The sequence below is a fragment of the Paenibacillus enshidis genome (assembly GCF_042136365.1).
Taxonomy (GTDB): Bacteria; Bacillota; Bacilli; order Paenibacillales; family Paenibacillaceae; genus Paenibacillus; species Paenibacillus enshidis.
This window is the reverse complement of the sequence record NZ_JBHHMI010000004.1, coordinates 173015-288357: the sequence shown is the minus strand read 5'-3', so window position 1 is coordinate 288357 and position 115343 is coordinate 173015. Positions and strand designations below refer to the sequence as shown.

The following is a 115343-nucleotide window of genomic DNA, read 5'->3' as shown; positions in this document are numbered from 1 at the left end:
TACATGATCAAAAAGCGAAAACACAAGTCGCCCTCTTCTTTGCAGTTAGGTTTCCCGTTTTGCAAAAAACCATGAACGCAGGCCGTCTACTCCCTTTAACCACACCAGTTCGGGCAAAACAAAAAAAAGCGTTCCTCATCGGAAACGCTTCTGTCTTGCCCTAATCAAATTATTTTTCAAAACAGGGAGCGAATGAAGTCTGCTTCCTGCTCCGTTGGCGCCACAAGCGGCAGACGGACAGAACCGGCGGCAATTCCCTTCAGTTCCAATGCATATTTGACAGCCACTGGATTCGGGCATGTGAACAGGCCTTTAAACACAGGAAAAAGCGATTGATGCAGAGCTGCTGCCCGATCAGGGCGTCCGCCCGTAAAGGCTTCAATCATCCGCTTCATTTCCGAGCCAACCACATGGCTGGCTACACTGACGATCCCATAAGCGCCTACAGCCATGGCTGGAAGGCCCGAGGCATCGTCACCGGAATACACCTTGAAGCCGCCAGGTGCGGCAGCTGTTATCTGTGTGACCTGCTCCAATGAAGCGCATTCCTTGATTGCCACAATATTCCTGATTTGGGCCAAACGCAGCGTAGTCTCTGCCGTCAGGCTTGCCGCCGTTCTTCCCGGCACATTATAAAGCATGACAGGCAGGGAAGAAGAGCGGGCAATCGCCTCGAAGTGCCTGTACATACCCTCCTGATTCGGTTTGTTGTAATAAGGAACTACAAGCAGAACGCCGTCCGCGCCCACACGCTCGGCCTCCCTGGTTAAATGAATGGAATGGCGCGTGTTGTTGCTGCCCGTGCCTGCGATAATTTTGCAGCGTCCGGCCACCTTCTCCACTACAAAAGAAAACAAATTGATTTTTTCCTCATCGCTAAGTGTCGGGGATTCACCGGTCGTCCCCGATACAACGAGAGAGTCGGATTTTTGCTCCTCGATCAAATAATCAATCAAATCGGATGTCGCATCCCAATTAATCTCGCCTTGCTCGTCGAATGGTGTGATCATTGCTGTGATCAATCTTCCAAAATCCATCATGCTGCCTCCTTTCATAGCCCCATACCCGGTTAACGGTGTAGTTCGAATTTGGCATGAAGCGCGCGCAGCGCCTGCACCATATCCTCTTTTTTGACCAATACCCAAATGGTTGTGTTGGAGTCGGCAGACTGCAGAATCTGAATGTTGGCCTCCGCCAAGGCCTCGACAATCGTCGCCATAATGCCGGGCACGCCGTTGATGCCGCCCCCGATCACCGATACCTTCGCGCAGCCAGAGATCATCTTTGGGTTCAGGCCCATTTCCCGCAATATTTTAGCCGCTTTGGGGGCTTCACTGTCACTGACCGTGTATACCGCGCCTGTTGGAGTCACATTAATAAAATCAACGCTGATCCCGCTTGCGGCCATCGCCTTGAATACCTTTAACTGCGGATGATGATTCGCTTCCTCTGACTCAACAGTTATCTGGGTCACATTTCCAACGTAGGCGATGCCTGTCACGTACCGGTCAACCACACCTGACTGAACATCCTTGAAGCCTTCCGGATGCGTCACCAATGTACCTTCATTCTCGGAAAAGGTCGAACGTACCCGTACAGGAATGTTCGCTTGCATGGCAATTTCCACGGCTCGCGGGTGGATCACTTTCGCTCCGTGGTGCGCCATATTGCAAATTTCCGTGTAGCTGACATAAGTGAGCGGTTTGGCATCTTCCACAATTCTTGGATCTGCGGTTAAAATTCCGTTGACATCCGTATAAATATCGACCATTTCCGCATGGAGGGCGGCCCCTAACGCAGTAGCTGATGTATCGCTCCCGCCTCTGCCAAGTGTCGTGAAATCTCCGTTTTCCGTCTGGCCCTGAAAGCCGGTTACGATCACAACACGATCCCGCCCTAGTTCCTCCAGAATACGTGCAGGCTGGATGTCCAGAATTCTTGCATTCCCGAACTGGCTGTCGGTTATAAAGCCTGCCTGTGCTCCAGTCAATACCGTGGCGGAAATTCCTTCCCGCTCGAGCAGGCCGCAAAGCGTGGCTGCAGAAATAATCTCTCCGCAACACATCAGCAGATCCCGTTCGCGGTCAGGCAGACCGTCTCCGTTGCTTGCCGCCCAATCGAGCAGCGTATCCGTTGCATACGGTTCACCCTTGCGACCCATGGCCGATACAACTACTACAAGCTGAAAGTTGTTCTTCAATTCCCTCTTGATGTGACCGATGACCAGATTTCTGGCTTCAGGTGTGGAAAGCGAAGTTCCCCCGTATTTCTGTACTAAAATCCCCATAATTTCTCCTCCACCATGTGCACCTCAGGAACAGGCTTTTCAATATCCGTTCCTGCCAAACAATCTCATGCTGTATTTTTTCCGGCTTGCTTGCTCAATCTACTTCTTTTTCCCTTTGCCGCTGCAGCGAATTACCATATATTCTGAAAGCCTCCGGCTGCATCAGCAGCCGGAGGCCCGCCAGGCAATTACATGGTATGATGTCGCTGAATGATCATGGGCTGGAGCTGTCTGCCCTCCAGGGCTGCATAACATGCCTCGGGAATCAGCTCCATCTGAGCCACTAGCGAGTTGGGTTTCTGTTCCGGATTGTCCTGCCCGAATGGCACGAAATAAACGGATTTGGCCACAAGCAGCTTAGCGATATTCGCCGCATTCAGTCCAAGACCGTCATTGGTTGAAATGGCAAGCACCAGCGGACGGCCGTTCCGGAGCTGTGCTTTGGCAGCCATCAGCACGGGACTGTCCGTCATGGCGTTGGCCAGCTTGCTGGTCGTATTGCCCGTGCATGGCGCAATAACAAGGACATCCAGCATACGTGATGGTCCAAGCGGTTCAGCCTCGACAATTGTAGAAATGATATCATTCCCTGTTATATCTTTCAACTGTTTTTGCCAATTTTGCGAGCTGCCGAAACGTGTATCCGTCGTCAGCACCGAGCCTGAAATAATCGGAACGACCCGTGCGCCTTCATCTACAAAACGCTGAACGACGGGCATCACTTCCTCAAAGGTGCAATGTGAGCCCGTTATCGCATAACCTACTGTCTTGCCCCTCCAGTTCATATGCCTTCCCCCCGGTTCGGATTATCTTGCAAAAGCTGCTGAACCAATGCGTCCGCCATAATCATACCTGCGGTTTTGGGAGCTACGATGCCGGGAAGTGAAGGGGCAAGAACAGCCTTGATTCCAATCTTCTCCGCACTTGAGAAATCACATCCACCGGGAGCGGAGGCCAGGTCAATAATGACGGCACTCCGAGGCATTCGGGACAGGATTTGCGCTGTGATAATCATAGTGGGTATCGTATTAAAAAGCAAGTCAATATCGCTCACCTCATCCGCCAAATCCCTTGTCTCAAAAGGCTTCCAGCCCATCACGGCGGCACGTGCCCCTTCATCCTTCCAGCGAATCCCGATCTTTACGTCAGCTCCAAGCCCCTGCAGAGTTTTAGCCAATGTAAACCCGGTACGCCCCATACCGAGCACGATGCATTTGGACCCATGAATTGTAATTTCCGTATGCTGGATCGCCATCATGACGGCTCCCTCGGCCGTAGGAATCGAGTTGTGAATGGCAATATCGTCCCGATTCAGGAGCTCAACCAGCTTCAGACCATATTTGTCGCTCAAATTGTGCAAATACGGCTTAGCCATTCCGGTGTAAATTGTACAGTGCCCCGGTAGCACGGAAACATGCTCATCCAGCAGTTGCAGCGGTTCCTCAGCAAATAACGCGTTTACCTTTCCTTCATCATCACAGCCTACAACCGGCAATATGAGAGCATCCGCTGATTCCAGAACTTCTTCTCCCAGCGGCACAAAAGACACGCCGGGAATCTTCTCCGGAATGCGTTCAAATCCCACTGCATGCACAGAAGCGCCTAAATCGGCACATTTTCTCAGTACCTGCAGCTGTCGGGCATCTCCACCAATAACCAAAACCCGAATTCCTGTGAGCATCTGGTGTTCACTCCTTTTCCAGACACGGTATGGTTCATATTATGCGTTTACCCGGAAAGGGTGATAGAGAGCGCAAAAAACCGCCCATAGCGGGCGGTTCTCTTTGTCATATTCGTATTATTCGCTTGCAGGCCTATTATCTGCCTGTATGTCCGAAACCTCCCGATCCACGAACCGTTTCAGATAATTCTTCGACCTGCTTCAGTTCGACCCGGGGCACTTCCTGGAACACCATTTGGGCGATCCGTTCGTTCCGCACGATGGTAAATGGCTCCTCCCCTAAATTAATTAGGAGTACCTTAACTTCGCCGCGGTAATCGGCGTCAATCGTGCCGGGCGTGTTCAGACACGTAATCCCGTGCTTGTAGGCCAATCCGCTGCGGGGGCGGATTTGCGCCTCCAGTCCGGCAGGCATGGCAAGCGCAAATCCAGTCGGAATCAGGCCACGCTTACCGGGCTCCAGTACGACATCCTCTGTTACTGCAGCATATAAATCAAATCCGGAAGCAAGCTCCGACATTCTGCAGGGCAATTCAATATCTTCATTGCCCGCAAGCTTGTTAATTTCCACGTAATAAGACAAACTGGTCCCTCCTCAATCCTGTAACTGCCGCGTCCGAAGACCCGACCATGGCGACGGCGAAAGGCTGGGCGAACATACGGTCCAGCACGGCCTGTACATCATCCATCGTGACCTGCTCAATATTCCGGATCATTTCATCCAGCGTATAATGGCGGCCCAGCATCAGTTCATTCTTCCCGTTTCTGTTCATCCGGCTGCCCGTACTCTCCAGGCTCAAAATCAGACTTCCTTTAAGCTGCTCCTTGCCCTTGCTGAGTTCTGTGGATGTCAGCCCTTTCACCGCGGCGTCATGCAGCAGCTCCTGGGTCAGCTCAAGTACATCCTTCGTCTGCTTTGGCGCCGTCCCCGCGTAGATGGTCAGCATACCGCTGTCCGCATGGGAGCTATGATAGGAATACACGGAGTATGCAAGCCCGCGTTTTTCACGGATTTCCTGGAACAGTCTGGAGCTCATGCCTCCGCCAAGTGTATTATTCAGCAAAATCATAGCATATTGCAGCGGCTCGCCCGTGGCACATCCCGGGAACGACAGGCAGATATGGTTCTGCTCCGTGCTTTTTTCGTGAAACAGGAACTGTCCTGCAAAAGCAGGAACTTCCAGCTTTGAAGGCTGACCATGATTGTCAAAGTGGCCGAAGTGTTTCTCCAGCAGCTCGACCACATCATCACCGATATTTCCAGCCAGGCTGATCACTGTATTTTCAACGGTATAATGCTGTTTCATATAACCGCGGAGTTGGTCGCTGTCCATGGCCTGCAGGCGCTCCTCCGAGCCGAGAATCGGATAGGCCAAGGGATGGCTCCCGTACGCCGCTCTGGAAACCAGATCATGCACCATGTCATCAGGAGTATCCTCGTACATGGAAATTTCCTCAAGGATGACGTTTTTCTCTCTTGCGAGCTCCTCCGGGTCCAGCTTTGAATTAAAAAACATATCTGACAGCACATCTACCGCAATCGGCAAATGTTCGTCAAGCACCTTGGCATAATAACATGTGTATTCCCTGGAAGTAAATGCATTGACGTTTCCGCCGATGGCATCAAATTCCTCCGCAATATCCTTTGCGCTGAAGCGGTCCGTGCCTTTAAAAAGCATGTGCTCGATAAAATGGGATATGCCGCTGCTGGTTTCGTCCTCATGCCGCGATCCGGTCTTGACCCAGATTCCGAAGGAAACAGAACGTACGTTCGGAATTTTTTCCATGACCACTCTAAGGCCGTTGTTCAGCTGTATCAATTTCACTAAGTTGGCCCCCTTAAACTTAAACTTGCCTATGCCATGATGCATCTAACGCCATAATGTTCATCGTAACAGAAAAAGGAAGACTACTCAACCGCTTCGTCAAGGATCCGCTCCGACGAAAGTGTCTGGCTGACCGTGCCGGGTGTCAGTCCTTTGCTGCGTACAGCCTTGATCATATCGGCCAATGCCTCAGCTGAGGATTGGGTTGGATGCATCAGGATGAGTGAGCCAGGCCCAACACCGGCTCCAATTTTGCGCACGATGGAAGCAGGGTCCGGTTTTTTCCAATCCACTGTGTCCAGTGTCCATAAAACAGTCTTCAATCCCAGGCTTGCGGCGATTTCAACGGTCTGTTGATCATAATCCCCGGAAGGAGGAGCAAACCACTTATTCTGAACGCCAAGTGTTTCCTTGAGCAGAGCCTCCGTTTTCGAAATCTCCTGTTGTGCTCGCTCCCGGCTGAGCCGGCTCATGTTCGGGTGGGAATAGGCATGATTCGATATTTCGTGTCCTCTCTTCTGAATTTCCTTGGCGATATCCGGATTTTTCTTCAACCAGCTTCCGTCCAGGAAAAAAGTGGCCTTGACATGCTCACGATCTAAGATTTCGAGCATAGGACCGATGTATTCATTCCCCCAGGCTACGTTGATCATGAAGGCGGCCATCGGTTTGGACGGGTTGCCGCGGTAAATGGGGTGATGACCCAGATCATCAAGCGATACCTGCGGTGGAATTTGCTTATATATGTATTTTACAGGCATACCCGGAGTGGCAGCGGCCCTCCGATAGGTGGCTTCTATGTCTACTTCTACCCCGTTGTACCCGGGAACCGCCTTCCAGACATGGTCAACCTTCGCATCAATCGGGGCCTGCTTACGTCGCTCGGCCTCAAGCTTTATGATCTCCATAAGCTGCTCGCCTGCTGTCGCAGGTCCCCACACTTCTACTGCAATCTCTTCTTCCCACTGGTTGCGGACCTCTTGCACATATTCACGGATACCGCCGATTTGGCCAATCCACAGGACCAGAGCGGCACTCACCAAGGCAGCGGCGGCTATTTTCGCCTTTTTCATCCCATTCATCCTTCCAGCGCGTTTGTCCACATCCTATGAGCGCCGGACAGGTTTTATACCTCTATGGTTTCCTGCTTGCATATGTATTAAAAAAGAGCCAGAAAATTGCTCTGTCTCTTTTACAGATTCTTTGATGAGTATGAAGCGTTGTTGCTACTTGGCCGGCTGTTCTGCGGTCAATACGGCTTTGCGGGACAGGTTAACCCGGCCCTGTTGATCGATTTCGGTAACTTTAACCGTGATCGTATCGCCGATCGCCACCACGTCTTCCACTTTGCCGACCCGTTCGGTGGACAGCTGCGAAATATGAACCAGTCCGTCTTTGCCTGGCAAAATTTCTACGAATGCGCCGAATTTTTCGATACGTTTAACGGTTCCGACATAGATTTCGCCGATAACAACCTCTCTTACGATTCCTTCAATAATGGAACGTGCTTTCTCGTTCATTTCCGGATTGGACGAAGCAATAAATACACGGCCATCCTGCTCGATATCAATTTTCACGCCGGTTTCTTCGATGATCTTGTTGATGATCTTGCCGCCTGCACCGATGACATCGCGGATTTTATCCGGGTTGATATACATTGTAATGATTTTCGGCGCATATGGTGAAAGCTGCCTTCTCGGCTCTTGGATCGCTTCCATCATTTTATTCAGAATGAACATCCGCCCTTCTCTGGCCTGGGTCAGAGCGTCATGCAGAATGTTGCGGTCAATGCCGTCGATCTTGATGTCCATTTGAATGGCGGTTACTCCTTCAGCAGTCCCGGCCACTTTAAAGTCCATATCTCCCAGATGATCCTCCATACCCTGGATATCTGTCAGAATGGATACATGATCTTTATCCTTGATCAATCCCATCGCCACACCCGCCACCGGTGCCTTGATCGGAACACCCGCATCCATCATTGCCAGCGTACTTGCGCAAATGCTCGCCTGCGATGTAGAACCGTTCGATTCAAGCACCTCGGATACGAGACGGATCGTATAAGGGAATTCGGATTCCGACGGGATGACTTTGGCCAATGCACGCTCGCCAAGCGCACCATGCCCGATTTCACGTCTGCCTGGAGCACGCAAAGGACGCGCCTCGCCCACGCTGAAAGGCGGGAAATTATAATGGTGCATAAAGCGTTTCGACTCTTCCAATGAAATGCCGTCCAGAATTTGCACATCACCAAGGGCTCCCAGCGTACAAACGCTCAACGCCTGTGTCTGTCCGCGTGTAAACAAACCGGAGCCGTGCGTCCGTGGCAGGAGGCCGGTATCACTCTCAATCGGACGGATTTCATCCAGCTTGCGGCCGTCCGGACGAATCTTGTCATGGGTAATTAAACGGCGCACTTCTTCCTTAACGATATCATAGAGAACTTCGTTGACATCCTTCAGAAGCTCCGGTGTATCCATGTACTTCTCTTCAAAATGAGCAACCGTCTCTTCATTGATGGCATCGATCGCGTTCTGGCGTGCATGCTTTTCTTCGATTTTTACCGCTTCCACCAAACGGGCTGCGGCATACTCACGCACTTCCTTGTTGACCGTTTCGTCCACGGCATGCAGCTTGACCTGCATTTTTTCCTTGCCGGCAATCTTCACCAGCTCTTCAATCGTGGCGACAATGTTCTTGATTTCATCATGTCCGAACATGATCGCTTCCAGCATCGTCTCTTCAGGAACCTCATTCGCCTCGGCTTCCACCATCATGATCGCATCTTTTGTACCCGCCACAACCAGATACAAATCGCTTATCTCCTGCTGCTCAATGGTTGGGTTGATGATAAATTGACCGTTCACCCGACCGACTGCAACACCGCCGATCGGACCGTTAAACGGCACATCCGAAATACTCAGCGCTGCCGACGTGCCAATCATGGCCGCGATCTGTGGCTCACAGTCCTGATCGACACTCATCACAAGGTCCAGGACCTGAACATCATTGCGGAAACCTTCTGGGAACAGCGGCCGTATCGGACGGTCCGTCAGACGGCTGGCAAGAATCGCCTTCTCGCTTGGTCTTCCCTCACGCTTGATGAAACCTCCTGGAATTTTACCGACAGCATATAATCTTTCCTCATAATTGACGGTTAACGGAAAAAAATCCAAATCCTTCGGTTCGCTTGATGCTGTAACGGTACAAAGCACCGCGGTCTCGCCGTAGCGTACCATTACTGCTGCATTGGCTTGCTTTGCCAGTCTCCCCGTTTCAAGAACGAGCTTTCTGCCGCCAAGCTGCATTTCTACACGTTGTTCCATGGTATCCCTCCATTCTTTACACCTGTATGTTCTTGTTCTGCGTAAAAACAGTATTTCCTGCTCCAAGCCGATTCATAAGATAACTCTCTTTCATCGAAGACAGTCAGCGCTTAGGAAAAGGCACGATTGGAGGGCTCCCCGAAAATCCGGAAACCCGAGAAATTTAATAAAACCTGGCTGTTGTCCGCCGTCGCCTTTGCAGGGACATGCGGTGAACAACCAGGTTCTTTTTGGGCTTACACGTAAATTAACGGCGCAGTCCGAGTCTTTCGATCAGTGCGCTGTAACGATTTACATCGGTTTTCTTCAGGTAAGCCAAAAGCTTACGACGCTGACCAACCATCTTCAACAGCCCGCGGCGGGAGTGATGGTCTTTCTTATGCGAACGAAAGTGGCTTTGCAAGTTAACGATGTTCTCCGTCAGGATTGCGATTTGAACCTCTGCGGATCCAGTATCGGATTCGTGAGTTTTGTATTCGTCAATCAGCTGTTGTTTACGCTCTTGAGTCAATGCCATTCTGTTCACCTCCTTCATTATAATCGCCGTCAGCCGAGTAACCGCCGGTGAAAGCGTGAAACCAAGCCAAGGTTCACTGTTGCATGAGCAACGTAATTTAGTATAACACGGCAGAGTACCCATTGTAAATGCCGTACTAAAATCTTGAAGATGAAAGCAGCTGTCTTGCCGTATCCGCATCATTCCGGATTTGTGCCACAAGCTCCTGAACACCGCTGAACTTGCGCTCAGGCCGGATAAAGTGGTACATCTCCACCGCCATCGTTTCGCCATAGATTTGCCGGTTGAAATCGAACAGATGCACCTCGAATGACGGCTTCAGGTCCCCTTCATGAAAGGTCGGCTTCACACCAACGTTCATAACCCCTTTCAACTGCTCGCCGTCTACGGTGGCACGGACTGCGTATACCCCTTTCATGGGGATGACATAATTATCATCCAGCCGCAGGTTGGCGGTCGGAAACCCAATCGTCCGTCCTCTTTTTTCACCATCGCTTACGATCCCCTGCAGCCGGTATGAACGTCCGAGCCAGTCCAAAGCACGGGCAAGATCGCCTTCCCTTAGCGCTTTGCGGATGCCCGAGCTGCTGACTTTTTCCCCGTTCAATTCGAAGGGCTGCGCGGTCTCCACGGTCATCCGGTCACCCCCCAGTTCCCTCAGCATGCTCTCATCCCCTTCACCACGGTGGCCGAAGCGGAAATCAAACCCGACAACCGCCGTTTGCACCTGCAGCGGAAACAGCACATCTTCTACGAACTGCTGCGGAGTTACACGCGAAAAAGCTTCATTAAACTCCATAATATACAGCACGTCAACCCCCATCGACCTCAGCAGTGCCTTTTTTTCGGCAATAGGGGTCAGATAGCCCTCATAGTCACCCTTCTTCATGACTTCTTTGGGATGAGGATGAAAGGTCATAACAGATACCGGGCACTGTCGGCGCTCAGCCAATGAAACTGCTGTGCGGATTACGCTTTGATGACCCATATGAAGCCCGTCGAACTGCCCCATAGCCATAACCTGAGAGCGGGCATGCTTTTGTAAAACTTCAGCTGTCGGCGGGTATGACAGAGGTACAGTGATCATTCGCTTTTCACCTGCATTCCTTATATAGTTCTGAATACGATTACTGCTGATCCGAAAGAAACACCTTGATGGCTGTCACGGCATGCGACTCCGGATCACGGACGAAGATGCCGAGAAACTGGCCGTCCTCCCGATAAAGCCGGACAGGCAGACCATGCTCTACCGGCGGAAGCACAGCCCCCGGGGACAGTCGCTGTCCCTGTACGGCCGCTGCCGCTCTTTGCTTGACAACCGTATGTGCGGGCATAAAAGCAATCGCATCATCCACCGGTATCAGACGCTCGCCCAGCGTGCCATCTGCGGTACAGCGCTCAATATCTTCGAACGTCAGGCAGCGATCTGCTTTGATGCCGGCGGACATGGTCCGTTCAAGACGGACCATCGTGGACGGATAACCAAGCTCGCGCCCGATATCCACGCAAAGAGTACGGATGTAGGTGCCTTTGGAGCACAGAACCCGAAACGATACATCGGTATGTGTATCCCTGTTGGCAAAGCCGTTCATCTCCAGCTCATAGATGGTGACCTCCCGGCTTTTGCGTTCCACGGTTTTCCCTTCCCGGGCGAGCTCATACAACCGTTTGCCTGCTACCTTGACCGCCGAATACATAGGGGGCACCTGGCTAATCACGCCGGTAAAACGCTGCAGCACCGCTGCCGCCTCCCCCTCCGTCACCGCCCGTGCGTCAGTTTCCTCCACCACCGTACCCGTCATATCTTCCGTATCGGTCGCAATACCAAGACGCAGTGTAGCCTGATACTCCTTCGGTTGTTCCTGCAAATATTCCACAACCCGGGTCGCTCGCCCCAGACAAAGCGGAAGTACGCCAGTGACCTGCGGATCAAGCGTGCCGGTGTGGCCGATCCGTTTCATTCCCAGCAGACGGCGCGCCTTGGCCACCACATCATGGGAAGTAAAACCGGCGGGCTTGTAGACAGGCAAGATCCCTTCCCAACTTTTCTTCATAGCTGCTCCTTAACTCTGTTGACGACCCGTTCGACAACTTCCGCAAGCGTGCCCTCCACGCGGCAGCCGGCGGCCCGCACATGCCCTCCGCCTCCAAAGGAATGGGCCAAAGCCGCCACATCAACTCGGCCTGCGGAGCGCAGGCTGGCTTTGACTGCTTGTCCGTCGATCATCTTAAATAAAATGCCCACTTCCACTCTCTGGATGTTACGCGGATAATTTACGATTCCTTCCAGATCCTCGTTTTCGGCTCCCGCAGCCGCCATATCTTCCGGCCGGACAGTCACCCAGGCAATTTTGCCATCAGCGGTCATTTCCAGCGTCGACAAAGCCTGTGTCAAAATTTGCACCTGCGCCAGCGACAGGCATTCGAGCAGCCGTTCCGACAAATCCGGACCATTTACGCCATGAGACAGCAGTGCAGAGGCGATGGACATAACCTGGGGAGATGTATTTGAATAGCGGAAACCGCCGGTATCTGTCAACAGGCCGGTATAGACCAGGGTTGCTATCTCTGCATCCCAGTTTACGCCCCACAGTTCCAGCAAATCAAATAAAATTTCGGCCGTGGCTGCCGCATCCGCCTTAATCACATTGACACTGCCATAGCCGTCATTGGTCGGATGGTGATCTATATTCAGAATAAGCGCATCATCTGCAAAATACTGCTCGGTCAGCCCAACACGGCGGAAATCCGCACAGTCCACACAGATCACCCGGCTGTACTTGCGGTCCAAAGGCTGAACGCTCATATTCACGATGTCATCAGCATGCCACAAAAATTTCATTCGCTGCGGGATTGGCCCCTCGTTCAGCATCGTAAATTTTTTGCCCAGACATGAGAGAAGCCAGCCCACCGTTAAGGTCGAGCTGACTGCATCTCCGTCCGGCTGTACATGCGACACGATCAGGAAATCATCATGCTCCTGCAGGAAATTTTTTGCCTGCTGAAGCGCCCGTTCATAAGTCTGCATTGCCGTCTCCTTTACATTCAATTCATGATTGATCTTCCTTGCCGATGTCATTAAGCAGCTTCTCGATACGGCTGCCATAGGCAATGGATTCGTCAATTTTAAAAATCAGTTCCGGTACATGGCGGAGCCGGATTCTTTTGCCCAGCTCCGAGCGAAGAAAGCCATTGGCTTTGTCCAGCCCCTTGAGTGTGGCCTGCTTCTGTTCTTCGTCTCCCAGTACGCTTAAATATACTTTGGCCTGGGACAGATCATTGGTCACGTCAACACCCGTTACGGTCACAAAACCGATGCGCGGATCCTTCAGCTCGCTCTGGATCAGCAGGCTCAGCTCCTTTTTGATCTGTTCCCCGACACGTCCTGTTCGTATTTTAGCCATTGTAGCTCACCTTTCTGCCCTCAGCGTTCCACCGTCTCCATGACGAACGCTTCGATGACGTCGTTTTCCTTAACGTCATTATAGCCATCAAGGGTAATACCGCATTCGTAGCCTTGCGCCACTTCCTTGGCATCGTCCTTGAACCGCTTCAAGGAATCGATTTTACCTTCGAAAATGACGATGCCGTCACGGATCAGGCGGGCTTCCGCGTTACGGGAAATTTTGCCAGACGTAACCATACAGCCTGCGATAGTTCCGACCTTGCTGACTTTAAATATGTTGCGCACCTCGGCATGACCGATAATATTTTCTTTGTATATCGGATCAAGCATGCCTTTCATCGCCTGCTCGATTTCTTCGATTACGTTGTAGATAACGCGGTGCAGGCGGATGTCCACTTTCTCGGAATCGGCGGTCGCCTTGGCCTGATTGTCAGGGCGAACGTTAAAGCCGATCACAATCGCGTTCGAGGCCGCAGCCAAAATGATGTCGGACTCATTGATCGCGCCAACACTGCTGTGGATGATCTTGACGCGTACACCCTCAACTTCAATTTTGTTCAGGGAGCCTTTCAGCGCTTCGACAGAGCCTTGCACGTCACCTTTAATAATGACGTTCAGATCCTTCATTTCGCCATCTTTAATATGCTGAAACAGGTCGTCAAGGGTTACCCGTGTATTGCTGCCCAGCTCGGATTGCCGATGTGTGGTTGCACGTTTTTCAGCAATGGCACGTGCTTTGCGCTCATCTTCAAACACCATGAACGGATCGCCGGCCAAAGGCACTTCCGTCAAACCGGTAATTTCTACCGGTGTGGAAGGACCTGCCTCTTTCAGACGGCGGCCTTTGTCATTAACCATTGCCCGCACCCGCCCGAAGCAGTTGCCCGCCACAAACGCGTCGCCAACTTTCAACGTACCGTTCTGCACGAGAATCCGTGCCACCGAACCGCGGCCTTTGTCCAGCTCGGCCTCGATGATGGTTCCGCGTGCGCGCTTGTCAGGATTCGCTTTGTACTCGTTCACTTCCGCAACCAGCAGAATCATTTCCAGCAGATCTTCCAGACCCATTTTTTGTTTGGCCGACACATTCACGAAGATGGTATCGCCGCCCCACTCTTCCGGAACGAGCTCATATTCTGTCAGCTCTTGCTTCACTTTATCCGGATTGGCATCCGGCTTATCAATTTTATTAACCGCTACGATGATTGGCAAACCTGCCGCTTTGGCATGGTTGATCGCTTCCACCGTTTGCGGCATCACACCGTCATCGGCTGCAACAACGATGATGGTCATATCCGTTACCTGGGCACCGCGTGCACGCATGGCTGTAAACGCTTCGTGGCCAGGCGTATCCAGGAACGTAATCTTCTTGCTGTTGATTTCCACCTGGTATGCGCCGATATGCTGCGTGATGCCCCCGGCTTCGCCGCCGATAACGTTCGTGGAGCGAATCGCATCAAGCAAGGTGGTTTTACCATGGTCAACGTGGCCCATGATCGTTACAACTGGCGGACGTGTGGTCAGGCTTTCCGGTTCGTCATTTTCCTCAGTCGTTTCAAAACGGTCCTCTTCGACCGGAATCTTCACTTCGACTTCCACTCCGAATTCGCCTGCAAGCAGGAGAATCGTATCCATATCCAGCTCCTGGTTGATGGTAGCCATCGTGCCCAGCATAATGAGCTTTTTGATAACCTCGGAAGCATCCTTGTGCAGGAGCTTAGCCGTTTCGCCAACGGTCATTTCACCGCGCACGATAATTTTCTTCGGAGTGTTGTCAATTTTCTCGCGGCGCTGTTCCTGCTGTCCCCCGCGGCCACGGTTGTTGTTGAATTTCCCGCCTTTGCCGCCGCGACCGGCATTGCCACGGTTTTGGCCTCCGCCGCCTGTACGGTCCTCAAAGCGGTTGTTTCCTCCCTGACGGCCACCGCTGCCCCCCCCGTTGTTGCGGTTATTGCCGCCGCTGCGATTACCGCCGCCTTGCCCACCGCGGTTTTGTCCTCCACCGCTGCGTTCGGCCGTTTTGACCGTTGCTCCGCCGTCACGCTGGCCGCTGTTTTGCTGCGGACGGGAGCCTACGCTTGTTCCGCTTTGCTGGCGCGGTGCCGAACCTCCCTGCGGGCGATTGCCGCCGCCCGCATTGCCTTGTCGCTGCCCGCCGCTCCGGTTCTGACCGCCCTGGCCGGAAGAGGAACCGCTTCTCCGGTTATCCTGACCGCTTTGCGGTCTTGAGTTTGTACTGCTCTGGTTTTGGTTGGTTTTTTTATTATTCATACTTACCTGCTTTTCCTGTTGAATTTTGGGTTGCTCTGTCTTTTGCGCATGGATCTGGGCCGTACCTGTCCCGCTTTGCTTAGCGGCGTTGGATTTGATTTCCTTGAAGAAGTTTTCAACCTTGCCTACGGCATCGTTCTCCATAACGCTCATATGATTGTTAACGGGAATGTCAAGCCTTTTAAGAATCGTAATAATTTCCTTGCTGCTCATATTCAATGACTTGGCGTACTCATAAACCCGCAGTTTGTCTTTGCTTTCCTGTTTACTCAATATACTCCACCTCCGACATAATCCCCGCATGTTTCAAGATCATTTGCGCGAACCCTTGATCCGTTACCGCCAGCACGACCCGTTCGGCCTTGCCGACACTGTTGCCCAAGCTTTCCCGGTCAAACCCTATCAGCAGTGGAATGTTGTAGAATCCGCATTTATCGCGGAATTTCTTTTGAGTATTAACTGAAGCATCTTTCGCAAGGATGACCAGCTTGGCTTCGGAAACGCGCACAGCCTTCAGCACGATTTCATCACCAGTTACCAGTTTGCCTGCCCGCATGGCCAGGCCTATATTGGACAGCGCCTTATTCATCATCGGCACTGCCTTGTGCCGCCAGGAATTCTTCCTCGGCGGCAGCGAAATCCCGGGCCAATTGATCATGGATTTCCGGATCTACCTGATGCTTTAAAGCACGATCCAGCGCTTTGTTCTTCCGGGCCAGCTTAAAGCATGCGTCCTTGCCGCATAAATAAGCCCCCCGGCCAGATTTTTTACCGGTCAGATCAATCAATATTTCGTCTTCAGGGGTTTTGACGATGCGGATAAGCTGCTTCTTCGGCATCATTTCCTGGCAGGCCACGCATTTGCGCAGCGGTACCTTTCTCTGTTTCATTCGACTCCCCCCTTAACCTTGCGTTTAATCGACAGAAACGGAATCCTGATGCATTTCCTCGTCATTGCTGCGGGGTCTGCCGTACTCTTCTTCCGCCTGGGTTTCGCTCTTGATATCGATCTTCCAGCCTGTCAGCTTGGCGGCAAGCCGCGCATTCTGTCCCTTGATGCCGATGGCGAGGGATAGCTGGTAATCAGGAACGATGACACGCGCCATTTTTTCCGCTTCAAACACCTGCACCTCCAGCACCTTGGAAGGGCTAAGCGCATTGGCTACATATTCATCGACATTGTCGGAGTAGCGGACGATGTCGATTTTCTCACCGCGCAGCTCATTGACGATAGTCTGTACACGCGTGCCTCTCGGGCCAACACAGGAGCCGACCGGATCGACTTCTTCGTTGCGCGAGTATACGGCGATTTTGGATCGAAAGCCGGCTTCACGGGCCACAGAACGAATCTCCACAACCCCGTCGAAAATTTCCGGAACTTCAAGCTCGAACAATCGTTTGAGCAGGCCCGGATGAGTGCGGGACAGCAGAATTTGCGGCCCTTTCGTTGTATTCTCCACTTTTGTGATATATGCCTTGATGCGGTCCAGATGGTTGAATCTCTCATTCGGCATCAGCTCGCTGAGCGGAAGCGCTGCTTCAATCTTGCCAAGATCCACGTAAATATTACGCTGATCCTGCCGCTGTACGGTGCCTGTGACGATATCTTCCTCTTTATCGACAAAAGCGTTGTAAATCAGCCCTCGCTCCGCCTCGCGGATGCGCTGGGTAACCACCTGTTTGGCTGTCTGGGCAGCAATCCGTCCGAAATCACGCGGCGTTACTTCGATCTCCGCAATGTCGTCAAGCTGGAAATGCGGATTGATTTCACGCGCAGCCGGCAGGGAAATTTCGGTACGAGGATCCAGCACCTCGTCTACGATCAGCTTGCGAGCAAACACTTTGATAACCCCGGTGTTGCGGTTCATATCGACGCGAACGTTCTGGGCCGTGTTAAAGTTGCGTTTGTAGCTGGAAATCAGGGCGGCTTCAATCGCTTCGAACAGCACATCCTTGCTGATGCCTTTTTCCCTTTCCAGCTCATTCATTGCTTCAATAAAATCCATACTCATGGATCATTTCTCCCCCTTTCAAATCATGGCGTCTTGCGCAGAAACGGTTTGTTCCTTGTTCCAATCAAGGAGACCGGCCGTTTCACGCCAGACCAATCGTCATTAGTTGCAGTCAAGCATTTAAAATATGATCGCCAGCCGCGCTCCCGCTACTTTGGCGTACGGAATGACATGCTCTTTTTTGCCAGTTTGCACCGTAAGCTCGTCATTTTCAAATGAAAGCAATCTGCCCTCAAATTCCTTGAGGCCGTTAACAGGCTCGTATGTAGTAATGAATACGTCTTTGCCTACCGCTCTGGCCACATCCTCCGCTTTCCTCAGCGGACGTTCCGCACCGGGAGATGACACTTCCAAAAAATAAGCATCCGAGACCGGGTCCTTCTCATCCAGCTTCTGGCTGAGATATTCACTGATCATACTGCAGTCGTCCAGGTCAATTCCGCCGTCCTTGTCAACAAAGACGCGCAGAAACCAGTTACTGCCTTCCTTGACGTATTCAACGTCGACCAGCTCGAAGCCATGCTCAATCAAGTAGGGTTGAACCATTTCTTCCACGATGGATTTGATCTTTGGTGTGCTCAAAGATTATAACCTCCAAGAGTATCGTTTCCTGTATATCTGTTTTTGCCGCGCCACCCGGGGCCTGCGCCAATAATTCACAAAACCGCCGTAGCAAAGAGTAAAGAGTGGGTTTCCCCACTCTTTAGCGACGGTTTTATCTCCATGATTACCAAAAAAATTATAACATAACCAGATGTAAGTGACAAGGGTTGAAGCTTGACTTCCTCACGGAGAGGACAAGCCTAGAAGAGGGAAAGCTGATTGCTTTCCGGAAGTCCGCGGAAGCATCCCATTTGCGACAGCATCTCCACAATTGTTTTACTTGCCTTCGATTTTTGCTGAAAATCCTCGATCGACAAAAACTCACCCTGCTCGCGGGCAGCAGCGATGTTGCGGGCGGCGTTTTCCCCGATTCCAGCCAAGGCCCCGAACGGAGGAATCAGCGAATCGCCGTCGACCTTAAAGCGGGTCGCCTCCGAACGGTAAAGGTCAATCGGTTTAAAGGTGAAACCGCGGGCTGTCATTTCCAGCGCCATCTCCAGAATCGGCAGCATGTTTTTCTCCTTCGGCGGAGCCTGGAACCCGAGCTGCTCGATTTCGACAATTTTACGGCCGATCGCTTCATAGCCCTGGCAGCATAATTCGATATCAAAGTCGGCTGCGCGGACCGAAAAGTAGGTCGCATAAAATGCAATCGGATGGTACAGCTTGAAGTAGGCGGTGCGAACAGCGGAGATAACGTAGGCCGCCGCGTGCGCCTTCGGGAACATGTACTGGATTTTGAGACAAGAGTCAATGTACCATTGCGGCACCTTGCAGCGCTTCATCTCTTCAATCCATTCCGGTGTCAAGCCTTTACCTTTACGCACGCTTTCCGTAATTTTAAAAGCAAGGCTCGCATCCATCCCCGCTTTGTAAATCAGGAACAGCATAATGTCGTCACGACAGCCGATAACCGTTTTGATGTTGCACGTGCCGTTTTTGATCAGATCCTGCGCGTTGCCGAGCCATACCCCCGTACCGTGTGACAGACCGGAAATCTGCAGCAAATCCGCAAAGGAGGAAGGCTGTGATTCGATCAGCATCTGACGTACGAATTTCGTCCCCATCTCCGGGATACCGTAGGTGGCCACCGGGGTTCGGATCTGCTCCGGCCTAACGCCAAGCGCTTCCGTTGAGTTGAACATGCTCATGACCTTGGGATCGTTCATCGGTATCGTCGTTGGATCGACATTTGTCAGGTCCTGCAGCATTCTCATCATCGTGGGATCATCGTGTCCCAGAATATCAAGCTTGAGCAGGTTCGCGTCAAAGGCATGATAGTCAAAATGGGTGGTCTTCCATTCCGCAGAGGTATCGTCCGCCGGAAATTGAACCGGAGTGATATCCTCCACTTCGATATAATCCGGCACGACGACAATCCCGCCTGGGTGCTGACCCGTGCTGCGCTTGACGCCGGTACAGCCGGCGGCCAGCCGGTTCAGCTCTGCTCCGCGCCATTTCTGGTTATGCTCTTCTTCATACTTCTTGGCAAAGCCGAAGGCAGTCTTCTCCGCAACCGTGCCAATAGTGCCTGCCCGGAATACCGCTTTCTCCCCGAACAGCACCTTAGTATAGTTATGGGCATGTGGCTGATATTCGCCCGAGAAGTTCAAGTCGATATCGGGAACCTTGTCCCCCTTAAAACCAAGGAACGTCTCGAACGGAATGTCCTGCCCCTCCCCTTTAAGCTTGCCGCCACATTTCGGGCAGTCCTTGTCGGGAAGGTCGAATCCGCTCGGCACACTGCCGTCCAGGAACCACTCGCTGTGCTTGCATTCCGGATTCGTACAGATATAATGCGCAGGCAGCGGGTTAACCTCGGAAATACCGAGGAACGTCGCCACCACCGATGATCCTACGGAGCCACGCGAGCCGACCAGATACCCGTCCTGGTTCGACTTTTTGACAAGCCGCTCGGAGATCAGATAGTTGGCCGAAAAGCCGTATTTAATGATCGGCTCAAGTTCCTTCTCCAGACGGGCGACAACGACTTCAGGAAGGTCATCCCCATAGATGGATCTGGCTGTTTCGTAGCAGGTGTTGCGGATCTCTTCATCCGCTCCCTCCAGGATCGGAGTAAAGAGCTTGTCCGGGAACAACTCCAGTTCTTCGAACCTGTCGGCCAATTCGCTTGTGTTGGCAACAACCACTTCATAAGCCTTCTCTTCACCCAGGAATTCGAATTCAGCCAGCATCTCCTCCGTCGTGCGCAAATGAGCGTCAGGCTTGCGTATGCCTTTGAGCGGGCTGAAGCCGGTAATGCCGTGAATCGTAATATCGCGGTAAATCTTGTCCCTCGCCTCCAGATAATGAACATTTCCGGTGGCAATGACGGGCTTGCCCAGCCGCTGGCCGATATCGCATATTTTACGAAGCGCCGTTTTAAGCGCGTCCGGGTCGCTGACAAGCTGTTTTTCCACAAGATGCATGTACATTGTGAGCGGCTGAATTTCCAGCACATCGTAAAACTGTGCCACTTCTTCAGCCTCTTCCACCGTCTTGTTCAGCACGGTTTCGAAAAATTCGCCTTTCTCGCAGCCAGAAATAATCAGCAGGCCTTCCCGCATCTCGGACAATTTCGATTTTGGGATACAGGGCACCCTTTTAAAATATTCTGTGTGCGACTGAGAAACAAGTTTATACAGGTTCTTCTTGCCGACCGGGTTCAGCGCATAGATGCAGCAGTGGAACGGCCGGGCTGTGGATAAATTCTTGCCCACATCATCATTAAGCCGATCCAGCCGTGTCATGCCCTTCATCTGTGCAGCATCGGCGAGCAGGCCGTTCAGCACACCTCCGAGCGCTATCGTATCATCAATCGCACGGTGATGGCTTTCCAATGCGACCTTGTATTTGTCCGTCAGCGTATTGAGTCTGTGATTTTTCATGGTCGGGAAGAGCAGGCGTGCCAGTTCCAGCGTATCCAGCACCGGATTCGTCAGCTCAGTCAGCCCCATTTTCTTTAGGGTGGCCTGAATGAAGCCGATGTCGAAGCGGGCATTGTGGGCGACCAGCACCGCATCTCCAACGAATTTCACAAATTCCTCCATAACCGGTTCCACATTCGGCGCATCCTTGACCATCTCATCCGTGATATTGGTGAGCTGCTGGATATTATAAGGAATCCGCTCATGCGGGTTAACGAAGGTTGCATAACGGTCAATTTCCTTGCCGTCCTGCATTTTCACAGCCGCAATTTCTATAATTTTGTTCTGTGTAATCGAAAGGCCTGTTGTCTCAATATCGAATACGACATATGTAGCCGTTTTAAGATCAAGCGGCTGAGCCTGCATGACAACCTCAATGGCATCGTTGACTACGTTGGCTTCCACTCCGTATATCATTTTGATACCGTTCTTCTTCGCCGCTTTGGCCGCTTCGGGATAACACTGCACACCGCCATGATCCGTTACGGCGATCGCTTTATGCCCCCATTTGGCGGCTGTTTTGATATAGGTATCAATGGAGGTTACCGCATCCATGGTGCTCATTTTCGAATGCAGGTGAAACTCCACCCGTTTCTCCGGCGCGTTGTCTTTGCGCGACGGCGGGGCCTGCACCTCCACCAGATCGGAAGGAATCATAGCGAGCTCCGGCACCTGCATGAACCGGTCGTATTCCACCCGTCCCCGAACCTTTACCCATTTGCCGTTAGCCAGCAGGCTGAGAATTTTCAAGTCTTCCTTGGTCTTCGCGAACATTTTCATCTGCAGTGAATCTGTAAAATCTGTCAGATAAAAAGTGAACAGGGTGCTTCCGTTACGCAGCTCCTTACTGTCCAGGCCAAAAATCGTTCCCTGCAGTGTGACCTTTTTTTCCTCATCCTGAATTTCCTGAATCGGAACAGGCTGCTCTTTAATTTCATACCCGAATTGGAGGCGCACATCCCCTTCTTCTTCATCCGCCAGCGGCATCTCGGTCTCCATGCTTTCCATCATTCGCTGGATAACCTCGCGCTCTTCTTCCAGCTTCTTCTGCTGGAATTGCTCAAGCGCTTCCTCGTTGCCTTCCCCAGCCTGCATCTTGACCCGGAGCGTGAGATGAAAATATCGCTCGTAAAAACGAACAATCGCCTGGTCGATCTGTTTTTTACGAGCCAGTTCCAGCGACATAGCATCCGTCATCGTCAGCAGCAGCAAACCGTTGTCCCAGTCATGGCCAGCCCTGGTCATCCAGCCGTTAACCGAAGGAATTTCGCGTTGGACCCATTCCAGGAACATTTTCCAATACTCGTCGATAATGTCGGCTCTGTTTACAGCCTCACTGTATTGAAAGCCAAAAGTAATTTTGGCGATATGATTCATCTTTTCCTGTACCTGCAAGCAAAACGTCCGGTATACCGGAGCGGGAACCAGCGTTTTTTTCGCCAGAATAATATGCCATTCTTTGTTGCTGCGGCTGATCTCCACCCTTTCGACCCATCCATCCAGAAAGTAAGGATCTACTATACCGGGGGCTACGCTCGCCTGCTTCATCAGCAGTTCAAGTCTCTTTCTCTTGTCGTCAGCACCGCTCATGGTTCTCCCACCTTCCCCAAAACATGAAGAGCCCCTGGTCCGCAAATGCCATCGATGGCAACAGACACACCGACAATTTCTGCGATCAGAAGCTCATTTAGTTGCACCATGCTCTATTTTACTTGATTAATAAGCTCGTGCGAATACCACGGTATGCTTGGCAGGCTGTCCGCAGCACAGGCAGACCGACTTCTCTTCGGACGGCTTGAAAGGAATGTTGCGGCTTGTTGCCCCAGTTACCTCTTTCACCTTGTCTTCGCATTCCTCAGAGCCGCACCAGCCGGCCAGCGTAAAGCCGCGCTTCTCCTCCATCAGAGCTTTCATTTCATCGAGTGTGTTCACAGAATAAAAATTTTCCTGCATAAAGGACTTGGCCCGGTCGTACATTTCCTGCTGAACCTGAGCGAGCATCGCGTTGATTTCATCAACCAGATTGGACTGCTGCACCACTTTCTTCTCGCCGCTGATGCGGGAGACGAGCACGCAAACTCCGTTCTCCATGTCACGAGGCCCAAGTTCGAGGCGGACAGGCACTCCGCGCATTTCATATTCGTTGAATTTCCAGCCCGGACTGACGTCGGAACGGTCATCGACCTTCACACGTACACCGGCCTTCTTCAATTCGGCATAAAGCTCATCCGTCCGCGCCAGCACCGCGTCACGTGTCTTCGGCGGGCCGATCGGAATCATGATGACCTGGGTAGGCGCAACCTTGGGAGGAAGCGCCAGTCCGCGGTCATCCCCATGCACCATGATCAGCGAACCGATCAGGCGTGTGCTCGTTCCCCAGGAGGTCGTGTGCACATACTCAAGCGTATTGTCACGGCTCAAATACTTGATATCGAACGCAACCGCAAATTTCGTGCCAAGATAATGGGAGGTCCCCGCCTGCACCGCACGACCGTCGCGCATCATCGCTTCCAGCGAGTACGTATTCACTGCTCCGGCGAAGCGCTCGGATGGAGTTTTCTCGCCGACAACGACCGGTATCGCGAGCACATCTTCGATAACCTCGCGGTATACCTCCAGCATTTTCATCGTTTCCTCGCGAGCTTCTTCTTCCGTCTCATGCGCGGTATGTCCTTCCTGCCACAAAAACTCGCTTGTGCGCAGGAAAGGAAGCGTACGCTTCTCCCATCTGACCACGTTCGCCCATTGGTTAATGAGCACAGGCAGATCACGGTAGGATTGGATCCATTTGGAGTACATATGGCCGATCATCGTCTCGGAGGTAGGACGGATCGCGAGACGTTCCTCCAGCTTTTCTCCCCCGGCTTCCGTCACCCACGGCAGCTCCGGATTAAAGCCTTCTACATGCTCTTTTTCTTTCTGGAAAAAGCTCTCCGGAATAAACATCGGGAAGTAGGCGTTGCGGTGTCCCGTCTCTCTGAAGCGAACGTCCATCGCATCCTTGATATGCTCCCAGATTTCGAAGCCGTCCGGGCGGAAAACGATACATCCCCGCACAGGAGAGTAGTCCATCAATTCCGCTTTCTTGATGACATCAATGTACCAACGGGAGAAGTCCTCCCCCTGCGGTGTAATTTCAGACACGAATTGTTTATCTTTTGACATAAAAAGGCCGTCCTCCCATCAGGGTCCGGCCGCAGCGCGGACCCTGGCATAAATTAACCGTTAATCAAACGCAATATATCGTTATAGGTGACCGCAATCATCAGCAGGAACAGCATCGCAAAGCCAACAAAATGCACCATGCCTTCCCTGCTCGGATCGATAGGCTTGCCCCGAACAGCTTCTACACCAAGGAAAATCAAGCGGCTGCCATCCAATGCCGGGATCGGCAGCAGGTTGAAGATGCCAAGATACAGGCTCAAAATAGCCGCCCAATACGTGAGCTGATCGATGCCCTGCTTGGCGATTTGCCCGGTGACCTCAGCCGTCCGTACCGGTCCTCCCAAATCATCGATAGAGAAATTCTGAATCAGCTGGCGGAAGCCGTCAAAGATCGCTACGGTCGTATCTACCATCGACTGGCCTGCAACCTGGAATGTTTCGGCAAATCCAGCCTGCCTTGTTGGCAGCACCGGTGCAATTCCGACCTTGCCGCCTTCCTGCCCTTCCATCGCCACCGGTGTGATCGTCAGGTTCAGTGATTCATCCCCGCGCCGGATCACCCAGTCCATGGGCCGGTCCTGGGACGCTGCGATCAGATCGATCAGCTTTTGCCGGTCTGCGCCAACCTGCTCTCCGTTAATGGATTCGATCATATCTCCCTCATGGATTCCGGCCTTATCGGCAGGCATGCCCTCCGTAACTTCTCCTACGATTACATTCGTCGGATTTGCAACCTGAATGCCGGTCATCTGTACATGAATGGCAAACAGCACAAAGGCAAGCACGAAGTTCATTAACGGGCCGGCAAAAATAGCCATCGCTCTTTGCCCCACCGTCTTGCTGCCATACTGGCGGTCCCGGGGAGCAATCTGAACCGATTGCCCCTTGCTCACCGTCAACGCCTGCGGATGAACCTTGAACTGCTGGGAATCTCCATCCACATCAAGCATAAGGGTCAGGGCGTCCTCCAGATCAATGGATTGCACTTCACCGCGGATTACATTTTTGCGGTTATCCAGCTGATCAAGATAAATGGTCTTTACCAGGCCGTCCGATTCGCGCACAGCAATGGTCTGCCCAGCCTCAATCTGATTCAATTCCGGATCTTCACCAGCCATCCGCGCAAAGCCGCCGAAAGGCAGCAGACGAAGCGTGAACTGGGTTTCATTCCTTTTATAGGAGAACAGTTTCGGACCGAAACCGATCGCAAATTCTCTAACCAGGATGCCGGCACGTTTGGCAAAATAGTAATGCCCCCATTCATGCACCGTTACAAGAACGAAGAACATGAGCACCGTCAGTAAAACCATTTGAACCGTTTCCAATCGTTTCCTTTCCCCTTTCGTGAGATCGAGTATGTCCTTCTAATTTATCATTATTCTCCGATCCCGTACAAGAGAATCACACAGGTGGGTCTTAATTGGAAAGAAGAAGGTTTTACAGCACTGCGGCGGTTGCCCGGACCTCATGGTCACAGGCTTCTATGGCCGGCAGATCCGGATTCACCGTATTGTGGTGCCGGTCGAGCACCCGCGCGATGATATCCTCAATCGCCAAAAAGGAAATTTCTCCTCTTAAAAACCGGGCCACCGCCACTTCGTTGGCCGCGTTGAACGCAGTTGGCGCTGTCCCCCCCATTTTACCACATTCAAAGGCAAGTCTTAAACACGGGAACCGCTCGTAATCCATTTCCCGGAAATGCAGGCTTCCCGCCTCCGCCAATGACAGGGGCTTGGCCGGTGAGACCATGCGGTCCGGATAGGTCAGGGCATACTGAATCGGAACACGCATATCCGGATTTCCCAACTGGGCGATAATACTCGTATCCTTGAATTCTACAAAAGAATGGATGATGCTTTCGGGATGCAGCAGCACACGAATCTGATCATAGGACAATCCGAACAGCCAGTGAGCTTCGATCACTTCAAGACCTTTATTCACCATCGTCGCCGAGTCGATTGTAATTTTCGCACCCATCGACCAGTTCGGATGCTGCAAGGCCTGCTCCACAGTAACATCCTTGAGCTGCTCTCTGGTCAAATCCCGGAACGATCCGCCGGAGGCTGTCAGTGTAATCCCCGCAACATCCTGCATCCGTTCTCCGTTCAGACACTGGAAGATGGCGGAATGCTCACTGTCGATCGGCAGCAGCTTTACCCCTTTCTTCCGCGCCTTTTCCGTGACGATATGCCCGGCAGTTACCAGCGTCTCCTTATTGGCCAGGCCAATTTGCTTGCCGGCCTCGATCGCGGCCAGGGTTGAAGGCAGCCCCATACTGCCCATGACCGCCGTCACTACCGTATCCGCCTCAGTTCCTGCGGCTACTTCAATAAGACCTTCATCGCCCCAATACAGTTCTGTTCCCGGCGGCAGCTGCTCACGAATCTGCTCCGCCAGTTCCTTGGTGGCCACAGACACCTTCTTGGGACGGTAATGTTGCGCCTGTTCAAGCAGAAGCGACGTATTGGCGCCAGCAGCCAATCCCTCCACCTGATACAGGCCGGGGTGCATGCTGACAACGTCCAGTGTCTGTGTTCCAATCGAGCCTGTTGAGCCAAGCACGGCAATCTTTTTCATGACGCACCTTCCTTTAGAGGTTATTCAAAAAGTCATCTTTTGATCACGAAGTAAATCAGGAAGCGAACTCCACATCGAATCTTGAATTCAGCCGGGCCTAAGCAGATGCTTCCGAAGCATGTTTCCTACAGAAACATTTCAGGTGCTCACGTACCCAACGTACGCTCTGCTCCTCAGTCCCTATCTTCATTCAACTCAAGCGTTTTGAAAAAACGCACTTCGGAAGCATAGGCTTCGATGCTGAAAACCTGACTTCTTGAACTCTCACTTTTAGAAAATCAGCACATGGTCTTCAGCAGCATCTATTGCATTCATCAAGCAGGAAGCAGCATCAGCATATGTACAAACGGAAAAACAACGATCCAGCTGTCACACCGGTCAAGTATGCCGCCGTGCCCAGGCAAAAGATTTCCCGTATCCTTAATTCCGTAAACCCGTTTATAAGCAGACTGGACCAAATCCCCCAGCTGCCCGACGACCGCGCAGGACAAACCGATGATCAGCGCATTCCCGACAGACAACAGCCCTCCTGAAAACACCGCAAAAACGACAGCCGCCGCTGCGGCCATAACGACGCCGCCGAGGGCGCCTTCGACTGTTTTATTCGGACTGATGGCAGGCCAAAGCTTCGTTTTACCGAAAGCCTTGCCTACAAAGTAGGCTCCTGCATCGCTTGCCCATATGCCAGCCAACAGTAAAAAAGTCCAGAATACCCCGTGGTCCATATGGCGCGACTCCGCAATATAAGAAAATCCGATGCCCACATAGACGATTCCCAAAAACAAAAGGGCTGACGTCCGGATCGTGACCTGATTTTTGGTAAATACCGTAATCAGCATGAATAAGACAAGCAGCAGCCACAACATATTGGCAAGCGGCAATAGCGGCTGGATATTCAACGGTTGATAAGGAAAAACCAGCACCGTGATCCCCAGATAGCCCAGCCATGCGCTTCCACTGCCTGCAGAAAGTCCGATCATACGCACAAATTCATAAAATCCGATCCATGCCATGGCAAGAATGAACAGGTGATAAGGCAAGCCGCCCCACAGGACCATTCCCAAAAACAGGATGCCTGCCACTATACCGGTTATCAATCGCTGTTTCAACGGCTTCCTCCTCCATTTATTTCAGGCCGCCATATCTCCGTGATCTGCGTTGATACTCGGCCACTGCTTCGTATAAGTGCTCTTTGTTGAATTCAGGCCAATAAATATCCGTAAACCATAGCTCGCTGTAGGCCAACTGCCAGAGCATAAAGTTGCTCAATCTCAGTTCCCCGCTTGTACGAATCAACAGGTCCGGGTCAGGGATTCCTTCCGACAACAACGACTTTCCGATGAGCTCAGACGTAATATCCTCTGCTTTGATCGTACCGCCCTCAATTTCACGGCCAATCTTCTTCATGGCTTCGGTAATTTCTAGCCGACTCCCGTAATTGACCGCAAAATTCAGGATAAGCCCCGTATTGTGCTCGGTGCGTCGGATGGCTTCCTCGAAAGCTGCCTGCGTGTGTGAGGGCAGATACTCTTTATGCCCCATCACGCGAACCTGTACGTTCTTCTCAATCAATTCATCCAATTCGATAGCCAAAAATTCTTCCGGCAGCCGCATCAGAAACTCCACTTCTTCTTTTGGACGGGTCCAGTTTTCTGTGGAAAATGCGTACATGGTCAGGTACTTGATTCCCAGCTCATCAGCGGCAATGGCCGTTCTTTTGACTGCCTTCATCCCATTCTGATGACCTACCACTCTTGGCATGCCAAGCCGCCTCGCCCAACGGCCGTTCCCGTCCATAATGACTGCTACATGCTGTGGAATATTGTCTTTTGAAACGGCCGGCGGCTGTTCATCCTTTTGCTCAGCACTCCACCAAGACCGAACCCGATTTATCATACCATTTCCCCCAACATTCTCTGGAAATTAGCCATAGGCGTGAAAAGAGACAAACCCCACCGTAATGGAGGGGCCGCAGGTCTCTTACACTTCCATGATCTCTTTTTCTTTCGCAGCAAGTACTTTATCTACTTCCGCGATGAATTTGTCCGTCGTTTTTTGGATATCGTCCTGATGGCGGCGGGATTCATCCTCGGAAATATCGGTTTTTTCAAGTTTTTTAATATCATCGTTGGCGTCGCGGCGGATATTGCGGATGGCCACCTTCGCCTCTTCACCATACTTCTTCGTCATCTTCACCAACTCGGTTCTGCGTTCTTCTGTCAGGGCTGGCACGACCAGTCTGATCGAAATCCCGTCATTGGATGGTGTCAGTCCCAAATCCGACTTCTGAATGGCACGCTCAATGTCTGCCAGTGAGGATTTATCCCAAGGCTGGATCATCAGCGTCCGGGAATCCGGTGTGTTAATGTTGGCCAGCTGATTCAGCGGAGTCATGGCTCCGTAATATTCAACCTGAACACGGTCCAGCAGGCTCGGTGCAGCGCGGCCGGCGCGCAGTGTGGCAAGATCGCGTTTCAACGCCTGAATGGCTTTCTCCATACGTTCTTCCGCGCTTTTTTTAATGGATTGCGGCATTAATCTACACTCCCTTTAACGATTGTTCCAATTTTGTCCCCAAGCACAACCCGTTTGATATTGCCCTGCTCGGTAATTGCAAATACAATAAGCGGAATGTTGTTGTCCATGCACAACGACGAAGCTGTCGAGTCCATAACACCGAGATTTTTGTTCAGCACATCCAGATAGGTAAGCTGCTCATACTTCTCGGCGGTGCTGTCTTTAAACGGATCGGCAGAATATACGCCGTCCACCTTGTTTTTAGCCATAAGGATGACCTCAGCCTCAATCTCCGCCGCACGCAGCGCTGCGGTTGTGTCCGTCGAGAAGAACGGGTTGCCGGTGCCTGCTGCAAAGATCACGACACGCCCCTTTTCCAGATGGCGGATGGCCTTGCGGCGAATGTACGGTTCCGCAATCTGCTGCATGGCGATCGATGTCTGTACACGTGTCGGCACGTCGATTTGCTCCAGCGAATCCTGCAGTGCAAGGGAATTCATGACAGTAGCAAGCATCCCCATATAATCTGCGGTAGCACGGTCAATCCCGTTAGCACTTCCGGCGATTCCGCGCCAGATATTGCCTCCGCCGCACACGATAGCGACCTCTACACCCAAATCCACAACTTCCTTGACCTGCTGTGCAATGGATGCAATCGTATCGGCGTCAATCCCGTACCCGTTGTTGCCCGAGAGCGACTCACCGCTCACCTTCAAGACGACACGTTTATAAACAGGCTGTTTCAAATGCCCACCCTCCACTATTCAGTTTCTATCTATTTTGATGCCCGTTTGCAAGAAAAGCTCCTGTCTTCAAGCAGGTAGCTTTTCTGGACAAGAGCGCACAATCCGTCCTTACTTGAAAGAAAAGGAACACTGGCGTGTTCCATTTTCCTCCTGACGCCTATACAACCCGTGTAAACGGTATTATTGTTTCACCTGGGACATAACTTCTTCATAGAAGTTATCTTCTTTTTTCTCCAGACCTTCACCCAGCTCGTAACGAACGAAGCGGCGAATGGAGATGTTCTCGCCGATGGTGCTGATTTTCTCGTTCAGCAGCGTTGCGATTGTTTTGTCCGGATCCTTGATGAAGGATTGCTCCAGCAGGCAGAATTCTTCGTAGAATTTACCGATGCGGCCTTCAACCATTTTTTCAACGATTTTCTCTGGTTTGCCTTCGTTCAACGCTTGTGCTTTCAGAATTTCTTTTTCTTTTTCGATCTCTTCAGCCGCAACCTCTTCACGACGAACGTAACGCGGGTTGGAAGCTGCGATGTGCATCGCGATATCGCGAGCGAATTCCTTGAATTGATCTGTTTTTGCAACAAAGTCGGTTTCGCAGTTGATTTCTACGATTACGCCGATTCTTCCGCCAGCATGAATGTAGGATTCCACGACACCTTCAGTTGCGATACGGCCCGCTTTGTTAGCGGCAGCAGCCAAACCTTTTTCACGCAGGAACTCGATCGCTTTCTCGATATTACCGTTCGTTTCTTCCAGCGCTTTTTTGCAATCCAGCATACCTGCGCCTGTTTTTTCACGAAGCTCTTTTACTGCGCTCGCATTAACTGCCATATTAAATTTCCCTCCAAAAAAATTGATTGTTCTAAGTATTAGTTGCACTACTTGCTTTATCCCCAAAAAAAGGGTAGTGAAAGGTTATCCACCTACCAACCACCCTTTTCATTTAATTCATATATTACGAGCCGCAAAAGCGGTATTAAGCAGTAGTTTCTTCGCCTTGGTTAGCTTCCATAACAGCATCAGCCATTTTACCAGTCAGCAATTTAACGGCACGGATCGCGTCGTCGTTACCAGGAATAACATAATCGATTTCATCAGGATCGCAGTTTGTATCTACGATACCTACGATTGGAATACCCAGCTTGCGAGCTTCAGCAACCGCGATACGCTCTTTGCGAGGATCGATAATGAACAATGCGCTTGGCAGACCCTTCATATTCTTGATTCCGCCCAGGAATTTTTCAAGACGATCTTTCTCTTTGCGGAGAATGATAACTTCTTTCTTAGGAAGAACTTCGAATGTACCGTCTTCTTCCCAAGCTTCCAGCTGCTTCAGACGGTCAATACGCTTTTGAATCGTTTGGAAGTTCGTCAGCGTTCCGCCGAGCCAGCGTTGGTTGATGTAGAATTGTCCAGCGCGTGTTGCTTCTTCTTTAACAGAGTCTTGCGCTTGCTTCTTGGTGCCTACGAACAGAATCGTTCCGTTCTCGGCAGCCACGTTTTTCACAAAGTTGTAAGCTTCCTCAACCTTTTTCACTGTCTTTTGCAAGTCAATGATGTAAATACCGTTTCTTTCAGTGAAGATATAACGATCCATTTTCGGGTTCCAACGACGAGTCTGATGACCAAAGTGTACCCCAGCTTCCAGAAGCTGTTTCATGGAGATTACTGCCATCTTCACGCACCTCCTAAGTTTGGTTTTTTGTGTGTTCCTCCGCTGACATCATCTTTCGTAAAAACTCCCGTCCGGAAGCACCCTTTACGAAATTAACCAACGTGTGTTTTTAACACCGTGAATTAATATACCATAAGACATAGGCCGTTGCAACCTAATTTTGGAGAGCCTGTTTCCCATGGATCATTTCGGAGGAGTAGTTATTTTTGTAATGATAGAACTAAAGGTTTCCCCTTCACGGAAGCTGTAGGTTCCGGAGCGGATTTTCGTATTGATTTTATGCTCATTGGCCGCCTTCTGAAAAGCATCCGCATCCTCAATTACGCCTGCCTTCTGCAGACCCTCGGCGACGTTGAGCAAGCTGCTCCCCGGTGTGATGCGGTACCGGATCGGCGGGGCCTGCGGCGCTGCGGGCTGCTCAGGAGCCTGTGCCATGCCGGTCCCTGTTTGCGGTGCAGCAGTCTCCGGGTTATCAGTCTGAGGCCGCTGAGGAGCTTTCGGCTCGGAGACGGCAGCCGTGCTTTTCGGTGCCGTCGGAGCCTCGGGGGTTTGACTGCCCTCGTCTATCACTTTCTGGCGCCATTCTTCCTCGGTCATTAAAGATTCGTCGCTGTCATTGACCTGAAGTCCAAGACGTTGCGCCTCAGCCTCTACTTGTTCGCGTGTAAGCTCCCGTGGAGCAGCGGAGCCGTTCGACTTCCCCTGGCCGATCATCGCGAGCTGGAGCAGCAGCGCCCCCAGAATCAGTCCTGTTCCCATTCCGAGCATAAACGTCCGATTCTTAATCATGCTGGCCCTCCCTCTCGGCCAGCTGCAGGATCAGCTGCACCTCACCGCGCTGCATCCCTGTCTGCCTGACGATGGAATCCAGCGATTTCCCTTGGCCATGCAGGGAGAACAGCTCAGCATAGCGGTCCCGGATCGTCTCCTGAGGCTCGGCCGTTTCTTCGATAGCAACATGTTCCTCAAGAGGAGAGACCAATGTATTCTGCTCCGCCTCCTGAACCGGGGCACCGGAATAGATCTGCTCCCTTACAAGGCCGGCAGCCAACTGCGAAATGTCCGCGCTGTGGCGGTCCTGCCTCTCCAGCTCCACTACCCGCTGCCTGAGTTCAGAGGTTTGCTCCTGCATGGCGGCCAGCCGGGAAGCATGATCCTGTTTCATCTGCGTGACCAGATCAATCAGCTCATCGTTTTCCCGCCCGATATCAGCCATGTACTGCTCAAGTGTAACCTCCATGTTTTTCGCCAAGTCTTCTTCCGGGCTTTTGCCGCCTCCGCGCTTGGGCAGCATCCAGCCGTACATCAAAGCGGCAAGACCCAGCAATACGATATATAACCATGGATCCAAAAAAATCGTCTCCTTCGCGTCCCGTTCATCGCCAATTAAAGGGACAAATCAATATGATGTCCTTTAAACGGATGCTCTGCCTGGTGTACGGCTGGCGGATTATCCTGTGTAGGCTCGGAACCGCGCCGCTTGTTTCGGTGATCCCGGTAGTTCGATTGCCCTTCCCGGTCGCGGACAGCCGCATCGGCGGACTGCTCGACCGCTTCGCTGCGCTGCCTGACCGCCTGCGTCTCTTTCACGGCCTGTTCCCCGAGAAGAGCCTGGTCATTGACCAGTCTGTGCCGGTTTTCGCTTAGAACCTTTCCCGCCTCGCTCGTCCGCGGCACGGCAATTTGCAATTCAACGGCTTTCAAACTCACAGGATCACGCCTTTCTTAGCAGCAGCTGCGCTTGCCAGCCCAAGATAACCGCATACCACCGGAGGGATTAGACCAAAGTGGACATCGTGATGTCCCCATCCTGGTGATAAAACACCATTCGCTGTACAGAATCTTTAATATATTTCGTGTATCTGCCGATAACTATTTTAGAGCCGCTGTAAATAATGCTTCTGACTTCAACTCTGGCCGTATCCGCGTCTTCGAGCATTCTTTCAATCTCCAGAATTCTCGCCCGGTTCTCGTTCTGCTCCCGCTCCGTGGAGACCTTGGTCGCCTTCAGCTTGATGCGCATGGCGGTCTTGTCAGGAGTAAGTTGACCCGCTGCGGCAATCTGATCCAAAAAATTAAGCGCTTTGGACGTCTTGTCCAGGCTGACCTTCTGTTCTTTAAGGAGATTGCGCAGCTCTGTCAATTCGTTGCGCAGCTCGGGCAAAACGCCGACCTCAATGCTGGTAGCCGTAGACATCGTATTGCCGATCGTTCTGGCCGCCACCTTTTCCCCGGCCTGGATGCTTCCGCCGACGATGAGTCCCTTGGCACCGTTGCACAGCACCTGTTTGCCTGCACGCAGGTTGGAATGCATAATGCTTTGCGAGACAATAATATCCGCAGCTGCTGTAACGTTGCCGTCCTGGATAAAGGAACATTTGACATTGTGGCCTGCTTTAACCCAGCCTTTATGATAGCCGATAATACCACCCGTGATCTCGATCGAACCGGCAGCGTCCAGTTCCGCGCCTTCAACTCCGCCGACGACCCTGATATCGCCGTCCGCCTTGACGCGAAACCCTGTGAGGACATTACCGCGGATGACGACCGTTCCGACAAAATTGATGTTGCCAATACTGTAGTCTACATCACCGTTAACTTCGTAGACGGGAAAGACGTTGATTTTATCTTCATCCGTCATCGTCACCATTCCGTCAATGGCAGCGTATAAGGCAGAGCCTTCAGGATGCACAACGACATTTTTACCTGCTTTAAACCTGGCTACTTTGCCTGCGGGGAAGGGGATTTCCTCCCCGGTCACTCCTGTGCCCGGCACCCCGGGCGCGGGATCGATGCGTTCGGCTAAAAGCTGGCCTTTGCGGACGTTGGTCAAACGAATCAATTCCTTATAATCCACTTTACCGTCCTGCGTCTTCAGCGGCCTATGTTCATCAGACTGGCTCATATCTTCCGTCATGCGTATGTAGCCATCTTTCCCGCTGATCGGAGCCACCCCTTCAGCAATCAAGGTTTTGGCGAAAAAAAACTTGTCCGGACTGTCTGCCAGCTGCTGCAGCGCCTGACGTTTGATTCCATAACATATGCTATGTTTCTCCAAATAACTCTCCAGATCCTGAAGCGAGCAATGAAAGCCCTCTTCATGCCTGGAAAATTCCAGGTAAGCCACACTCTTATCCGGGGCAATCGTTATGCTCAAAAACTGATCCAATACATACGCCTGCTCCATTATCCATGCTCCTCTCACATGATAGTGGTGGAGGTTTAATCCTTCCGCATCAGTAAATCCCGCTGCTTGTCCAATGTAGCTCTGAGACGAAGAATAGCTTTGGAGTGCAGCTGGGAAATACGGGAAGGGGATAATGACATAACCTCCGCAATTTCACTAAGGGACAAATCCTCATAATACAGTAAGGAAACGACTATCCGCTCCTTTTCGGTAAGCTTCTCAATACCCTGTACAAGCGCTTCCCGAAGATAGAATTCGTTTACTTTTTGGTCAGGATTTTTGGCCTTTTCATCAACCAGCAGAGACAGCCTTGTCTCCGCTTCTTCTTCCCGGATTGGATCTTCCAACGAATAGATAGACATGACGGCGACCTCCTGCAGCATGTTCTGAAACTCTTTTTCCGATACCTGAAGGTAGCTGCTCATTTCCTCGTCGCTGACGGTCCGCAAATATTTTTGTTCAAGCTTTTGATAGGCATCCTCGATCTTTTTGGCCTTCTCTCTGACGGAGCGGGGAACCCAGTCGCCTTGACGCAGCCCGTCGAGTATAGCTCCGCGCACACGCCATGAAGCATAGGTTTCAAACTGCAGACCGCGCTCATAATCAAATTTTTCGATAGCGTCAATCAATCCCATAACGCCATTGCTGGCCAAATCATCCTTGGATACGTTCTTGGGCAAGCCAACTGCGAGACGGCCGGAAACATATTCGACAATGGGGAGATAGTTTTCAATCAGCTGCTTTTTGGCCTCCAGCTCGCCATGCTCTTTCCAGCGCTCCCACAGTTCAGCGTAATTCAAGTGAGCGGCTTTTCGCTCGGTCATCGGCTTCACCCTCCTCTATTTGTCTGTCAGGTGACGAACTGCCTTCGCCAATTCTTCAGGATCTTTGCTCGTTACGAGTTTGGGCGGATTGAGCGGCTTAAAGTCCGCTGGCTGCAACGGCTCCGAATCCGGCTTCGGTTTCAGCAGATCATTCAAATCCCCGCCTTCGTCAGGGGTAGTAAGGTCCAGATGCGAGCCCAGACCTTTCCCCTGCCCCGCATTGCTGTCCGATTGCGGATAAACGGATGCCGGTTTTTCAGGCCGGGTAAGAATCCCCAGGGCAAAGCGGACCGCAAAAGCGAGCAAAAACCAGACTGCAGAAGCGATTAAGCCGCGGATTAAGCTGGTCACAAGCAAATTGCTGTTAAGGGACAACAGGAATGTCAGCACAAAACCGACGGCTCCGGACCACAAGTTCATGCGCAAGCTTCCAAATAACATGATTACAGTTCCTTTACACCTTTTTGTACGCTTCGAATACTCAAAACACCGGTAAGACAATCGAGCTCAATGGTTCGCCCCACATTGCCGCCCGTATCTTCAGCAATCAGGGGAATCCGCAGTTCCGCCAGCATCGCGCGGCATGATTCCACATTGCGGGGACCGATTCTCATGGTGTCTCCCCCGCTTGCAAAAGCAAACATCTGTGCGCCGCCGGCCATTTTGGCCACAATCCGGCTGCGCACCGCTCCGAGCTGAAGCATTCTGTCCAGCAGCTCAGGCAGGGCTGTATCCGCGTATTTGGCAATATTGATCTGCCCTTCCCGCGCGATATCAGAAAAAGGAAGCATGACATGGGCCATACCTGCAATCTTCAGCTGAGGATCATACATCGTCAATCCGACACACGACCCCAGACCGGTCGTCCGGATCGCATCCGGGAAGCTGGCGACGTTCAAATCCGCCATGCCGACTTTAATTATATTTTTCTCCTCTATCATAACTTAACGGACTCCCAATGACTCGAAAATTTTTTCGAAGGATTCCGGGTCCGGGATGAGGAAAAATTGCCCTTCAATATGATTTTGTCCTTCAAGAAACGATGTGTCAATCAAAAGGGCGTCGTCTCCCATCTGACCAAACTGCAGCAGTCCGTAGCTCAGAATCGCGCCGGCCATGTCCATCGCCAGCCCCGGTACGGTAGGATACATGGACAGCTTTGTGAAGTCCGCCAGGGATGAGAGATAGGAGCCTGCCAAAATGTTGCCGATTTCCGAGAGAGCGGATTGTTCCATATCCGTGAAGCTGTGCGCATCCTCTGATTCTATGCCCGCCAACCGCTGCAGCAGCCCCTTCGCTGCTTCCGGCGCAAGTATGAAGAACAGATTGCCGGGAGCATCCCCCTCTACCCGGAAGAAGATGGTGACAACCAGTTGCTCGGGCCCGCCCACTTTGTCGGCGATGGCCTCAAACGGCAGCAGCTGGACTTTCGGAACCCCCATATCGATGGGCTTGTTCAGAAGCCGGGACAGCGCGGTGGCGGCATTGCCTGCCCCGATGTTCCCGACCTCCTTCAGGACGTCCATTTTGAAATCCTCCAAGTTGTTGAACACGGCCCTATTCCTCTATGCTTTCCAGCTGAACGAGCTCGCTTTTATTCAGCACCTCTGACAGGTTCAGCATGATCAGCAGGCGCTCTTCGCTGATTTTGGCCACACCGCGCAGATACTTGGCTTTGATGCCTCCGACGACTTCGGGCGGCGTTTCAATCGCATCGGAATTCAAATCAATGACATCATTCGCGGAATCGACAATAAAGCCAACCTGCATATCATTGACCGCAACGATAATAATCCGGGTCTGATCCGTATATTCCGTCTCCTCCAGGCCGAAACGGCCGCGCAGATCAATAACAGGCATGACCACGCCTCTTAAGTTGAACACACCTTTAACGAACGTGAATGTCTTCGGCACCCGGGTTATCGGAACCATACGTTCGATGGACTGGACCTTGTCCACTTCCACCCCGTACTCCTCCTCACCCAATTTAAAGACGATAACTTTAATTTCTTCTCCCATGCTCAAAAACCCTCCCCAATGATATTCACGATTCAGAAATCATCCTTATTTAATGAAGACGTTAGGATCGATAATCAAAGCAACCTGCCCGTCACCGAGAATGGTTGCGCCGGAAATGCCCGGAATGGCCGGAAGATATTTGCCCATATTTTTGATGACAATTTCGCTTTGTCCCAAAAAGTCCTGTACGGAAACCGCAGCCAGCTTTTCTCCTTTGCGGATGACCACCACTTCGGTTTCCTCTTCCTCATTCTCGTTGAAATCCGGAACTTCAAAAACTTGACTCAGTGAAATCAGCGGGATGTGGGTTTCACGGAAGGCAATCAATTTATTCCCGTGCACCGTACGGATTTTATCACGCTTCACAATAGCTGTTTCGACAATGGAGGACAATGGAATCGCATATTTCTCCGAACCGATCTGCACCATCATCGCCGCGATAATCGAAAGTGTCAGCGGCAGCTGAACAGAGAAGTTGGTTCCTTTGCCAGGAGTAGAGAAAATCGTTACATTTCCGCCGAGGGAAGTGATTTTCGATTTGACCACATCTAGCCCCACGCCCCGGCCGGATATATCCGAGATGACCTCGGCGGTGCTGAAGCCGGGTGCGAACAGAATCTGGTAGGCTTCCTCGTCCGTCAGGGCCGCCGCCTTCTCCTGAGTCAGAATGCCTTTGTTAATCGCGTTCCTCAGCACCTTTTCACGGTTGATGCCCGCTCCGTCGTCCTCGATCTCGATAAACACGTTATTGCCGCTGTGGAAGGCGCGGAGATTCACTGTTCCCGTGTCCGGCTTGCCTGCGGCAAGCCGGTCTGCCACCGACTCGATCCCATGGTCAACCGAGTTGCGAAGCAGGTGAACGAGCGGATCGCCGATCTCGTCGATCACCGTACGGTCCAGCTCCGTTTCAGCACCCGTGATGATCAGATCCAGTTTTTTATCCAGCGATTTGGCCAAATCGCGCACCATTCGCGGAAAACGGTTAAATACGGTATCCACCGGAACCATGCGCAACTTCAGCACGATATTTTGCAGATCTGCGCTGACACGACTCATATGCTCAACCGTTTCCGTCAGGGCCGGATTCCCCGCTTCACTGGCCAGCTGCTCCAGCCGGACCCGGTCAATCAGCAGCTCGCTGAACAGATTCATCAGCACATCCAGACGTTCAATATCGACACGGATCGTCCGGTTTGGCGCAGGAGGAGCGTTTTTCACCGAGGGCTTGGCCGCCGCTTTGACTGCTGGAGACGGGCTCTTGCCGGCACCCGCTTCAGGAGTATGAACAGCTTCCGCAACAGCTGCGGCCATTTCCGCAGAAGCGGCTTTGACGGCTTCTATGCTCTCGTTGCTCATCTGCTTCAGCGACTCTTCATCCAGTTCGGTAAGTTCCGCTTGCTCGACTTCGGAAATGCCGAGAATTTCTTTTTTCAGCTCGTCCGCTTCTTTCTGTGTGATGAAGTACAGCGAGAAGCTGCGGTCGAATCTTTCCTGTTCGATATCCTGAACCGATGGATTGGCTTTCACGATTTCCCCGGCGTTTTCCAAAGCGTTAAATACCATAAACGCCCGCGCCGCTTTCAGCTGGCTCTCTTCACTGATGGCGACTTGAACGTACAGCACGCGATGACCTTCCTTGATGGACTGCTCCAGCACGGAATACTGGAACTGGTCCAGTGCAAGTCCCGCGTTGTCCAGGGCGGCGTTGGAGGTCACAGCTACTTCCTGCCCGGCTGATGAGGACTGGAAATCACCGTTCACAATGGATTGCAGTGCAGCAACAATAGAGGAGACGTCCGCTTTTCCTTCACCGCCTGCCGTGATATCCTGAACCATCGACTCCAGGGCGTCCAGGCCTTTGAACAAGGTGTCAAATATGAATTCCTGCATCGCCAGCTTTTCGTTGCGCACCAGATCGAGCACATTCTCCATCTGATGTGTAAGCGAAGCCAGGTCTTCAAAGCCCATCGTTGCAGCCATGCCCTTCAGCGTATGAGCCGAGCGGAAAATCACCTGGACGATGCCAAGATCGGTCGGATTGCTTTCAAGCTGAAGCATATTTTCGTTAAGAGATTGCAGATGATCATTCGACTCATCAATAAACATACTTAAATACTGATTCATGTCCATTGTGAGACACCTCCTCCTCAAAGTTTTGTGAGCATTACTACCTTGACATCTCTTCGTGCAAAACTACCTCGGAAGCATAAGCTTTGAGTTACACTCCGATTATTTCACAACTTGTATTAACTTGGGGCCGATTTCCTGCAAAGGCAGGAGATGCTTTACACATTTTAATTCCACCGCAGAGCGGGGCATGCCGTATACGACGCAGGTTTCTTCATTTTCCGCAAAGGTGGATTGCACTCCTTTGTCATACAGCAGCTTCATCATCCTGGCCCCGTCGCTGCCCATCCCTGTCAGCAGAACGAGATGACGTTCAAGGGAAGTGAAAGGAACAAGGGATTCAAACATGGTGTCCACCGAAGGCCTGTGGCCGTTGCGCGGCTCCTCGGACGTAAGAGAGATGGTATACCTGCTGCCGTTTCCTCCGGCAACTTTCATCTGGTACCCCCCTGGAGCGATGTAGGCCGTTCCGTTCTCCAGCAGCATTCCCTGCTCGGCCTCCACCACCTTAAGCCTGCTGAGAGTGTTCAGACGCTGGGCCAGGGAGCGGGTGAAGTTCGGCGGCATATGCTGTACAATCACGATTGGCGCCGGAAAATTGCCCGGAAGACTTTCCAGCAGCGTCTTGAGCGCTCTTGGTCCACCGGTTGAGCAACCGACTGCGACCAGCTTGCGCAGATCGGCAGCACCACCAGAGCTTCTGACCTGAGCAGGCACAACGGCAGGCTGGTGCGTCTCCACAAGCGGAGCGGCAGGCTGCTTTGGCTGCTCCGGCATGTTCTGTGGCGCCGGTGTCTGAGCCTCAGGCTCGAATCTCTTGCCGTCGGCCGCTTTGGCGGCTTGCCGGGCAGACATGTCAGGGATGGAAGCTTTCCGGATGCCCTTGCCTGAAGAGATAGGCGCCATTCCAGGGCGCTCTGCCATCCTTTTCTGCTGCGAATCCGGCTTCGTCCACCGCTGAAATGACGATGAGGCTGGCGGAACAGGCGGAACTACAGGCGGCTTCTGCTCAACCACCTGCTGCTCCGGCTGGTTATTCGCCTCTTCCGTGCGGGCTTTCGCGGACTGCCTGGCCGCCTTCTCCAGGTCCGCTCTTTCCTGGGAAGCCTTTTTCAGCTCTTCCTCTCGGTCAGCCCGCCGTTTTACCGCCTGTATGGCGGTTCTCATCTGTTCAAGCAGGGACGCCCCAACCTGCTGAATATCCTGGGAATGGGAGACGGAAGGCTTGCGGATAAAATCAAACGCCCCGGCCTCCAGGGCCATAATCGTCTCCTTCATTCCTTCTTCATTGATCCCTGACAGCATGATCACCGGCAACGGATGCTCCTGCATAATGATTTTCAACGCCTCAAGGCCGTTCATTTCAGGCATTTCCACATCCATTGTCACCAAATCGGGCTTAAGCTCCCGGATTTTGTCCAAAGCTTCCTTTCCATTTGCTGCGGTACCGGCAATTTCAAAAGAAGAGTCCTTTATAATCAAATCGGAGATAATTTTCCGCATAAAGGCAGAATCATCCACGACCAGTACCCGAAAAATTGCCAATTTACAACACCTCTGTTTCCCTTATCTCAGAATCATTTTGCCCTAGCGCCGAAGCCATTTCCGTATAAAACCCTTGATTCCGGCCAAGGTTTCAATTTCCGCCGCAACAGGCATTAGAGCAAAACGGTGCGCCAAACGCAAAATATCCTTGGAGGCCGGGCAGCCCGGATATGCGAGTGAAAAAGGAACCTGCTTTTTGACAGATTGCGTTACATGCTGGTCATCATGGATATATCCCAGAAGCGGGATATTCAATCCGAGAAAACGGTGCGCCACCAGCGAAATTTTATCGGCAACCTGCAGGGCCTCATTATCGTTATCGGCACGGTTGACGATAATCTTAAATACCGTGTCCTTTTGCACCCCGTTCACGACTTTAATCAGCGCATAGGCATCTGTAATGGAGGTAGGCTCCGGTGTAGTAATGACCAGACATTCGTCAGCCGAGGTGATAAATTTCAGATTTTCTTTGGACAGGCCGGCACCTGTATCAAAAAAAACATAATCCATCTCAGCCGCCAGTTCTTCCACCTGCTCCGCAAAGTATTCCAGATCCTGCTCCGACAGGGAAAATAGCTCGCTTATCCCCGATCCCCCCGGTATGTAGGGCAGTGAACCGGCTCCGTTCTGTACAATCTCCGCCATCGTCTTCTCCCGTCTCAGCACATGAGCGAGATTGTATTTGGAGGAGGAGCCCATGAGAACATCAATATTCGCCATGCCTATATCCGCATCAAACACCAGTACCCGTTTGCCCATGCTTTGCAGTGCGAGCGCAAAATTCAGTGCAAAATTGGACTTGCCCACACCTCCTTTGCCGCTGGAAACCGTAACGATTCTGGCCTGTGAGCTTCGTTTGGGGGGACGGCTTATTTCATGCTGTGAAGCCATTTGTCTCAACGATTGGGCCTGGTCGCTCATACACAGTCCCCCAACAGCATTCCTGTAATCATGCCTGTGCCAGGTATCAGCAGATCCTCGGGAACGTTCTGCCCGTTGGTCATATAAGACAATGACAACAACGGGTAATGCCGAAGAACATTGAATATGGCGCCTATGCTGCCTGTTTCATCCATTTTGGTAAATATCACTTTATCCAGTCCATACTTGTTGAAATGTTCGGTAATCTCGAGCATATCCCTGGATTTCGAGGTCAGACTCAAGACCAGATAGGTTTCGCTCTCCTCAATCGGCGCCAGCAGACTTTGGAGCTCAGACACGAGCAGTTCGTTTCTGTAATTCCGTCCGGCTGTGTCCATCAGAATGAGATCACATTGCTCGAGCCTTTGCATCGCCCGCTGCAGATCACCGGGAGATTGGACCACCTCCAGCGGAACATTCAAAATCGTGGCATAGGTCCGCAGCTGATCCACCGCTGAAATCCGGTACGTATCGGAAGTAATGAAGCCGACCTTGCGCTGGTATTTGAAAAGCTGCTCTGCAGCCAGCTTCGCGATCGTTGTCGTTTTGCCCACACCGGTCGGGCCTGCGATGTATACGATTTTGGTGTTTGAGGAAATCCTCCCGCCAAAACGGCGGCTGAGGAACTGCTGTATTTCCCCCTCCAGGGCGCTCTTAAAAGAGAACTCCTCTAATGCAGCGCCGCTTTCTCCCTGGTGCTGCAGTACCCGCTCCAGCCATTCGTTCGCCAGTTCTTGTTCCACCTCCTGATCCAGCAGCCGCTCGTGCAGAGCCAGAGCCTGCTCGGGCAAGGCAGGTGAGGTTTGCGTAAAACGTGAAATCCGGCTCATCATTGCTTTCATCTCGCGGAGTTCTTCAAGCAGAGCATCTTGCGCTACAGGGGCTGGCGTACCGCTGTCTCTCCCACTGACATGCCTGTCAGCCAATCCAGCAGCCGTCACATCGGAAGAGGCAGCTTCACGCCGGACGCTCCTGTCCGCGCTTCTCTCCGGCGCTTCAGCAGGTTTACGTGGCGGCTCCGCCGCTGCCTGCCCCTGCTTGTCTGCCCCTTCATTGCCCTTGTTCAACAATTCGGCCGTTCGTTTATAAGCATCGGGAGCGACCACACGGGCGATGGATGCCTGCGGAGCAGAGGGCAGCTTTTGCGTTGTTTGGACGGCTGTGCTGGAAGAAGACGTCCGGGCGGACGAGCCGGTCTCCTTCTCCACCGCAGCAATGACCTCGATTCTCTTTTTGGAAAACAGCCCCAAAAACCCGCCAACTTTCAGTTCTTTGGTGCTTAGAATGACTGCATCATTGCCGAGGTCACCCCTGATTTGCTGCATCGCTTCAGGCATCGTTTCAACAACGTATCGTTTCACTCTCATAAGTTCACCACCCCGACACTTTGAATTTCAACGTTCGGTTCAAGCTCACTGTAGGATAAAACCGGAATATCCTGCATCGTCCGTTCGATGACCTGGCGCAGATACATGCGAATGGTCGGTGATGCCAGGACAATCGGCTGCTGGCCTGATTGAATCAGCCGGTTAATCTGTTCAGTGAGCTTTTGATATACAGTCTGAGTGGAGACCGGATCGAGCGCCAAATAACTTCCCTGCTCGGTCTGCTGCACGCTTTCCGCAATTTTCTTTTCCAGTGCCGGACCGACCGTAATGACCTTCAGCGTATCTCCCTTCTGGGAGTATTGCTGTGTAATCTGGCGTGAAAGCGCCTGTCTTACATATTCAGTAAGCACGTCCGGATCCTTCGTATAGGTGCCGTAATCAGCCAGTGTTTCAAAGATCGTAACCATGTCCCGGATCGATATTTTTTCACGAAGCAGCTTGGCCAGCACCTTTTGCACGTCTCCCACTCCAAGCACGGAAGGAATCAGCTCGTCCACCAATGCCGGATAATGCTCCTTCAGGTTGTCGATCAGCGCCCTGGTCTCCTGTCTGCCTAGCAGCTCATGGGCATGCTTCTTGATCGTTTCCGTCAAATGGGTGGCTACAACGGACGGAGGATCGACCACTGTGTAACCCGATAGCTCCGCAATATCCTTCGTTGACTCATCGATCCATAAAGCAGGCAACCCAAAAGCAGGCTCTGTCGTTTCGATTCCCGATACGGCATCATCATCGTAGCCTGGGCTCATCGCCAGGTAGTGATTCAGCAGCAGCTCACCGCTGCCTACGTTGTTGCCTTTAATTTTGATGATATACTCATTGGGCTTGAGCTGGATGTTGTCCCGAATCCGAATGACAGGGACCACCAGTCCAAGTTCCAGAGCACACTGCCGGCGGATCATAATGATCCTGTCGAGCAGGTCTCCTCCCTGCTGGGTATCGGCCAGCGGAATCAGCCCATAGCCAAACTCGAATTCGATCGGGTCCACCTGCAGGAGGTTAATGACACTCTCCGGACTGCGGACCTCTTCAATCTGCTGCTCCTCTTCCATTTGTTCGTCCTCGATCGACTTACGCGCAATATTCTGCTGCATTCTACGCGCAACAAAAAACAGCAGGAGCGCAAGCGGCAGTGTCGTCATCCCATGAATCGGGGTGAAAAATCCGAGCAGCGCCACGGTAACCGCCACAATATAGATCAGTTTGGGGAATAAAAACAGCTGGCTGGACAAATCCTGGGCCAGGTTGCCTTCGGACGAAGCGCGGGTAACGATCAGGCCCGCAGCCGTCGAGATAAGCAACGCCGGAATCTGGCTGACCAGCCCGTCGCCGATTGTCAATACGGAGAAGGTTGACAGAGCTTCCTGAAAGCCCAGCCCCATGATAGCCATGCCGATAATAAAACCACCGACCAGATTGATGATCAGAATAATGATGCTCGCAATGGCATCACCTTTAACGAATTTACTGGCACCGTCCATCGCTCCGTAAAAATCGGCTTCCCGTTCTATTTTGCTTCGCCGTTCACGCGCCTGCTGCTCATTGATGAGACCCGCGTTCAAATCCGCGTCAATGCTCATCTGCTTCCCAGGCATGGCGTCGAGCGTAAAACGTGCGCCTACCTCGGCAACGCGCTCCGAGCCTTTGGTAATGACAATGAATTGCACGACGACCAGGATCAGAAACACGACGAATCCGACGGCAATTTGACCGCCCGCGATCCAGCTTCCGAAGGTGGCGACCACTTCCCCAGCATGCCCTGTCCCCAAAATAAGCTTGGTCGTGGACACGTTCAGCGCCAGGCGGAACAGCGTCGTAATCAGCAGCAGGGCCGGGAAAATGGAAAATTCCAGCGCTTCCTTCGTACTCATGGCCACCAGCAGTATCATAAGCGCAAGTGAAATATTAATAACAAGCAGTATGTCGAGCAGCCATGCAGGAATCGGAAGTATCATCATCAGCACGATGCCGATAACGCCTCCAAGGACAGCTATATCTTTTGTCTTCAATGGTCTCTTGCCCTCCGATCCCGCTATTTCTTCTTGCCTTTTAATTTATATACATACGCCAGCACTTCAGCGACCGCCTGGAACAAGTCGCCGGGGATCGTGTCCCCGATGTCCGTCCTTGCATAGAGCGCCCGTGCCAGCGGCTTATTTTCCATCATGACTACGCCATGCTCCCTGGCAATCTCCTTGATGCGCAGCGCCATATAATCCTGGCCTTTCGCAATGATCTGCGGGGCCTCCATCTCGGAGCCGTCATACTTGAGAGCTACCGCAAAATGCGTAGGGTTGGTAACGATGACGTCCGCTTTGGGAATCTCCTGCATCATGCGCTGCATCGCCATACGCCGCTGGCGTTCGCGAATCTTCCCTTTAATCAGCGGATCACCTTCCATTTTTTTGTACTCATCCTTGATATCCTGTTTGGACATCCGCAAGCTTTTTTCATGCTCGTATCTCTGGTACAGATAATCCAGGACAGCCAGCACAAACAGACAGACACCGATTTTAATACCAAGCTCCATCGTCAGGCCTGCGGCATAGGACAGGATCTGGTCGCCCGTCAGCTCGGACATTTTGGACATATCGCCTCTCGTATCCCAGATGACACTGTATACAAGAAAACCGATGATGGTCATTTTCAGAATGGATTTCAGAAACTCTACTGCCGAACGCAATGAAAATATATTTTTCAAACCTTTAATCGGGTTAAGCTTGCTGAATTTGGGAGCCAAGCCTTCTCCTGTCAACAAAAAACCGACCTGCAAATAGTTTGCGACAATTGCAATCAAAAAAGCGGACACAAAAATGGGGGCCAATATCAGCAGAATCTGAATCCCATACTGGCCAAACATCGTGATCACATTTTCAGCAGTGACGTCCATCGTCAGCCTGTTCGTAAAGATATCCGTAAACAGCCGGACCGTACTGTCTTTAAAATAGGTGCCGAACATCATCAAGCTCAGCACGGAGATCAGCAGCACTGCTGATGTCGATATATCCTGACTCTTGGCCACCTGACCTTTTTGGCGGGCTTCCTGTTTCTTCTTGGGTGTAGCTTTTTCTGTCTTTTCCCCGGCGAAAAGCTGCAGATCAAGGGAGTATTTCAGCACTCAACAGGCACCTCCAAATCAGGCATTCGGGCGGCTGCCCACAACATCCAGCAGCGTGCGCATCGCCTCAAACATCACATTAAACAACCGCTCAAAGGAAACCGCGAGAGCCGGCATTAACAAAAACAGCATGATCAGGCCAACGATCAGCTTGACCGGTACCCCGATCACAAAAATGTTGAACTGCGGCGCCGTTTTGGCCAGAAAACCAAGTCCGACGTCAGTCAGAAAGGTAGCCACCACAATAGGAGCAGCCATTTGGAACGCCAGCAAAAAGGATTGGCTGAAGGTTCTGATTATAAATTCGGAAATGCTGCCGCCATATAATTTGACAAAAAAATCATTATCCAGCGGGACCCAATTATAACTGTACATAATGGCATCCAGCAGGTAATGGTGACCGTTCATGCTGAGAAAGAACAAGAGTGCGATGGTATATTTGAAATTGCCCGTAATCGGCACGGAAGCGCCTGTCATCGGATCAAAGACACTGGCGATACCGAGTCCGATCTGTATGTCTATAAATGAACCAGCCGTCTGAATCGCCATAAACATCAGATAAGCGACAAAACCCAGCAGCAGGCCAATCATGACTTCACGGATCACGAGGAGCGCGTAGCTTAAATCAGCCGGCACCTGCTCTTTGATTCCGAAGGTCAAATATATCAATATGGACAATACCGCTGCTATACCGACTCTGAATTGCATCGGAACCCCACGAGTGGAAAACACCGGCACAACTACAAAAAACGATGTGATTCGACAAAATATCAGCAAAAAAACAGGAAAACTCTGCAGTATCATCTCCATTCCGTCGGACCTATCCTATGTATCTATACAAATTATTGAGGATGTTGTAGGTGAAATCGACCATGGTCTGCAGGATCCAAGGACCAAACAGCAGCAGAGCAAGCAGAACCGCCACGATTTTAGGTACGAAGGCCAACGTCTGTTCCTGTATCTGGGTTGTTGCCTGAAATATGCTGATGATCAGCCCCACAACCAGTCCCAGAACAAGCATGGGCGCGCTCACGACAAGCACCGTATAAACGGCTTGACCTGCCAGCGAGATAATAAATTCTGATGTCATGGCCGTCCTCCCTGGAGTAAATCACAATCCATAAACTGTCATGTATTGAAGCTGAGCAGCAGTGATTTCACAACCAGATACCAGCCGTCCACAAGGACAAACAGCAGTATTTTGAAGGGGAGCGAAATCATGACCGGCGGCAGCATCATCATGCCCATAGCCATCAGGGTGCTTGATACGATGATGTCAATAATGAGAAATGGAATAAATATCATAAAACCCATTTGAAAAGCGGTCTTCAATTCACTGATCGCATAAGCCGGAACCATAACGGTCAAAGGAATTTCCTGATAATTGCTGGGCTTTTCCATTTTTGTGTATTTCATAAACAGAAGCAGATCTTTTTCTCGTGTATGTTTGAACATAAAGGTTTTAATCGGCTCCTGCGCCTTTTCCAGCGCTTCGGACTGGGAGAGCTCCCCCTTCAGATACGGCTGGAGTGCTGTCTCGTTCATGGTCGCAAACGTGGGAGCCATGATAAACAAGGTCAGGAACAGCGCAAGTCCCACCAATACCTGATTGGGCGGCATCTGCTGCGTGCCCAGTGAAGTTCTTACAAACCCGAGTACAATCACGATGCGGGTAAAGCTCGTCATCAGCATGAGCAGTGCAGGAGCAACGCTGATCACGGTAATAAGCAAAATAATGGACAGCGACGTTGTACCGGGCTGTCCGCTGTCTTGGCTGCCGATGTCAATGTTGATGTCCGGAATCGGCTGAGCGGCGGAGGCCGCTGTCACGGACAGGAAGCTGAACAAGACAAACAGCAAGCTGGCTAGTATAATCTTTTTTCTCATGCATCTCCCGACCGATCTGTATTATTGTCCTCATTCCGCAGCTTGTCCAGCTTGTCCTTACGGCTCGGCATTTGTCGAAGCTTGGACTCAAACAGTTCATGAAATGTGATCTCGTCCTCCAGTTCCTCCGGCCGGTCATGGCTTTTCCTGCGCAGCTTGTCACTCAGCTTGGCGATGAACGGGGCAAGCGGACCCTGCCGCAGAGTCGATTCCTGCTCAAGAGCGGCCACAATTCGCTCCACTTCCTCAGGATCAGATACTTTATCGATCAGACGAATTTCTTCTCCTACACCAACCAGATATATACTGCTTCCGATCTCAACAAGCTGCAGAGATTTGTTCGGAGCAAGGCCCACACCTCCCAGAACCCGGATGGACCTGCTGCCGAACCAACTCTGATTCTTTTTGCCCAGAAAGCGAATCAGGTAGAGAATCAATACAATAATGAAGGCAAGCGCAATAAAAACCGTAGCTGCGTTCCAAGCACTGAAACCTTCAATCCCTTCGCTGCCATTCATTACCGTCCCCTCCTGTCCTGTAGCCAACACAGTTTTTTAAGCGCCCAAAGTTTTGCTGATCGCTTCAATGACGCGGTCAGATTGGAACGGCTTCACGATGAAATCCTTGGCTCCTGCTTGAATAGCATCGATAACCATAGCCTGCTGGCCCATCGCGGAGCACATAATGACCTTGGCGTTGGCGTCAATTTTCTTGATTTCCTTCAAAGCGGCAATGCCGTCCATCTCTGGCATGGTAATGTCCATCGTAATCAGGTCCGGACGAAGCTCCTTGAATTTCTCGATAGCATGAGCGCCATCCTGAGCTTCCCCTACAACCTCGTAACCATTTTTCGTCAGGATGTCACGGATCATCATTCTCATAAATGCTGCGTCGTCAACAATCAAAATTCGGTTAGCCATGTAAAATAAATCCTCCCTAAATTATGCTTATTGTATTTTTTGAATCCGGTCCCATTGGCTTACAATATCCGTTACGCGCACACCGAAGTTTTCATCGATAACGACAACTTCGCCCTTTGCGATCAGCTTATTGTTCACCAGTATATCTACCGGCTCGCCGGCAAGCTTGTCCAGCTCGATAATCGAGCCCTGCGACAGCTCCAGAATATCCCTGATCTGCTTCTGGGTTCTTCCCAGCTCTACAGTCACCTTCAGAGGGATGTCCATCAACAGACCCAGATTGGTTTCATCTACCTGAGCGTAACCGCCGGACTGCAAATTTGCGAATTGAATGGGCTGTACATTCACATTCCGCCCCGGGGCAGAACCATAATGCTGAGGCGCTCCGTATGGCATTTGCTGTGGAGGCATTCCTCCTTGCATCGGAGGCTGCATATAGCCCATATCCTGCGGCGCCATCGGCGGCTGCGCATACTGCGGAGCAGCTTGTGGAGGCTGCGGCGGCTGCACTGGCGGTTGCGATGGCTCTGGCGGCGCAGTCTGCGGCGGTGCTGATGCAGGTGCCGGTTCAAGAGCAGGCTCGTCACCACCGCTGATCAGAATGCGAACCATCTCTTTTGCAAAAGATACAGGAAGCAGTTGCATGATCGTCGAGTCAATCAGATCCCCAATCAGCAGACGGAAGGACACCGTCACAAGCACCGCATCTGCCGGGAGACTGGATACCCCGTCTCCGCGGGCCGGATCAAGGATATCGATACCTGGGGGTGAAATATTGACAAACCGGTTAAAAATCGTCGACATGGAGGTAGCCGAGGAACCCATCATCTGATTCATGGCTTCCTGAACCGCACTGATATGAATTTCATTCAGTTCTTCATCTGCGGGATTTCCTCCCCCTCCAAGCATCAGGTCGGCAATTACCTGTGCATCCCGCTTTTTGATGACCAGCGAGTTAATGCCTTCGAATCCGTCAACATAATTGACATGAACAGCCACATGCGGTTTTGGGAATGTCGATTCGAATTCAGAACGTGTAATCACGGACACTCTAGGTGTCGTAATATCCACTTTAATTCCGAGTAATGTTGAAAGTGCCGTAGCGGCATTGCCGAACGTGATATTGCCGATTTCCCCAAGAGCGTCCTGCTCCAAAGGAGTAAGAAGATCGTCAATCGTTTCACCTGCTGCCGGGGAAGTCTCCCCGCCCATTTCGGTCTGTTTCAGGAGCGCATCTATTTCCTCCTGAGATAAATAATCCTTACTCGTCAAATTCTTCAACTCCTTCACTGACGATTTCGTCAATCTGGACGGCAACCCGTTCCTTCAGCACGCCGGGGCTTCCTTTAAATTTCAATCTATCCCCCAATTTAATGGACAGACCATCCTTCACAGATGTATCAAGGGAAATAACATCCCCAACAGAAAGACCCAAAAATTCGGAGACGGATATGGATGACTGGCCCAATTCGACTACAATCGGCAGCTGTGCTTTGCTCATCCGCTGCTTGAGCGCATCCACTTCCTCCGGCGCTCTGGACTTCTTCTCTGAGGTAAACCACTGATGCGTGGACAGCCTCGACATGATAGGCTCCACAACGACATGGGGAATACACAGATTAATCATGCCGCTGGTATCGCCAATCTTGGTGCTGAGCGAAATAAGAGCGATCGTCTCGTTAGGGGACACAATCTGCATGAACTGGGGATTGGTCTCCATCGCTTCAAGCTTTGGCGTTATATCAAGCACCGTTTTCCACGCTTCCTGCAAGCTTTGAAATGCTCTGCTGAAAATCCGCTCCATGATCGTCGTTTCAATCTCGGTCAGCGTACTGATTCTGGAAGGAGGAGAGCCGACGCCACCCAGCAGACGATCCAGCATCGCAAATGCGACATTCGGATGCACCTCAAGAACCATGCGGCCTTCAAGGGGCTCGGCTTCAAAGATGTTCAGTATCGTCATTTTGGGAATCGAACGAATAAATTCGTCATACGGCAGCTGTTCAACCTGAACGACACTAATTTGAACAAATGTTCTAAGCTGTGCAGAAAAGTAGGTTGTTAGAAAACGTGCAAAATTTTCATGAATTCGTGTCAAGCTGCGGATATGATCTTTGGAAAAACGGACAGCCCGCTTGAAATCATAGGAACGTATTCTTTTCTCCGTTTCTTCTTTCTTCAGTTCCTCCGCATCCATCTCACCCGAAGAGAGAGCAGCTAACAAGGCGTCAATTTCACCTTGCGAAAGTACATCCACCAATGTTTTTCACCCCCTTGCATGCTGAACCGGCCGCAATATTAAAGTGGAGCCAGCATAAAATTCGTAAATTTGGTGCTGGTCAGTTGGCCTTCAGGAAGTGTCTTATTGATCAAAGCCGTCAGCCTGTCCGTAAATTCCTCACGTCCTTTGGCCGTTCTGAGCTGCTCCGGTTTGGTATCTGCAAGTGTTTGAATGACAATCGGTTTAATGCTGATTTCCTTAATTTTTTCAAATGCTTCCTTGGACTTGCTGTTGTTCAACTGAAAAGCAAAATTGACAGCAACGACATAATCCGAATCCGCCAAATTAGTGCGGACCTCGGTAATTTCAGAAGTAACTTCAACAATTTCATCTGCAGAGAGCTTCGGAGCAGGACGCTCTTCGGCAGCAGCTTTTGATGATCCCTGTCCTGTCAGCTGGGGCAGGAGTAAAAAGGCAGCCACTACGATTAATGTAATCCCGAGCAGCATCGTAATGAGCCAAGGCAGCATCTTCTTCATATTTCTTCCTCCGTTTGTTGCACTTTTATCGTGGCTGCATGCATGCCGATGTCACGGTTGTATGCCTTGATCAAAGCCACAACATCAGCCGCTTTCTCGAGCACGATCAGCCTTTTTCCCGTCACCAGGGTGACATACGTATCAGGCGTTTCTTCCACGGTTTCAATCAACAATGCATTCAGCCACATCGGTGAACCGTTGAGCCGCGTTACAGGAATCATCGCTGCTTCTACCTCCTGATTGACAGGGGAGCTAAGCCCCCCTGCTTTTCACAAAAAATTAACGTTTCAGATTGACGACTTCTTCAAGGATGCTGTCACCGGTTGTAATGATACGGGAGTTCGCCTGGAAACCGCGCTGGGATACAATCATCTCGGTGAATTCATTGGTAAGCTCAACGTTCGACATTTCAAGCTGACCGGAAACAATCGCACCGGTTCCTGCTTCAGCGTCATTGCCACCAACGAATTCCTCAAACGCTCCACCGTCAATTGCATTGTTGGTAAGCCTGTATAAGTTTCCGCCGATTTTCTCAAGTCCTTCGGTATTGGGAACGGTCGCCAGACCGATTTGGGTAGCCAGTTCAACCGTTCCATCAGGCTGCGTCTCAGCGATAAATCCATCCTGCTGAATGGAGAAAGATGTAGTTTCCTCCCCAATTTGGATTGGCGCTCCACCGATATCACATACATACATGCCATCCGATGTAACGAGGTTGCGGTTAGCATCGACATGGAAATCGCCTGCACGGGTCAAATAAGGCACCTCCTGATCCCCTGTCATTTTGATGAGGAAAAATCCGTCCCCGTTAACGCGCAGGTCTGTAGGATTGTTAGTCGTTTGCGCACTGCCTGGCAAATGGAGCGTATCGATAGAGCTAACCGTTACACCCAGACCGATTTGCTTGGGATTGACACCACCGCCAGCATCGCCAGGTGCACTTGCGCCTGCAGTGGTCTGACTTAACATATCCTTAAACATAACCCGGCTCGATTTAAAACCTGTTGTATTTACGTTGGCGATGTTATTGCCGATCACGTCCAATTTTGTCTGAAAACCTTTCATGCCAGAGACACCAGAGTATAAGGATCTTAACATGTGTATTATTCCTCCTGAGTAGGTGAGGTTAATTTGCCACCGCTTCTGTCGATCAGCGGCTGGGCTTCCGGCTTCCTGTCGGGCCAGCCGGTTAAATAATGACGGCGCTGTCGATTTGGGTAAACACATTATCCTTCATCGATTGCTTGTCCATGGCAGTGACGACGGTACGATTTGTGACATTCACGATCAGAGCCATGTCCTGCATCAGGATCAGCGATTCCTTGGCCCCTTTGGCGGCCGCTTTATCCACCGCAGAAGTAATCTTGGCCAATTGCTCGGCGCCCAGTTCAATGCCGCGCTGTTCGAGGCGCTTGGCCGCATGATTGCTTAACGTAAGGACCTGCTCCTGCAGCATCTGTTTGAAGGATTTGTTATCATTCGCAACCGGAGTGCTGCTGTTCTTCGGGCCGGCCCCTGGCGGCACTTTGACGGGGAATAAACGTCCAACGATCATAGATTCATTCATGATGTTGCACTGCTTCCTGTTTCCGGTTCACCTGTCGGCTGCTCTGGTGCTGATTCTTCCGGTTTTTCTCCTGCAGGGTTTTTAATAGAAGTAATATCCGTCAGGGCAATCTCCTCTTTCCCTACAGTCGCATACTGTTTCCCGTCCCTTATTACAATGGAATCCACAATGCCGCTCTGTACAGTACCTTCCGGCTTTTCTCCGGTGATGGGGTCCGTCTTGCCTTCACTGATCCAGGTGATTTCCTTACCGATCATCGCAGAAGAAATACTGAGTGATTCAGTCATCGCTGTCAGCTGGGTGGAAATGTTCATCAGCTGTTCAACGGAAGTGAACTGTGCCATCTGTGCGATAAATTCCTTATCCTCCATCGGCTGCATCGGATCCTGATTTTGCAGTTGGGTGATCAACAGCTTCAGGAATTCATCCTTGCCGAGTGAGCTTGCGCTTCCGGTGCTATCGCTTTTTTGGTTGTTTGCTGCCCTGTTCACATTTTGTTCGGCATAATTCGGCCATATATTCGGAGTCGATGTTATGCTATCCGAAGCCATTCGTTGTTCACCCCCATTTTTAAGCCTCCGCAGTAAACGAGCTTTGGCCAGTACTGTTCAGACGCTGTTCCTTCGTCCAGGTACGAAGCTCTTCCGCCATTTCCGCGGCATTCAAGGCATCCTCATTTTCTTCTTTACCACGTGTACCGGGACGCCGCTCCCGCTGCTGCTGGTTGGCGCCGGATCCCTGATCCTGCTGGTATAAATGCGAGGACAAGGATTCATTGTGAGTGACTTCGACCTTATTCACCTGAATCCCCTGGTTGTGCAGGCTTGCGCGAAGATGGGACATCTGCTGTTCAAGCAGATCCTTTGCCCCGCCATGTTCTGTCATAAACTGGGCGACAAGCTGGCCGTTCGACATGCTTAGCTTGACTTCAAGCTGGCCCAAATGCTCCGGGCGCAGTATAATGGTCGCTTCGGACAAGCCGTTGTGCTTGACAATGTCCAGCTTTTGCACGACAAACTCCGTCATTTCCTTGGCAAAATGCCTCATATGCACTACGGGTCTTTCCGGCATCGCCGGTGCTGTACCGTTATTTTGAATAGTCAACTGTCCGGCGGTAGTCACACTGTTCACCGAAAATTTCTCGGCAGACGTGTCAGCCGATTCCAGAACAGCTGTATGATCCGTCTGCCCGTCACGGCTGGTTCCATCGCCGCTTGCTCCCTGCTGCTGCCCGCTTGACTGGATCTTCTGCTGGACCAAAGATGCAGAATCGGATAGATCTGAAGCCGGTGATAATGCTGCATCCGTATTGGACGTCTGGGCAGGATCAATCATCTTCTGCAATGACTGCAAAAGCTTTGCAACCTGTACTTGGTCCCCATCCGCAGCATCCAGCAGTTGTGCCACGTTATCCTGCAGGACAAAACGGATGGTTGCAGGGTGCTCAGCCAGACCGGTCGCGGTGGCGATGTCAGAGCCGTCATCCATGCTTTTTGTGTTTCCGTTTAGATACTGCTGCACTCCTGCCACCCATGCCTGGAGAGTGGAGAGCAACTCCGGATTACTTTCGAGCAGATCATCCAATTGATCAAGCTTTTGGAGCAAATCCGGCAGCATGTCAAGCAATGCGTCTCCCTGTCCCTCCTCTTCATGCCCTTCACCGTTCCCGGCCAGCAACTGAACAGCAGAAGCCATGAGCCCTGCCGCTGCGACAGTATTTTGCTCTGCTCCCATGACCTGAACAAGCGCCTCGTTAAATCCCGTGTTTCCCTGAGCCGAAGAAGCTGATGATGAACCTGCCTTTGCCCCGGTCTGAACTGCAGGAGAAGCATTCGGGCTAATCCGTATCGTAGACATTAAAATGTTCACCCCCTTTCCAATCTTTCGGCAACAGATCATGAAATTATTTGCTGGCAAGCAGCTTGTTCAAAATTTTGGCCGTTTGTGCCGAATTGCTCTTCGACATTTCCTCCAGTAAGCCTGATCGGGTAGAATCGTCTACAGTTCGCAAAATGTTTAACGCTTTTTCCGGACTTATTTTATATGTCTCAAGGATCAGCTTGGCGCCTTCTGCCGGTTTCATGGACGCAAATGTGCCGCCCAGCGCCTGGTCATCGATTGTTTTTGCAGGCGCCGGACCAGGCTGCTGATCTTTTTGCAGACGAGCCTGAAGAGCTGCTACCTCCAGATCGCTTGAATTTATCGTATTCTTCAGATCCATCGTAATTTCAGCAGCTTTTTGCGGATCCATTTTGGCGAGGATTTTCGACTGATTCTCCGGCGCCATGTATGTAAGCATCTGCACAATCTCCGGATTGGTCAGATTCGACAAAATAGGAGCTGCCTTGCTCGGGCTCATCGTCTCATACATTGAGGACAGGTTTTTGATCTGCTTCAAATATGGATCCTTGTCTGCTCCGGAATTTGCAGCGGCAGCGACGGCGGCTGCCGATTCCTGCTCAGCTTTTGCACTTTGGAGCTGTGCCTCAAGATCCTGGACCTTCTTGTCCTGTTCGGCTTTGGCCGTGGCGGTCTGCTTCAATTCCGCCTCCTGCTGGGACAGTTCGCTTTTCAGCTTTTCAATCGTGGCCTCGGAGCTTTTATTCTGGGCTTTTTCGTTTGCAGCCTTTTGCTCTTCAGGCGTCAGATCAGGTTCGGGGACCCAATTCTTGACTAGCGGAATTTTATCGGCCGTCTTAAGCAGACCATTCTTGAAATCTGTGTTAAACAATGTAAGCAGAACGACGACAAGCACAATGGTGAAAACGATCGGAATCAGAAAGAATAACAACCGTTCCACACCGCTGGCCGATTCCTTTTCAAGCTCCATTTCATTTCGTGGCATTTTATTCCTCCTCAAGCAGAACCTTCATCCAAAGCGTCCTAGCGGGCTCTCATTGCATAGCGTACGGAAGCCATCTCATCCAGCTCGTTCTGTTCGTGGAGCAGCAGTTCTTTTTGAAAGCTCGCCTTCGCCTTCTCCCTTGCCTTGAGCCAAACTTGTTCATCCAGCATTTTATCGCTCAAAATGCTCTGTTTGCTTTGCACGTTCATTTGGGCTTGCCGGACTTCTTTATTTTTTCGTTCAATGCATTGCTCCAGATGTCTGATATATGCCTGTAATTGCTGGATGGAGGCAAGCGAGACACAGGCTTCCGCCGCGCTTTGGATGGCGTGTGATGCCCGCTCCTTTTCGGAGATGAGCTGCTGAAGCGTTTGTTCTTCGGCTTGCAACCGTCCTACTGCGCTGGACAGCACCCATTCGGCCTGCGACTTTTCATTCGACTTTAGATCAACGACTTTCTGAAATGAATACTGGAATTTCATTGTTCAGGTCAACTCCTTGTAAACTCGGAAAGCAATCGCTCCCGTACTTCCTGCAGCTCAACCTTTTCATCCGTTCTTTGCCGCGTAAAGTCCCACACATCCTTGATCCGGTCAATCGATTCGTCAATTTCGGCGTTCGTACCGCGCTGGTAGGCGCCGATGTTGATCAAATCCTCCGAATCCCTGTACACGGCCATCAGCCTTTTTACGTTTTCAGCAGCTGCAATTTGATCTTGCGGCGCAATATCTTTCATAACACGGCTAATGCTGGCCAGCACATCGATGGCGGGAAAATGGCCCTTGTTGGCAATCGTGCGGTTCAGCACAATATGGCCATCCAAAATCCCGCGCACCGCGTCCGCGATCGGTTCATTCATGTCGTCCCCATCCACCAGTACGGTGTAAAAGGCGGTAATGGAGCCTGCGGGTCCGGTCCCCGCTCTTTCCAGAAGCTTGGGCAGGCTTGCGAACACCGACGGTGTATACCCCCGCATCGCAGGTGGTTCCCCGACAGCCAGTCCGACTTCACGCTGTGCCATGGCATAACGGGTAACCGAGTCCATCATCAGCATCACATTCAGCCCCCGGTCCCTGAAATATTCTGCGACCGTAGTGGCAATCAGCGCCGCCTTGATGCGAATAAGCGCAGGCTGGTCGGAGGTAGCTACAATGACGACCGACCTTTCCAGTCCTTCAGGACCGAGGTCCCGTTCAATGAAATCCAGCACTTCACGCCCCCGTTCGCCGACAAGTGCAATGACATTGACATCAGCAGCCGTATTGCGTGCGATCATGCCCATCAGCGTGCTCTTCCCAACCCCGGAGCCTGCGAAAATACCTACGCGCTGTCCTTTTCCCACCGTCAGCAGGCCATCAATGGCTCGTACACCAATACTGATCGGCTCCCGAACTCTCGGTCGGTTCAACGGATTTGGCGGTATGTTGAATGTCGAATATCTGGCCATCCGTGAAGGAATCAGGGACCCGTCCAAGGGCTGGCCCAGACCGTCCAAAACCTTGCCCAGCAGCTCAGAGCCAACCTGAATGTTCAAAGGTTTCCCTGTCCCTACCACATCGCAGCCGGGACCAATGGAGTGCAGCTCGCCAAGCGGCATCAGCAGCACTTTATTATCTCTGAAGCCGACAACCTCGGCCTGCAGTGGCTGGGCGCTTTTCCCCGGGTATATATAGCAGACATCGCCGATACTGGCGTCAGGACCTTCCGACTCCACCATTAGTCCTATGACCTGTGTCACTTTTCCGTTCACTCTGACAGGGTCCAGATTTCTCAGATGGTCCAGATAACGACCGGAATCAAACTGCTTCATGCCTTTGCTCCTCGTTATCTAATGCCACTCGCAGCAGCTCCTTCTTGATTTCCGCGAGCTGTGTGTCAATCCGGGCATCCACGCTTCCGAATGCGGAACGAATGACCACTCCCCTGTCTTTGACCGTTCCATCGGGAATAATTTGCAGCTCTGCCTGAGAATCCACCACCAAGGAAAGCTCCTCACGCGCAGCGTTCACAAAGGCAAAGTGAGCAGGCGCCACACATAGGGTGATTGTCCCCTGCTCCCGTTTGCGTGCCAGATTTTTGCGGATCAGTTCGATCATGTATTCAGGCTCAATGCTGAGCTGTTTGTCGATAACCTTTTCCGAGATTCCGCAGCTAAGCTCCACTAGAAAAGGTTCGGCTTCCAGGATAAGCTGCTCTTTGACCTCATAAGCATGCAGCAACACCTCCTGCGCTTCCTCCATCATCTTATCCGATCTGGCCTGCCATTCCGCCGCGGCGAGCCGCTGCCCTTCCTCATATCCCTGCTGAAAGCCCTCGGCCTTAACCGCTTCGACCAGCTGCTCATCCTGCTCGCGTTTTTCCTGCCACCAGGCAGCGATTTGTTCCTGTGCCTCCTGAAGCAGGCGCTCCGCTTCGTCCGCTGCATCTCTGACTTGCTTTTCGGCAAATTCCTTGGCATCCGAAAGGATTTCGTCCCTCAGCTTTTCGGCTTCCCGAACGATTTGCGGCTCCAAGGGCTGCGCATAAGCTTCCTCTTCTTCCTTGAAAGCCTCCGTTGTCTGATAAGCCTGAGCAAGCTCCAGCTTCTTCAATGTTTCGACAGGGATATATTGAAATGACTTGATCACATTAGACAATGATGTCATCTCCTCCGCCGCGGGCGATTATAATTTCTCCGGCTTCTTCAAGTCTACGGATTATAGAAACGATTCGTGTCTGGGCCTCTTCCACGTCACGCAGCCGGACAGGACCCATAAATTCCATTTCTTCCTTGAAGGTTTCCGCCATCCGTTTCGACATATTGCGGAAAATGGCGTCACGCACTTCTTCGCTCGATACTTTGAGCGCAAGCTGCAGATCGGCGTTTTCCACATCCCGCACAATACGCTGAATGGAACGGTTGTCCACATTGACAATATCCTCGAACACAAACATCCGCTTCTTGATCTCCTCGGCAAGCTCGGGATCTTGTATTTCCAGGGAGTCCAGAATGGTTCTTTCGGTACCGCGGTCCACCCCGTTCAGAATTTGCACGATGGACTCGATACCGCCCGCATTCGTGTAATCCTGGGTTACTGTAGAAGAAAGCTTCTGTTCCAGCACTCTCTCTACCTGGGCAATAACTTCCGGTGACGTGCTGTCCATCACCGCCACTCTTCTTGCCACATCCGCCTGTTTCTCCTGGGGAAGAGAGGACAGGATTGCAGCAGCCTGCTCAAACTTCAGGTAGGAAAGAACCAGCGCAATGGTCTGCGGGCTTTCATTCTGAATAAAGTTCAGAATCTGATTCGGATCAGCCTTTCTGGCAAAGTCGAACGGTCTGACATGCAACGTCGCTGTCAGCCTGTTGATCACTTCAACCGCTTTTTGCGAACCAAGCGCTTTTTCCAGAATGTCGCGGGCATAGTTGATACCGCCTTGTGAAATATACTCCTGGGCCAAGCAAATCTGGTGAAACTCCGCCAAAATGGAATCCTTTTCAGGAGCCCCAACCGATCTTACATTAGCAATTTCCAGGGTCAACTGTTCTATTTCATCATCTCTCAAGTGTTTGAATATTTGTGCGGATACCTCCGGTCCAAGCGTAATCAGCAGGATCGCCGCTTTCTGTCTACCGGATAATCCAAGTCCGCTTGCCTTTGCCAATGCATTCACCTCTATTCGTCAGCCAACCATGTACGCAGCAGGTTGACGAACTCATCGGGCTTCTTCTTGGCCAGACTTTCAAGCTGTTTGCGTACTTGATCTTCGCTTGTCACACTTTCCAAACTGATTGAAGGAAATTCCGTCGGTGGAGACAGGATCAGGTCATCTTCATACTCTTCTGCTGCCTGTTTGCGGCGGTTCCGGACAATCAGAATGATGGCTGTGGCCACCAGCGCGAGCACAGCAGCTCCAATTCCCCATGCCCACGGGTTGGAGGCCGACAGCCATTTCGCCTGCTGCTGTTCAGGTGCGGCTGCCTGACTAATAACCTTGACCTTGGCCGCCAGCTGCTGCTGTGTGAATTGTGTTCCGGAATTCGCCAATGAAGCACCAACGATATTCGTAAGAACGGTTTCCATATCAGCAATTTGAGTTTGAGACAGCGGCGTTTGTCCTGCACCTGTTTCAACAGCCACATTAATGGTTAAATCTTTAACAGTATAAGGGCTGGAGATAATATCCCTGGCGATTCTGTTCACTTCGTAGTTGATCGTGCTGGACGTTTTTTCAGATTCGCTTGTGCCTGATGAAGCCCCGCCAGGATATCCCGGAACATCCTGCTCACCCGTACCGGCAACTCCCCCGGTCTGGCCGCTGGAGCCTGATGAGGATTCCGAAGTCTCCTGCGTACTGATTTCGATGCCTTTCCCTCGTTCCTGGTCAACCGGCGTAACCAGCTGCTCCTTGGAAGTAACCTTGTCGAAATTCAACTGGGAAGCCACCAGCACATGAATCCGGTCAGCACCTGCATATTGGGATAAAAATTGTTCGACTTTTGCCCTGACATCACTTTCAAATTTCTTCTGTAGCGCCATATTTTCCTGAACACCGTTAGAAAGACCGCCCTGACCGCCCTTCACGGTCGGTATCAGCTCATACTCGTTATTCGTGATGGTGATATTTTCAACAGGCAGCTTCGGAACTGCGGTTTTCACCAAATTAAAATAACCGTCTATGGCCCCTTGCGATGGCCGGAACCCTGGCTCAAACTGCATGACGATGGAAGCCGATGCTTTGTCTTCCTCTTCCAGTCCTGCAAATATATTTTCTTTCGGGAGATTGATAATGGCTTTAGCGCTTTTGACACCTTCCATCTGCCCCAGCAGCTGTTCTACTTCCCCATTCAATGCGTTATTGTATTTCACATTGAATTCATTCTCGGTCATGCCGATGGCGTTTGAGGTTTCGTCAAACGCACCCAGACCGATCGACCCATTCTGAATGAGCCCCTTCGATCCTATGGCAACCTTGGCTTCTGCTGCAGATGCGCTTGGAATCGCAATATCCGTCCCGCTTGCACTTAATTTATAAGGGATGTTCTCTGAGTTCAGATACTCGATTACCGCAGCAGCATCATTGGCATTCAAATTCCGGAAGGCGACCTCGTACTCCGTTTTTGTAAACTGCATGGTCAGCACTGCAGCTGCAAGCACGATAAACGCGAATGTCGAAATGAGCAGTATTTTTTGTTTTTTACTGAAATTGGTCCAATATCCGATAAGGCTGTCGCGATATCGGGCTATTCTCTCGTTCACTGTGTCACCCCATCCGAAACTTTGCTGGTTCTATTAAAGCTGCGTGCGCATGATCTCTTGATAGGCTTCTATCGCTTTGTTCCGTATTTGGGTGGTGAACTGCAATGACAGTAAAGCCTCTTGAGAAGCAATCATAACCTGGTCAACATCAACCTGACCTGTCAGGAATTTGTTGGACATTTCCTGCGAATTGATTTCCTGCTGATTCACCTGGTTCAGCGCATCCGCCAGATAATCTCCAAACTGACGCAATGATTCCGCAGGTGTCGTCTGCGTCTTCAAATTGCTCACAGATGGAGTCTGCTGAACCGATGGGGATTCAATGTTGAACATTGTGTTTTGAATCATCTATTTCTCTCCCTCCATTCTTAAAGCGATCTTAGCGATCATTTGCCAATCTCGAGAGCTTTGCTGATCATCGCCTTTGAAGCGTTCAGTGCTGTGACGTTCGCCTCGTAAGATCTTGAAGCGGAGATCATATCCACCATTTCCTTCGCGATATCGACATTTGGCATATATACATAACCGTTCTCATCCGCATCCGGATGCTCAGGGTTATAGACCGGTTTAAGTGGTGAAGCGTCTTCCCTAATCTCTGCAACCTTGACCCCCGCAGCCGTCGTTTTTCCATTCATTCGTGCATCTAACATATCGGAAAAGCTGGGTTGGTTAGGCTCAAGCACTGTCATTTTTCTGCGATACGGAACCGCCTGTCCATTCACTATCTGCGCCCGCGTCGTTTCCGCATTCGCAATGTTGCTGGAAATCACGTCCATCCGTAAACGTTGTGCAGTTAGGGCTGAAGAACTAATACCAAAACTGTTGCTGATTCTCAAGTTGTCCTCCCCCTTCCATATCAAAAAATGTCTTCTCGTGTCTAAAAAGAAGAAAATTCAACAATTTACGCTCATTCTACTTTTTCCGACGCTGTTTTTTTCGTTTTTATACACGACTCTTTAGGACTTAAGTATAAACAATTACCATGTTTTTGTATATTCTAAGTTTCGTAGAACTTGGGACTAAATACAATAAGAAAAAAGCCCTATCTTTTCGAAAAAAGAGGGCTTTCCATGGTTTTTTTGTTAAATTTTGTTCTTTTTCAGAGAATTTCATCGATTTTTTATCACTTTACAGCTTTTACAAGCTCATTTTTCCTACCAGAGAATCGGGTCATTTATCTCGTTTTTGCTGGTCGGCGCAATTTCGTTATCCTGCAAGAAACCTGTTATTTCAGTCCCAAACAAAATATGAAACCGATCTGTTTTATAGGATATACTGACTTAAGTCCCGGTCCTCCGCAATATTCCCCAATTTTTCTCTTACATATTCCGGGGTTATAACCATTCGGTCCAGCGTCAATTCCGGGGATTCAAAGGAAAGGTCTTCAAGCAGCTTTTCCAGTATGGTATGCAATCTGCGGGCCCCGATGTTCTCGGTGTTTTTATTGACAGATTCGGCAATTTTCGCGATTTCTCTAATTGCCGAATCAGAGAATTCAATTTCAATACCCTCCGTACGCAGCAGATCCACATACTGTTTGGTTAATGCATTCTGCGGTTCCGTCAGGATGGAGACAAACTCCTCCAGAGAAAGACTGCTCAGTTCTACCCGAATCGGAAAACGTCCCTGCAGCTCGGGAATAAGATCCGAAGGTTTGGCTACATGAAAAGCGCCTGCGGCGATAAACAGAATATAGTCCGTTCTTACTGGGCCATACTTCGTCATGATCGTTGAGCCTTCTACAATCGGAAGAATATCACGCTGTACCCCTTCACGGGAAACATCCGGACCATTTCCTTTACCCTGGGTGGCAATTTTGTCGATTTCGTCAATGAATATAATTCCTGATTGTTCGGCACGGGTAACGGACTCCTGAATGACATCGTCCATATCGATCAGCCTGGCCGCCTCTTCCTGAGTCAGCACCTTGCGGGCCTCTTTGATGGTCAGCTTGCGCTTTTTCATTCTTTTAGGCAGCAGACTGCCGAACATCTCCTGCATGTTCATGCCCATTTGCTCATTGCCTTGACCGGCAAACATATCGAACATATTAGGCGTGGTGTCTTCAACCTCGATTTCAATCACATCATTTTCCAGATTCCCGGAAAGCAAATCAAACTTCACCTTGCGCCGTTTCTCCAGCACTGTTCCGTCCTGCTGCTCCGGCTCTGTTTCCTGCGTCTGGCCGGCATTTCCTCCGAACAGCATTTCAAACGGATTGCGCTGGGTTTTGCCGCTGCGGCTGCCTGGCACAAGAATTTGCACAATACGGTCATTAGCCAGTTCTTCCGCTTTATCCTTCACCTTTTCGGTACGCTCTGCCCTGACCATCCGTATGGAGGTCTCAATCAGATCACGCACCATGGATTCCACGTCACGTCCGACATAACCAACCTCTGTAAACTTCGTGGCTTCCACTTTGACGAATGGGGCTCCGACCAGACGTGCCAGCCTGCGGGCGATCTCCGTCTTGCCTACGCCTGTCGGTCCGATCATCAGGATATTCTTTGGCACTATCTCATCCCGGATCTCCTCAGCCAGCTTGCTGCGGCGGTAGCGGTTGCGAAGCGCCACGGCGACCGACTTTTTGGCCTGCTTCTGGCCAACGATATATTTATCCAATTCAGCGACAATTTGTCTCGGTGTTAAAGCTTGATTGTTCATATCCATTCCTCCAGCTCCTGAGTACTCAAAGCCGATATCTATACTACAGCTCTTCCACAATAATGTTGCTGTTTGTATATACACAAATTTCTGAAGCCACCTGCAGCGCTTCTCTTGCCATATCCGCTGCTTCAAGGCCTGTACTATGACGCTTCAAGGCGCGGGCGGCAGCAAGCGCAAAATTGCCCCCGGACCCAATGGCAAGCACATCATCATCAGGCTCAATGATTTCGCCGCCACCCGATATCAACAGCATTCCACTTTGATCCATAACAATCATAAGAGCCTCAAGCTTGCGCAGAATGCGGTCCTGCCGCCAGTCCTTGGCCAATTCAACAGCCGCTCTCTGCAGGTTTCCGTGGTGTTCCTCCAGCTTGCCCTCGAACTTCTCAAAAAGGGTAATGGCATCGGCGACCGAACCGGCAAAACCGGCGACCACCTGCCCCCGGTATAATCTTCGTACCTTTTTGGCCGTCTGCTTCATCACTACGTTGTTGCCGAATGTCACCTGACCGTCTCCGGCAATCGCACCTCTGCCGTTATGGCGAACCGCACAAATCGTAGTAGCATGAAATGACATGTCCATATGGCGCCCTCCTTTATGGCTAAGGCCGCTGCACAATACATGCAGCAGCCCACATTTATATGATGCTCTATACTTCCTGACCAGCAGGCATGACGTGTGCATCCTGGACATAGCTTCTAGTGCTGTTCAGCGCACGCTGAGCCAGAGCTTCGTTCTTCTCTTTCTTGTTGCGGATGCGGGCTTCCAGCTTGGGAAATAGGCCAAAGTTGGCGTTCATCGGCTGAAAATGCTTGAAATCAGCTGTCGTAATATAACGGGCCATGCTTCCAAGGGTCGTGTCCGCCGGGAAAACAAGCAGTTCTTGTCCCTGTGCCGCCCGGGCGGCATTGATGCCTGCAAGCAGACCGGAGGCTGCGGACTCCACATAACCTTCAACACCTGTCATCTGGCCTGCAAAGAAAAGCCCGCGGCGGCCCTTAAACTGGTAGGTGGCTTCCAGCTGCTTGGGAGAATTGATAAAGGTATTGCGATGCATAACCCCATACCGCACAAATTCGGCATGTTCAAGACCCGGGATCATGGAGAACACCCGCTTCTGCTCCCCCCATTTAAGATGGGTTTGGAAGCCTACCAGGTTATACAGCGTGCCTGCCGCATTATCCTGCCGCAGCTGTACAACCGCGTAAGGCAGCGTCCCTGTATGCGGATTGACAAGGCCAACCGGCTTCATCGGCCCAAACAGAGCCGTCTGCTTCCCGCGCTGCATCATCACTTCAATCGGCATACAGCCTTCAAAATAAATTTCTTTCTCAAAATCTTTCACCTGGGCCACTTCCGCCGTGATCAGCGCGTCATAAAAAGCGTTAAACTCTTCTTCATTCATCGGGCAGTTGAGATAGGCCGCCTCTCCCTTGTCATAACGGGAGGCAAGATATACTTTGCTCATATCAATGGAGTCCTTCTCCACAATCGGGGCAGCAGCGTCGTAAAAATAAAAATACTCTTCCCCCATCATTGCTTTGATCTGTTCGGAAAGCGCAGGCGAGGTCAAAGGTCCTGTCGCCACAACAACGATCCCTTCCTGTGGAATTTCCTGAAGTTCCTCATTCACGACCTCGATCAGCGGATGCTGATGAAGCGTGCGCGTAACTTCCCCGGAAAAGCCGTCACGGTCCACGGCAAGCGCTCCTCCGGCAGGGACAGCATTGCGGTCAGCCGCTCCCAGAATGAGCGAGTTCAGCATTCTCATCTCTTCCTTCAGCACACCGACCGCATTGGTCAAGCCGTTGGCCCGCAACGAATTGCTGCAGACCAGTTCAGCGAATTTATCTGTATGATGCGCCGGTGTTTTGACCACCGGGCGCATTTCGTATAAACGGACAGGCACGCCACGGCTTGCGATTTGCCAGGCAGCTTCACTTCCAGCCAAACCTGCACCGATGACGATTACCTTTTGTACATCCACCACTTCAATATCCTCCTGCTTTGTCGTCTTTCATTTTGGTGTGCTGTTTACATCGTTTCTTCTACAGCATCGTCGGTCTCTTCAACCATTTCCATGTGATCGCAGGACGTGCACTGCAGCTTTGTTCCCTGTTTGTTCCGTTTCTCCACCATCAGACTGCTGCAATTCGGGCAAGGCTTGACTGAAGGCTTATCCCAGGACACAAAGTCGCATTCCGGATAACGGGTGCACCCGTAAAAAATGCGCCCCTTTTTGCTGCGCCGTTCAACGACACTGCCCTCTTTGCAGGTCGGACATGTTACACCGATATCTTTTACGATCGGCTTTGTATTGCGGCAGTCCGGAAAGCCGGAGCAGGCCAGAAACTTGCCAAAACGTCCAAGCTTGTAAACCATGGGCTTGCCGCACTTTTCGCATATCTCATCAGATACTTCGTCCTCGATTTCAATCTCCTTCATTTCTTCCTCGGCTACTTCCAGCCGCTTCTCAAAGGATTCATAGAAATCGTTGAGCACCTTGACCCAGTCCTCTTCCCCTTCCTCCACATGGTCCAGATCCTCCTCCATGTTGGCGGTGAATTCCACATTCAGAATTTCGGGAAAAAACTGCTCCATCTGCTCAATCACAAGCTCTCCGAGCTCGGTAGGCATAAATTTCTTTTCTTCAATCGCCACGTACCCACGCTTTTGAATGGTTTCAAGCGTCGGCGCGTACGTGCTCGGACGTCCGATCCCAAGCTCTTCAAGCGTTTTTACGAGCCGTGCCTCCGTATACCGGGGCGGGGGCTGCGTAAAATGCTGCTTTGGCTCAATCTCTTCCGTCTTCAGCTTATCTCCTTCCGCAAGCGGCGGCAGCAGCTTCTCCTCTTCCGTGTTCCCGTCGTCGTTGCCTTCGACGTATACTTTCATAAAGCCGGGAAACCGCACTTTGGAGCCCGCGGCACGGAAGACGGCTGATCCTGCCTCGATATCTACAGAAAGAGTATCCATAATGGCCGATGACATTTGACTTGCCATGAACCTTTCCCATATCAGCTTGTATAACCGCAACTGGTCTCTGCTTAAATACGGCTTCACCGTGTCCGGGTCGCGCAGCACGGAAGTCGGACGGATCGCTTCATGGGCGTCCTGCGCATTGGCCGCTTTTTTCGAATATTGGCGCGGGCTTTCCGGTACATAAGACGCTCCGAATTTCCCGGTAATGAATTCTTTGGCTTCCTCCTGCGCCGAAGCAGCAATGCGTGTGGAATCGGTACGCATATAGGTGATGAGACCGACCGTGCCTTCCTTGCCGAGGTCAGCACCCTCATAGAGCTGCTGGGCAACGGACATCGTTTTGGAAGCCCGGAAATTCAGTTTGCGTGCCGCCTCCTGTTGCAGTGAGCTGGTGGTAAAAGGCGGCGACGGGTTGCGGAGGCGCTCTTTCTCCTTGACGCTAATGACCGAGAATGCAGCATTTTCGATGGCGGCCAAAACCTCTTTCACATCTGCCTCACTCGCAAGCTCCTTCTTCTCACCATTGAGCTTATGAAATTTAGCCTCGAAGTTGCTGTTGTTCACAGACAAACGAGCTGTAATCGTCCAGTATTCCTCTGGTACAAATTCGCTGATTTCATTTTCCCGGTCCAGAATGATCTTGACTGCAACGGACTGCACGCGCCCGGCCGACAGACCCTTTTTTACTTTTTTCCACAGCAGCGGACTGATCTTGTAACCGACAAGGCGGTCCAAAATCCGCCGTGCCTGCTGGGCGTTCACCAGGTCCATATTGATTTTGCGCGGTGTTTTAAAAGCATCCTTAACCGCCTGTTTTGTTATTTCATTAAATACGACGCGGCAGTCTGCCTTGTCATCCAACTCCAGCGCATGCGCCAAATGCCAGGCAATAGCCTCTCCTTCACGGTCGGGGTCCGCTGCCAGATAGACTTTTTTCACTTTTTTGCTGGCATCCTTTAATTCCTTTAAAATAGAACCTTTACCACGAATGGTTATATATTTTGGATTGAAGCTGTTCTCCACTTCAACCCCGATCTGGCTTTTAGGCAAATCCCGGACATGCCCCATTGAGGCTTTGACGATATATTTGCTGCCTAAATACTTGCCGATCGTTTTCGCCTTGGAAGGCGACTCCACAATGACGAGTGAATCCGCCACAAACCATCCTCCTCTCCATTACTTGCCTTACTGTTACATCCAAGCACTATTCAGCAGTGCCTATCCATGTATAGTTAATATCGTTATAGCTGATTAGATTAACTCATATTTCAGACCCGCAAGCTGAGCGACCCTTTTTTTTATGATTAACGATAACAGAACTGAATGCAAAAGTCCAAAATGCCAGCCGGTCATCGTCAACAGTTCATCCACCGTAAGCGTTCCCTGCTCCAGCAGCTCAATAATTTGTTCCTCATCAGAAGAGTAGGTCTGCTGTAGAAGTCCACCCGGATTCCCCGCAGCAGCTGCGGCGGTCTGAACAAGCCCCACAACGGCAGCAGACCACATGCCATGCTCCTCGATGATGTCGGAAGCTTCAGTAACCAGCTTAGCTCCTTGCTTGATTAAATTCAAGGTGCCCCGGCTTTTCGGCGACGTAACGGGTCCAGGCACCGCGAAGACATCCCTGCCCGCCTCCAGGGCAAAATCGGCTGTAATCAGCGAGCCGCTGCGGATATCTGCTTCCACAACGAGCGTTCCCCGGGTCAGTCCGGCAATAATGCGGTTGCGCTGCGGAAACAATCCGGGATTCGATTTCGTCCCAGGGGGATACTCGGAGATGACGAGCCCCTTGCGGATAATCTCTTTATATAATGATGTGTTTTCCGGAGGGTATGCAACGTCGATCGCCGTGCCGAGCACGGCCAATGTGTTGCCGCCGCAGCGGAGCGCGGCTTCATGGCATAAACTGTCGATTCCTCTTGCCATTCCGCTGACAATCGTATACCCGTTCGCACATAGCTCCTCCGCCAGCATCTCCGCCATTTTCCGGCCGTAGGCTGTTGGCACACGGGTGCCTACCATAGCCACCGATATGGAATCCAGCAATGATCTGTCGCCAAGGAAGTACAAAACCCACGCCGGATCGGAAGTTTCCTTCATTAATATAGGATAATCATCATCCAGATAAGTAATAACACCAATGCCTGCCTGTTGAACCTTCAACCATTGCTGTGAGACCCAATCCTTTGTAAACAGGGCTGAGGCTTGCCGTGCCAGCTCCACTCCCAGTCCAATCCCCGTCCATTCCCTCTCCCCGAAATCAAACAGATCATACAGCCTGATTCCGTTGGAAAAAATGCGGCTTACCGTTCTGCGGCCCACTCCCTGCAGCATGGTCAGCCCGAACAATACCTGACGTTCATCCATTTCCCGTTTCCTCCCTAAAAGGGAAGGCTGTGCCCTCCCTATTTTGTGACAGAGATCATTTTTTTGCAAGCGTTTCCTCACTAAAAAAATGAAAACGCCAAAAAAGCAACCTTTTCATTCCCGCATGCGGAAACAAAAAGGTTGCTTACCTTTACTACATTATATACCAGCAAAAACCGGATTGTTCAAGTCTTTTAATGCGTAGTGCAAAGATTGAGAATGCCCCGTTCTTCCAGTACACTGACCAGAGTTGAGCCCATTTCGGACGGAGTTGGAGCGACTTTAATACCGCAGGACTCCAGTTTTTCGATCTTTTCTTTCGCTGTACCTTTGCCGCCGGAAATAATCGCACCCGCGTGGCCCATCCGTTTGCCCGGAGGAGCTGTAACGCCGCCGATAAAGCCGACAACAGGCTTGGTCATATTTTCCTTGATCCACTCCGCCGCTTCTTCTTCCGCCGTACCGCCGATTTCACCGATCATGATGACAGCATGTGTCTGCGGATCTTCGTTAAAGCGACGCAAAATGTCAATAAACTCGGACCCTTTCACCGGGTCCCCCCCGATGCCTACAGCGGAGGATTGGCCGATGCCGCGGGTAGTCAGCTGGTGTACTGCTTCATAAGTAAGGGTTCCGCTGCGGGAGACGACGCCTACATGACCTGGCATGTGAATATACCCGGGCATAATGCCGATCTTGCATTCACCAGGTGTAATGACGCCAGGACAGTTTGGTCCGATCAGGACGGTTTTCTTGCCTTCCATAAACCGCTTCACCTTGATCATATCCACCACCGGAATTCCCTCAGTGATACAAATCACAAGGTCCATCTCCGCGTCTACCGCTTCCATGATGGAATCCGCCGCGAAAGCCGGTGGTACATAAATAACGCTGGCGGTTGCTCCAGTCTTCGCTTTGGCCTCTTCAACCGTGTTGAAGACAGGCAGCTTTACCGTACTGCCGTTCTCCAGCGTGATCTCCACTTCCGTGCCGCCCTTGCCCGGCGAGGTGCCGCCGACCATCTGTGTTCCGTAATCCAGGGCTCCCTTGGCATGAAACAATGCCGTTTTCCCTGTAATTCCTTGCGTAATGACCTTTGTATTTTTGTCGACCAAAATACTCACGCTGCTCACATCCCCTATCTATTATTCTTTCATCCGGAATGCAAAAATGGTTAAAGCCTACTTCACGAGCGAAACGATCTTCTGTGCTCCGTCCGCCATCGAATCTGCAGAAACGATATTCAGACCAGATTCGGACAAAATCTGCTTGCCGAGATCCACATTGGTGCCTTCCAGACGGACAACCAGCGGCTGGCTGAGACCGACCTGCTTCGCCGCTTCCACGACACCATTTGCAATGACATCACACTGCATAATGCCCCCGAAGATGTTGACGAAGATGCCCTCCACCTTCGGATCGGACAAAATAATTTTGAACGCTTCGGTAACCTTCTCCGTTGTAGCGCCGCCCCCTACATCGAGGAAGTTGGCCGGATCGCCACCATAATATTTGATAATATCCATCGTCGCCATAGCCAGACCTGCACCGTTGACCATGCAGCCGATGTTGCCGTCAAGGGCGATGTAGCTCAGATCGAATTTGGAAGCTTCAATTTCCTTCTCATCTTCCTCGTCCAGATCACGCAGCGCCTGAATGTCCTTATGACGGAACAACGCATTGGAGTCAAAGTTCAGCTTGGCGTCCAGCGCCATAACGTTACCGTCGCCAGTAACCACCAGCGGGTTGATCTCGGCGATCGAGCAATCTTTGTCCACAAATGCCGCATACAACCCCATCATAAACTGGGCAGCCTTATTCACAAGCTCATTCGGAATGTTGATGCTGTAAGCCAGCTTCCGGGCCTGGAACGTCTGCAAGCCGATGGCCGGGTCGATGACTTCCTTGAAAATTTTCTCCGGAGTGGCTGCCGCCACCTCTTCGATTTCCGTACCGCCTTCCTCGGATGCCATCATGACAACACGTCCGGTAGCCCGGTCAACCACAACGCCTACGTAATATTCCTTGCGGATGTCACAGCCTTCTTCAATCAAGAGGCGCTTAACCTCTTTCCCTTCCGGGCCTGTCTGATGAGTAACCAATACTTTACCGAGAATTTCGGAAGCATAGGTCTGCACCTCATCAAGGCTTTTTGCCACCTTCACGCCGCCGGCTTTTCCCCGTCCACCAGCATGGATTTGAGCTTTCACAACTGTAACAGCGCTTCCAAGCGATTTGGCGGCCTCTACCGCTTCTTCCACCGTATAGGCTACTTTGCCGTTCGGAACCACTACCCCGTACTGTTTTAACACTTCTTTACCTTGATATTCATGGATATTCATTCTCGAATCCTCCTATCAACATGACTGCAGCAAGGCGGTTTACAAGGAAATCTGATATAAACCCACATCATTGTAACATGTTTTTAAAACGCTTTCCTTAAAAATGACAGATGAACTCCAAGCATTTTTATATCAGTATCATTCCTAAAAGTGAATATTTGGATAAATATGTAAAATGGATTGCAACCCTTTATATTTTTATTTTATTCAAACTGCTCAGTATTTTACCCATTTCATGAATTTTTTTCGTTCGGGACAGGAATTTTTCTGATCCTTACATGTTCTCGCTGAAAAAATTCAATATTAACATCAAATGCATTCAATTCATCGGAGGGGTACTTATTTATGAAAATGGATAGCAAATTCAGCTATGTTCCGCAGTTTCTGCAATGGGTGCTCAACGTCCTTTTAACCCTGCTGGCCCTCGTCCTCTCCGTCTTTCTCGTAAGAGAGACCTATACCATTTATCAGCTTTTCTTCACTTCAGACGGCCCCCCGCCGATTGAGCTGCTGGAGAGCATTCTTAACTTTTTCCTTTATTTCGAATTTATAGCCCTGATTATCAAATATTTCGAAGCCCGTTTCCATTTTCCGCTCCGTTATCTAATCTATATCGGCATTACTGCCATCGTGCGGCTCATTATTGTGGATCACAAAAATCCGATGGATACCATCCTGTACTCAGGCGCCATTCTGATCATGGTGGTCACGTTATTTATAGCCGATCCCCGCAAGAAAAGCGGCGGTTGATGATTTGATTTACGAAATACAAAAAAGCCCCGGTTTATCCGGGACTGATCAAATCAGATTCTCTCGCAGAGACTACTTGCCGTAGCTGTCCTTATTGTATTGGTGCACCCTGTTCAGCAGATGGTTGAATTGCTCCAGCAATGCTCTGAATTCCTCAGTGTCCTTACAAATTTTACTACCAATGGAGTCTGGAATGCTTAACGCCTGATGTCTTAATTGGCTGCCCGCGTCCGTCAACGTAATCAGCACTTTGCGTTCATCCTGGGCAGACCGTTCACGATGAATGAGGCCTGCGGTCTGAAGTCTCTTCAATAGCGGAGTCAAGGTACCGGAATCCAGATACAGAGCCTCTCCCAGCTCCTTCACCGTACACTGTTCACGCTCCCAGAGAACGATGAGCACCAGATACTGCGAATAAGTAACGCCCAACTGCTCAAGATAAGGCTGATATAGCTTCGTGATCTCACGCGAACAGGCATATATGGTAAAACAAAGCTGATTTTCCAATTTCAAAGCTTGATCTGCGATGTTGCTTTCCATGTCTGTCATTCACCTACTTTCGTCATTATTTTATCACAAAATTAAAAAAGAAGCATATATATTTTGAAAAATATATTTACAATATGTTTTTATTGTGTTAATTTAAATTGTGTAAAATATATAAGAGAGGCAGTTGATTGAAAATGATGACAATCCAACAAAAAATGTATGAAACCACTGTAAAAGCTGTAGGCGGCCGCGAAGGCTACGTAGAATCTTCTTCCCCTGAACTCCGGCTTGATATTCGCACTCCGAAAGAAATGGGCGGTGCAGGCGGAAACGGCACCAACCCTGAGCAGCTGTTCGCGGCAGGCTACGGCGCATGTTTCGACAGCGCCCTTAATCTGGTGGCACGCACACAGCGGATCAAACATGAAGGCACTGAAATTAACACCACCGTCTCTTTTGGCAAAGTTGAGGACGGCGGCTTCGGCATTGGCGTTAAAATGGATGTTCTAGTGAGGGGCGTTGACCGCGAAACAGCTGCCAAACTGGTTGAAGAAGCCCACCAGGTGTGCCCTTATTCCCGCGCGACACGCGGTAATATTGTGGTCGAATTTAACGTTCTGTAATTTCTGTCCATGTCCAAAATAAAAATTTCCTGAATGTGCCGTACTGTCCCCCTCACTCCCCCATTCAGGCAGCGCGGCCTCAGTTCATTTATATATGATGGCCAAAGAACCCTCACATTCGTAGAATGGAGGGTTCTTTATCATTTTTCCACCTTCAATGAACTCTTATGTTAGCTGATGTTGTACTGGATAATTATATCAGCCAAGCCCCCTATGGGAAGTTGAAGGAGTTTTAATCACTGCTGCTGCTATCGCTACTACTGCTATCACTGCTACTATCGCTACTACTACTGCTATCTCTATTGTCAGAACTATATTCATAGTAATCATCGTTGCTGTAATGAATATCTGACGATGTGCTATAAGAACTACTTCTTTTATTTCTGGTTTTAGAGCTTCGTTTAGATTTGCGCCCCGCACTTATAATTACCAGCAAGAGCATCCCAATAACGATAACACCAAAAGCTATTTGTAGTATAGTCTCTAATGTCATACGTTTCCTTTCCTCGACTTGTCGGCTTCTGTTTCAATCAGCCATATTTTCATCTTACATTTCCCCCTTAGGCACCAATTAGTAGGATAAATATACCATGGGACTTTACCCAATTTCGATATAAATATGACAAAAACCCCGGAATTTCTCCGAGGCCTGGTTTCTTCCCGCCTTCAAACTCAATTAGAAAGAAGATAACAATCAGTCCTAGCCACTGTTTATATTTTCATATCCAATTTACGATACTGAATAGCCTCTGCCGTATGCTCCACGTCAATCTGTACTGCCCCTGCCAGGTCGGCAATCGTGCGGGACAGCTTTAAAATGCGGTCATAGGAGCGCATGCTGAGTCCCAGGACTTCTACAGTCTGCTGTAGAAGAGCATGCGCCCCCGGCTCCATTTTGCAAAATTTGCGCAGCAGCGAGCCCGAAAGCTCGCTGTTCCAGGACAGCGGCAGTTCGCGGTATCTTTCCGCCTGAATGGACTGGGCGGTTAGGACCTGCTGTCTCATCACCGCAGAACTGATCGAAGCTTGCTCGTGCTGCCACTCCTTGGGGCGCGGCACCTCAAGCTGCAGATCAATCCGGTCCAGCATCGGTCCCGATATCCGGGACCGGTAACGGGCTATTCTTCCCGGACTACACGTACAGCGCTGCGAGTCCGTCTCGCTCCCATACCAGCCACAGTAACAAGGATTCATGGAACCAGCAAGCAGAAATTGGGCCGGATAAGTAAACACCGCCCTGGAGCGGCTGATTGTCACCTGCTTGTCTTCCAGAGGCTGTCTGAGCACCTCCAGCACCTGATGGTTGAACTCGGGAAGCTCGTCGAGAAAAAGCACTCCCCGATGCGCGAGACTAACCTCACCCGGTTTCGGAATCGCGCCGCCCCCAATCAGCCCTGTAGCAGAAATCGTATGATGGGGAGCACGGAAAGGCCTGGTCCGGATCAGACCGGAGGCGGATTCCTTCAGTTTCCCGGCTGCGCTCAATATTTTGGTTACTTCAAGCGCCTCCGCTTCTTCCAGCATTGGCATGATTGTCGGAAGCCGTCGGATTAGCATCGTTTTGCCGGTGCCCGGAGGGCCCATCAGCAATATATTGTGCATGCCCGCAGCAGCAATGACCAAAGCCCGTTTGGCATGCTGCTGCCCCAGGACATCAGCGTAATCCTCAATCGTCTTTCCAAACAGAGGTAGGCTGTCCTTGTCTTTCGGCACCAATGTCCCCTTTTTATCCGGCAGCAAATGCCCAAAGCTTGCGATGCGGACCGGAACTCTTTCAGGTGCTGCCCCTTTCCGTTCGATTGACAAGCAGCCAGCTTCAGGGATAATATCCTGTAAATGTCTGACACCATATAACTGTATCCCTTTAATCAGCATCGCTTCCTGGACGTTTTCCCATGGGAGCATAACCGAATCAAAGCCCTCCCGCTTGGCCAGATCAACCATGGACAGCACACCGTTCACCGACCGTACACTGCCGTCCAGGGCCAGCTCTCCGATAAATAGCGTTCTTTCTTCTCGAGGTAGTATGATCTGGCTGCTTACAGCAAGCAATCCTACCGCAATCGCCAAATCGAACGAGGAGCCTTCCTTGCGCAAATCAGCCGGAGCCAGGTTAATGGTTATACGTTGGGAAGGATATTTGAAACCGCAGTTTTTTATGGCAGCACGTACCCGTTCCACCGCTTCGCGGACAGCCGAATCTGGCAGCCCGATGATCGAGGACTGGGGCAACCCGTTGGACAAATCCGTCTCAACTTCAATCAGCACACCATCGAGCCCATACAGACAAGCACTGTTCAGTTTTCCATACATCAAAAAAGCACCTCTTTCACCATTGAAATTCCGCATGCTTCATGCAGCGGTTTATTGGTCGAAAAGGGTGCTTCCTCTTTTCCAAAATTATACTTTTATCTATCAAATACAGTCAGTTTTTCGGCAGCGGATGTGCGCTGCTGGGCTTTTGGCACAACCTCCGGGTACCCGGCGTACACCAATCCTACAATTTTTTCACCAGGCTTGATCCCAAGCTGCTCGCGAAACACCGGGGAATAAAAAAATGGCTTTGTCATCCAAAAGGTGCCGATTCCTTCGCTCCAGGCGGCAAGCATAAAGTTTTGAATCAAAGCGCTGACAGCGGCAAAATCCTCATCCCAAATAGCCTGGCGCGGATCTTCCTTCATGACGACAATCAGCGACACCGGATTATGCAACAAAGTTGAGGCAAATTTATTATCCTCACCCAGATCCGCCGCTACCGCGTCAGCCAGCTTTTGGCGCCCCTCTCCCGTAAATAGCAGGAAACGCCAAGGCTCTCGCAGCTTGTGATTGGGAGCCCATGCAGCGACATCCAACAGCCTGGTAATGGTCTCCACAGGCACTGGGTCTGTTTTGAATTTCTTGACCGTTCTGCGTTCCTGAATGACATCTATTACATTTTTAGAAAATACGGCTGATTCATTCATTTCAGTTCCTCCCACTCCTTTATGTAGGCCTGTAGCATTGTAAGTAAATGAGAAAATTTCTCAATTAAATATACCCATTCCTTGTCTCCATGTCAAACACGGCAAAGCAAAAACAGACTGCTCCCCATCAAGTATATGAGAAGCAGCCCGTGTTCTTCACGCGCTACAGATATTGAGTTCCCCTAAAATGCACCCTCGATATGTTCCATAATCTCAGCCTGTTGGTCCGGCAGCAGCCTGACCGCTATCATGTCAAACCGTACAGGTGTATCCGCCGCGCCGCGCATATGTAAATAGATTTCAGCGATATGACGAACCTGGGCTATTTTGCGGGCAGTTACAGACTCGGCTGCCGTTCCGTGAGTGGCCCCCGTTCTGCTCCTCACCTCTATAAAAATGAGCGTTCCGTCCTTCTCGGCAATAATGTCCACTTCACCGCTGCGGCAGCGCCAGTTGCGTTCTATAATTCGCCAGCCTTTACCGGTTAAATATTGTGCGGCCGTCTCTTCGCCGAGCGTGCCTTTACTTCTGCGATTATCAGACAATTCGGCCCTTGCCTCCTTCATTCCGGATACGAACCGCCTCCCGCCAGCTTGTCCATACGGTACACATAGCTGAGCACTTCAGCAACAAGCAGGTACAGCTCTTCCGGAATCTGCTCGTTCAAATCAAGCTTGGACAGAACCTCCACAAGCGACGGATCCTCCTGCACAGGCACTCCATGCTCCTTCGCTTTTTCCAAAATGGTCTCCGCCATTTTGCCGCGACCTTTGGCTACTACAACAGGCGCTTCATTTTCACCCGGGCTATATTTAAGGGCAACCGCTTTTTTTTGCGGCAGGGAAGGAGCGTCATCCGTCCGTTCTTTCATACTTTGATATCGACTCCTTTATACACCTGCGGGCTGTAATCACCGACGATATTGGCATGCATGCCATTTTCCGCCTGCGAACGGACCGGGATCGGCTCCGCTTTTAGTGTCAGCAATTGATAACCGATACCGTTCAAAGCCTCCGTTATCGAATCTCGTGTGCTGTCCAGCAAAGCTTCTGTCCACTCGCTGTCATTGTGTACCTTCACACTGACGACACGGTTCACAACTTGCACATCGACTATCGTCAGCCCCAGAGCTTTCATATCAAGATCAAACCAAAGACGGCAATTGGATGAATCCAGCTCTCCGCGTCTGCCCCTTTTGGATTGAATCTGTACGGAGGCCGTCTCGCGGCCGTCCGGCCCGACAAAAGGGATAAACATATGCACCTGTGCAAAAGGGGCCGTCCGGTCCGTGTTCAGCAGCAACTGCTGTCCGGTCAGCTGCTGCACGACCTGCTGCGCGGCCTCCTTCAGGGCCGGCGGCACGCTGCTGCTGTCCAGCAGCTGCAGCAGCAAGCCCTTGACGGTGGCGGCATCCGCCTGCGCCACCGCCCCCTGCCCTGCCGACGCCGCCCCCGTCGGCAGCTCCCCGCGCGCAGGCGCCAGCCCGGCCGCTGCGCGCAGCGCCTGCTGCTCGTGCTCCGCACCGAGCAGCTTCAGCACCCGCCCCACCCACGGGTCCTCCCGGTGGGTGGCTGCGGGTGCCGCCGTGGCGTCCGCCTGTGCAGCGGATGCCGCGGCCAGCGGGGCTGCCTGCGCTGGAGCAGCCGCTTCCCGCGGAGCTGCCGGCGCAGGCGCCCGCCCCTCACCCGGTCCATCAGACTGGACCGGGTCCGCTTGCTGCGCCACAAGGCTGCGCAGCTCCTGCAGCAGCACGCGCAGCTTCGGCAGCGCTTCCTGCCGCAGCGCAGCTTCGGCAGCAGTGCTTCCTGCCCGGAGAGCATCCCCTGCCGGCTTCTGACGGTCGCTTCCCTCCGCCGGGGGGGCCAACCCGCCCGCAGGGGGGCTCACGGCCCCCCTGCCAGCCGCTGCGGGCGCTCCTCCGTTCTGCCCGGAAGCTGCAGAACGTGCGTCCCCCTGCGCTGATCCGGCCCCCGTATCCATCTTCGTTATTTTCGCGCTTGCCGCCTCTGCAGCTACAGCTGCTCCACCAGCCCCCATTCCGTCAACCTGCTGTGCTGTCGCGCCATTCGCCGTCCCCGCAGCCGGAGCCGATCCCGCCTTACCCGCATCTCCTGCGATAGTCCCGGCTGTTCCTGTCCCCGCAGCGGCATTTGCTGCATTCGGCAGTCCAGCAGCGTTTCCACGCCCCCTCACGGCCGATGTATCGGCGGCAGGCTCCCCGCCTGCGCTCCCGCCGCTTCCCTGCCGCAAAGCCTGCTCCACAAGCTTTTCCAGGGAAGACAGCAGCTCGTCCAGCGGGGGACCAAAGATGGCCTGATGCAGTCCTGCCACCGCTTCCGGGGTAATAGGCAACCCCCGCTGAAAAGCCACACCAGCCGCCTGCACAATCGCCTCCAATTTAGCTCCGCTTGGCAGCAGATAATCCGCCGCTTCCCGCACCAACGCCGTCTGTTCCGCCGTCAGCGGAATGCCGCTGCGCTGCATCAGTTGGATCAGCTCGCGGTTCTGTGGCGTATCCGGAAGCTTTACCGATTGCAGCACCTTGGCAATGTCCATGCCAGATTGAGGTTGACCAGGCAGTTGGGACAGCGGCTTTAATACAGCAGTGCCATCTTCGTTCGGCGGTTGCACCTGCAGTAGCACCGTCTGTCCCTCCTGCAGCGGTGTCTCCACCTTGGCCCGCACCTGTGCCCCCTGGATTTGCAGCACAGCCTCTCCGCCATCCTCCGACACCTTCATTACCGTTCCGCGGACGACCTGTCCCGTTTGCAGCTCCAGCCGTTTCATCTCTCCTGCCTTGGCATCCCCGAGCAGTCCCCGGATCACTGACCCGATATTCATGCCGCCCATCCTCCTGTCATTCTTCTATCCATATTATATCGGCGCATGACTGCTTCCCGATGAGCGTAACCAGGCTCAAAGATCAAACAGCGTCGGCTGCTGAACCAGCAGATTTCCCAAAAAGCTGCGCCGGTGCATATCTGTCGGCCCGAGGACTATAATCTGTTCACGGTGCAACTTGGTGGCATATCCCTTATGTATCGCAATCCCGTATTCCGGGTATTTGGCTTCCCATTCTCCACGGCACAGCCGGTCTCTTGTCACCTTGGCGATAATGGATGCCGCGGCAATGGATTGGCTTATCGCATCCCCCTTGATGATCGCCAACTGCGGCAAAGGAAGATCCACCTTTTCCGCATCGACCAGCAAATAGTCCGGCTGCAGGCTTAATGCCTGCACCGCTTTTTTCATCGCCAATCGCGCGGCCTGCTTGATGTTGATCTCATCGATCACCTTCGCATCGACAGTGCCAATACCGACCGCAAGAGCGTTCTCCATAATCAGGTCATAACAAACCTCTCTCTTTTTGTCGGTCAGCTTTTTGGAATCTGTGACTCCTTCCAACACCAGCCCTGTAGGCAAAATAACCGCGGCAGCCACGACATCCCCGAACAAACAGCCCCTGCCTACCTCATCGATTCCCGCGACATATTTATAATTCTTCTGCCAGCAATCCTGTTCATAACGAAGCATCTCCGTCATTGTATTCAACACCCGCTTCACTCTAATCTTCCAATCCATACTGGACGGTTTCCATACGTAAAGAATAACGACATATCCTTAAGCTTATCATATCGGCTGCTTCGTCAAAAAGGGGGTATCCGCTTTTCGACAGAGCCAGCTTTTTCCACAAAAAAACCTCCCGCATCTCCACCAGAGACACGGAAGGTTCTTCCTTTCCGTTCATAGAAGGGCCTTGGCCCGCTCTTCCAATCTGTTAAAAAATCATCGACGCAAGTTCTTGCGATTACAGAATTGTTCATCTTCAGTAAGGTGCTTCCAGCGAAATGCGTCCCAGCTTGCCTGCCCGCAGGTCACGCAGCAGTACACTGGACGCTTTCTCCAGATCAACCCGTCCGCCGCTTACGATGCAGCCCCGTTTTCGGCCGACCGCTTCCATGACACCGACGATTTCCTCCGGATTCTCGCTGTCCCCGGGTCTTTCGGTCAGTTCAAAGCGCTCAGCCAGAGCCTGCCAGTAATAGCTTACCAAATATTTTACCGCAAAAAAGGCAATGTCTTCAACATTAAGTATTTCCTCTTTGATTGCACCTGTCACTGCAAGCCGGTAACCGACATTCTGATCCTCGAATTTCGGCCACAATATCCCCGGTGTATCCAGCAGTTCAATTTCTCCGATTCTGATCCACTGCTGCGCCTTGGTTACGCCCGGCCGATCGCCGGTCGCCGCCACGCTGCGTCCCGCCATCCGGTTGATGAGCGTCGATTTGCCCACATTCGGGATACCGACGATCAAAGCGCGGAGCGGCCGGGGTTTCATGCCCTTCGCAATCTGGCGGTCAATTTTTTCCTTGAGCAGCACCTTGGCCTGAATGGGAATATCTTTAATGCCCGTGCCAGTCTGGGCATCCACCGGCAGCGCCGTTTGCCCCTGCTCTTTAAAATAAGCAATCCACTGCTGCGTTACCGCAGCATCTGCAAGGTCCGCCTTGTTCATAATAATCATCCGCGGCTTGCCCTGCAAAATCTCGTCGATCATGGGATTGCGGCTTGACAGCGGAAGCCTTGCATCGATGAGCTCTATCACCAGATCAATCAGCTTCAACTTTTCCTGAATCTGGCGCCGGGCTCTTGTCATATGCCCGGGGAACCACTGTATCGTCACCGTATCACCTCGTTGTAAAGAAACATATAGTTTAGAATGCTCTATTCGTCATGCTTAATCCATTTCATATCACTGACAGGCCAAAAAATCACATCAGCCCGGCCAATGACCTCATTCAAATCGATAAAGCCCAGCTTGCGGCTGTCCGTACTGTTCGAACGGTTGTCCCCCATGACAAAAATTCTGCCCTCAGGAACCTTCGTTTCCTGATTCACACCGTTTGGGAAATCCGCCAGCATATTGTATTCTTCACCTTTGGCATGCGCTTCCTGTACGGCGTCCTGAATGTAGGTTTCAGGAACTTGCTCGCCGTTCACCTTCACGACATCCCCGTCAACGGTTATTGTATCTCCGGGAACAGCGATCACACGTTTAATAAAATCACGGTTTTCTTCAGGTACATGGAACACAATAACCTCACCGCGCTCCGGCTCACGGATTTTGTACAAAATTTCATTCACAATCACCCGTTCGCCTGTATGAAAGTTCGGCTGCATGGACGGTCCTTCAACGATAAACGGTTTGAATAGAAGCCAGCGGATGAGAAATACCAGCACCAAAGCAATGACGATCGCTTTAACCCATTCCAAAACTTCATTTTTTTCTTTGTTTTTTGCTCCGCCGCCCTGATCAGCCGGCTGCTGTGCATTGCTCTGCTCCAATTCGCGCTCCATCGTTCACTGTCCTCTCTTATGGTCAAGTTTCTACGTTCCCTATGTAATCATATAAAGTAGAAACATGCGCTCTCTTCCTTCGGTAAGTACAAGTATGCGCATCTCGGGTCTCACGAAGAGAATTTGCTTCAGTAAAACAACAAAAGGGGCTTGCTGAACAAGCCCCTTCTGTTACTCGTGTATTAACGACGAATTTCTTTAATTCTCGCTGCTTTACCGCGCAGTTCACGAAGATAATAAAGCTTCGCACGACGCACTTTACCACGGCGAGCCACTTCGATTTTATCGATTTTCGGGGAATGCAGTGGGAAAGTTCTTTCCACACCTACACCGTAAGAAATTTTACGAACCGTAAAAGTCTCACTGATTCCTCCGCCACGACGCTTGATTACAACCCCTTCGAACAACTGGACACGCTCGCGTGAACCCTCGATAACCTTAACGTGCACTTTCAAAGTGTCACCAGGACGAAAGCTTGGCAAATCGCTGCGCAGCTGCTCTTGAGTAATCGCTTGGACGATATTCATCTAGGACTCCCTCCTTCCGCTACAGGTGTTCATGCCTCTTCCGGAAGCTCATCTGCTTCCTTCATCATCAACAGAGGACCACCGTATTACACACAACGAAAGAATTATAACATGGATTAGTTCGTTTACGCAACAAAAATTAAGGGACTTGACCATGTGAATATTGAATTATATCTCATTATAAACAATACAATGTAAGCTTTCAAATAGACAGCAGTCACTCCTGGCCTCACAAGCCCAAAAAAGACCGCTCCAGCCCCGATACATTCGGAGGGAAGCCGTCTTCAGCCTTGCATCTATATGTCCCTGGAAGCCTTTTGATCGCGCACGGATTGAAGCCATTCCTTTTCCTTGATGGTCAAATCAGCATGCTCCAGCAGGTCGGGACGCCTTTCCAGCGTCCGCCGCAGCGATTCGCGGCGCCGCCACTCCTCAATATTCGCATGATGACCGGAGAGCAGAATATCCGGAACCTTCCACCCGCGAAAATCAAGCGGCCTTGTATAATGAGGATGCTCCAGCAGCCCCGTGCTGAACGAGTCGGCTACCGCGCTCGTTGCATTGCCAAGCACGCCGGGCAGAAGCCGCACGACGCTGTCTATAACGGTCATCGCTGGCAGCTCGCCTCCAGTCAGGACATAATCCCCGATGGACAGCTCGTCAGTCACCAAATGCTCGCGAATCCGCTCATCATAACCTTCATAATGGCCGCATATAAAGATCAGATGCTCCTCGCGTGCCAGCTCCTCCGCTTTTTTCTGGGTGTAAGTCTCCCCCTGTGGGCACATCAAAATGACCCGTGGCGGCTTGGGCGCTTGCTGTTCATCCAAGCTCTGACCAGACTCGGCACTGGCCGCTTCCTTGGCTTGTCCCTCTAACAGATCCTCCACGGCAGCAAAAATCGGATCAGGCTTGAGCACCATGCCTCCTCCCCCGCCGTAAGGAGTATCGTCAACCGTGTTATGCCTGTTGCCCGCATAGGGCCGGAAGTTGACCGCCCTGAGCGAGACGATGCCTTTTTCCCGGGCCTTACCGAGAATACTGGTGCCGAAGACGCCATCGAACATTTCCGGAAAAAGCGTTAATACATCGATTTTCATATCACAGGAGCCCTTCCATAAGACGAACCGTCACTTTTTTACTCTGCACATCCACGGCCAGCACAACTTCATCGATGTACGGAAGCAGCAGCTCCTTGCCCTTCGGCATTTTCACGACCCAGACGTCATTGGCGCCCGGACTCAAGATTTCCTTGATCTCGCCAAGCTCCTCCCCGTCTTCCGTAACAACGGTGCAGCCGATAATTTCATGGTAATAATATTCGTCTTCCTCCAGCTCACCGAGCCGCTCTTCGGAAATCTTCAGCATGCTGCCCTTGTACTTCTCCACATCGTTAATATTGCCATGTTCCTTGAATTTAACGATCACGACGTTTTTCTGAAAGCGTGCCTGCTCTACCGTAACAAGAAACGGAGCCCCGCCATTCTCCGGGAAAATCAGGAGCTCGCTGCCTTTCGCAAACCGGTCTTCCGGAAAATCGGTAGATGGAAGTATTTTCAGTTCTCCGCGAATGCCGTGTGTGTTGACGATTTTGCCGACATTATACAGTTTATGCATATTGCTCCTCCTACACTTGGTGTGTTTCATGAGAGCCGGATATAATTTAGCAGCATGTACGAAAAAGGGCTAGGACATTCATCCTAACCCCCTTTCGTATATTTTTAAGATATGATATCGACGGTTACCCGTTTATCCATCTTAACTGCTGCCGATGTAACCACGGTGCGAAGCGCTTTGGCAATCCGGCCCTGCTTGCCGATGATCTTGCCTACATCATTAGGGTGCACGCTAAGTTCATATACGACAAGCCGGTCTTTCTCCACAGTCTTCACGGTCACATCTTCCGGATGATCGACTAAAGCCTTAGCAATAAGAATTACTAATTCTTCCATGGTTGACCCTCCGAATCAGCAGCTTATTTCTGCAATTTAGACTCATGAAACTTCTTCATTACGCCCGCTTTGCTAAGCAAGTTGCGGACGGTATCGGATGCTTGCGCACCGTTTTGAAGCCATTTCAGCGCTTTATCTTCATCGATTTTCACCACTGCAGGAACTTCAACAGGGTTGTAATAACCGATTTCTTCGATAAAACGACCGTCACGAGGGGAACGAGAATCAGATACCACCACGCGATAGAAAGGCGCTTTATGCGCACCCATACGTTTCAGACGAATACGAACTGCCACGAAATTCACCTCCTTCAAGAAATAGACTCAGGGATTTAAACATGAGACTGGAGCTTTATCTGAAAGGAAAACGCAAGCCTTTGCCCATGCCTTTAAGCTGCTTGAGCGCCTTGTTCTTGCCACCCTTCGGCCCCATCATATCCGAAAACTGCTTCATCATGCGCCGCATCTCGTCAAACTGCTTAATGAGACGGTTCACCTCTGCAATCGAGGTTCCGCTGCCAGCCGAAATCCGTTTGCGGCGGCTGTGATTGATCAGTTCAGGATGCTGCTTCTCTTCTTTCGTCATCGAGTGAACGATGGCCTCAATCCGGCTCATCTGCTTGTCATCCACCTTGATGTCCTTCATTTGCTTCATATTGCCCATACCGGGAATCATGTCGAGAATCTGGTCGATTGGCCCCAGCTTCTTCACCTGTTCCATCTGCTCAAGGAAATCCTCGAACGTGAACTCGGCATTGCGCATCTTGCGCTCCATCTCTTTCGCCTTTTCGGCATCGATATTCGACTGCGCCTTCTCAATGAGGGACAGCATGTCGCCCATGCCCAAAATCCGTGAAGCCATCCGTTCCGGATGGAACGGCTCCAGCGCATCCAGCTTCTCCCCGAGTGAAGCGAATTTGATCGGACAGCCGGTAACAGCTTTAACTGACAATGCAGCGCCGCCGCGTGTATCCCCGTCCAGCTTAGTCAGGACAACACCGGTCAGCTGAAGCTGGTTGTTGAAATGCTCGGCTACGTTTACCGCGTCCTGACCTGTCATAGCGTCTACGACAAGCAGCACTTCATCCGGATTGACCGCCGCGTGAATCTGCCGCAGCTCTTCCATCAGCTCTTCGTCCACATGCAGACGGCCCGCCGTATCGATGATCACATAATCGTTGCCATTTTCCTTGGCATGCTGCAGGCCCTGCCGTGCAATTTCAACCGGACTTGTCTTGTCTCCCAATGTAAATACGGGCGCTTTAATTTGCTCACCCAGTATCTGAAGCTGCTTGATCGCAGCCGGACGGTAAATGTCCCCCGCCACCAGCAACGGCCGGTGGTTTTGCTTTTGCAACAGCTTGGCCAGCTTGCCGGTGGTGGTCGTCTTACCCGCACCCTGCAGACCGACCATCATAATGACGGTAGGCGGCTTGTTGGCCTTCGCCAGCTTCTCCTGGCTCCCGCCCATCAGCTCCGTCAATTCCTTGTTGACGATGTCGATGATAACCATGCCGGGGGTGAAGCTGTCCATTACTTCCTTGCCGACGGATTTCTCCTTCACCTTGGCAATAAAATCTTTAACAACCTTAAAGTTAACGTCCGCTTCCAGCAGCGCAAGACGAACCTCGCGCATCGCCTGGGACACGTCCTCCTCGGATACCTTCCCTTTGCCTCTCAGCTTGCTGAATACACTCTGCAGCCTTGAGGACAATCCTTCAAACGCCATACAGTCACACCTCCCTGATTCTGCTGTTGTGACTTTATTTGTATCGGTCAGTACCGCTGCATGCCCTGCAGCCGGTCGATAATAACTTTAATCTGTTGAAGCACTTCCGGATCCGGACGCTCCTGCCCGTTTATCAAAACTGCAAACATCCCGGACAGCTGCTCCAGCTCACGGCTGCGCCGTTCATGCTTATCAAGCAAACCGAGCTTGTCTTCATACATTTCGAGCATCTGCTCGGCCCGCTTGATATGCTCATATACCGCCTGGCGGCTGATTTCAAATTCCGAGGCGATTTCCCCAAGCGAAAAATCGTCATGGAAATAGTATTTTAGAAATGTCTGCTGCTTTTCTGTAAGCAATGGTTCATAAAAATCAAACAGCAGGTTGATGCGGTTGGTCTTCTCGAGCCGATTCTCCTGACTCATTCATTACAACCCCCAACGTCAAGGAAAAACACTTTACAGTTCTTTTCAACGTTCCTTATCATACCTAAAAGGAAAACGTATGTCAAGCATTAAACCTTGTCACATTTTAAGAGGTAGTTCAAAAAGTCATCTTTTGATCACGAAGGAAGTCAGGAAGCGGGCTCGACATCGAATCTTGAATTCAACCCGGCCTGAGCGTATGCTTCCGAAGCATGTTTCCTACGGAAACATTTCAGGTGCTCACATACCCCAAGCACGCTCCTCAGCCCCTTGTTTCATCCAACTCAAGCGTTTTGAAAAAACGCACTTCGGAAGCATACGCTTCGGTGCTGAAAACCTGACTTTTTGAACACGCACTTTAAGCAGTTTTTTTATCAGATTTTCAGCGGTGTCAAATACAGCAGAACGGCAAAGAAATGCAATATGCTGCCCCCCAGAACGAAAACATGCCAAACCGCATGATGGTAGGGAAACGCCTTCCACACATAAAACACGGTGCCAAGCGTATAGAGAATTCCGCCAGTGGCAAGCAAGATGATCCCACCATGCGGAACAACGGCAACAAGCGGGTTCCAGACGATCACGATCAGCCAGCCCATAGCAATGTAAAAAAGCGTCGACATAAACAGAAACTTTTTGGTAAAAAAAGCCTTGAACACGACGCCGAACAGTGCGATTCCCCAAATGACGCCGAACAGGCTCCATCCAAGCGTCCCGCGTACTGCGGTCAACAAAAACGGAGTGTAAGTACCGGCAATAAAGAGATAGATGCACGAATGATCCAGAATTTCAAACAGGTCCTTTGCTTTTCCTTCTTTGAGAATGTGCAAAAGCGTGGAGTTCGTATACAGGAGAAGCATGGTGATCCCGTACACCGTAAAACTGACGACATGCCATGCCGTTCCTTCCGTGGCAGATACAACGATAAGCAAAACCAATGCGGCAATGCTCAGCAGGACGCCAATTCCATGGGTGATGGCATTGGCCACTTCTTCCCTTCGGCTGTACGTGTAGGTATTAGCCATAACATTCCTCCTGTGCTTACACAAAATTTTAAAGCCCTGTCGCCAGCCCTTACCAGGCACGGACTTTGTATTTTAGCTTATGCTCATTATACTATGCCTGCAGCTTAAACACATAATTTGACTACGGAAAGAGGATGTTTTTGAAAAAAAAGAACAGGACCTGGCAAGTCCTGTCATTATTACTCCCGGAACCTGGCAAATTCTGTTCGTTATTGTGCCCAGCTGCGGCTGTCTGTAATCGCTTTGCTTTATTCAACCCGTTCCGTCCCATCCTCTTCGGCCGGAGCTTCCTGTATCAAGCCCGCAAAGAGCGCATGCACAAACTGGTCGGAATCGAACGGCTGCAGATCGTCGATTTTCTCGCCAAGGCCGACAAACTTGACGGGCAGGTTCATTTCCTGACGGATGGCAATGACGATGCCACCTTTGGCCGTGCCATCCAGCTTCGTCAATACAAGACCTGTAACGCCGCTCTTTTCACCAAACAGCTTCGCCTGATTAAGCGCATTCTGGCCTGTCGTCGCGTCCAGCACGAGAAGCACCTCATGCGGAGCGTCGGGAATCTCGCGCTGAATGACGCGGAAGATCTTGTTGAGCTCCTCCATCAGGTTCGTCTTGTTCTGCAGACGGCCGGCCGTATCGCACAGCAGCACATCCACCTGGCGTTGCTTGGCAGCCTGTACCGCATCATACATAACGGCAGCCGGATCGGAACCGGATTGCTGCTTAATGACCTCAACCCCGGCACGCTGCCCCCATACTTCAAGCTGCTCGATAGCGCCTGCACGGAACGTGTCTCCTGCGGCAAGCAGCACCTTCTTCCCCTCCTGCTTAAAGCGGTGGGCCATTTTGCCGATCGTGGTCGTCTTGCCGACCCCGTTAACACCGACAAACAGGATCACAGTGATGCCGTCCGGATTTGTTTTCAGACCGGAGTTCTCCTCCCCGCGCAGCAGCTCCGACAGCTTCTCCGATAAAACCGGCTGCAGCTCGGCGGCGTTTTCGATTTTACGCTTCCGCACCTCGTCGCGCAGCTCATCAATCAAATTCATGACCGTATTTACGCCGACATCGGCGCCGATCAGAATTTCTTCCAGCTCCTCATAAAATTCCTCGTCGATCTTCTTGCGGCGGATCATCAGGTCCGACACCTTTTCCACAAAGCCTTTACGCGTTTTCTCCAGTCCGTCTTTGAACTGCTTTGTCACCGATTCGGTTTTGCTCGCGATGCTGTCTCTCAGCTTTCTGAAAAAACTCAAGTCCGTTCCCTCCTATAATAAGCCTGCTTCACAAATAATTACCAGTTTCAGGCGATTTCCGCTTCTTCATCCTCCAGCTTGACGGACACCAGCTTGGACACGCCGCCCTCTTCCATCGTTACTCCGTACAGCACGTCCGATTCTTCCATCGTGCCTTTGCGGTGGGTGACCACGATGAACTGCGTCTGCTCGGAGAACTCGCGCAAATACTGCGCGAACCTGACCACATTCGCCTCATCCAGCGCCGCTTCCACCTCATCCAGCACACAGAAAGGCACCGGCTTGATGTGCAGAATGGCAAACAGCAGCGCCATCGCCGTCAGCGCCCGTTCTCCCCCGGAGAGAAGCTGCAGATTCTGCAGCTTTTTGCCCGGAGGCTGGGCAACGATGTCAATGCCGGTCTCCAGCAGCTTGTCCGGCTCCAGCAGGACAAGATCCGCCCGGCCGCCGCCGAACAGCTTGGCGAATACGGCTCCGAAGCGGGAGCGAATCGCGTCAAAGGTCGTTTTGAACCGCTTGGACATCTCGTCATCCATTTCCTTGATAACCTCGTACAGGGTGCTCTTCGCCTCCACCAGGTCGGTTTTCTGCTCGTTCAGGAAGGTGTATCTTTCGTTCACCCGCTGATATTCCTCGACAGCGCCAAGGTTGACCTCGCCAAGTGCGGCAATACTCCGTTTGAGCTTCTGGACCTCCGCCTGCGTGCCTTCCACATCTTCAGGCACCGGGTAGCGCTGCTTCGCCAGCTCATAGCTCATCTCATAGTCATCGGCAAGCTTCCGCAAAATATTGTCCAGCTCCACATCCAGCCGGTTCACGCCGATCTCCGTCTGTCTGAGTTGCTCTTCCACCGACTTGAGCTGTACGCGCTGCTCCCTCGTTTCGTTTTCCTCCAGCTCCAGCTTTTTGGAAAGCTGAGCGCGGGCGGCCCGTTTGAATTCCAGCTTCGCCGCCGTTTCATCCTTCAGAATGCGGTAGCGGTTCAAATCCTCCGTCTGCTTCACGCTTTCTTCGCGATTGAAGCGCAGGTCAACTTCCACGGAGGCCAGCAGGGAGCGGTTCTGCTTCGCGTCCCTGTGCAGGGAGCTATAGTCGCCCTGCAGACGCTTCAACTGCTCTTCCAGCGAGAAGCGCTCCTGCTCCAATTTGCCTTCCTTAACACGCAAATCAGTCAACTGGCTTTGCAGCTCTTCCTTCGCCGACTCGTTTGCTTTACGGGCAAATTCAGCCGCCTGAATGGCCTGGTGCGTTCTCTTCTCTTCCTCTTCAAGCTCAGCCAGCTTGCGGACAGCCTCAGCCCGTGCCGTTTCCAGTTCCTTGAGCTCCTGGCCGAAGCCTTTCTTCTCCTGCCCGGAAGCCGCAACCTGCTCCAGTACATGGCGCAGCTCATGATCAATCTGCTTCAGCTCCGATGCAGCCTGCTGCTCCTCGCCGCGCTTGACGTCGCCGCCCTGGCGCAGCTCGTCCAGCCGGAGTTGGGCCTCTTCCAGCTGTTTTTTGATATCCAGCACCCCGCTCCGAAGCTTCTCTACCTGCTGCTGGGCATCGGTAATTTCCTGATCCAGCTGATCCAACTGCCGCTTGCGCCCGAGCAGGTTCGAATTTTTCTTGAACTGGCTGCCTCCGGTCATGGAACCGCCAGCGTTCACGACATCGCCTTCCAGCGTGACGACACGGTAGCGGTACTGGCAGCGGGCCGCAATCCGGTTCGCATCCTCCAGCGTGCGGGCAATGACGACATTGCCGAGCAGGCTGCCGATGATGCCCCCATAACGTTCGTCATATTGGATCAAATCCGCGCCGATGCCGACAAAACCTTCCGCCCCTTCGATAATCTGACGCTCCCCGGCGCCGATCTGGCGCGGGCGGATGACGTCCATCGGCAGGAATGTCGCTCTGCCTAACTGCCGCTGCTTCAGGAAGCCGATAGCCTGTCTAGATACCGCTTCGTTCTCCATGACGATATGCTGAACTGAAGCACCAAGCGCCGTCTCCATCGCCTGCTCCAGCTTCTCCGGTACGCGGATCAGCTCCGCCACCGCTCCATGCACACCCTGCAGCATTCCTTTGCGGGACGCCTTCAGCACTTCCTTGACGCCCAGAATAAAGCCTTCAAAGTCCTCCTGCATTTCCTTCATCGTATCCCGGCGGGAGACGAGCGCCTCACGCTTCTGCTCCCATTTGCGCGCGGCGGCAAGGCTTTCCTCCTGCAGCTTCTGCAGCGACTGATAACGCTCGCTTCCAGTGATGTATCCCGTACGCAGCCCGCTGATTTCCTTGGCAATTCTGGCAACATCCGCTTCAACTTCCTGCTTGCGCTTCTGCAACTCCGCCTTTCGGATCTCCCATTTCCCGGACTCGTCGCTGACCCGATTCATCCGGCGCTCAATCGACTCCTTCTGCTGATCGGTATACCGGATCTCGTTGCGCGCCTGGGCCATCTGGTTCATCAGCTCCAGCAGGCTGCCTTTGAGGCTCTCCTCCTGCTCCTGGCTGATCCCGCCGGTCACGCCCACCAGCTTCGCCTGCTCGGCGGACAGAAGCGACCGCAGCTGCCCCAGTTCGTCGGTGAGCCGGTCCAGCTTGTCCTCCAGCGCTTCCAGTTCCGTATTGCGTTCGCCGCTGCGGGCTTCATTCGCGGCCAAGGCCTGCTGCAACTGCTCACGGTTGGCCTCCAGATTGCGCAGCCGCTCCTTCAGCAGTTGACCGTAGCCTTCACTTTTTTCCGTCGCCTCGATGTACTGCAGCAGCTCGCTTTGCAGCTGTTCTATCTCTTCCTCCAGCCGGCGCAGCTCGTTGCGGTCATTTTCAAGCTTCGCATCATGCCGGGACACTACCGTGGAGAGCTGAAGCTGCTCTTCCCGCAGCTTTTCCAGCTTTTCGCTCGCCGTGCTCCAGGAGGAGTGAATGTTTTCGATCTGATGCACATACATCGATATTTCCTTCGATTTCAATTGGCCACGCAGCTCTTTATAATGGGTCGCCTTCTCCGACTGCTCCTTCAGAGGGCCGATTTGATCTTCAAGCTCGCTCAGCAGATCATGGATGCGCAGCAGATTCTGCTCGGTATCATCCAGCTTGCGCACAGCTTCCCGCTTGCGGGATTTATACTTTACAATACCGGATGCTTCCTCAAATATGCCCCTCCGGTCTTCGGACCGGGTGCTCAATATTTCCTCGATTCGTCCCTGACCGATAATGGAGTAAGCCTCCTTGCCGATGCCGGTATCCATAAACAGCTCCGTAATATCTTTCAGCCTGCATGCCTGACGGTTGATAAAATATTCACTTTCGCCGCTGCGGTGTACCCTGCGGGTTACCGTCACTTCACCGAAATCGAGCGGCAGGGCTTGATCCTCGTTATCCAGCGTTAATGACACTTCTCCGTAATTGACAGCTTTACGTGCGTCACTGCCGGCAAAAATGACATCCTCCATTTTGCCGCCGCGAAGCGATTTGGCACTCTGTTCGCCGAGCACCCAGCGGATGCCGTCGGAAATATTGCTTTTTCCACTGCCATTCGGTCCCACCACAGCGGTGATGCCGCGGACAAACTCCATCTCCGTCTTATCTGCGAACGACTTAAAGCCCGCCAGCTCAATGCGCTTTAAAAACATATATGCCTCACCTCTAAAATACTGAATATCGTTACCCTGTCAGCTCTGAACGAAAAAAGAGCAAAAAGCAGTCCGGTCCAAGCGTTCGGCCGGGACGAGCCCGCGGGCTGCTCTTTGCTCTTGCTTTGTCCTTGGCGGTTATGCTGCTGCATCAGGATTCCGGAAGCTTAAGCTTGCTCAAAGCGACCGCTGCCGCCTGCTGCTCGGCTTCTTTCTTGGAACGTCCCATACCGGTTCCAAGCCGTTCGCTTCCCATATGCACTTCGGCTACAAATTCCCGCTCATGCGCGGGACCTCGTTCTTCAACAATACGGTATTCCAAAACACCCATATTGTGGTGCTGAGTAAGTTCCTGGAGTTCAGTTTTATAATCACTGATCTGAGGTTTTCCCTGCACCGCGATCTGCGGGAAAATATGACGCTCCAGAAACGACCGGACGGCTTCCAGGCCCTGGTCCAAATACAGCGCTCCTATAAAGGATTCGAACACATCCGCAAGGAGTGCCGGGCGGGTTCTTCCGCCCGTGAGCTCCTCACCTTTGCCTAACAGCACATACTGGCCGAAATCCAGACCGACCGCAAACTTCACAAGTGACGGTTCGCAGACGATGGCCGCGCGCAGCTTGGTCAACTCCCCCTCAGGCCGGTTCGGATATTGATTGTAGAGCTGTTCCGAAACAGTCAGCTCCAGGACCGCATCGCCCAGAAATTCCAGACGCTCGTTATCCTGATGCTGGCTGAAACGGTGTTCGTTCACATAGGAAGCGTGAGTAAAGGCCTGTTTTAAAAGCTGCCGGTTGTTGAATTGAATATGAAGTTTCTGCTGTAACTGCTTCAAATCTCCACTCAACGAACTGACCCCTTACGCTTCGTATTTTTTCAAGATTACCGTAGCATTGTGACCGCCAAATCCAAAGGAATTCGACATCACGACATCCAGTTCTGCCTTGCGCGGCTCATTAGGCACGTAATCAAGATCGCACTCCGGATCCTGGTTTTCCAGGTTAATGGTCGGAGGAATGATCTGATTCTGCAGCGCAAGGCCGCAGATGACCGCCTCCACCCCGCCGGCTGCCCCAAGCAGGTGGCCAGTCATGGACTTGGTGGAGCTGACGGCCACTTTGTAGGCATGTTCGCCAAGCGCCTTCTTGATCGCCTCTGTCTCGGATTTGTCTCCGGCCGAAGTGGACGTGCCATGTGCATTGATATAATCGACGGCTTCCGAGGAAATGCCCGCATCGCGGATTGCCATCTTCATGCAGCGTGCGGCTCCATCCGGATCAGGGTCTGTCATATGATGGGCGTCACCGGAAAGCCCATAGCCGATCACTTCGGCATAGATGTGCGCACCGCGTTTTTGCGCATGCTCCAGGGATTCGAGAATGAGCACGCCGGCTCCTTCTCCCATAACAAATCCGTCACGCCCCATATCAAACGGGCGGCTCGCCTTCTCCGGCTCGTCGTTGCGGGTGGACATCGCCCGCATGGAGCAGAAACCGGCCATTCCCGTCGGACGAATCGTCGCCTCGGCGCCTCCGCAAACCATAACGTCGGCATCCCCGCGCTGAATCATTCTGAATGAATCGCCAATCGCGTGGCTTCCTGTTGCACAAGCTGTAACCGGCGTTGTATTCGGCCCCTTTGCGCCCAGGATGATGGACATCTGACCTGATCCCATATTCGCGATCATCATCGGGATAAAAAACGGACTGACTCTTTTCGGCCCTTTCTCCAGCAACGTATTGTGCTGATCCTCCCAGGTGCCCAGGCCGCCGATGCCCGAACCGATGGATACACCCACCCGCTCGGCTTCAGCGTTGGTTCCGATTTCAATTCCGCTGTCTTTCATAGCCATCTTGCCAGCTGCCACCGCAAACTGAACAAAACGGTCCATTTTGCGGGCATCCTTGCGGTCCATATAATCCTCCGGATTGAAATCCTTCACGGAAGCGGCGATCTTCGTAGGGTAGTCACTGACATCAAACGCATCAACGTTGCTGACTCCGGATTTGCCTGCCATCAGGTTGTCCCACAGCGTATTCAAATCCTGTCCAAGTGCGGTGACCACACCCATTCCTGTTATAACAACACGTTGTTTCAACGATATTCACCTCAATGTTTGGCTGCAAATTAAGTACCAGATCTTCTTGCCCTGCATGTATATAGAATCAACTAAAGTCAGTAATTCATCATTACCGTAAAATTCGAGCTTTAGTTCAGTCTGTATGGCTGTACCATCCATGGCAAAATCCTGAATTAGGAGAAAGTCCCGCCTGAATCAGAACGGGACTTGTGTTGACTTAGGTATGAGATTGTATGTAGTTTACAACTTCACCTACAGTTGTAATTTTCTCTGCATCTTCATCAGAGATTTCCATATCAAACTCATCTTCCAATTCCATTACCAATTCAACTACATCGAGAGAATCAGCGCCCAAATCATCTTTAAAAGATGCTTCGAGGGTAACTTCTGCTTCGTCGGCTCCCAAACGGTCAACGACAATGCGCTTTACACGCTCCAATACGTCGGACATCCGGCTCACCTCCTCTTTGGTATTATACGAAAAACACAATAAAAATGCCATAGAAGAGACTTATCCCTCTTCTAAACGGACATGCGTCCGGCTACATAACCATGCCGCCGTCCACATGCAGAGTCTGGCCTGTCATATATGAGGAAGCATCGGAGGCCAGGAACAGCACGACTTCAGCTACTTCCTCTGACCGTCCAAGACGGGCCAGCGGAATATCTCCAAGAATCTTTTCACGCATCTCATCCGGCAGAACCTGCGTCATATCCGTATCAATGAAGCCCGGAGCGACGCAATTAACCGTAATCTGTCTGGAGGACAGCTCCCTTGCCGCAGATTTGGTCAGCCCGATCACCCCGGCCTTGGCTGCAACGTAATTGGCCTGCCCCGCATTGCCGAGCACGCCAACCACGGACGAAATGTTGATGATGCGCCCGGAGCGCTGCTTCATCATCGGCCGTGTGACAGCTTTGAGACAGTTATACACTCCTTTGAGGTTCGTTTCAATCACTTGATCGAATTCCTCTTCTTTCATGCGCATGATTAAATTATCTCTTGTTATTCCGGCATTATTCACCAGTATATCAATACGGCCCCACGTATCGGTCACCTGTTTGACCAGTTGCCCGGCTTCATCCGCCTTGCCTACATCAGCGCGCACCGTAATGGCTTCCACACCCTTGGCACGAATCAGGTCAGCCGTATCGGCTGCCGCATGCTCGCTGCCGGCGTAATTGACAGCCACGTTAGCGCCCGCTTCCGCCAGCGCAAGGGCAATGCTGCGGCCGATCCCGCGGGATGCGCCCGTCACCAGCGCCGTTTTGCCGCTTAAAGGCTTGGACATCATTTCCCCTCCTTCATATCGTTCACCACTCAGGAAAGCGTTTGAACCGCACTCTCTAACGATTCCATATCACTCACGTTAATCAATGTCAATGTTTTATCTATTTTCTTGATCAGGCCAGTCAGCACTTTGCCGGGGCCGAATTCCACAAACGTATCCACTCCCTGGCCGATGAGCCAAGCCACGCTATCTTCCCACAGCACAGGGGAGTACACCTGCTCAACCAGCAAGGTACGGATTTCTCCGCCGTCCTGTACCGGAGAAGCTGTAACATTCGTCACCACAGGAATGGAAGCTCTTGCAAAATCGACTCCTTCGAGCTTGGCTGCCAGCTTGTCCGCCGCTCCTCTCATCAAGGACGAATGGAAAGGCCCGCTGACTTCAAGGGTAATGGCACGCTTGCCGCCCGCCTCCTCTACCCGTTCAGCTACCTGTGCCACGCCTTCCTTCGTTCCGGATACGACAATTTGCCCAGGGCAATTGACATTTGCAAGCTCAACCGTCTGCCCGCCTGCCGTAATATTGCTGCAGAGAGCGGAAAGCAGACTGCGGTCGGCACCCAGTACAGCCGCCATACCGCCTTGGCCGCCAGGGACAGCTTTTTCCATAAACAGACCGCGGGAGCGGACCAGCTCGACGGCATCCGCGAAGGATAGTACATCTGCCGCCACAAGGGCGCTGTATTCCCCAAGGCTGTGTCCGGCAACGAAGTCAGGTTTGATGCCGCTGGCTTTAAAAACTTCATATAAGGCTGTACTGGCTGTAAGCAGTGCCGGCTGCGTATTGGAGGTCTGCTTTAATTCAGCATCAGGACCTTCAAAAACAAGAGTGCTCAACGAAAAGCCCAAACGCTCGTCCGCCTGACGAAATATCACCTTGGCCGCCTCTGACGCTTCGTAGGCGTCCTTTGCCATACCTGCACTTTGGGATCCCTGTCCCGGAAATACGAATGCCGTTTTGCCCACTCGTATTCACCTCGCTTCTGTAACGTTAATGATAATAACAAAATATAATGCCCATTACCAGACAAGTACAGAGGCGCCCCAGGTCAAGCCGCCGCCGAAGCCGACCATCAACACCCGGTCGCCCTCTTTCATGCGCCCTTCCTCTGCCGCCTCAACAAGCGCAAGCGGAATGGAGGCGGCCGAAGTATTCGCGTATTTATCCACATTGATCATTACTTTGTCTTCAGGCAGGTCGAGACGCTGCATGGCGGATTGAATAATGCGAATGTTGGCCTGGTGCGGTATGAACACATCGATGTCACTCTTGTCCAGCCCCGCTTTTCCCAGCACCACGTCTGTCGCCGTACCCATGACACGAACGGCAAATTTAAATACCTCGCGTCCATTCATGTAAATGTAATGAAGCTTGTTCTCGATCGTCTGCGCTGATGCCGGCAGTCTTGATCCGCCCGCTTCTAATCGCAGCAACGGACCGCCCGCACCCTCGGCACCAAGGTCAAAGGATTTGAACCCTCTGCCTTCCGGCACTTCACCCAGCACGACCGCTCCTGCCCCGTCCCCGAACAGCACGCATGTATTGCGGTCCGTATAATCCGTGATTCGTGACAGGCAGTCCGCGCCGATGACCAGCGCATTTCTGTACATGCCAGCCTGGATAAAGCTTGTGGCAGTAGCCAGTCCATATACAAAACCCGAGCAGGCCGCAGACAGGTCAAATGCCGCCGCACCCTTCGCTCCCAGCTTATCCTGAAGAATACATGCGGTTGAAGGAAATGCCATATCGGGCGTAATCGTAGCAATAATAATGAGATCCAATTCTTCGGCAGTCATGCCTGCGGATTCAAGGGCTCTGACCGCAGCCTCATAAGCCAGATCGGAGGTTGCCTGCTCGGGAGCAGCGATGTGGCGTTCACGGATGCCGGTGCGGCTGACAATCCATTCATCGCTTGTTTCCACCATTTTTTCCAAATCGCTATTGGTCAGTATCTTCTCTGGCACGTATTTGCCGGTACCGATAATACCGACCGGTTTCAAATTATTCATTTTGTCACTCACTTCCCGCTGATTTCCTTCGATATGCTCTCAACAAGACGGTTTTGCAGCGCGATCCGCGCCTGTCTGACGGCGTTTTTGACGGCATTCGCATCCGCCGAGCCATGGCTTTTGACGACCAGACCGCTCAATCCGAGAAGCGGAGCCCCTCCATGCTCGGTGTAGTCAAGCTTGTTCTTCAGCCCCCGCAGCTCAGGCATCAGCATGGCGGCTGCCAGCTTCGTCTTCAGCGACTTGGTGAACTGCTCCTTGAGCAGCGAGAAAATAGCCCCTGCCGTCCCTTCCATCGCCTTGAGCAGAATATTGCCGGCAAAGCCGTCACAGACGAGCACATCGCAGTTGCCTGTCAATACATCCCTGGCCTCCACATTGCCGACGAAGCGGATTGGAAGCTGCTCCAGCAGCGGATAAGCCAGCTTGGTCAGCTCATTGCCCTTGCCCGCCTCCGTGCCCACATTAAGCAGCCCGACACGCGGCTCGGCAATATTATGCACCTTTTGCCGATAAAGACTGCCCATCTGGGCATACTGCGCGAGATGCTCGGGCTTGGCGTCCATATTGGCACCCAGATCCAGGGCCAGCACGCCAAGGTCGTCAAGCGTTGGAATCATCGGCGCCAGCGCGGGACGCTCAATCCCTTCCATCCGTCCCACAACTAGCAGACCGGTCGTCATCAGCGCTCCCGTATTGCCGGCCGAGATCATGGCATGCGCCTCCTGCTCCTTCACCATGCGTCCAGCCACGACCATGGAGGAGTCCTTCTTGCGGCGAACAGCCCGCACGGGCTCATCTTCCGCATCTATAACCTCGGAGGCATGCCGGAGCGTCAGATTCGACGGCACTTGCTTCCCCTCCAGCAGCGGCTCGATTCTGCCCTGGTCACCGACAAGCACGATCTCCGTATCCTTCCATTCAGCTGCGGCAGCCAGTCCGCCTTCAACTGTAGCTTCCGGCGCGTTGTCTCCCCCCATCGCATCAATGGCGATCCGCATGCTGGTTCCCTCCTTCGCTGTATTCTTCCCCGGTGGAACGGTAAATGACAAAGTTCCCCTGGAAGACCATCTCTTCTCCCACATAAGTGAATACTTCCACCTTGGCCTTGCCCTTCTGCTCCGGCTGGGAGCGGACATAGGCCTTGGCTATACATTTCTCGCCCAAATGAACGGGCCGCACAAACCGGATATCGGCCGAAGCGGTCAGCGCGATCTCATCATTGATGACGGCGACGGCTAATGAGTTGGCTTGGGCAAAAACATAGTGCCCTCGTGCGATGCCGGTCCGTGAAAACACATGCTCGTCACGGATTTCAAATATCGATATCCCGCTTTTGTCCAGCTGCAGATCAACGATGTCCCCGATGATCTCATGCAGAGGCAGCGACCGGACCTGATCGTATGACCGCTCAGCCATCAGCTTCATCCGCTCGCGCAGTTCGGGAATGCCCAGTTCCATCCGGTCCAGCCGGATCGTCTGAATGCTGACCTTGAGTTGACGCGTCAATTCCTGATCCGTGACGAACGGGTTGTCTTCAATTAATTGCGACAGCCTCTGCTGTCTTAGTCTCTTGGGCAGCCGCTCGATGGCCAAACGCCTCCTTCCTCCCAAACTATTGCAAAAGCTTAAATAGAAATATATGTATAAGCGGATTTGCCCGCCTTTTCTTAGAACCAGGTACTAAGCCAGTATATAGCATCGCCCGCCAAAAAGAAAGCCAGGCCACAAAAAAAATAGCGCCTCACCAGGGTGAAGCACTACTTTTTAACATCAAGACGACCTGCTGTACAATCACAGCACGCTGCTTCGAATGTTATTGAGAGATAATCTCTCTAGATTTGTATGTTCCGCAAACTTTGCATACGTGGTGAGCAAGCTTCAATTCTCCGCATTGTTCACATTTCACCATGCCTGGCACAGCCAGTTTAAAGTGAGTACGACGTTTGTCGCGGCGCGTTTTGGACGTTCTGCGTTGTGGTACTGCCATCATTCCCACCTCCTTATCGAGATCAACCCCGAAGGGTATATGTGTTTATCTCATTCAAGACCGGGCAGGACGGCTCGTGGCCAATCCCACCGCAGCCGGTGAATAACTCATCGATTATTTCAAGTATTTATTTTTTAAAAAAATCCTTGAGACCCGCGAGGCGTGGATCTATCCGCTCATTGTTGCAGCTGCATGAGCCTTCGTTCCAGTTCTGACCACAGGTCGGGCACAGCCCTTTGCAATCAGGCCGGCACAGCGGCGCAAACGGAAGATGCAGCAGGAATGATTCCTCACAAAAAGAAACGGTGTCGAACGACTCCCCTTCGATCATAATCGATTCCATCTCCTCGTCCTCCGGCTGTTCCTGCCCCTGCTCGAAGCGTTCCGAAAAGGAAATGTTCATATGCTCGTGAATCGGTGTCAGGCAACGGGAGCACAGCGTGTCCAGTTCGGCTGCCAGCGTTCCGCTCACATCGATCTTTCCTTCTTCCCCGCTTACGGCTGCAAGGTCTGCAGTCAGCGGTGAAACTGAAGTGATATCCTTGCGGTGTGTAATCAGCGGCTCGACATTCAAGCTCTCCCGGATCAAAACCGGACCGTCATTCATGGCAACCTTGCGAAAGTGTAAATGCATACTATATCACTCCAAACAAACAAAAATTATTATACCGATTGAACGAGAGGTTTGTCAACACCTTTTCCTTTACACCTTCGAGAGGAAGCTGCCCATTCGGGGCGCGGGCAAAAGTGCTGATGTTCGTGTAAAATGGTATACGATTATTATACCCCGCTTGACAAGGGAGCTGTCCTGAAAGCATGAAAACGCTGGGAATCATCGTTGAATACAATCCCCTGCACAACGGCCATGTTCATCACTGGACTGCATCCAGGGCTGCGGCCGGAGCAGAGCGGACTATCGCCGTCATGAGCGGCCCGTTTCTGCAGCGCGGCGAGCCGGCGATTACGGACAAGTGGTCGCGCACCGAAATGGCCCTTGCCATGGGGGCCGATCTTGTGATTGAGCTGCCGGTCGCCTACGCCGTGCAGGCGGCGGAATGGTTCGCCTACGGCGCGGTCGCGCTGTTGCACGCGACCGGCATCGTGGACGCGCTCTGCTTTGGCAGCGAGAGCGGCGACATCGCGCCGCTGCGCAGGCTCGCGCGCGTCCTGGCGGCGGAGCCGGCCGAGCTCAAGGCCGGCATCGCCGCGCGGCTGGCGGGCGGCGCCAGCTACCCCGCGGCTTACGCGGGGGCGGCAGCTGCGCTCGCCGGCGGGGAGGCGGACGGCGCGGAGCTGTCCGCCCTCATGCAGCAGCCCAACAATACACTTGGGCTGCATTATTTGATCGCGCTGCAGCGGCTGCAGAGCGCGATCGAGCCCTTCACGATAGCCCGCACCGGCGCAGGCTATCACGACACGCTGGCGGCCGGCGGCATCGCCAGCGCCACCGCGGTCCGCCGCCTGCTGCTGGCGGGCGGACCGGATGCCACGGCGCCCTATGTGCCGGGCGCCGTGCTAGACCTTCTGCGGCGTGAGTGGGCCGCCGGCCGTGCGCCGCAGACATGGGAGGCGTTCAGCCGGCCGCTGCTGAACGCCCTGATCACGCGCAGCGCCTCCGAGCTGGCCGGGCTGCACGAGGTGACCGAGGGGCTGGAGCACAGGCTGAAGAAGCTGCTTCCAGCGCTGCCGCAGCCCTCGGTCACAGCCCTGCTTTCAGCGCTGAAGACGAAGCGCTATACACATGTGAAGCTGCAGCGGATGCTGGCGCATATCCTGCTGAACCATGCCAAATCCGAGCTGGCTCCGGCCCGGCTTGCAGAGGGCCCGGCCTATATCCGCGTGCTCGGCTTCAACCGAACAGGGCAGGCCATGCTGGCCGAAATGAAGCAGACTGCCTCCCTTCCCGTCCTTATCCGCCCGGCAGGGTTTGAGCATCCGCATTTGCAGATGGATATAAATGCAGCGGCTGTATACACAGCGGGCATGCCTGCAGCGGACGTGCGCAGCCTGTACGGGGACTATTACAGGCCCCCTGTTATTTGGCCTTGACCGGCAATTGCTCCAAATAGCGCAAAGCGTCGTCCAGTGTGCGGACAGGCACCAGCTTCATGCCTGTCCCAATTTGCTGTGCCTTCGCTTCAGCCGCTTCCGCATTGTTCTCAGGCACGAAGAAAATATCCGCATGCTCCCTGTCCGCCGCCACGATTTTGTGGACAACGCCGCCGATTGGACCTACCTTGCCGTCCTCGCCAATCGTGCCCGTGCCTGCGATGCGGTACCCTTTGGACAAATCCCCCGGTGTAAGCTGATTGTAGATTTCCAGCGTGAACATCAGACCTGCCGACGGGCCCCCGACATCTGTCGAAGTGAAGGTAATTTCATGCCCCGCTTCTCCAGGCATGATTTTTTGGAGTGTGGCTATACCTACCCCAAAGCCTGTACGCTGCTCCCCGGACGCCGTGTCACTAACCGTCGTAAGCTCCACCTTTCCGCTCACCGTGTCTCCCTTGCGATCCAGTTTGACGTCTACACGGTCTCCCGCCTTTTTGCCCTCCAGAATGTGTTGAAGCTCCTCACTGTCTGCCACGGCTTCGCCATTCACTTCCACAATTTTATCTCCTGGATGAAAAAACGGGTCCGCCCCTTTAGCCGTCTCCAGCACATAAATGTATTGCGGAACGATTCTGTAGGCTACGCCTGCTTTTTTATAAGCCGCTTCAATCGCGGATGATTGCGAATTGTCCATATAATAAACCTGCTTGGCCGCATACTCGTCCTCGCTGCTCCCCTGCAGACGGCTTTCCTTGGTCAGCACCTCCGCATTCCTGTCGGCTTTTGCCAGCCCCAGCATGAGCAGATTGGCGTAGCTGGCCGATACGGTCGTCATCATAAAGGTGCCGCTTTCCGCAGGATCGCCATTTCTGACGGATACCATCGGTTTGACTTCTTCGGCGCTGCCCGGACGATAGATCAGATACGGGGTCGGCATGTAGATCAGCACATAGGCCAAGGCCGCAATCATGGCGGCATACAGCAGGGTGAACCATAAGCTCCGGTTTCCCGCCCTCATCATATATACTTCCCCCTTCGATATCACTTCAATAACATGGCAACAGGACAGCAAATGCTGACAAGCACGGTCTGTCCCTGCCCGTGGCCGCATATCCTTATTACTAGTAAAAACACACAATGATAGAACCCATCCGGAAGGAGGAGCAATATGCAGACAATACAGGAAAAACAGCCTGGCCGGCTGTGGACGACCTGGCTGCTTGGAGCCTGCTCGCTGCTGCTGGTGGCCGCAGTCGTCGCCGCGCCCGAGCAGGTATATGAGGCTTCAGGACAAGGGTTGAAGCTGTGGTGGAGCATCGTCTTCCCCGCCCTTCTTCCTTTCCTGATGCTGTCCGAAATGCTGATCGCCTCCGGATTTGTACATGGGCTGGGTGTACTGCTGGCCCCCCTTATGGGCGCTTGCTTTCGCCTTCCAGGCCGCAGCGGGTGGGTGCTTGCGCTCGGGATGACCGCTGGCGGTCCGGCGGCCGCGGAGGCGGCCAGGCAGCTGGCCGGCCAGAGCGGATTGGGGGAACGGCAGGTCCGCCTGCTGACCGGAGCCGCCTGCTTCTGCAACCCGATGACGATTGTGCTTGTCATCGGAGCAGGCTTCCTGCACAGCCCTTCCACAGGTTATATGCTGCTGCTTGTGCATTGGGTTACCGGCATACTCGCTGCCATCATCTCCGTCCGACTTTTCGGGACGAAGGAATCAGCAGCACAGCAGAGCACTTACCCCACTTCCCCGGGAGGTTCCGCCCGCCGTCCTTCTATGCTGCAGGCCTTATACGCAGAAATGGCCGCCGCCCGCCAAAGAGACGGACGCAGCTTCGGCAGATTGCTGGGCGAGTCGGTGTCGAACGCCGTCCAGACCCTCATGCTGGTCGGCGGTTTTATCATTTTTTTCGCCGTCATGATCCGGCTCCTGAATGTCTATTTGACACCGCAGGCTCCCATGCTGCTGTGGCCTGCGCTGCTGGAGCAGCATCTTGGCGCTCATGCAGCCGTCCGTTTTTTCGGCGCTTCCCGTATGGAGACCGCAGCGATCGGCGCCATCCTTGGCTGGGGGGGGATCAGCGGACTGCTGCAAGTCATCACCATGACAAGACCTGCCGACAGAGGGCTCAGCTTTGCCGTTACCCGCCTCCTGCATGCAGGGATGTCATTTCTGGCCCTATGGTTTCTGTGGGATCCCTGGCAGCAGCTCGCCACGCTTACCGTGCCTGCCTATTTGGAACTGCTCCCCATTCAGGAAGGAACTGTTGACCCTTCCATCGGCCGGCTGCTCACGCTTGCTACAGTCCCGTTTGCCCTGCTGACTGCCATCCTGGGAGTGCTGCTGACAGCCTCGTTTATCATCAGTTGGCGGACCCGCCATTCTTCTCGCTGATTTTGCGTCTAAGCGCTTCTTCCACCTCAGGTGATACCAGGTCGATGACGTTGCCGTTAAAATGCGCGATTTCCTTCACCATGCTTGAGCTTAAATAGGAATACTTCGGATTGGTCATCATGAAGATCGTCTCGGCCTCCGGGTTCAGCTTATGATTGGTAGAAGCCAGCTGCAGCTCGTATTCAAAATCGGTTACGGAGCGGATGCCTCTCACAATGACCTGAGCTCCCTTCTGCCTGACATAATTGGCTGTCAAATCGCGAAAGGAATCAACTTCAACGTTAGGCATATCCTCCGTCGCCTGCCGCAGAAGGGCGATCCGCTCTTCCACACTGAACAGCGGATTTTTGCTTATATTGTTCAGCACGGCCACAATCAGCTGATCAAACTGCTTGGATGCCCGCTGAATAATGTCCATATGCCCCATTGTCACCGGATCGAATGTCCCTGGATAGACGGCGATCCTTTTTTTATTTTCCGGCTCAGCCATGCCGCTCCTCCTCGTCTGCCGCCTCTTTGTCTGATTCATCTGCGGCTCCTGATTGTTCGTTAGTTTGTCCTTGCATCCCTTCATAGCTGAAGATGGATACAGCAGTTTCACCGTAAACGGCTTTACGGAGCTGGTTGAAGGAACCGAACCGCTCCGGGTAGCTGTAGCCGGATTCATATTCAAGGACTATGACGGCGCCGTCCCGCAGCAGGCCGAGCTTGTCCATCTGTTCCATCAGCTCATCCCCATTCTTCATGCGGTAAGGGGGGTCCAGAAAAACAGCATCAAAAGCAGCCCCGCGTTTGGCCAAGACCTTTAATGCACGCCCGGCCTCATTGCGGAACACTTCAGCCTGGCTGTCCAGGCCGGTTTTACGAAGATTTTCCCTGATCACCTCAATGGCTTTCGGCTCCATATCGATAAAAACCGCTTTCTCCATGCCACGGCTCAGCGCTTCAATGCCAAGTCCCCCGCTGCCCGCAAACAGATCAAGTGCGGCTCCCCCGTCAAAGTATGGACCAATCATGCTAAACAGCGCTTCCTTCACCTTATCGGTTGTCGGTCTCGTTCCCGTTCCGGGAACTGCCTTAAGCGGTCTGCCCTTAGCACTGCCCGATACAACTCTCACGCTATGTTCACCCATTCTCTATGTAGTCTTGACCGTCTGTTCCTGACAGACCGATACGACGTTATCGTAACATATAGCACATCTATATGGAAAATGGCTCATACAACCTGTTACAAAGATTTTTCATGAAATTCCCGTTCTGCATGTATATTCCTGCCCCAACCGGGTCACACTTGAGATATCGGCATTTAACCAATGCCGTAGACAACCGCGGAGAAGGCTTACGTTTCCCCATAAGCTCTTCGTCCGGTTTCTCCTCTCCCATCAATGGGCGTCTCGTAAGAGGCGCCTAATTTTTATGTCCAGGGGACGGCAAGCGCAAAAAATCCGCCATATCAATGGCGGATCATTGGGCCGGCTCAAGACTCCCGCTATCTGTTCCAGTCAAAATCCAGGGCATTGAGAAACGCCCGCGCGATGACCATATGGCCTGCCTGATCAGGATGCACTCTATCCCATGCGAGGGATGCCGGATACACATGCTCCCACTGCCTGTCGAACGCCTTTTGCGTATCTACGGCAATGGCATCGAACTCATTGGCGATTTCCATAACTGCCGCACCATAGACGTCCATCGTCGCCCGCATCGGATCTTCGAGGTTGGGCTCCAGATAATAAGGGGTCATTAGCACAAGCCCTTTAACCGTTGGACGGGCTTCAGCAAGCAGCTCCCGCAACGTGCGCTTGTATTCATCAAGATATACATGAATCTCAGGCCGGCTGGAAGCGTCAAATTGCCTCCACACGTCGTTAATGCCGATTTTGACCGCAAGCCAATCCGGCTCTTGGCCGATAACGTCGCTGCTCCAGCGTTCCTTCAGATCACGAACGGTATTGCCGCTGATACCCATGTTGACGACCCGGATGCCAAGCTCAGGATAAACCGCCCGCAAAAGCGCATCCACCTGAGCGACATAACCTGTCCCCAACGCGCCGCTGGAGCCTTCCCCGACAGGACGCTGCCGTCCGCAATCTGTAATCGAGTCGCCGATAAAAATCAGTTTTTCATTGTTCCCCAGCTTCATCATTAAGGTCCCTCCCGAAAATATTCCAATGTATATAAATTAATTACAAATCAATCCAAGTAACATATAAACACAGTGACGGCAGATGTTCAAGCGATTTTCTTTGCATGTTTGGTATGTAAAACAAAGGTTTAATACAGTGTTCTGAACTGCTGCGGCGTCAACCCCTCCATTTTGCGGAAGGTGGCCACGAAATGGCTCGCATCGCGGAAGCCAACCTGCCTTGCCGTCTCCTTGACGGGCAGGGAGGTATCACTGGTCATCAGCTCCTTGGCCTTGCGCAGACGGAGCGCAATCAGATAGGCATAGGCGGTAACCCCAAGCGACTGTTTGAAAAGGGTATTCAAATGCCGCACGCTTATGTTGAGAACGGCCGCCATATCCTCCAGCCCGATCTCGGGACGGCCGTAATTCTTCTGCATAAAATCAAGAACAGGTGAAATCCGTTCCACATGCTCGGACAACGAGGGAAGCGAGCCGGTCCTGCCGTGCTTCTTGAGCAGGGTCAAAAATTTGTAGAGATCTGCGGATGCGTCAAGCCCTGACAAATCACGGTCCGGAGCTGCCATATTCACAAATTCCATGCCGAAGCTTTCCAGCAGACTCCCTGCATCCCAATGATACCATGAGGCGCGGTTCAGGCCGAGGGAAGAAAGCACAGCCGCCGCCGCAGGCCCGCCGAAAGTAATGTAAAGTGTCTGCCAATGCGACGCCATACTGAGATAGGCATGCGGTTCGCCAGGAGGAAGCAGCACGCCGGTATGGGGAATAAGCTGCACCTCTGCCCCTCCGAACCGGAAGCGTCCTTCCCCCTTCACCGTCTGCAGCCAATGATACAGCGGATACCCCTCCGGCCGGTCAACCTCCTCCTGTCCCCCGTTCCAGCCGATGCTTTCCATATATAAAGGAAGGGGCTGCTCCCTGTGGGAGAGAAAATATCTTTTATGCACAGGCTCCATCAAAGCTCTCCTTGATAAGTTCCATATTTTTATACCAATCATTACTTTTATTATATTTAAAAAGATGTTGAATTGATATACCATGGAATTATTCTTATATAACGAGGTGAAGATTGTGATCAGCAGCAAGCTGCCAAAAATGTTTTACGGAGGCGACTATAATCCCGAGCAATGGGATCAGGCGACACATCAAGAGGATCTGCGTTTGTTCAAGCTCGCCGGAATTGATATGGCAACGATCAACGTATTTTCCTGGGCCAAAAATCAGCCGGACGAAAATACATATCACTTCGAATGGCTGGATGAGTTAATCGACAGCCTTTATGAAAACGGTGTCTTTGTCTGCCTGGCTACAAGCACTGCCGCCCATCCTGCATGGATGGCAACAAGATACCCGGATATTCTGCGAGTTGATGCCGACGGGCGCAAGCGCAAATTCGGCGGCCGCCATAACTCCTGTCCGAACAGCCCAACTTACCGCAAATATTCCGAGCGGATTGCCGACAAGCTCGCCGAACGCTACCGCCAGCATCCTGCCGTGCTGGTGTGGCATGTCTCCAATGAATACGGCGGGGATTGTTATTGCGACCATTGCGAACAGGCCTTCAGAGTCTGGCTGCAAAATAAATACGGTTCGATTGAAGAACTGAACCGGGTCTGGAATACCGCCTTCTGGGGACATACCTTTTATAACTGGGACGAAATTGTGCTCCCGAGCAATCTCAGCGAGCATTGGGGAGACAACAAATCCTCCTTCCAGGGCATCTCGCTCGATTATGCGCGCTTCAATTCGGACAGTATGCTGGAATGCTACCTGCTGGAGCATAACGTGATTAAGAAGCATATTCCGGATGCTGTCGTGACCACCAACCTCATGGGCTTTTTCAAGCAACTGGACTACTTCAAATGGGCCCGCCATATGGACATCGTCTCCTGGGACAGCTATCCTGGACTTAACACGCCTTACAGCTACACAGCCATGGCCCATGACCTGATGCGCGGACTAAAAGACGGACAGCCGTTCATGCTGATGGAACAAACGCCAAGCCAGCAAAACTGGCAACCCTACAACTCGCTGAAGCGGCCGGGAGTTATGCGGCTCTGGAGCTATCAATCCGTTGCCCGTGGAGCGGATACGATCATGTTCTTCCAGTTGCGGCGCTCAGCAGGTGCCTGCGAGAAATTCCACGGCGCTGTCATTGAGCATGCCGGACATGAGCATACAAGGGTATTCCGGGAAGTCGCACAGCTCGGCAAGGAGCTGCAGCAGCTTGGGGACAAGACACTGGATTCGCTTGTGGAGGCCAGAGTGGCGATTCTGTTTGACTGGGATAACTGGTGGGCAGTGGAAAAATCCAGCGGACCCACCGTCGCGCTGAAATATGTCGATCAGGTTCATAAGTACTACGCCGCTCTCTTCAACCGTAATATACAAGTGGATATGATCGGGACGGACGCTGACTTTGCGAAATATGACCTGGTCATCGCCCCTGTCATGTACATGGTGAAGCCCGGGGTTGCGGAACGGCTGGAACGCTTTGTTCAGGGAGGCGGCACCTTCCTGACCACCTTCTTCAGCGGCATCGTCAATGAAAACGATCTCGTTACACTGGGCGGATATCCGGGAGAACTGCGGAAGCTGCTTGGAATATGGGTGGAAGAAATCGACGCGTTGCTGCCTGAACAGAAGAATCGTATTGTCGTGACCAAGGAATATGGTTCTCTCAAGGGCGAATACGAATGCGGCATGCTGTGCGACCTGTTGCATAGTGAAGGGGCCGAAGTTCTCGCTGAATATGGAGAAGATTTCTACCAGGGCATGCCGGCCCTGACCCGCAACCGGTTCGGTCAAGGCAGCGCATGGTACGTGGCTACCGATCCCGACCAGCCATTTCTTGACAGTCTGCTGCGGCAAATCTGCGAGGAAAAAGGCATTCGCCCGCTGCTTGAAGCTCCGGCAGGCATCGAAGCAAGCATGCGGACCAAGAACGGCAAGCAGTATTTGTTCGTCATGAATCATAACGCCGAAGCGCAAACCTATGATTTTGGAGACAGAAGCGCCCGTGACTTGCTTAGCGGTACGGAAATAACGGGTTCGGTCACGATGAACGGAAGAGATGTACAAATACTGGAGCTTGCGTAAGGACACGAAGGAGCTGAACCTTTTTTGAAACGATTGTTATGGATCGGCGGATTTTCGTACCTGCTGATCGGTCTTGCCCATGTTATTATTGGCTCTCTGCTGCCTGTGCTGCTGGCACATTACGGCAGAGATTATACGGACGGAGGCACCCTTATTTTTGCCCAGTTTGCCGGCTTTCTTATAGGCGTGCTTATCTCTCCCGCCCTGGCGGCCAGAACCGGGAAGCGTCCCACTCTCGTAATGGCTCTGTTTTTGCTGTGTGCTGCCCAAATGTTATACGCCCTGCTTCCGCCATGGGGATGGTTGTACCTGATAGGCGCGGTGTCAGGGTTCGGCTTCGGCATGGTCGAAGCCGTCATCGGCACCATTGTCATCGGCGGGGTCAAGGAAAGCACAGGTTCGGTGATGAGCCGTCTTGAAGTGTTTTTCGGCCTGGGCGCCCTGGCTATGCCTGCGCTTGCCGGCTGGCTGATCGCGCTTGGCATGTGGAGATTCTCCTTTCCGATCATCGCCCTGATGGCGGCAGCCATGGCCATATTCTGGTTGACAGTATCCTTCGGGAAGCTTGATCCTGTGCTCAATGAACGGCAAGCTTCTATAACAGCATCCTCTGAGCGCAAAGTCATATATCAATCACGAATGCTGCCGCTGCTGACACTGTTCATCCTGTTTTTCTTCCTGTATGTCGGTACGGAAATGAGCCTGGCCAATTTCCTGCCATCCATGCTGCTTGAAAGACTGGAGCTTGGTGAAGCCCAGGCTGCCCTGGGCGTGACCTGCTTTTGGCTTGCCATGTCGGTGGGACGTTTATTCTCTGGGAAAATAGCGGATGCCTACGGATACGGGCGTTACGTGGTCATCAGTTCGGCTGCCGCGGCGCTGCTGTTTCTGCTGTTTCCGCTTGCAAACGGAGCAGCAGGCACCTTTGCCCTGATCATTTTGCTTGGACTTGCGATGTCGGGCATTTTCTCCATTGCCCTCGTCTTTGCCAGCAGAATGCTGCCGGATACCGAGGACATGACCACAAGCCTCCTGATTGCGGCAGGTGGTGTCGGAGGAGCGCTCCTTCCGCTCTGGACGGGAAGAAGCATGGATCTTGGCGGAGCCGTCTCGTCAGCCTGGCTGCTGGCCGTATTCGGCGGCGCGTTATGCCTGCTAGGTATCGTCCTGTTTGTCATCCAGCAGAGGAAAAGCGGCGCGAACAGACCGACATTGCTTAATAAAAGCAACTAGCTTTTCTTCTATCCTCAATCCGGCCATATGCTATAATCTTGTGCTATAATATGGAAGCGAATGAATTAGCATTACTGATCCGGGTTGAGGAGCTGAAACAACAATTATGAGCAAATTGATTCTGTTTTCCCTGCTGTGGTGGCTTGTAGGTAATCCCTTTCTGGCATTGTTGATTATAATCGTGGTCATTTATGCGCTGGACCGCAAATTTGTCGGGATATTCCCGAGCCTGACCCGGCCCTGGAAACGGAGACGCAATGAGAGCAGGCTGCGCCAGCAGATCGCCTTGAACGCAAGCGATGTATCCGCCCGTTTTGACCTTGCCCGCAGCCTGCTTGAGAGGAAAAAGTACGCCGAAGCAATCGGGCTGCTGCAGGACATTCGTTCAAGCTACGAGCAATCGGCAGATTACTGGTGCGCCGTCGGGACGGCCGAGCTGATGGAAAGCGACAAGGAGCAGGGTGAAGTTCATCTGCTGCGCGCCCTGGATATTAACCCGCGTGTACAATATGGTGAGCCCTACCTGCGCCTGGCAGCCGCATTCAAGGACACCGATCATAACAAGGCTCTCGCTTACCTGGAGCAATTTCAGAGCATACAGAGCTCCTCTAGCGAAGGATATTACTTGTCCGGCATGCTGTACCGCTCCCTCGGCATGAAATCCGCAGCGGCTGAGGCGTTTGCACAATCCTTGGCTGTCTACCGTTCCCTCCCCAAATACCGGCGGCGAAGCGAGCGCAAATGGGCGCTGCGCAGCTGGTACCGCAAGCTGACAGGTTGAGTTGCAGGACGACGCCAAAAAAAGGAAGTTCTTCGCCTACTAGGCAAGAGCTTCCTTTTTTCGTGCTTTTCCGGTCAGAACAACGGCGCAAAACCAAGCTTGTTAAGCCGGGCGGCAATCACGCGGTAGCCGCGCCCGTTAGGATGAATCCCGTCAACCGAAAGCAGCTGCCGCTCCCTGCCCTCAAATTCGCGATAAATATGGGCCACACGACAGTATGGACCGCTCAGCGAGCTTAAAGAGGCATTGAAGCTGCGAATTCCCAAGACGGCTTCAGGCATCTCCGGAAAAGGGTTGTACAGGCCGACGAATCGAATCAGAAACGGCGAACGGCTGCCTGCTTTTATACTGTATAGTCCGGCAAGTGTCTGATGCAAACACCCCTGCAGCCGAGCCAATTCGGAGCGGATATTTTTGCTCCCGGATGATTTGGCCAGACGGATCAGGTCATTTCCTCCAATGGAGACGGTTATAATATCTGCCTGCACCAGAGCGGTCCTGTAGACAGAGGAACTTGCCACATTTCGCAGCAGCTCAGGACAAGTCATTCCATTGACCCCCAAATTCTGATAGAGGACCCGGGTACCCGAATATTTCTCGATTGACCTCGAATATAACGGAGCAAATCCGTTTCCTGGCAGTGCCCCTGTCCCGGCCGTAAGTGAATCGCCAATGGCCGTATAGCGGTACATCAACCCTCTCACCTCCTGGCCGGCGGATCATCAGATTTCTACTCCCGATATCCTAGCTTATGAGATAAGAGACAGCTTCGGCACGGTAAATGCTTATTCTTCCTCCTCCATATCATAGATACAGTGGAAATATTCCAGACCTGTCACAGTATCCTCTGATCCGTGCACTGTAAAGCTGAGATTCCGGAAAAATTGGGCACCTTCTTCGTCAGTATCCACGGTGATTTGCTGCGGATTAAGATCCTTGATGAGCTGAAGCAGCATTCCCCGCCCGTAGCCCTTCAGCCGGTTCTCCGGCAGCACCGCAATATGATGCAGATGAATAACTCCCTCATCCTTGCGCTCGAACCCCAGCAGTCCTACAATCAGCCCGTCATCCTCATAGCCGTACAAATGCAGACGGTCGTCCGCCTTGTAACGGTTGATGAGTTCTTCTTCATCTTCCCTGCCCGCTACGTCAGCATAACCGAGCAGCTCGCGCACTTCGGGCCGATCCGTTTCGGACTTGATATTTTTAAGCATTCATCTTTAACCCCTTTCATGATTCTCCATCATTGTTTCATCTCTGCTCATCCATAATCAGCAGCGGCCAGGTGTCAAGCCATTCCTTTTGAAACACACGTACCCGGAACGCGGTCGTATTTCGGAAATACGGGCTTTTTTTGACTCTCATTTCAAACAGATCGTCAAGGCCAAATGGCGCAACAGTGTGCATAACATCCTGAACGTCCATGTAAATGCCCACTGCTGTCGCTGTCTCGGGCCAATACCGCATGGCATCCTCTGCGGAAGCATAAGGAGGATCGCCGTTGCGCTCATGCATGCGGGCCTGATTTTTCACCGACCAGTGGCGGTTGATTTGCCCCCGGTTCAGCAGCTGCTCCAAATGATAATCCCTTTCCTCCAGCGTATTGCCGGGATCATAATAAATAACATCAATATCGTTCAAGGGAGTCAGAGCCACATAACCGTGCAGCTTGTCCCAGACCCGATTTCTTACATAACCGGCGGCAATGCAGGTCTGCGTAAGGCCAAGGTCCCTGATACGCTTCAGATCCTCAATCACCTGCGGATCATCCATGTAAGAATAGAGGAGCTCTTCATGCCTATGCTTCATAATCATTCCCCTCCAATCACGGCATACCGACTCTCCGATCGGCAAAAAAAGTACCGGTCAGCAAACCGGTACGGTAGATAAGCGCTGTACTGACAGATACCATTAAATAGAACCTTCCGCTGATAGCCCAAGCTTTTTCAGCAAAGCAACTGCCCGCTCCTTCTCCTCTGCCGAAAGTCCGCTGACCGTGTCAGAGATGACCTGCTTATGCTGGGGAAAAATTTGCTCGAAAAAGTGTCTGCCTTCCTCCGTCAGCTCTGCAAAAATGACCCGGCGGTCGTCCTGGGACGCGCGGCGTCTAAGCAGGTTCTTCTTCTGCAGCTTATCCACAACATACGTTATATTCCCGCTGGAAATAAGGACCTTCTCTCCGATCTTCTGCAAAGGCTGCGGCCCCCGGTGATAGAGCAGGTCCAGTACGCCGAATTCGGTCGTGTTCAAGCCATGGCTGTGAATATCCCGGTTGGTACGGGAGGTGACCGAATTATAAGCACGGGCGAGCACTACAAATAAATTAAGAGCTAATTCACGATCATCTAGAGTTTCAGACATATTAAAATCCTCCATACAATTATCTTCATTCAAAGATATCGCAATTGCATGGAGATGTCAAGTTTGCAAAACTGGAGCACCGCCGCTATTTTGGAGCTGCGGTGCTCATTTCACCCGGATATCCAGCTCTCCGTCGGATTTGGCAATAATGATTTTGTCAGCCATTCCGACGAACAAACCGTTATCCACCACACCGGGAATGCTGTTCAGTATCGCTTCCAGCGCCGCCGGATCGTTGATCTCTCCGTACCGACAATCGGCGATGTAGTTGCCGTTATCGGTTATATACTTCACACCGTCCTTTAACCGCCACTGCACATCCGGGCAGGAAGCCTCCAGTCTTCTCTTGGTCCATTCGCTTGCAAAAGGCACAACTTCAACAGGCAGTGCAAAGCTGCCCAACGTATCCACGGCCTTGTTTTCATCGGCGACCACGATAAAATAATCCGTATTGGCCGCAACGATCTTTTCGCGCAGCAGCGCCCCGCCGCCGCCTTTGATCAAATGCAGCTCCGGATTTACTTCATCGGCCCCATCAATCGTAATATCCAGTCTCGTTATGTTTTCAAAGGGAACAATGGGAATGCCAAGCTGAACGGCCAGCTCCTCCGATGCGACCGATGTCGCCACTGCTTCGATTTTCAGGCCGTCCCTGACCCGCTCCCCGATTCTCTGTATCGCCCAGTATGCTGTAGAGCCTGTTCCAAGCCCAATGCACATGCCATCCTTGATCGCCTCCACCGCTTTTTCTGCGGCCGCCTTTTTTAAATTCATCTTATCAACTCCCGAACTTATTAGTACAATCATTACACAGACTAGTTTATAGCCAGCCCTTTCTCTAGCAGCCCGCTACGTATATTATTCTTCTTATAGATTTCAGGCTAATTATAACGTGTTTCATAGAATTATCCACCATTTCATTGATGTTTGTATTCAAAATCGATTA

The 115343-nt window shown here is 52.0% G+C and carries 118 protein-coding genes; 7 read left to right on the top strand and 111 right to left on the bottom strand.

From position 1 onward, the window contains the following. Positions 1 to 176: 176 nt before the first annotated feature. The 71 genes from dapA to sucC all read right to left on the bottom strand — a co-directional run bounded on the left by dapA (position 177) and on the right by sucC (position 72243). Entirely contained in the window at positions 177 to 1040 is an 864-nt protein-coding gene (dapA, locus tag ACE41H_RS07490; protein WP_375354446.1) for a 4-hydroxy-tetrahydrodipicolinate synthase, read from the bottom strand. Positions 1041 to 1069: 29 nt separating this feature from the next. Next, positions 1070 to 2287: an aspartate kinase gene (gene dapG / locus ACE41H_RS07485; RefSeq protein WP_375354444.1), complete on the bottom strand. Its 1218-nt coding sequence runs from the start codon at positions 2285 to 2287 to the stop codon at positions 1070 to 1072. A gap of 188 nt (positions 2288 to 2475) precedes the next feature. Beyond that, positions 2476 to 3072 (bottom strand): dipicolinate synthase subunit B, encoded by a 597-nt coding sequence (locus ACE41H_RS07480; protein WP_375354443.1) that lies wholly within the window; start codon positions 3070 to 3072, stop codon positions 2476 to 2478. Then, entirely contained in the window at positions 3069 to 3968 is a 900-nt protein-coding gene (gene dpsA, locus ACE41H_RS07475; protein ID WP_375354441.1) for a dipicolinate synthase subunit DpsA, read from the bottom strand. Before dpsA ends, ACE41H_RS07480 begins: the two co-directional genes overlap by 4 nt. A gap of 136 nt (positions 3969 to 4104) precedes the next feature. Further along, the gene (gene dut, locus ACE41H_RS07470; RefSeq protein ID WP_375354439.1) at positions 4105 to 4551 is read right to left on the bottom strand and encodes a dUTP diphosphatase; all 447 of its coding nucleotides are present in this window, start codon (positions 4549 to 4551) and stop codon (positions 4105 to 4107) included. Then, positions 4529 to 5794, bottom strand: coding sequence for a M16 family metallopeptidase (locus tag ACE41H_RS07465; RefSeq protein ID WP_375354437.1), 1266 nt, complete (start codon positions 5792 to 5794; stop codon positions 4529 to 4531). The genes dut and ACE41H_RS07465 overlap by 23 nt, the downstream gene beginning before the upstream one ends. A gap of 83 nt (positions 5795 to 5877) precedes the next feature. Beyond that, complete coding sequence (locus ACE41H_RS07460; protein WP_375354435.1) at positions 5878 to 6867, bottom strand: polysaccharide deacetylase family protein; 990 nt, start codon at positions 6865 to 6867, stop codon at positions 5878 to 5880. A gap of 153 nt (positions 6868 to 7020) precedes the next feature. Beyond that, positions 7021 to 9120, bottom strand: coding sequence for a polyribonucleotide nucleotidyltransferase (gene pnp, locus ACE41H_RS07455; RefSeq protein WP_375354434.1), 2100 nt, complete (start codon positions 9118 to 9120; stop codon positions 7021 to 7023). A 247-nt stretch (positions 9121 to 9367) separates the two neighbouring features. After that, on the bottom strand, positions 9368 to 9637 hold the full coding sequence (gene rpsO, locus ACE41H_RS07450; protein ID WP_375354432.1) for a 30S ribosomal protein S15: 270 nt from the start codon (positions 9635 to 9637) through the stop codon (positions 9368 to 9370). A gap of 136 nt (positions 9638 to 9773) precedes the next feature. Continuing rightward, positions 9774 to 10724, bottom strand: a complete 951-nt coding sequence (locus ACE41H_RS07445; protein WP_375354430.1) for a bifunctional riboflavin kinase/FAD synthetase — start codon at positions 10722 to 10724, stop codon at positions 9774 to 9776. Positions 10725 to 10764: 40 nt separating this feature from the next. Beyond that, positions 10765 to 11691, bottom strand: a complete 927-nt coding sequence (gene truB / locus ACE41H_RS07440) for a tRNA pseudouridine(55) synthase TruB (protein WP_375354428.1) — start codon at positions 11689 to 11691, stop codon at positions 10765 to 10767. Then, positions 11688 to 12665, bottom strand: coding sequence for a DHH family phosphoesterase (locus ACE41H_RS07435; protein ID WP_375354427.1), 978 nt, complete (start codon positions 12663 to 12665; stop codon positions 11688 to 11690). Before ACE41H_RS07435 ends, truB begins: the two co-directional genes overlap by 4 nt. 22 nt (positions 12666 to 12687) lie before the next feature. Then, positions 12688 to 13041: a 30S ribosome-binding factor RbfA gene (gene rbfA / locus ACE41H_RS07430; RefSeq protein ID WP_375354425.1), complete on the bottom strand. Its 354-nt coding sequence runs from the start codon at positions 13039 to 13041 to the stop codon at positions 12688 to 12690. A gap of 20 nt (positions 13042 to 13061) precedes the next feature. Then, entirely contained in the window at positions 13062 to 15587 is a 2526-nt protein-coding gene (gene infB / locus ACE41H_RS07425) for a translation initiation factor IF-2 (RefSeq protein WP_375354423.1), read from the bottom strand. Further along, complete coding sequence (locus ACE41H_RS07420; RefSeq protein WP_375354519.1) at positions 15580 to 15903, bottom strand: YlxQ family RNA-binding protein; 324 nt, start codon at positions 15901 to 15903, stop codon at positions 15580 to 15582. The genes infB and ACE41H_RS07420 overlap by 8 nt, the downstream gene beginning before the upstream one ends. Then, positions 15896 to 16204 (bottom strand): RNase P modulator RnpM, encoded by a 309-nt coding sequence (gene rnpM, locus ACE41H_RS07415; RefSeq protein WP_375354421.1) that lies wholly within the window; start codon positions 16202 to 16204, stop codon positions 15896 to 15898. Before rnpM ends, ACE41H_RS07420 begins: the two co-directional genes overlap by 8 nt. A 24-nt stretch (positions 16205 to 16228) precedes the next feature. Beyond that, positions 16229 to 17326 (bottom strand): transcription termination factor NusA, encoded by a 1098-nt coding sequence (gene nusA / locus ACE41H_RS07410; RefSeq protein WP_375354419.1) that lies wholly within the window; start codon positions 17324 to 17326, stop codon positions 16229 to 16231. A 120-nt stretch (positions 17327 to 17446) separates the two neighbouring features. Next, on the bottom strand, positions 17447 to 17908 hold the full coding sequence (rimP, locus tag ACE41H_RS07405) for a ribosome maturation factor RimP (RefSeq protein ID WP_375354417.1): 462 nt from the start codon (positions 17906 to 17908) through the stop codon (positions 17447 to 17449). A 221-nt stretch (positions 17909 to 18129) separates the two neighbouring features. Beyond that, positions 18130 to 22446, bottom strand: coding sequence for a PolC-type DNA polymerase III (locus ACE41H_RS07400; RefSeq protein ID WP_375354415.1), 4317 nt, complete (start codon positions 22444 to 22446; stop codon positions 18130 to 18132). 126 nt (positions 22447 to 22572) lie between these two features. After that, complete coding sequence (proS, locus tag ACE41H_RS07395) at positions 22573 to 24021, bottom strand: proline--tRNA ligase (RefSeq protein ID WP_375354413.1); 1449 nt, start codon at positions 24019 to 24021, stop codon at positions 22573 to 22575. A 53-nt stretch (positions 24022 to 24074) separates the two neighbouring features. Continuing rightward, positions 24075 to 25346 (bottom strand): RIP metalloprotease RseP, encoded by a 1272-nt coding sequence (rseP, locus tag ACE41H_RS07390; RefSeq protein ID WP_375354412.1) that lies wholly within the window; start codon positions 25344 to 25346, stop codon positions 24075 to 24077. A gap of 112 nt (positions 25347 to 25458) precedes the next feature. Next, positions 25459 to 26598: a 1-deoxy-D-xylulose-5-phosphate reductoisomerase gene (locus tag ACE41H_RS07385; protein ID WP_375354410.1), complete on the bottom strand. Its 1140-nt coding sequence runs from the start codon at positions 26596 to 26598 to the stop codon at positions 25459 to 25461. 314 nt (positions 26599 to 26912) lie between these two features. Then, complete coding sequence (locus ACE41H_RS07380) at positions 26913 to 27707, bottom strand: phosphatidate cytidylyltransferase (RefSeq protein ID WP_375354408.1); 795 nt, start codon at positions 27705 to 27707, stop codon at positions 26913 to 26915. A 16-nt stretch (positions 27708 to 27723) separates the two neighbouring features. Further along, positions 27724 to 28494, bottom strand: coding sequence for an undecaprenyl pyrophosphate synthase (gene uppS / locus ACE41H_RS07375; RefSeq protein WP_375354406.1), 771 nt, complete (start codon positions 28492 to 28494; stop codon positions 27724 to 27726). A gap of 84 nt (positions 28495 to 28578) precedes the next feature. Further along, positions 28579 to 29133 (bottom strand): ribosome recycling factor, encoded by a 555-nt coding sequence (gene frr, locus ACE41H_RS07370; protein WP_375354404.1) that lies wholly within the window; start codon positions 29131 to 29133, stop codon positions 28579 to 28581. Next, positions 29133 to 29861, bottom strand: coding sequence for a UMP kinase (gene pyrH, locus ACE41H_RS07365; protein WP_375354403.1), 729 nt, complete (start codon positions 29859 to 29861; stop codon positions 29133 to 29135). The genes frr and pyrH overlap by 1 nt, the downstream gene beginning before the upstream one ends. A 180-nt stretch (positions 29862 to 30041) precedes the next feature. Further along, entirely contained in the window at positions 30042 to 30692 is a 651-nt protein-coding gene (gene tsf / locus ACE41H_RS07360; RefSeq protein WP_375354517.1) for a translation elongation factor Ts, read from the bottom strand. 145 nt (positions 30693 to 30837) lie between these two features. Next, positions 30838 to 31536, bottom strand: a complete 699-nt coding sequence (gene rpsB / locus ACE41H_RS07355) for a 30S ribosomal protein S2 (protein WP_375354402.1) — start codon at positions 31534 to 31536, stop codon at positions 30838 to 30840. Between the two features lie 183 nt (positions 31537 to 31719). Next, positions 31720 to 32325: a peptidase gene (locus ACE41H_RS07350; RefSeq protein WP_375354400.1), complete on the bottom strand. Its 606-nt coding sequence runs from the start codon at positions 32323 to 32325 to the stop codon at positions 31720 to 31722. Next, positions 32318 to 32887, bottom strand: coding sequence for a hypothetical protein (locus tag ACE41H_RS07345; protein WP_375354398.1), 570 nt, complete (start codon positions 32885 to 32887; stop codon positions 32318 to 32320). Before ACE41H_RS07345 ends, ACE41H_RS07350 begins: the two co-directional genes overlap by 8 nt. Positions 32888 to 32922: 35 nt before the next feature. Continuing rightward, on the bottom strand, positions 32923 to 33246 hold the full coding sequence (locus ACE41H_RS07340) for a hypothetical protein (protein ID WP_375354396.1): 324 nt from the start codon (positions 33244 to 33246) through the stop codon (positions 32923 to 32925). A 67-nt stretch (positions 33247 to 33313) separates the two neighbouring features. Beyond that, positions 33314 to 34723, bottom strand: coding sequence for a flagellar assembly protein A (locus ACE41H_RS07335; RefSeq protein ID WP_375354394.1), 1410 nt, complete (start codon positions 34721 to 34723; stop codon positions 33314 to 33316). 35 nt (positions 34724 to 34758) lie between these two features. Then, positions 34759 to 35547, bottom strand: coding sequence for a FliA/WhiG family RNA polymerase sigma factor (locus ACE41H_RS07330; protein WP_375354392.1), 789 nt, complete (start codon positions 35545 to 35547; stop codon positions 34759 to 34761). 15 nt (positions 35548 to 35562) lie between these two features. Beyond that, positions 35563 to 35988 carry a hypothetical protein gene (locus ACE41H_RS07325; RefSeq protein ID WP_375354390.1) on the bottom strand — a complete coding sequence of 142 codons (426 nt, stop codon included), beginning with the start codon at positions 35986 to 35988 and terminating at the stop codon, positions 35563 to 35565. A gap of 2 nt (positions 35989 to 35990) precedes the next feature. Beyond that, the gene (locus ACE41H_RS07320) at positions 35991 to 36488 is read right to left on the bottom strand and encodes a chemotaxis protein CheD (protein WP_375354388.1); all 498 of its coding nucleotides are present in this window, start codon (positions 36486 to 36488) and stop codon (positions 35991 to 35993) included. A gap of 3 nt (positions 36489 to 36491) precedes the next feature. Next, positions 36492 to 37073 carry a chemotaxis protein CheC gene (locus ACE41H_RS07315; protein WP_375354386.1) on the bottom strand — a complete coding sequence of 194 codons (582 nt, stop codon included), beginning with the start codon at positions 37071 to 37073 and terminating at the stop codon, positions 36492 to 36494. 31 nt (positions 37074 to 37104) lie between these two features. Then, on the bottom strand, positions 37105 to 37566 hold the full coding sequence (locus ACE41H_RS07310; RefSeq protein WP_375354384.1) for a chemotaxis protein CheW: 462 nt from the start codon (positions 37564 to 37566) through the stop codon (positions 37105 to 37107). Positions 37567 to 37611: 45 nt separating this feature from the next. Beyond that, positions 37612 to 39696 (bottom strand): chemotaxis protein CheA, encoded by a 2085-nt coding sequence (locus ACE41H_RS07305; protein ID WP_375354383.1) that lies wholly within the window; start codon positions 39694 to 39696, stop codon positions 37612 to 37614. Positions 39697 to 39795: 99 nt separating this feature from the next. Beyond that, positions 39796 to 41238, bottom strand: coding sequence for a protein-glutamate methylesterase/protein-glutamine glutaminase (locus ACE41H_RS07300; RefSeq protein ID WP_375354381.1), 1443 nt, complete (start codon positions 41236 to 41238; stop codon positions 39796 to 39798). A gap of 42 nt (positions 41239 to 41280) precedes the next feature. Beyond that, positions 41281 to 42159, bottom strand: a complete 879-nt coding sequence (locus ACE41H_RS07295; protein ID WP_375354379.1) for a MinD/ParA family protein — start codon at positions 42157 to 42159, stop codon at positions 41281 to 41283. Next, the gene (flhF, locus tag ACE41H_RS07290; RefSeq protein ID WP_375354378.1) at positions 42156 to 43526 is read right to left on the bottom strand and encodes a flagellar biosynthesis GTPase FlhF; all 1371 of its coding nucleotides are present in this window, start codon (positions 43524 to 43526) and stop codon (positions 42156 to 42158) included. Before flhF ends, ACE41H_RS07295 begins: the two co-directional genes overlap by 4 nt. Beyond that, the gene (flhA, locus tag ACE41H_RS07285; RefSeq protein WP_375354376.1) at positions 43523 to 45556 is read right to left on the bottom strand and encodes a flagellar biosynthesis protein FlhA; all 2034 of its coding nucleotides are present in this window, start codon (positions 45554 to 45556) and stop codon (positions 43523 to 43525) included. The genes flhF and flhA overlap by 4 nt, the downstream gene beginning before the upstream one ends. A 23-nt stretch (positions 45557 to 45579) precedes the next feature. Beyond that, on the bottom strand, positions 45580 to 46662 hold the full coding sequence (gene flhB, locus ACE41H_RS07280; protein ID WP_375354515.1) for a flagellar biosynthesis protein FlhB: 1083 nt from the start codon (positions 46660 to 46662) through the stop codon (positions 45580 to 45582). A 21-nt stretch (positions 46663 to 46683) separates the two neighbouring features. Then, positions 46684 to 47475, bottom strand: coding sequence for a flagellar biosynthetic protein FliR (fliR, locus tag ACE41H_RS07275; RefSeq protein WP_375354374.1), 792 nt, complete (start codon positions 47473 to 47475; stop codon positions 46684 to 46686). A 10-nt stretch (positions 47476 to 47485) separates the two neighbouring features. After that, on the bottom strand, positions 47486 to 47755 hold the full coding sequence (gene fliQ / locus ACE41H_RS07270) for a flagellar biosynthesis protein FliQ (protein ID WP_375354373.1): 270 nt from the start codon (positions 47753 to 47755) through the stop codon (positions 47486 to 47488). Between the two features lie 38 nt (positions 47756 to 47793). Further along, positions 47794 to 48552 carry a flagellar type III secretion system pore protein FliP gene (gene fliP, locus ACE41H_RS07265; RefSeq protein WP_375354372.1) on the bottom strand — a complete coding sequence of 253 codons (759 nt, stop codon included), beginning with the start codon at positions 48550 to 48552 and terminating at the stop codon, positions 47794 to 47796. Beyond that, positions 48549 to 49070 (bottom strand): flagellar biosynthetic protein FliO, encoded by a 522-nt coding sequence (locus ACE41H_RS07260; RefSeq protein WP_375354371.1) that lies wholly within the window; start codon positions 49068 to 49070, stop codon positions 48549 to 48551. Before ACE41H_RS07260 ends, fliP begins: the two co-directional genes overlap by 4 nt. A gap of 36 nt (positions 49071 to 49106) precedes the next feature. After that, positions 49107 to 49472, bottom strand: coding sequence for a response regulator (locus tag ACE41H_RS07255; RefSeq protein ID WP_375354369.1), 366 nt, complete (start codon positions 49470 to 49472; stop codon positions 49107 to 49109). A 27-nt stretch (positions 49473 to 49499) separates the two neighbouring features. Then, positions 49500 to 50744 (bottom strand): flagellar motor switch phosphatase FliY, encoded by a 1245-nt coding sequence (fliY, locus tag ACE41H_RS07250; RefSeq protein WP_375354367.1) that lies wholly within the window; start codon positions 50742 to 50744, stop codon positions 49500 to 49502. Then, positions 50734 to 51732 (bottom strand): flagellar motor switch protein FliM, encoded by a 999-nt coding sequence (gene fliM, locus ACE41H_RS07245; RefSeq protein ID WP_375354366.1) that lies wholly within the window; start codon positions 51730 to 51732, stop codon positions 50734 to 50736. The genes fliY and fliM overlap by 11 nt, the downstream gene beginning before the upstream one ends. Before the next feature lie 38 nt (positions 51733 to 51770). Beyond that, on the bottom strand, positions 51771 to 52232 hold the full coding sequence (locus tag ACE41H_RS07240; protein WP_375354364.1) for a flagellar basal body-associated FliL family protein: 462 nt from the start codon (positions 52230 to 52232) through the stop codon (positions 51771 to 51773). Continuing rightward, positions 52229 to 52453 carry a flagellar FlbD family protein gene (locus ACE41H_RS07235; protein WP_375354362.1) on the bottom strand — a complete coding sequence of 75 codons (225 nt, stop codon included), beginning with the start codon at positions 52451 to 52453 and terminating at the stop codon, positions 52229 to 52231. The genes ACE41H_RS07240 and ACE41H_RS07235 overlap by 4 nt, the downstream gene beginning before the upstream one ends. Before the next feature lie 58 nt (positions 52454 to 52511). Next, positions 52512 to 53330: a flagellar basal body rod protein FlgG gene (gene flgG / locus ACE41H_RS07230; RefSeq protein WP_375354360.1), complete on the bottom strand. Its 819-nt coding sequence runs from the start codon at positions 53328 to 53330 to the stop codon at positions 52512 to 52514. Positions 53331 to 53421: 91 nt separating this feature from the next. Then, positions 53422 to 53799, bottom strand: a complete 378-nt coding sequence (locus ACE41H_RS07225; RefSeq protein WP_375354359.1) for a TIGR02530 family flagellar biosynthesis protein — start codon at positions 53797 to 53799, stop codon at positions 53422 to 53424. Next, entirely contained in the window at positions 53796 to 54350 is a 555-nt protein-coding gene (locus tag ACE41H_RS07220; RefSeq protein ID WP_375354358.1) for a flagellar hook capping FlgD N-terminal domain-containing protein, read from the bottom strand. Before ACE41H_RS07220 ends, ACE41H_RS07225 begins: the two co-directional genes overlap by 4 nt. Positions 54351 to 54369: 19 nt before the next feature. Further along, positions 54370 to 55656, bottom strand: a complete 1287-nt coding sequence (locus ACE41H_RS07215; protein ID WP_375354356.1) for a flagellar hook-length control protein FliK — start codon at positions 55654 to 55656, stop codon at positions 54370 to 54372. 46 nt (positions 55657 to 55702) lie between these two features. Beyond that, positions 55703 to 56644, bottom strand: coding sequence for a MotE family protein (locus tag ACE41H_RS07210; protein WP_375354355.1), 942 nt, complete (start codon positions 56642 to 56644; stop codon positions 55703 to 55705). Positions 56645 to 56682: 38 nt separating this feature from the next. After that, positions 56683 to 57126: a flagellar export protein FliJ gene (gene fliJ, locus ACE41H_RS07205; protein WP_375354353.1), complete on the bottom strand. Its 444-nt coding sequence runs from the start codon at positions 57124 to 57126 to the stop codon at positions 56683 to 56685. Positions 57127 to 57134: 8 nt separating this feature from the next. Beyond that, entirely contained in the window at positions 57135 to 58454 is a 1320-nt protein-coding gene (fliI, locus tag ACE41H_RS07200; protein WP_375354351.1) for a flagellar protein export ATPase FliI, read from the bottom strand. After that, the gene (locus ACE41H_RS07195) at positions 58441 to 59280 is read right to left on the bottom strand and encodes a FliH/SctL family protein (protein WP_375354350.1); all 840 of its coding nucleotides are present in this window, start codon (positions 59278 to 59280) and stop codon (positions 58441 to 58443) included. The genes fliI and ACE41H_RS07195 overlap by 14 nt, the downstream gene beginning before the upstream one ends. Beyond that, entirely contained in the window at positions 59273 to 60298 is a 1026-nt protein-coding gene (fliG, locus tag ACE41H_RS07190) for a flagellar motor switch protein FliG (RefSeq protein ID WP_375354349.1), read from the bottom strand. The genes ACE41H_RS07195 and fliG overlap by 8 nt, the downstream gene beginning before the upstream one ends. Positions 60299 to 60300: 2 nt before the next feature. After that, positions 60301 to 61884 (bottom strand): flagellar basal-body MS-ring/collar protein FliF, encoded by a 1584-nt coding sequence (gene fliF / locus ACE41H_RS07185; protein ID WP_375354347.1) that lies wholly within the window; start codon positions 61882 to 61884, stop codon positions 60301 to 60303. Positions 61885 to 61917: 33 nt separating this feature from the next. Continuing rightward, on the bottom strand, positions 61918 to 62232 hold the full coding sequence (fliE, locus tag ACE41H_RS07180; protein WP_375354345.1) for a flagellar hook-basal body complex protein FliE: 315 nt from the start codon (positions 62230 to 62232) through the stop codon (positions 61918 to 61920). 38 nt (positions 62233 to 62270) lie between these two features. Then, positions 62271 to 62720, bottom strand: coding sequence for a flagellar basal body rod protein FlgC (gene flgC / locus ACE41H_RS07175; RefSeq protein WP_375354344.1), 450 nt, complete (start codon positions 62718 to 62720; stop codon positions 62271 to 62273). Positions 62721 to 63147: 427 nt separating this feature from the next. Beyond that, positions 63148 to 64548: an ATP-dependent protease ATPase subunit HslU gene (gene hslU, locus ACE41H_RS07170; RefSeq protein WP_375354342.1), complete on the bottom strand. Its 1401-nt coding sequence runs from the start codon at positions 64546 to 64548 to the stop codon at positions 63148 to 63150. 43 nt (positions 64549 to 64591) lie between these two features. Continuing rightward, positions 64592 to 65134 (bottom strand): ATP-dependent protease subunit HslV, encoded by a 543-nt coding sequence (hslV, locus tag ACE41H_RS07165; protein WP_375354341.1) that lies wholly within the window; start codon positions 65132 to 65134, stop codon positions 64592 to 64594. A 67-nt stretch (positions 65135 to 65201) separates the two neighbouring features. Further along, positions 65202 to 66542, bottom strand: coding sequence for an FADH(2)-oxidizing methylenetetrahydrofolate--tRNA-(uracil(54)-C(5))-methyltransferase TrmFO (gene trmFO / locus ACE41H_RS07160; RefSeq protein ID WP_375354340.1), 1341 nt, complete (start codon positions 66540 to 66542; stop codon positions 65202 to 65204). A gap of 44 nt (positions 66543 to 66586) precedes the next feature. Then, on the bottom strand, positions 66587 to 68692 hold the full coding sequence (topA, locus tag ACE41H_RS07155; protein WP_375354338.1) for a type I DNA topoisomerase: 2106 nt from the start codon (positions 68690 to 68692) through the stop codon (positions 66587 to 66589). A gap of 93 nt (positions 68693 to 68785) precedes the next feature. After that, positions 68786 to 69901, bottom strand: coding sequence for a DNA-processing protein DprA (gene dprA, locus ACE41H_RS07150; protein ID WP_375354336.1), 1116 nt, complete (start codon positions 69899 to 69901; stop codon positions 68786 to 68788). Positions 69902 to 70095: 194 nt separating this feature from the next. Next, entirely contained in the window at positions 70096 to 71025 is a 930-nt protein-coding gene (sucD, locus tag ACE41H_RS07145; RefSeq protein WP_375354334.1) for a succinate--CoA ligase subunit alpha, read from the bottom strand. 57 nt (positions 71026 to 71082) lie between these two features. After that, a complete protein-coding gene (gene sucC / locus ACE41H_RS07140; protein WP_375354332.1) occupies positions 71083 to 72243 on the bottom strand; it encodes an ADP-forming succinate--CoA ligase subunit beta in 1161 nt (386 codons plus the stop codon). A gap of 345 nt (positions 72244 to 72588) precedes the next feature. On the opposite strand from sucC, the gene psiE reads away from it, so the two are divergent. After that, positions 72589 to 72993: a phosphate-starvation-inducible protein PsiE gene (psiE, locus tag ACE41H_RS07135; protein ID WP_375354330.1), complete on the top strand. Its 405-nt coding sequence runs from the start codon at positions 72589 to 72591 to the stop codon at positions 72991 to 72993. Between the two features lie 72 nt (positions 72994 to 73065). Here the strand turns inward: psiE and ACE41H_RS07130 are convergent, their stop codons facing one another. Then, a complete protein-coding gene (locus ACE41H_RS07130) occupies positions 73066 to 73533 on the bottom strand; it encodes a MarR family winged helix-turn-helix transcriptional regulator (RefSeq protein WP_375354328.1) in 468 nt (155 codons plus the stop codon). 143 nt (positions 73534 to 73676) lie between these two features. On the opposite strand from ACE41H_RS07130, the gene ACE41H_RS07125 reads away from it, so the two are divergent. Further along, on the top strand, positions 73677 to 74105 hold the full coding sequence (locus ACE41H_RS07125; RefSeq protein ID WP_375354326.1) for an organic hydroperoxide resistance protein: 429 nt from the start codon (positions 73677 to 73679) through the stop codon (positions 74103 to 74105). Positions 74106 to 74337: 232 nt separating this feature from the next. Here ACE41H_RS07125 and ACE41H_RS07120 read toward each other — a convergent pair whose 3' ends face one another. From ACE41H_RS07120 to ACE41H_RS06980, 29 genes are all read right to left on the bottom strand, one after another. Further along, positions 74338 to 74598, bottom strand: coding sequence for a hypothetical protein (locus ACE41H_RS07120; protein WP_375354324.1), 261 nt, complete (start codon positions 74596 to 74598; stop codon positions 74338 to 74340). A 218-nt stretch (positions 74599 to 74816) separates the two neighbouring features. Continuing rightward, a complete protein-coding gene (locus tag ACE41H_RS07115; RefSeq protein WP_375354513.1) occupies positions 74817 to 76418 on the bottom strand; it encodes a YifB family Mg chelatase-like AAA ATPase in 1602 nt (533 codons plus the stop codon). A gap of 95 nt (positions 76419 to 76513) precedes the next feature. After that, positions 76514 to 77068: a nitroreductase family protein gene (locus ACE41H_RS07110; protein ID WP_375354322.1), complete on the bottom strand. Its 555-nt coding sequence runs from the start codon at positions 77066 to 77068 to the stop codon at positions 76514 to 76516. Between the two features lie 182 nt (positions 77069 to 77250). Further along, positions 77251 to 77613, bottom strand: a complete 363-nt coding sequence (locus ACE41H_RS07105) for a YraN family protein (protein WP_375354320.1) — start codon at positions 77611 to 77613, stop codon at positions 77251 to 77253. A 17-nt stretch (positions 77614 to 77630) separates the two neighbouring features. Beyond that, positions 77631 to 77939 (bottom strand): EscU/YscU/HrcU family type III secretion system export apparatus switch protein, encoded by a 309-nt coding sequence (locus ACE41H_RS07100; protein WP_375354318.1) that lies wholly within the window; start codon positions 77937 to 77939, stop codon positions 77631 to 77633. Then, complete coding sequence (locus tag ACE41H_RS07095; RefSeq protein WP_375354316.1) at positions 77936 to 79909, bottom strand: TP0910 N-terminal domain-containing protein; 1974 nt, start codon at positions 79907 to 79909, stop codon at positions 77936 to 77938. Before ACE41H_RS07095 ends, ACE41H_RS07100 begins: the two co-directional genes overlap by 4 nt. 75 nt (positions 79910 to 79984) lie before the next feature. After that, positions 79985 to 80611 (bottom strand): ribonuclease HII, encoded by a 627-nt coding sequence (gene rnhB, locus ACE41H_RS07090; protein WP_375354511.1) that lies wholly within the window; start codon positions 80609 to 80611, stop codon positions 79985 to 79987. 283 nt (positions 80612 to 80894) lie between these two features. Then, complete coding sequence (gene ylqF / locus ACE41H_RS07085; protein ID WP_375354314.1) at positions 80895 to 81755, bottom strand: ribosome biogenesis GTPase YlqF; 861 nt, start codon at positions 81753 to 81755, stop codon at positions 80895 to 80897. 41 nt (positions 81756 to 81796) lie between these two features. Next, complete coding sequence (gene lepB, locus ACE41H_RS07080; protein WP_375354312.1) at positions 81797 to 82429, bottom strand: signal peptidase I; 633 nt, start codon at positions 82427 to 82429, stop codon at positions 81797 to 81799. 182 nt (positions 82430 to 82611) lie between these two features. Further along, on the bottom strand, positions 82612 to 82956 hold the full coding sequence (gene rplS / locus ACE41H_RS07075) for a 50S ribosomal protein L19 (protein WP_375354310.1): 345 nt from the start codon (positions 82954 to 82956) through the stop codon (positions 82612 to 82614). Positions 82957 to 83252: 296 nt separating this feature from the next. Then, the gene (gene trmD, locus ACE41H_RS07070; protein WP_375354308.1) at positions 83253 to 84056 is read right to left on the bottom strand and encodes a tRNA (guanosine(37)-N1)-methyltransferase TrmD; all 804 of its coding nucleotides are present in this window, start codon (positions 84054 to 84056) and stop codon (positions 83253 to 83255) included. A 1-nt stretch (position 84057) separates the two neighbouring features. Next, positions 84058 to 84573: a ribosome maturation factor RimM gene (gene rimM / locus ACE41H_RS07065; RefSeq protein ID WP_375354307.1), complete on the bottom strand. Its 516-nt coding sequence runs from the start codon at positions 84571 to 84573 to the stop codon at positions 84058 to 84060. Between the two features lie 104 nt (positions 84574 to 84677). Further along, positions 84678 to 84908, bottom strand: a complete 231-nt coding sequence (locus ACE41H_RS07060) for a KH domain-containing protein (protein ID WP_375354305.1) — start codon at positions 84906 to 84908, stop codon at positions 84678 to 84680. Positions 84909 to 84931: 23 nt separating this feature from the next. Continuing rightward, positions 84932 to 85204 (bottom strand): 30S ribosomal protein S16, encoded by a 273-nt coding sequence (rpsP, locus tag ACE41H_RS07055; protein WP_305755165.1) that lies wholly within the window; start codon positions 85202 to 85204, stop codon positions 84932 to 84934. A 55-nt stretch (positions 85205 to 85259) separates the two neighbouring features. Then, positions 85260 to 86636, bottom strand: a complete 1377-nt coding sequence (gene ffh, locus ACE41H_RS07050; RefSeq protein ID WP_375354302.1) for a signal recognition particle protein — start codon at positions 86634 to 86636, stop codon at positions 85260 to 85262. A 47-nt stretch (positions 86637 to 86683) separates the two neighbouring features. Further along, a complete protein-coding gene (locus ACE41H_RS07045; RefSeq protein ID WP_375354301.1) occupies positions 86684 to 87061 on the bottom strand; it encodes a putative DNA-binding protein in 378 nt (125 codons plus the stop codon). Between the two features lie 374 nt (positions 87062 to 87435). Beyond that, positions 87436 to 88086, bottom strand: coding sequence for a PAQR family membrane homeostasis protein TrhA (gene trhA / locus ACE41H_RS07040; RefSeq protein WP_375354299.1), 651 nt, complete (start codon positions 88084 to 88086; stop codon positions 87436 to 87438). 248 nt (positions 88087 to 88334) lie between these two features. Continuing rightward, positions 88335 to 89345 (bottom strand): signal recognition particle-docking protein FtsY, encoded by a 1011-nt coding sequence (gene ftsY / locus ACE41H_RS07035; RefSeq protein ID WP_375354298.1) that lies wholly within the window; start codon positions 89343 to 89345, stop codon positions 88335 to 88337. Positions 89346 to 89392: 47 nt separating this feature from the next. Beyond that, entirely contained in the window at positions 89393 to 92962 is a 3570-nt protein-coding gene (gene smc, locus ACE41H_RS07030) for a chromosome segregation protein SMC (RefSeq protein WP_375354296.1), read from the bottom strand. Between the two features lie 151 nt (positions 92963 to 93113). Further along, the gene (gene rnc, locus ACE41H_RS07025) at positions 93114 to 93812 is read right to left on the bottom strand and encodes a ribonuclease III (RefSeq protein WP_375354294.1); all 699 of its coding nucleotides are present in this window, start codon (positions 93810 to 93812) and stop codon (positions 93114 to 93116) included. A gap of 12 nt (positions 93813 to 93824) precedes the next feature. Continuing rightward, complete coding sequence (gene fabF, locus ACE41H_RS07020) at positions 93825 to 95063, bottom strand: beta-ketoacyl-ACP synthase II (RefSeq protein WP_375354292.1); 1239 nt, start codon at positions 95061 to 95063, stop codon at positions 93825 to 93827. Positions 95064 to 95262: 199 nt separating this feature from the next. Then, complete coding sequence (gene acpP / locus ACE41H_RS07015; protein WP_025334828.1) at positions 95263 to 95496, bottom strand: acyl carrier protein; 234 nt, start codon at positions 95494 to 95496, stop codon at positions 95263 to 95265. Positions 95497 to 95587: 91 nt separating this feature from the next. Beyond that, entirely contained in the window at positions 95588 to 96337 is a 750-nt protein-coding gene (fabG, locus tag ACE41H_RS07010; protein ID WP_375354290.1) for a 3-oxoacyl-[acyl-carrier-protein] reductase, read from the bottom strand. 29 nt (positions 96338 to 96366) lie between these two features. After that, positions 96367 to 97302 (bottom strand): ACP S-malonyltransferase, encoded by a 936-nt coding sequence (gene fabD / locus ACE41H_RS07005; protein ID WP_375354289.1) that lies wholly within the window; start codon positions 97300 to 97302, stop codon positions 96367 to 96369. A 54-nt stretch (positions 97303 to 97356) separates the two neighbouring features. Then, positions 97357 to 98346: a beta-ketoacyl-ACP synthase III gene (locus ACE41H_RS07000; protein ID WP_375354287.1), complete on the bottom strand. Its 990-nt coding sequence runs from the start codon at positions 98344 to 98346 to the stop codon at positions 97357 to 97359. An 8-nt stretch (positions 98347 to 98354) separates the two neighbouring features. Beyond that, complete coding sequence (plsX, locus tag ACE41H_RS06995) at positions 98355 to 99347, bottom strand: phosphate acyltransferase PlsX (protein WP_375354285.1); 993 nt, start codon at positions 99345 to 99347, stop codon at positions 98355 to 98357. Further along, positions 99331 to 99927 carry a transcription factor FapR gene (gene fapR / locus ACE41H_RS06990; protein ID WP_375354509.1) on the bottom strand — a complete coding sequence of 199 codons (597 nt, stop codon included), beginning with the start codon at positions 99925 to 99927 and terminating at the stop codon, positions 99331 to 99333. Before fapR ends, plsX begins: the two co-directional genes overlap by 17 nt. 235 nt (positions 99928 to 100162) lie before the next feature. After that, positions 100163 to 100336: a 50S ribosomal protein L32 gene (gene rpmF, locus ACE41H_RS06985; protein WP_036645943.1), complete on the bottom strand. Its 174-nt coding sequence runs from the start codon at positions 100334 to 100336 to the stop codon at positions 100163 to 100165. Positions 100337 to 100463: 127 nt separating this feature from the next. After that, positions 100464 to 100970 (bottom strand): YceD family protein, encoded by a 507-nt coding sequence (locus ACE41H_RS06980; RefSeq protein WP_375354283.1) that lies wholly within the window; start codon positions 100968 to 100970, stop codon positions 100464 to 100466. 182 nt (positions 100971 to 101152) lie between these two features. On the opposite strand from ACE41H_RS06980, the gene ACE41H_RS06975 reads away from it, so the two are divergent. Continuing rightward, positions 101153 to 102385: a nucleotidyltransferase gene (locus ACE41H_RS06975; RefSeq protein ID WP_375354281.1), complete on the top strand. Its 1233-nt coding sequence runs from the start codon at positions 101153 to 101155 to the stop codon at positions 102383 to 102385. Here the strand turns inward: ACE41H_RS06975 and ACE41H_RS06970 are convergent. Next, positions 102372 to 103409, bottom strand: coding sequence for a SepM family pheromone-processing serine protease (locus ACE41H_RS06970; RefSeq protein WP_375354279.1), 1038 nt, complete (start codon positions 103407 to 103409; stop codon positions 102372 to 102374). The two genes, ACE41H_RS06975 and ACE41H_RS06970, sit on opposite strands and share 14 nt — an antisense overlap. A gap of 147 nt (positions 103410 to 103556) precedes the next feature. On the opposite strand from ACE41H_RS06970, the gene ACE41H_RS06965 reads away from it, so the two are divergent. Then, on the top strand, positions 103557 to 104777 hold the full coding sequence (locus ACE41H_RS06965; RefSeq protein ID WP_375354277.1) for a nucleoside recognition protein: 1221 nt from the start codon (positions 103557 to 103559) through the stop codon (positions 104775 to 104777). Here the strand turns inward: ACE41H_RS06965 and coaD are convergent. The 4 genes from coaD to ACE41H_RS06945 all read right to left on the bottom strand — a co-directional run bounded on the left by coaD (position 104746) and on the right by ACE41H_RS06945 (position 107879). After that, positions 104746 to 105267, bottom strand: coding sequence for a pantetheine-phosphate adenylyltransferase (coaD, locus tag ACE41H_RS06960; RefSeq protein ID WP_375354275.1), 522 nt, complete (start codon positions 105265 to 105267; stop codon positions 104746 to 104748). The two genes, ACE41H_RS06965 and coaD, sit on opposite strands and share 32 nt — an antisense overlap. After that, a complete protein-coding gene (gene rsmD, locus ACE41H_RS06955) occupies positions 105260 to 105895 on the bottom strand; it encodes a 16S rRNA (guanine(966)-N(2))-methyltransferase RsmD (RefSeq protein ID WP_375354273.1) in 636 nt (211 codons plus the stop codon). Before rsmD ends, coaD begins: the two co-directional genes overlap by 8 nt. Before the next feature lie 371 nt (positions 105896 to 106266). After that, positions 106267 to 106920, bottom strand: a complete 654-nt coding sequence (locus ACE41H_RS06950; RefSeq protein ID WP_375354506.1) for an SGNH/GDSL hydrolase family protein — start codon at positions 106918 to 106920, stop codon at positions 106267 to 106269. 131 nt (positions 106921 to 107051) lie between these two features. Beyond that, positions 107052 to 107879: a helix-turn-helix domain-containing protein gene (locus ACE41H_RS06945; protein ID WP_375354271.1), complete on the bottom strand. Its 828-nt coding sequence runs from the start codon at positions 107877 to 107879 to the stop codon at positions 107052 to 107054. Between the two features lie 115 nt (positions 107880 to 107994). Between ACE41H_RS06945 and ACE41H_RS06940 the strand changes: the two genes are divergently transcribed. The 3 genes from ACE41H_RS06940 to ACE41H_RS06930 all read left to right on the top strand — a co-directional run bounded on the left by ACE41H_RS06940 (position 107995) and on the right by ACE41H_RS06930 (position 112036). Next, complete coding sequence (locus tag ACE41H_RS06940) at positions 107995 to 110022, top strand: beta-galactosidase (protein ID WP_375354504.1); 2028 nt, start codon at positions 107995 to 107997, stop codon at positions 110020 to 110022. Between the two features lie 24 nt (positions 110023 to 110046). After that, positions 110047 to 111255, top strand: coding sequence for an MFS transporter (locus ACE41H_RS06935; RefSeq protein WP_375354269.1), 1209 nt, complete (start codon positions 110047 to 110049; stop codon positions 111253 to 111255). A gap of 106 nt (positions 111256 to 111361) precedes the next feature. Continuing rightward, positions 111362 to 112036 carry a tetratricopeptide repeat protein gene (locus ACE41H_RS06930; RefSeq protein WP_375354268.1) on the top strand — a complete coding sequence of 225 codons (675 nt, stop codon included), beginning with the start codon at positions 111362 to 111364 and terminating at the stop codon, positions 112034 to 112036. 74 nt (positions 112037 to 112110) lie between these two features. On the opposite strand, the gene ACE41H_RS06925 is transcribed toward ACE41H_RS06930, so the two are convergent. From ACE41H_RS06925 to rpiA, 5 genes are all read right to left on the bottom strand, one after another. Next, positions 112111 to 112728, bottom strand: coding sequence for a GDSL-type esterase/lipase family protein (locus tag ACE41H_RS06925; protein WP_375354502.1), 618 nt, complete (start codon positions 112726 to 112728; stop codon positions 112111 to 112113). Positions 112729 to 112821: 93 nt separating this feature from the next. Beyond that, positions 112822 to 113250: a GNAT family N-acetyltransferase gene (locus ACE41H_RS06920; protein WP_375354266.1), complete on the bottom strand. Its 429-nt coding sequence runs from the start codon at positions 113248 to 113250 to the stop codon at positions 112822 to 112824. Between the two features lie 37 nt (positions 113251 to 113287). After that, positions 113288 to 113845 (bottom strand): nucleotidyltransferase family protein, encoded by a 558-nt coding sequence (locus tag ACE41H_RS06915; RefSeq protein ID WP_375354264.1) that lies wholly within the window; start codon positions 113843 to 113845, stop codon positions 113288 to 113290. Between the two features lie 102 nt (positions 113846 to 113947). Then, on the bottom strand, positions 113948 to 114397 hold the full coding sequence (locus ACE41H_RS06910; RefSeq protein ID WP_375354262.1) for a MarR family winged helix-turn-helix transcriptional regulator: 450 nt from the start codon (positions 114395 to 114397) through the stop codon (positions 113948 to 113950). A 105-nt stretch (positions 114398 to 114502) separates the two neighbouring features. Continuing rightward, positions 114503 to 115171, bottom strand: coding sequence for a ribose-5-phosphate isomerase RpiA (gene rpiA / locus ACE41H_RS06905; RefSeq protein WP_375354260.1), 669 nt, complete (start codon positions 115169 to 115171; stop codon positions 114503 to 114505). Between the last annotated feature and the right edge of the window lie 172 nt (positions 115172 to 115343).

Bases quoted from the DNA above. Each gene is read 5' to 3' on its own strand.
- dapA (WP_375354446.1), bottom strand. From the start codon at position 1,040: ATGATGGATTTTGGAAGATTGATCACAGCAATGATCACACCATTCGAC.
- dapG (WP_375354444.1), bottom strand. From the start codon at position 2,287: ATGGGGATTTTAGTACAGAAATACGGGGGAACTTCGCTTTCCACACCT.
- ACE41H_RS07480 (WP_375354443.1), bottom strand. From the start codon at position 3,072: ATGAACTGGAGGGGCAAGACAGTAGGTTATGCGATAACGGGCTCACAT.
- dpsA (WP_375354441.1), bottom strand. From the start codon at position 3,968: ATGCTCACAGGAATTCGGGTTTTGGTTATTGGTGGAGATGCCCGACAG.
- ACE41H_RS07460 (WP_375354435.1), bottom strand. From the start codon at position 6,867: ATGAAAAAGGCGAAAATAGCCGCCGCTGCCTTGGTGAGTGCCGCTCTG.
- pnp (WP_375354434.1), bottom strand. From the start codon at position 9,120: ATGGAACAACGTGTAGAAATGCAGCTTGGCGGCAGAAAGCTCGTTCTT.
- rpsO (WP_375354432.1), bottom strand. From the start codon at position 9,637: ATGGCATTGACTCAAGAGCGTAAACAACAGCTGATTGACGAATACAAA.
- ACE41H_RS07445 (WP_375354430.1), bottom strand. From the start codon at position 10,724: ATGATCACTGTACCTCTGTCATACCCGCCGACAGCTGAAGTTTTACAA.
- truB (WP_375354428.1), bottom strand. From the start codon at position 11,691: ATGAAGAAAAGTTGGGAAGGGATCTTGCCTGTCTACAAGCCCGCCGGT.
- ACE41H_RS07435 (WP_375354427.1), bottom strand. From the start codon at position 12,665: ATGCAGACTTATGAACGGGCGCTTCAGCAGGCAAAAAATTTCCTGCAG.
- rbfA (WP_375354425.1), bottom strand. From the start codon at position 13,041: ATGGCTAAAATACGAACAGGACGTGTCGGGGAACAGATCAAAAAGGAG.
- ACE41H_RS07420 (WP_375354519.1), bottom strand. From the start codon at position 15,903: ATGAATAAGGCGCTGTCCAATATAGGCCTGGCCATGCGGGCAGGCAAA.
- rnpM (WP_375354421.1), bottom strand. From the start codon at position 16,204: ATGAAACAGAGAAAGGTACCGCTGCGCAAATGCGTGGCCTGCCAGGAA.
- nusA (WP_375354419.1), bottom strand. From the start codon at position 17,326: ATGAGTATGGATTTTATTGAAGCAATGAATGAGCTGGAAAGGGAAAAA.
- ACE41H_RS07400 (WP_375354415.1), bottom strand. From the start codon at position 22,446: ATGAGCGGTGCTGACGACAAGAGAAAGAGACTTGAACTGCTGATGAAG.
- proS (WP_375354413.1), bottom strand. From the start codon at position 24,021: ATGTCAAAAGATAAACAATTCGTGTCTGAAATTACACCGCAGGGGGAG.
- ACE41H_RS07385 (WP_375354410.1), bottom strand. From the start codon at position 26,598: ATGAAAAAGATTGCCGTGCTTGGCTCAACAGGCTCGATTGGAACACAG.
- uppS (WP_375354406.1), bottom strand. From the start codon at position 28,494: ATGATAAATCGGGTTCGGTCTTGGTGGAGTGCTGAGCAAAAGGATGAA.
- frr (WP_375354404.1), bottom strand. From the start codon at position 29,133: ATGCCGCAATCCATTAAAAAAAGCGCGGAAGAACGTATGGAGAAAGCC.
- tsf (WP_375354517.1), bottom strand. From the start codon at position 30,692: ATGGCAGTTAATGCGAGCGCAGTAAAAGAGCTTCGTGAAAAAACAGGC.
- rpsB (WP_375354402.1), bottom strand. From the start codon at position 31,536: ATGGCAGTAATCTCCATGAAACAGCTTCTGGAAGCTGGGGTACACTTT.
- ACE41H_RS07350 (WP_375354400.1), bottom strand. From the start codon at position 32,325: ATGATTAAGAATCGGACGTTTATGCTCGGAATGGGAACAGGACTGATT.
- ACE41H_RS07335 (WP_375354394.1), bottom strand. From the start codon at position 34,723: ATGGAGCAGGCGTATGTATTGGATCAGTTTTTGAGCATAACGATTGCC.
- ACE41H_RS07330 (WP_375354392.1), bottom strand. From the start codon at position 35,547: ATGACCGAGCGAAAAGCCGCTCACTTGAATTACGCTGAACTGTGGGAG.
- ACE41H_RS07325 (WP_375354390.1), bottom strand. From the start codon at position 35,988: ATGTTATTTGGAAGCTTGCGCATGAACTTGTGGTCCGGAGCCGTCGGT.
- ACE41H_RS07320 (WP_375354388.1), bottom strand. From the start codon at position 36,488: ATGATAGAGGAGAAAAATATAATTAAAGTCGGCATGGCGGATTTGAAC.
- ACE41H_RS07315 (WP_375354386.1), bottom strand. From the start codon at position 37,073: ATGGACGTCCTGAAGGAGGTCGGGAACATCGGGGCAGGCAATGCCGCC.
- ACE41H_RS07310 (WP_375354384.1), bottom strand. From the start codon at position 37,566: ATGGGAGAAGAAATTAAAGTTATCGTCTTTAAATTGGGTGAGGAGGAG.
- ACE41H_RS07305 (WP_375354383.1), bottom strand. From the start codon at position 39,696: ATGGACATGAATCAGTATTTAAGTATGTTTATTGATGAGTCGAATGAT.
- ACE41H_RS07295 (WP_375354379.1), bottom strand. From the start codon at position 42,159: ATGAGCGACCAGGCCCAATCGTTGAGACAAATGGCTTCACAGCATGAA.
- flhF (WP_375354378.1), bottom strand. From the start codon at position 43,526: ATGAGAGTGAAACGATACGTTGTTGAAACGATGCCTGAAGCGATGCAG.
- fliR (WP_375354374.1), bottom strand. From the start codon at position 47,475: ATGGAGATGATACTGCAGAGTTTTCCTGTTTTTTTGCTGATATTTTGT.
- fliQ (WP_375354373.1), bottom strand. From the start codon at position 47,755: ATGACATCAGAATTTATTATCTCGCTGGCAGGTCAAGCCGTTTATACG.
- fliP (WP_375354372.1), bottom strand. From the start codon at position 48,552: ATGAGAAAAAAGATTATACTAGCCAGCTTGCTGTTTGTCTTGTTCAGC.
- ACE41H_RS07260 (WP_375354371.1), bottom strand. From the start codon at position 49,070: ATGAATGGCAGCGAAGGGATTGAAGGTTTCAGTGCTTGGAACGCAGCT.
- ACE41H_RS07255 (WP_375354369.1), bottom strand. From the start codon at position 49,472: ATGGCTAACCGAATTTTGATTGTTGACGACGCAGCATTTATGAGAATG.
- ACE41H_RS07240 (WP_375354364.1), bottom strand. From the start codon at position 52,232: ATGAAGAAGATGCTGCCTTGGCTCATTACGATGCTGCTCGGGATTACA.
- ACE41H_RS07235 (WP_375354362.1), bottom strand. From the start codon at position 52,453: ATGATTCCTGTAACGCGGCTCAACGGTTCACCGATGTGGCTGAATGCA.
- flgG (WP_375354360.1), bottom strand. From the start codon at position 53,330: ATGTTAAGATCCTTATACTCTGGTGTCTCTGGCATGAAAGGTTTTCAG.
- ACE41H_RS07225 (WP_375354359.1), bottom strand. From the start codon at position 53,799: ATGAATGAATCTATGATCGTTGGACGTTTATTCCCCGTCAAAGTGCCG.
- ACE41H_RS07220 (WP_375354358.1), bottom strand. From the start codon at position 54,350: ATGGCTTCGGATAGCATAACATCGACTCCGAATATATGGCCGAATTAT.
- ACE41H_RS07215 (WP_375354356.1), bottom strand. From the start codon at position 55,656: ATGTCTACGATACGGATTAGCCCGAATGCTTCTCCTGCAGTTCAGACC.
- ACE41H_RS07210 (WP_375354355.1), bottom strand. From the start codon at position 56,644: ATGCCACGAAATGAAATGGAGCTTGAAAAGGAATCGGCCAGCGGTGTG.
- fliJ (WP_375354353.1), bottom strand. From the start codon at position 57,126: ATGAAATTCCAGTATTCATTTCAGAAAGTCGTTGATCTAAAGTCGAAT.
- fliI (WP_375354351.1), bottom strand. From the start codon at position 58,454: ATGAAGCAGTTTGATTCCGGTCGTTATCTGGACCATCTGAGAAATCTG.
- fliE (WP_375354345.1), bottom strand. From the start codon at position 62,232: ATGATTCAAAACACAATGTTCAACATTGAATCCCCATCGGTTCAGCAG.
- hslU (WP_375354342.1), bottom strand. From the start codon at position 64,548: ATGAACAATCAAGCTTTAACACCGAGACAAATTGTCGCTGAATTGGAT.
- hslV (WP_375354341.1), bottom strand. From the start codon at position 65,134: ATGGACATGTCATTTCATGCTACTACGATTTGTGCGGTTCGCCATAAC.
- dprA (WP_375354336.1), bottom strand. From the start codon at position 69,901: ATGGATGAACGTCAGGTATTGTTCGGGCTGACCATGCTGCAGGGAGTG.
- sucC (WP_375354332.1), bottom strand. From the start codon at position 72,243: ATGAATATCCATGAATATCAAGGTAAAGAAGTGTTAAAACAGTACGGG.
- psiE (WP_375354330.1), top strand. From the start codon at position 72,589: ATGAAAATGGATAGCAAATTCAGCTATGTTCCGCAGTTTCTGCAATGG.
- ACE41H_RS07130 (WP_375354328.1), bottom strand. From the start codon at position 73,533: ATGGAAAGCAACATCGCAGATCAAGCTTTGAAATTGGAAAATCAGCTT.
- ACE41H_RS07125 (WP_375354326.1), top strand. From the start codon at position 73,677: ATGATGACAATCCAACAAAAAATGTATGAAACCACTGTAAAAGCTGTA.
- ACE41H_RS07120 (WP_375354324.1), bottom strand. From the start codon at position 74,598: ATGACATTAGAGACTATACTACAAATAGCTTTTGGTGTTATCGTTATT.
- ACE41H_RS07115 (WP_375354513.1), bottom strand. From the start codon at position 76,418: ATGTATGGAAAACTGAACAGTGCTTGTCTGTATGGGCTCGATGGTGTG.
- ACE41H_RS07110 (WP_375354322.1), bottom strand. From the start codon at position 77,068: ATGAATGAATCAGCCGTATTTTCTAAAAATGTAATAGATGTCATTCAG.
- ACE41H_RS07100 (WP_375354318.1), bottom strand. From the start codon at position 77,939: ATGAAAGAACGGACGGATGACGCTCCTTCCCTGCCGCAAAAAAAAGCG.
- ACE41H_RS07095 (WP_375354316.1), bottom strand. From the start codon at position 79,909: ATGAATATCGGGTCAGTGATCCGGGGACTGCTCGGGGATGCCAAGGCA.
- rnhB (WP_375354511.1), bottom strand. From the start codon at position 80,611: ATGACGGAGATGCTTCGTTATGAACAGGATTGCTGGCAGAAGAATTAT.
- lepB (WP_375354312.1), bottom strand. From the start codon at position 82,429: ATGGAGCGCGAATTGGAGCAGAGCAATGCACAGCAGCCGGCTGATCAG.
- rplS (WP_375354310.1), bottom strand. From the start codon at position 82,956: ATGAATATCGTCCAAGCGATTACTCAAGAGCAGCTGCGCAGCGATTTG.
- trmD (WP_375354308.1), bottom strand. From the start codon at position 84,056: ATGAAAATCGATGTATTAACGCTTTTTCCGGAAATGTTCGATGGCGTC.
- rimM (WP_375354307.1), bottom strand. From the start codon at position 84,573: ATGCATAAACTGTATAATGTCGGCAAAATCGTCAACACACACGGCATT.
- ACE41H_RS07060 (WP_375354305.1), bottom strand. From the start codon at position 84,908: ATGGAAGAATTAGTAATTCTTATTGCTAAGGCTTTAGTCGATCATCCG.
- ffh (WP_375354302.1), bottom strand. From the start codon at position 86,636: ATGGCGTTTGAAGGATTGTCCTCAAGGCTGCAGAGTGTATTCAGCAAG.
- ACE41H_RS07045 (WP_375354301.1), bottom strand. From the start codon at position 87,061: ATGAGTCAGGAGAATCGGCTCGAGAAGACCAACCGCATCAACCTGCTG.
- trhA (WP_375354299.1), bottom strand. From the start codon at position 88,086: ATGGCTAATACCTACACGTACAGCCGAAGGGAAGAAGTGGCCAATGCC.
- smc (WP_375354296.1), bottom strand. From the start codon at position 92,962: ATGTTTTTAAAGCGCATTGAGCTGGCGGGCTTTAAGTCGTTCGCAGAT.
- acpP (WP_025334828.1), bottom strand. From the start codon at position 95,496: ATGTCCGACGTATTGGAGCGTGTAAAGCGCATTGTCGTTGACCGTTTG.
- fabG (WP_375354290.1), bottom strand. From the start codon at position 96,337: ATGTCCAAGCCTTTAAGCGGCAAAACGGCGCTGGTGACGGGCGCATCC.
- ACE41H_RS07000 (WP_375354287.1), bottom strand. From the start codon at position 98,346: ATGAATAATTTGAAACCGGTCGGTATTATCGGTACCGGCAAATACGTG.
- plsX (WP_375354285.1), bottom strand. From the start codon at position 99,347: ATGCGGATCGCCATTGATGCGATGGGGGGAGACAACGCGCCGGAAGCT.
- rpmF (WP_036645943.1), bottom strand. From the start codon at position 100,336: ATGGCAGTACCACAACGCAGAACGTCCAAAACGCGCCGCGACAAACGT.
- ACE41H_RS06980 (WP_375354283.1), bottom strand. From the start codon at position 100,970: ATGCATTTACACTTTCGCAAGGTTGCCATGAATGACGGTCCGGTTTTG.
- ACE41H_RS06975 (WP_375354281.1), top strand. From the start codon at position 101,153: ATGAAAACGCTGGGAATCATCGTTGAATACAATCCCCTGCACAACGGC.
- ACE41H_RS06970 (WP_375354279.1), bottom strand. From the start codon at position 103,409: ATGATGAGGGCGGGAAACCGGAGCTTATGGTTCACCCTGCTGTATGCC.
- ACE41H_RS06965 (WP_375354277.1), top strand. From the start codon at position 103,557: ATGCAGACAATACAGGAAAAACAGCCTGGCCGGCTGTGGACGACCTGG.
- coaD (WP_375354275.1), bottom strand. From the start codon at position 105,267: ATGGCTGAGCCGGAAAATAAAAAAAGGATCGCCGTCTATCCAGGGACA.
- ACE41H_RS06950 (WP_375354506.1), bottom strand. From the start codon at position 106,920: ATGAAGCTGGGGAACAATGAAAAACTGATTTTTATCGGCGACTCGATT.
- ACE41H_RS06945 (WP_375354271.1), bottom strand. From the start codon at position 107,879: ATGGAGCCTGTGCATAAAAGATATTTTCTCTCCCACAGGGAGCAGCCC.
- ACE41H_RS06930 (WP_375354268.1), top strand. From the start codon at position 111,362: ATGAGCAAATTGATTCTGTTTTCCCTGCTGTGGTGGCTTGTAGGTAAT.
- ACE41H_RS06925 (WP_375354502.1), bottom strand. From the start codon at position 112,728: ATGTACCGCTATACGGCCATTGGCGATTCACTTACGGCCGGGACAGGG.
- ACE41H_RS06920 (WP_375354266.1), bottom strand. From the start codon at position 113,250: ATGCTTAAAAATATCAAGTCCGAAACGGATCGGCCCGAAGTGCGCGAG.
- ACE41H_RS06915 (WP_375354264.1), bottom strand. From the start codon at position 113,845: ATGAAGCATAGGCATGAAGAGCTCCTCTATTCTTACATGGATGATCCG.
- ACE41H_RS06910 (WP_375354262.1), bottom strand. From the start codon at position 114,397: ATGTCTGAAACTCTAGATGATCGTGAATTAGCTCTTAATTTATTTGTA.
- rpiA (WP_375354260.1), bottom strand. From the start codon at position 115,171: ATGAATTTAAAAAAGGCGGCCGCAGAAAAAGCGGTGGAGGCGATCAAG.